Source organism: Roseateles saccharophilus (assembly GCF_004342485.1).
GTDB lineage: Bacteria > Pseudomonadota > Gammaproteobacteria > Burkholderiales > Burkholderiaceae_C > Pelomonas > Pelomonas saccharophila.
In genome coordinates this window covers 1-111,916 of sequence record NZ_SMBU01000015.1, presented here as the reverse complement: position 1 = coordinate 111,916, position 111,916 = coordinate 1, and the positions used below count along the sequence as shown (strand labels likewise).

At 69.9% G+C, this 111,916-nt stretch carries 104 protein-coding genes and 1 pseudogene (1 of these 105 cut by a window edge); 35 read left to right on the top strand and 70 right to left on the bottom strand.

Annotation, left to right across the window (positions count from 1 at the left end; translation table 11 throughout):
- Together EV671_RS14210 and EV671_RS14205 are read left to right on the top strand one after the other, a co-directional pair.
- Positions 1–2,150: the 3' portion of a TonB-dependent receptor gene (locus EV671_RS14210; RefSeq protein ID WP_132572676.1), read on the top strand. It extends 541 nt beyond the left edge of the window; the window shows 2,150 of its 2,691 coding nt (coding positions 542–2,691); its start codon lies beyond the left edge, outside the window; its stop codon occupies positions 2,148–2,150.
- Between the two features lie 4 nt (positions 2,151–2,154).
- The gene (locus tag EV671_RS14205) at positions 2,155–2,745 is read left to right on the top strand and encodes a hypothetical protein (protein WP_132572673.1); all 591 of its coding nucleotides are present in this window, start codon (positions 2,155–2,157) and stop codon (positions 2,743–2,745) included.
- Positions 2,746–2,749: 4 nt separating this feature from the next.
- On the opposite strand, the gene EV671_RS14200 is transcribed toward EV671_RS14205, so the two are convergent.
- From EV671_RS14200 to EV671_RS14170, 7 genes are all read right to left on the bottom strand, one after another.
- Complete coding sequence (locus EV671_RS14200) at positions 2,750–3,433, bottom strand: anti-sigma factor family protein (RefSeq protein WP_132572670.1); 684 nt, start codon at positions 3,431–3,433, stop codon at positions 2,750–2,752.
- Entirely contained in the window at positions 3,433–3,963 is a 531-nt protein-coding gene (locus EV671_RS14195; RefSeq protein WP_132572667.1) for a sigma-70 family RNA polymerase sigma factor, read from the bottom strand. Before EV671_RS14195 ends, EV671_RS14200 begins: the two co-directional genes overlap by 1 nt.
- Entirely contained in the window at positions 3,960–4,304 is a 345-nt protein-coding gene (locus tag EV671_RS14190) for a cupredoxin domain-containing protein (protein ID WP_132572664.1), read from the bottom strand. Before EV671_RS14190 ends, EV671_RS14195 begins: the two co-directional genes overlap by 4 nt.
- Positions 4,301–5,176, bottom strand: a complete 876-nt coding sequence (locus tag EV671_RS14185) for a metallophosphoesterase family protein (RefSeq protein WP_132572661.1) — start codon at positions 5,174–5,176, stop codon at positions 4,301–4,303. The genes EV671_RS14190 and EV671_RS14185 overlap by 4 nt, the downstream gene beginning before the upstream one ends.
- 105 nt (positions 5,177–5,281) lie before the next feature.
- Positions 5,282–5,911: a response regulator gene (locus EV671_RS14180; protein ID WP_132572658.1), complete on the bottom strand. Its 630-nt coding sequence runs from the start codon at positions 5,909–5,911 to the stop codon at positions 5,282–5,284.
- Positions 5,908–7,269 carry an ATP-binding protein gene (locus tag EV671_RS14175; protein WP_132572655.1) on the bottom strand — a complete coding sequence of 454 codons (1,362 nt, stop codon included), beginning with the start codon at positions 7,267–7,269 and terminating at the stop codon, positions 5,908–5,910. Before EV671_RS14175 ends, EV671_RS14180 begins: the two co-directional genes overlap by 4 nt.
- On the bottom strand, positions 7,266–8,180 hold the full coding sequence (locus EV671_RS14170) for an alpha/beta fold hydrolase (protein WP_132572650.1): 915 nt from the start codon (positions 8,178–8,180) through the stop codon (positions 7,266–7,268). Before EV671_RS14170 ends, EV671_RS14175 begins: the two co-directional genes overlap by 4 nt.
- Before the next feature lie 198 nt (positions 8,181–8,378).
- Here EV671_RS14170 and pqqA point away from each other — a divergent pair, with 198 nt between their 5' ends.
- The 6 genes from pqqA to EV671_RS14140 all read left to right on the top strand — a co-directional run bounded on the left by pqqA (position 8,379) and on the right by EV671_RS14140 (position 12,958).
- On the top strand, positions 8,379–8,453 hold the full coding sequence (gene pqqA, locus EV671_RS27970; protein ID WP_132572691.1) for a pyrroloquinoline quinone precursor peptide PqqA: 75 nt from the start codon (positions 8,379–8,381) through the stop codon (positions 8,451–8,453).
- Between the two features lie 58 nt (positions 8,454–8,511).
- Positions 8,512–9,432: a pyrroloquinoline quinone biosynthesis protein PqqB gene (gene pqqB, locus EV671_RS14160; protein WP_132572647.1), complete on the top strand. Its 921-nt coding sequence runs from the start codon at positions 8,512–8,514 to the stop codon at positions 9,430–9,432.
- 1 nt (position 9,433) lies between these two features.
- On the top strand, positions 9,434–10,144 hold the full coding sequence (gene pqqC, locus EV671_RS14155; RefSeq protein WP_132572644.1) for a pyrroloquinoline-quinone synthase PqqC: 711 nt from the start codon (positions 9,434–9,436) through the stop codon (positions 10,142–10,144).
- A complete protein-coding gene (pqqD, locus tag EV671_RS14150; protein WP_132572641.1) occupies positions 10,141–10,416 on the top strand; it encodes a pyrroloquinoline quinone biosynthesis peptide chaperone PqqD in 276 nt (91 codons plus the stop codon). Before pqqC ends, pqqD begins: the two co-directional genes overlap by 4 nt.
- A gap of 4 nt (positions 10,417–10,420) precedes the next feature.
- Entirely contained in the window at positions 10,421–11,542 is a 1,122-nt protein-coding gene (pqqE, locus tag EV671_RS14145; RefSeq protein WP_132572638.1) for a pyrroloquinoline quinone biosynthesis protein PqqE, read from the top strand.
- A 429-nt stretch (positions 11,543–11,971) separates the two neighbouring features.
- On the top strand, positions 11,972–12,958 hold the full coding sequence (locus EV671_RS14140) for an NF038122 family metalloprotease (RefSeq protein WP_165917573.1): 987 nt from the start codon (positions 11,972–11,974) through the stop codon (positions 12,956–12,958).
- Here EV671_RS14140 and EV671_RS14135 read toward each other — a convergent pair.
- Genes EV671_RS14135 through EV671_RS14105 form a run of 7 tightly spaced genes read right to left on the bottom strand, consistent with a single transcriptional unit; the run spans position 12,955 to position 19,267 of the window.
- Positions 12,955–13,332, bottom strand: coding sequence for a c-type cytochrome (locus EV671_RS14135; RefSeq protein ID WP_132572632.1), 378 nt, complete (start codon positions 13,330–13,332; stop codon positions 12,955–12,957). The genes EV671_RS14140 and EV671_RS14135 overlap by 4 nt on opposite strands.
- Positions 13,333–13,370: 38 nt before the next feature.
- Positions 13,371–14,792: an amidohydrolase family protein gene (locus EV671_RS14130; RefSeq protein ID WP_165917572.1), complete on the bottom strand. Its 1,422-nt coding sequence runs from the start codon at positions 14,790–14,792 to the stop codon at positions 13,371–13,373.
- A gap of 28 nt (positions 14,793–14,820) precedes the next feature.
- On the bottom strand, positions 14,821–15,654 hold the full coding sequence (locus tag EV671_RS14125; protein WP_132572626.1) for a metallophosphoesterase: 834 nt from the start codon (positions 15,652–15,654) through the stop codon (positions 14,821–14,823).
- A gap of 14 nt (positions 15,655–15,668) precedes the next feature.
- Positions 15,669–16,589, bottom strand: coding sequence for an arginase (gene rocF, locus EV671_RS14120; protein ID WP_132572623.1), 921 nt, complete (start codon positions 16,587–16,589; stop codon positions 15,669–15,671).
- Entirely contained in the window at positions 16,586–17,464 is an 879-nt protein-coding gene (locus EV671_RS14115; protein ID WP_132572620.1) for an LOG family protein, read from the bottom strand. The genes rocF and EV671_RS14115 overlap by 4 nt, the downstream gene beginning before the upstream one ends.
- 37 nt (positions 17,465–17,501) lie before the next feature.
- A complete protein-coding gene (locus tag EV671_RS14110) occupies positions 17,502–18,476 on the bottom strand; it encodes a GGDEF domain-containing response regulator (RefSeq protein WP_132572617.1) in 975 nt (324 codons plus the stop codon).
- Between the two features lie 35 nt (positions 18,477–18,511).
- Positions 18,512–19,267 carry a HesA/MoeB/ThiF family protein gene (locus EV671_RS14105; RefSeq protein ID WP_132572614.1) on the bottom strand — a complete coding sequence of 252 codons (756 nt, stop codon included), beginning with the start codon at positions 19,265–19,267 and terminating at the stop codon, positions 18,512–18,514.
- Positions 19,268–19,354: 87 nt separating this feature from the next.
- On the opposite strand from EV671_RS14105, the gene EV671_RS14100 reads away from it, so the two are divergent.
- A complete protein-coding gene (locus EV671_RS14100) occupies positions 19,355–20,533 on the top strand; it encodes an MFS transporter (protein ID WP_132572611.1) in 1,179 nt (392 codons plus the stop codon).
- Positions 20,534–20,586: 53 nt separating this feature from the next.
- On the opposite strand, the gene EV671_RS14095 is transcribed toward EV671_RS14100, so the two are convergent.
- The 3 genes from EV671_RS14095 to EV671_RS14085 form a co-directional block, all read right to left on the bottom strand.
- Positions 20,587–22,020: a S41 family peptidase gene (locus EV671_RS14095; RefSeq protein WP_132572608.1), complete on the bottom strand. Its 1,434-nt coding sequence runs from the start codon at positions 22,018–22,020 to the stop codon at positions 20,587–20,589.
- 173 nt (positions 22,021–22,193) lie between these two features.
- Positions 22,194–23,582, bottom strand: coding sequence for a metallophosphoesterase family protein (locus EV671_RS14090; RefSeq protein WP_132572605.1), 1,389 nt, complete (start codon positions 23,580–23,582; stop codon positions 22,194–22,196).
- A gap of 2 nt (positions 23,583–23,584) precedes the next feature.
- A complete protein-coding gene (locus EV671_RS14085; protein WP_165917571.1) occupies positions 23,585–25,834 on the bottom strand; it encodes a TonB-dependent receptor in 2,250 nt (749 codons plus the stop codon).
- 183 nt (positions 25,835–26,017) lie between these two features.
- Between EV671_RS14085 and EV671_RS14080 the strand changes: the two genes are divergently transcribed.
- The gene (locus tag EV671_RS14080; protein ID WP_132572599.1) at positions 26,018–27,856 is read left to right on the top strand and encodes a sensor domain-containing diguanylate cyclase; all 1,839 of its coding nucleotides are present in this window, start codon (positions 26,018–26,020) and stop codon (positions 27,854–27,856) included.
- A gap of 10 nt (positions 27,857–27,866) precedes the next feature.
- Here the strand turns inward: EV671_RS14080 and EV671_RS14075 are convergent, their stop codons facing one another.
- The 5 genes from EV671_RS14075 to EV671_RS14055 form a co-directional block, all read right to left on the bottom strand.
- Positions 27,867–29,225, bottom strand: coding sequence for an MFS transporter (locus EV671_RS14075; RefSeq protein WP_132572596.1), 1,359 nt, complete (start codon positions 29,223–29,225; stop codon positions 27,867–27,869).
- Positions 29,226–29,287: 62 nt separating this feature from the next.
- Entirely contained in the window at positions 29,288–30,727 is a 1,440-nt protein-coding gene (locus EV671_RS14070; RefSeq protein WP_132572593.1) for an aldehyde dehydrogenase family protein, read from the bottom strand.
- 4 nt (positions 30,728–30,731) lie between these two features.
- On the bottom strand, positions 30,732–32,063 hold the full coding sequence (gene gudD, locus EV671_RS14065; protein WP_132572589.1) for a glucarate dehydratase: 1,332 nt from the start codon (positions 32,061–32,063) through the stop codon (positions 30,732–30,734).
- Positions 32,060–32,971, bottom strand: coding sequence for a 5-dehydro-4-deoxyglucarate dehydratase (kdgD, locus tag EV671_RS14060; RefSeq protein ID WP_132572586.1), 912 nt, complete (start codon positions 32,969–32,971; stop codon positions 32,060–32,062). The genes gudD and kdgD overlap by 4 nt, the downstream gene beginning before the upstream one ends.
- 108 nt (positions 32,972–33,079) lie before the next feature.
- Positions 33,080–33,805, bottom strand: a complete 726-nt coding sequence (locus tag EV671_RS14055) for a FadR/GntR family transcriptional regulator (RefSeq protein ID WP_132572583.1) — start codon at positions 33,803–33,805, stop codon at positions 33,080–33,082.
- Positions 33,806–33,919: 114 nt separating this feature from the next.
- Here EV671_RS14055 and garD point away from each other — a divergent pair, with 114 nt between their 5' ends.
- The 3 genes from garD (at position 33,920) to chrA (ending at position 37,394) form a co-directional block, all read left to right on the top strand.
- A complete protein-coding gene (gene garD, locus EV671_RS14050; protein ID WP_132572580.1) occupies positions 33,920–35,509 on the top strand; it encodes a galactarate dehydratase in 1,590 nt (529 codons plus the stop codon).
- Positions 35,510–35,638: 129 nt separating this feature from the next.
- On the top strand, positions 35,639–35,998 hold the full coding sequence (locus EV671_RS14045; protein ID WP_132572577.1) for a hypothetical protein: 360 nt from the start codon (positions 35,639–35,641) through the stop codon (positions 35,996–35,998).
- A 49-nt stretch (positions 35,999–36,047) separates the two neighbouring features.
- Positions 36,048–37,394 (top strand): chromate efflux transporter, encoded by a 1,347-nt coding sequence (gene chrA, locus EV671_RS14040; RefSeq protein ID WP_132572574.1) that lies wholly within the window; start codon positions 36,048–36,050, stop codon positions 37,392–37,394.
- Positions 37,395–37,448: 54 nt separating this feature from the next.
- Here chrA and EV671_RS14035 read toward each other — a convergent pair whose 3' ends face one another.
- The 5 genes from EV671_RS14035 to EV671_RS27770 are packed head-to-tail and all read right to left on the bottom strand — an operon-like array spanning position 37,449 to position 41,859.
- The gene (locus EV671_RS14035; protein ID WP_132572571.1) at positions 37,449–38,687 is read right to left on the bottom strand and encodes a type IV pilus modification PilV family protein; all 1,239 of its coding nucleotides are present in this window, start codon (positions 38,685–38,687) and stop codon (positions 37,449–37,451) included.
- A gap of 12 nt (positions 38,688–38,699) precedes the next feature.
- Complete coding sequence (locus EV671_RS14030) at positions 38,700–40,172, bottom strand: pilus assembly PilX family protein (protein ID WP_132572568.1); 1,473 nt, start codon at positions 40,170–40,172, stop codon at positions 38,700–38,702.
- 24 nt (positions 40,173–40,196) lie between these two features.
- Complete coding sequence (locus EV671_RS14025; protein WP_132572564.1) at positions 40,197–40,910, bottom strand: hypothetical protein; 714 nt, start codon at positions 40,908–40,910, stop codon at positions 40,197–40,199.
- Complete coding sequence (locus EV671_RS27010; RefSeq protein WP_132572561.1) at positions 40,904–41,380, bottom strand: pilus assembly FimT family protein; 477 nt, start codon at positions 41,378–41,380, stop codon at positions 40,904–40,906. Before EV671_RS27010 ends, EV671_RS14025 begins: the two co-directional genes overlap by 7 nt.
- Positions 41,380–41,859, bottom strand: a complete 480-nt coding sequence (locus EV671_RS27770; protein WP_132572558.1) for a type IV pilin protein — start codon at positions 41,857–41,859, stop codon at positions 41,380–41,382. Before EV671_RS27770 ends, EV671_RS27010 begins: the two co-directional genes overlap by 1 nt.
- Before the next feature lie 609 nt (positions 41,860–42,468).
- Here EV671_RS27770 and EV671_RS14010 point away from each other — a divergent pair.
- On the top strand, positions 42,469–43,479 hold the full coding sequence (locus EV671_RS14010) for an NHL repeat-containing protein (RefSeq protein ID WP_132572554.1): 1,011 nt from the start codon (positions 42,469–42,471) through the stop codon (positions 43,477–43,479).
- Positions 43,480–43,517: 38 nt separating this feature from the next.
- On the opposite strand, the gene EV671_RS14005 is transcribed toward EV671_RS14010, so the two are convergent.
- The 14 genes from EV671_RS14005 to EV671_RS13945 all read right to left on the bottom strand — a co-directional run bounded on the left by EV671_RS14005 (position 43,518) and on the right by EV671_RS13945 (position 59,671).
- Entirely contained in the window at positions 43,518–44,468 is a 951-nt protein-coding gene (locus EV671_RS14005; RefSeq protein WP_207911160.1) for a cation diffusion facilitator family transporter, read from the bottom strand.
- Positions 44,469–44,528: 60 nt separating this feature from the next.
- A complete protein-coding gene (locus EV671_RS14000; RefSeq protein WP_132572548.1) occupies positions 44,529–45,245 on the bottom strand; it encodes an MgtC/SapB family protein in 717 nt (238 codons plus the stop codon).
- Between the two features lie 2 nt (positions 45,246–45,247).
- Positions 45,248–46,507 (bottom strand): carbohydrate porin, encoded by a 1,260-nt coding sequence (locus EV671_RS13995; RefSeq protein WP_207911159.1) that lies wholly within the window; start codon positions 46,505–46,507, stop codon positions 45,248–45,250.
- Between the two features lie 353 nt (positions 46,508–46,860).
- On the bottom strand, positions 46,861–46,998 hold the full coding sequence (locus tag EV671_RS26770; protein WP_165917568.1) for a hypothetical protein: 138 nt from the start codon (positions 46,996–46,998) through the stop codon (positions 46,861–46,863).
- Between the two features lie 686 nt (positions 46,999–47,684).
- Complete coding sequence (locus tag EV671_RS13990; protein ID WP_132572542.1) at positions 47,685–48,485, bottom strand: class II glutamine amidotransferase; 801 nt, start codon at positions 48,483–48,485, stop codon at positions 47,685–47,687.
- 141 nt (positions 48,486–48,626) lie between these two features.
- Complete coding sequence (locus EV671_RS13985; RefSeq protein WP_132572539.1) at positions 48,627–49,274, bottom strand: hypothetical protein; 648 nt, start codon at positions 49,272–49,274, stop codon at positions 48,627–48,629.
- On the bottom strand, positions 49,271–50,752 hold the full coding sequence (locus EV671_RS13980) for an aspartate aminotransferase family protein (protein WP_132572536.1): 1,482 nt from the start codon (positions 50,750–50,752) through the stop codon (positions 49,271–49,273). Before EV671_RS13980 ends, EV671_RS13985 begins: the two co-directional genes overlap by 4 nt.
- A 22-nt stretch (positions 50,753–50,774) precedes the next feature.
- Positions 50,775–51,425, bottom strand: a complete 651-nt coding sequence (locus tag EV671_RS13975) for a class II aldolase/adducin family protein (protein ID WP_132572533.1) — start codon at positions 51,423–51,425, stop codon at positions 50,775–50,777.
- Positions 51,422–53,038, bottom strand: a complete 1,617-nt coding sequence (locus tag EV671_RS13970; RefSeq protein WP_132572530.1) for a xylulokinase — start codon at positions 53,036–53,038, stop codon at positions 51,422–51,424. Before EV671_RS13970 ends, EV671_RS13975 begins: the two co-directional genes overlap by 4 nt.
- 47 nt (positions 53,039–53,085) lie before the next feature.
- Positions 53,086–54,240 carry an MFS transporter gene (locus tag EV671_RS13965; protein ID WP_132572527.1) on the bottom strand — a complete coding sequence of 385 codons (1,155 nt, stop codon included), beginning with the start codon at positions 54,238–54,240 and terminating at the stop codon, positions 53,086–53,088.
- Positions 54,237–55,508, bottom strand: coding sequence for an alanine racemase (locus tag EV671_RS13960; RefSeq protein WP_132572524.1), 1,272 nt, complete (start codon positions 55,506–55,508; stop codon positions 54,237–54,239). The genes EV671_RS13965 and EV671_RS13960 overlap by 4 nt, the downstream gene beginning before the upstream one ends.
- Complete coding sequence (locus EV671_RS13955) at positions 55,501–56,883, bottom strand: D-arabinono-1,4-lactone oxidase (protein ID WP_132572521.1); 1,383 nt, start codon at positions 56,881–56,883, stop codon at positions 55,501–55,503. The genes EV671_RS13960 and EV671_RS13955 overlap by 8 nt, the downstream gene beginning before the upstream one ends.
- Positions 56,880–57,257: a c-type cytochrome gene (locus tag EV671_RS13950; protein WP_132572518.1), complete on the bottom strand. Its 378-nt coding sequence runs from the start codon at positions 57,255–57,257 to the stop codon at positions 56,880–56,882. The genes EV671_RS13955 and EV671_RS13950 overlap by 4 nt, the downstream gene beginning before the upstream one ends.
- Positions 57,257–59,671: a TonB-dependent receptor gene (locus tag EV671_RS13945; RefSeq protein ID WP_165917567.1), complete on the bottom strand. Its 2,415-nt coding sequence runs from the start codon at positions 59,669–59,671 to the stop codon at positions 57,257–57,259. The genes EV671_RS13950 and EV671_RS13945 overlap by 1 nt, the downstream gene beginning before the upstream one ends.
- Positions 59,672–59,760: 89 nt before the next feature.
- Between EV671_RS13945 and EV671_RS13940 the strand changes: the two genes are divergently transcribed.
- Positions 59,761–60,447 carry a TetR/AcrR family transcriptional regulator gene (locus EV671_RS13940; RefSeq protein WP_132572512.1) on the top strand — a complete coding sequence of 229 codons (687 nt, stop codon included), beginning with the start codon at positions 59,761–59,763 and terminating at the stop codon, positions 60,445–60,447.
- Between the two features lie 15 nt (positions 60,448–60,462).
- Here EV671_RS13940 and EV671_RS13935 read toward each other — a convergent pair whose 3' ends face one another.
- Positions 60,463–61,377 (bottom strand): LysR family transcriptional regulator, encoded by a 915-nt coding sequence (locus EV671_RS13935; RefSeq protein ID WP_132572509.1) that lies wholly within the window; start codon positions 61,375–61,377, stop codon positions 60,463–60,465.
- Between the two features lie 92 nt (positions 61,378–61,469).
- Between EV671_RS13935 and EV671_RS13930 the strand changes: the two genes are divergently transcribed.
- The gene (locus EV671_RS13930) at positions 61,470–62,399 is read left to right on the top strand and encodes an AEC family transporter (RefSeq protein WP_132572506.1); all 930 of its coding nucleotides are present in this window, start codon (positions 61,470–61,472) and stop codon (positions 62,397–62,399) included.
- Between the two features lie 10 nt (positions 62,400–62,409).
- Here the strand turns inward: EV671_RS13930 and aroQ are convergent, their stop codons facing one another.
- The 6 genes from aroQ to EV671_RS13900 are packed head-to-tail and all read right to left on the bottom strand — an operon-like array spanning position 62,410 to position 68,182.
- Positions 62,410–62,847 (bottom strand): type II 3-dehydroquinate dehydratase, encoded by a 438-nt coding sequence (aroQ, locus tag EV671_RS13925; protein ID WP_132572503.1) that lies wholly within the window; start codon positions 62,845–62,847, stop codon positions 62,410–62,412.
- Positions 62,844–63,692: a shikimate dehydrogenase family protein gene (locus EV671_RS13920; RefSeq protein ID WP_132572500.1), complete on the bottom strand. Its 849-nt coding sequence runs from the start codon at positions 63,690–63,692 to the stop codon at positions 62,844–62,846. Before EV671_RS13920 ends, aroQ begins: the two co-directional genes overlap by 4 nt.
- A 39-nt stretch (positions 63,693–63,731) precedes the next feature.
- Complete coding sequence (locus tag EV671_RS13915) at positions 63,732–65,141, bottom strand: MFS transporter (protein WP_132572497.1); 1,410 nt, start codon at positions 65,139–65,141, stop codon at positions 63,732–63,734.
- 54 nt (positions 65,142–65,195) lie between these two features.
- On the bottom strand, positions 65,196–66,113 hold the full coding sequence (locus tag EV671_RS13910) for a sugar phosphate isomerase/epimerase family protein (protein ID WP_132572494.1): 918 nt from the start codon (positions 66,111–66,113) through the stop codon (positions 65,196–65,198).
- Positions 66,114–66,131: 18 nt separating this feature from the next.
- Positions 66,132–67,016 (bottom strand): 4-hydroxyphenylpyruvate dioxygenase, encoded by an 885-nt coding sequence (locus tag EV671_RS13905; RefSeq protein WP_132572491.1) that lies wholly within the window; start codon positions 67,014–67,016, stop codon positions 66,132–66,134.
- Between the two features lie 47 nt (positions 67,017–67,063).
- Positions 67,064–68,182 carry a porin gene (locus EV671_RS13900; protein WP_132572488.1) on the bottom strand — a complete coding sequence of 373 codons (1,119 nt, stop codon included), beginning with the start codon at positions 68,180–68,182 and terminating at the stop codon, positions 67,064–67,066.
- 331 nt (positions 68,183–68,513) lie between these two features.
- On the opposite strand from EV671_RS13900, the gene EV671_RS13895 reads away from it, so the two are divergent.
- On the top strand, positions 68,514–69,272 hold the full coding sequence (locus EV671_RS13895) for an IclR family transcriptional regulator domain-containing protein (protein WP_132572485.1): 759 nt from the start codon (positions 68,514–68,516) through the stop codon (positions 69,270–69,272).
- A 9-nt stretch (positions 69,273–69,281) separates the two neighbouring features.
- On the opposite strand, the gene EV671_RS13890 is transcribed toward EV671_RS13895, so the two are convergent.
- Together EV671_RS13890 and EV671_RS13885 are read right to left on the bottom strand one after the other, a co-directional pair.
- Positions 69,282–70,118: a class III extradiol dioxygenase family protein gene (locus EV671_RS13890; protein WP_132572482.1), complete on the bottom strand. Its 837-nt coding sequence runs from the start codon at positions 70,116–70,118 to the stop codon at positions 69,282–69,284.
- A gap of 29 nt (positions 70,119–70,147) precedes the next feature.
- Entirely contained in the window at positions 70,148–70,489 is a 342-nt protein-coding gene (locus tag EV671_RS13885; protein ID WP_132572479.1) for a protocatechuate 4,5-dioxygenase subunit alpha, read from the bottom strand.
- 104 nt (positions 70,490–70,593) lie between these two features.
- Between EV671_RS13885 and EV671_RS13880 the strand changes: the two genes are divergently transcribed.
- The gene (locus EV671_RS13880) at positions 70,594–71,505 is read left to right on the top strand and encodes a LysR family transcriptional regulator (protein WP_132572476.1); all 912 of its coding nucleotides are present in this window, start codon (positions 70,594–70,596) and stop codon (positions 71,503–71,505) included.
- Here the strand turns inward: EV671_RS13880 and EV671_RS13875 are convergent, their stop codons facing one another.
- The 9 genes from EV671_RS13875 to EV671_RS13835 are packed head-to-tail and all read right to left on the bottom strand — an operon-like array spanning position 71,506 to position 79,592.
- Complete coding sequence (locus tag EV671_RS13875) at positions 71,506–72,498, bottom strand: aldo/keto reductase (protein ID WP_132572473.1); 993 nt, start codon at positions 72,496–72,498, stop codon at positions 71,506–71,508. It abuts the gene before it with no gap.
- 2 nt (positions 72,499–72,500) lie between these two features.
- Entirely contained in the window at positions 72,501–73,460 is a 960-nt protein-coding gene (locus EV671_RS13870) for a Gfo/Idh/MocA family oxidoreductase (RefSeq protein ID WP_132572470.1), read from the bottom strand.
- 49 nt (positions 73,461–73,509) lie between these two features.
- Complete coding sequence (locus EV671_RS13865; RefSeq protein ID WP_132572467.1) at positions 73,510–74,382, bottom strand: class III extradiol dioxygenase subunit beta; 873 nt, start codon at positions 74,380–74,382, stop codon at positions 73,510–73,512.
- A 2-nt stretch (positions 74,383–74,384) separates the two neighbouring features.
- Positions 74,385–74,819 (bottom strand): protocatechuate 4,5-dioxygenase subunit alpha, encoded by a 435-nt coding sequence (gene ligA / locus EV671_RS13860; protein WP_132572464.1) that lies wholly within the window; start codon positions 74,817–74,819, stop codon positions 74,385–74,387.
- Between the two features lie 3 nt (positions 74,820–74,822).
- On the bottom strand, positions 74,823–75,737 hold the full coding sequence (locus EV671_RS13855) for an amidohydrolase family protein (protein WP_132572461.1): 915 nt from the start codon (positions 75,735–75,737) through the stop codon (positions 74,823–74,825).
- 7 nt (positions 75,738–75,744) lie between these two features.
- A complete protein-coding gene (gene ligK, locus EV671_RS13850; RefSeq protein WP_132572458.1) occupies positions 75,745–76,428 on the bottom strand; it encodes a 4-carboxy-4-hydroxy-2-oxoadipate aldolase/oxaloacetate decarboxylase in 684 nt (227 codons plus the stop codon).
- A 1-nt stretch (position 76,429) separates the two neighbouring features.
- On the bottom strand, positions 76,430–77,458 hold the full coding sequence (locus EV671_RS13845; protein WP_132572455.1) for an amidohydrolase family protein: 1,029 nt from the start codon (positions 77,456–77,458) through the stop codon (positions 76,430–76,432).
- A gap of 21 nt (positions 77,459–77,479) precedes the next feature.
- Positions 77,480–78,859 carry an MFS transporter gene (locus EV671_RS13840; RefSeq protein ID WP_132572452.1) on the bottom strand — a complete coding sequence of 460 codons (1,380 nt, stop codon included), beginning with the start codon at positions 78,857–78,859 and terminating at the stop codon, positions 77,480–77,482.
- 31 nt (positions 78,860–78,890) lie between these two features.
- Positions 78,891–79,592, bottom strand: coding sequence for a substrate-binding domain-containing protein (locus EV671_RS13835; protein ID WP_132572449.1), 702 nt, complete (start codon positions 79,590–79,592; stop codon positions 78,891–78,893).
- A gap of 95 nt (positions 79,593–79,687) precedes the next feature.
- Between EV671_RS13835 and EV671_RS13830 the strand changes: the two genes are divergently transcribed.
- Positions 79,688–80,581: a LysR family transcriptional regulator gene (locus EV671_RS13830; protein ID WP_132572446.1), complete on the top strand. Its 894-nt coding sequence runs from the start codon at positions 79,688–79,690 to the stop codon at positions 80,579–80,581.
- A 4-nt stretch (positions 80,582–80,585) separates the two neighbouring features.
- Here EV671_RS13830 and pobA read toward each other — a convergent pair whose 3' ends face one another.
- Complete coding sequence (gene pobA, locus EV671_RS13825) at positions 80,586–81,758, bottom strand: 4-hydroxybenzoate 3-monooxygenase (RefSeq protein WP_132572688.1); 1,173 nt, start codon at positions 81,756–81,758, stop codon at positions 80,586–80,588.
- A gap of 104 nt (positions 81,759–81,862) precedes the next feature.
- Between pobA and EV671_RS13820 the strand changes: the two genes are divergently transcribed.
- Positions 81,863–82,762, top strand: coding sequence for a helix-turn-helix domain-containing protein (locus tag EV671_RS13820; protein ID WP_132572442.1), 900 nt, complete (start codon positions 81,863–81,865; stop codon positions 82,760–82,762).
- Between the two features lie 76 nt (positions 82,763–82,838).
- Here the strand turns inward: EV671_RS13820 and pcaF are convergent, their stop codons facing one another.
- From pcaF to EV671_RS13780, 8 genes are all read right to left on the bottom strand, one after another.
- A complete protein-coding gene (gene pcaF / locus EV671_RS13815; protein ID WP_132572440.1) occupies positions 82,839–84,041 on the bottom strand; it encodes a 3-oxoadipyl-CoA thiolase in 1,203 nt (400 codons plus the stop codon).
- The gene (locus EV671_RS13810) at positions 84,038–84,463 is read right to left on the bottom strand and encodes a MaoC family dehydratase (protein ID WP_132572437.1); all 426 of its coding nucleotides are present in this window, start codon (positions 84,461–84,463) and stop codon (positions 84,038–84,040) included. The genes pcaF and EV671_RS13810 overlap by 4 nt, the downstream gene beginning before the upstream one ends.
- A complete protein-coding gene (locus tag EV671_RS13805) occupies positions 84,460–85,233 on the bottom strand; it encodes an enoyl-CoA hydratase/isomerase family protein (protein ID WP_132572434.1) in 774 nt (257 codons plus the stop codon). Before EV671_RS13805 ends, EV671_RS13810 begins: the two co-directional genes overlap by 4 nt.
- Complete coding sequence (locus EV671_RS13800) at positions 85,230–86,705, bottom strand: 3-hydroxyacyl-CoA dehydrogenase (protein WP_132572431.1); 1,476 nt, start codon at positions 86,703–86,705, stop codon at positions 85,230–85,232. Before EV671_RS13800 ends, EV671_RS13805 begins: the two co-directional genes overlap by 4 nt.
- 30 nt (positions 86,706–86,735) lie before the next feature.
- Complete coding sequence (gene boxA / locus EV671_RS13795) at positions 86,736–87,998, bottom strand: benzoyl-CoA 2,3-epoxidase subunit BoxA (protein ID WP_132572428.1); 1,263 nt, start codon at positions 87,996–87,998, stop codon at positions 86,736–86,738.
- Between the two features lie 54 nt (positions 87,999–88,052).
- Positions 88,053–89,480, bottom strand: a complete 1,428-nt coding sequence (gene boxB, locus EV671_RS13790; protein ID WP_132572425.1) for a benzoyl-CoA 2,3-epoxidase subunit BoxB — start codon at positions 89,478–89,480, stop codon at positions 88,053–88,055.
- Positions 89,481–89,491: 11 nt separating this feature from the next.
- Entirely contained in the window at positions 89,492–91,171 is a 1,680-nt protein-coding gene (boxC, locus tag EV671_RS13785) for a 2,3-epoxybenzoyl-CoA dihydrolase (RefSeq protein ID WP_207911158.1), read from the bottom strand.
- A 113-nt stretch (positions 91,172–91,284) separates the two neighbouring features.
- Positions 91,285–92,229, bottom strand: a complete 945-nt coding sequence (locus EV671_RS13780; RefSeq protein ID WP_132572422.1) for a helix-turn-helix transcriptional regulator — start codon at positions 92,227–92,229, stop codon at positions 91,285–91,287.
- Between the two features lie 94 nt (positions 92,230–92,323).
- Here EV671_RS13780 and EV671_RS13775 point away from each other — a divergent pair, with 94 nt between their 5' ends.
- The 14 genes and pseudogenes from EV671_RS13775 (at position 92,324) to EV671_RS13720 (ending at position 106,527) form a co-directional block, all read left to right on the top strand.
- Positions 92,324–92,791, top strand: coding sequence for a DUF4863 family protein (locus EV671_RS13775; RefSeq protein ID WP_132572420.1), 468 nt, complete (start codon positions 92,324–92,326; stop codon positions 92,789–92,791).
- Position 92,792: 1 nt separating this feature from the next.
- The gene (locus tag EV671_RS13770; protein ID WP_132572418.1) at positions 92,793–94,349 is read left to right on the top strand and encodes a 3,4-dehydroadipyl-CoA semialdehyde dehydrogenase; all 1,557 of its coding nucleotides are present in this window, start codon (positions 92,793–92,795) and stop codon (positions 94,347–94,349) included.
- A 31-nt stretch (positions 94,350–94,380) separates the two neighbouring features.
- Positions 94,381–95,985, top strand: coding sequence for a benzoate-CoA ligase family protein (locus EV671_RS13765; protein WP_132572416.1), 1,605 nt, complete (start codon positions 94,381–94,383; stop codon positions 95,983–95,985).
- Entirely contained in the window at positions 95,982–96,773 is a 792-nt protein-coding gene (locus EV671_RS13760) for an alpha/beta fold hydrolase (protein ID WP_132572414.1), read from the top strand. The genes EV671_RS13765 and EV671_RS13760 overlap by 4 nt, the downstream gene beginning before the upstream one ends.
- A 19-nt stretch (positions 96,774–96,792) precedes the next feature.
- Positions 96,793–97,944, top strand: coding sequence for an ABC transporter substrate-binding protein (locus EV671_RS13755; protein WP_132572411.1), 1,152 nt, complete (start codon positions 96,793–96,795; stop codon positions 97,942–97,944).
- Positions 97,945–98,024: 80 nt separating this feature from the next.
- Positions 98,025–98,903 carry a branched-chain amino acid ABC transporter permease gene (locus EV671_RS13750; RefSeq protein ID WP_132572408.1) on the top strand — a complete coding sequence of 293 codons (879 nt, stop codon included), beginning with the start codon at positions 98,025–98,027 and terminating at the stop codon, positions 98,901–98,903.
- Positions 98,904–98,974: 71 nt separating this feature from the next.
- The gene (locus EV671_RS13745) at positions 98,975–99,943 is read left to right on the top strand and encodes a branched-chain amino acid ABC transporter permease (RefSeq protein WP_132572405.1); all 969 of its coding nucleotides are present in this window, start codon (positions 98,975–98,977) and stop codon (positions 99,941–99,943) included.
- Positions 99,940–100,698 (top strand): ABC transporter ATP-binding protein, encoded by a 759-nt coding sequence (locus EV671_RS13740; protein ID WP_132572402.1) that lies wholly within the window; start codon positions 99,940–99,942, stop codon positions 100,696–100,698. Before EV671_RS13745 ends, EV671_RS13740 begins: the two co-directional genes overlap by 4 nt.
- Positions 100,698–101,405 (top strand): ABC transporter ATP-binding protein, encoded by a 708-nt coding sequence (locus tag EV671_RS13735; RefSeq protein WP_207911157.1) that lies wholly within the window; start codon positions 100,698–100,700, stop codon positions 101,403–101,405. The genes EV671_RS13740 and EV671_RS13735 overlap by 1 nt, the downstream gene beginning before the upstream one ends.
- Before the next feature lie 421 nt (positions 101,406–101,826).
- A complete protein-coding gene (locus EV671_RS27005; protein ID WP_207911156.1) occupies positions 101,827–102,180 on the top strand; it encodes a VOC family protein in 354 nt (117 codons plus the stop codon).
- Positions 102,181–102,438: 258 nt separating this feature from the next.
- Positions 102,439–102,600: a hypothetical protein gene (locus EV671_RS26765; RefSeq protein ID WP_165917566.1), complete on the top strand. Its 162-nt coding sequence runs from the start codon at positions 102,439–102,441 to the stop codon at positions 102,598–102,600.
- A 178-nt stretch (positions 102,601–102,778) separates the two neighbouring features.
- Positions 102,779–102,940, top strand: coding sequence for a hypothetical protein (locus EV671_RS26760; protein ID WP_165917565.1), 162 nt, complete (start codon positions 102,779–102,781; stop codon positions 102,938–102,940).
- Between the two features lie 92 nt (positions 102,941–103,032).
- Positions 103,033–105,798, top strand: a complete 2,766-nt coding sequence (mgtA, locus tag EV671_RS13725; protein ID WP_132572396.1) for a magnesium-translocating P-type ATPase — start codon at positions 103,033–103,035, stop codon at positions 105,796–105,798.
- Between the two features lie 11 nt (positions 105,799–105,809).
- Positions 105,810–106,527: pseudogene (locus tag EV671_RS13720) on the top strand (MgtC/SapB family protein).
- Positions 106,528–106,652: 125 nt separating this feature from the next.
- Here EV671_RS13720 and EV671_RS13715 read toward each other — a convergent pair.
- On the bottom strand, positions 106,653–107,768 hold the full coding sequence (locus EV671_RS13715) for a response regulator (protein WP_132572393.1): 1,116 nt from the start codon (positions 107,766–107,768) through the stop codon (positions 106,653–106,655).
- Positions 107,765–110,944 carry a hybrid sensor histidine kinase/response regulator gene (locus EV671_RS13710; RefSeq protein ID WP_165917564.1) on the bottom strand — a complete coding sequence of 1,060 codons (3,180 nt, stop codon included), beginning with the start codon at positions 110,942–110,944 and terminating at the stop codon, positions 107,765–107,767. The genes EV671_RS13715 and EV671_RS13710 overlap by 4 nt, the downstream gene beginning before the upstream one ends.
- Before the next feature lie 427 nt (positions 110,945–111,371).
- Between EV671_RS13710 and EV671_RS13705 the strand changes: the two genes are divergently transcribed.
- A partial coding sequence (locus tag EV671_RS13705; protein ID WP_132572387.1) for an IS110 family RNA-guided transposase occupies positions 111,372–111,916 on the top strand: 545 nt, incomplete at its 3' end.

The following is a 111,916-nucleotide window of genomic DNA, read 5'->3' as shown; positions in this document are numbered from 1 at the left end:
ACGTCATCCTCAAGCGCAGCCAGCAGGGCACCGTCCTGCACGCGGAAGTGGGCAGCGCCAGCCGGGGCGACGGGCAGTCGCTCAAGTTCTCTGGAGCCCGCGGCTTCGGCGACCTGGACCGTGACGGCCTGGCCGGCTACGTCGCGGCCAGCGCGCGCCGCCAGCAGTCCATCCTGCTCAGCGACCGTCCAGCCCTCGGCGGCTCGGACTGGACCCGCTATGGCGGCAAGGACCTGGGCCTGACGGCCAACCCCGAGCTGCAGGTCTCGCCCGAGACGCGCAACTACAGCCTGCTCGGCAAGCTCACGGCCCTGCTGCCGCAGGACTGGACGCTGTCGCTGGCCGGCTCGGTGCTGGGCAGCTCGGCGACCCAGGTGGGCCTGCTCAACACGGTCTCGCCGTCGGGCGGCATCACCACATTCGCCTTCGGCCCCGATCAACAGCAACCCACGCCGACGGCGCTGAACAGCAGCAACGTCATCGACCCGGCCAGCGGCAGCCCGGTGAACCAGACCTTCGCCGACCTGCCGGCGCAGCGCTCGCGCACGGCCACGCGCTCCACCCGCTTCGTCGCCGAGCTGTCGGGCGGCTGGGCCGGCTGGGACCTGCAGGCTGCGCTGGGCCTGACCCGCGTGGCCACCGAGCTGACGATGAAGAACTTCATCAGCCTGCCGGCCCTGCAGTCGGCGCTGAACAGCGGCAAGTACGTCATCGGCGCCAAGAACCCGGCCGACGTGCTGGCCAGCCTGACGCCCGAGGGCCGCTCCACGTCGAGCAACACGCTGAACTTCCTGTCCCTGCGCGCCAGCCGCGACCTGATGAAGCTGGGTGGCGGCAACCTCGCGCTGGGCACGGGCCTGGAGTTCACGAAGCGCTCGCTGGACGAGCGCTTCCCCGACGGTTTTTCCAGCGGCGCCCAGGCCAGCAACATCTACGCCTTCGGCGTCGGCAAGCAGACCATCTCGGCCGCCTATGTCGAGCTGGCCGCGCCGGTCACCAGGCAGCTGGAGATCGACGCCGCGGCCCGCGTCGACCACTACGACAGCTATGGTTCGTCGACGACGCCCAAGCTCGGCTTCAAGTTCCTGCCGCTGCGCGAGCTGACGCTGCGCGGCACCTATGCCGGGGGCTTTCGCGCGCCCAACCCGGTGGAGATCGGCACCTCGGGCTCCAGCGCGGGCTACCTGCCGCCGCTGCTGGACACGGCGCTGTGCGCCCTCGTCAAGCCCGGCCAGCCCTGCGACATCGGCGTGGGCGGCACCCAGCTGCAGCTGCCGGGCAAGGACCTGCATCCCGAGAAGAGCAAGAGCTATACGCTGGGCCTGGTGTTCGAGCCGGGGCCGGCGTTCAACCTGTCGCTGGACTATTACGACATCAAGATCAGCAACCAGATCGTGTCGGTCGGCCTGTTCGGCCAGTACCAGATCGACAACCCGGCCGCCTACGGCACCAAGCTCTACCGGGTGAACAGCCCGACGACGGCCAACGCCGCGCCGACAGGCCCCGACGACACCATCCTCTACGGCACCTATCCCTTCATCAACCTGGGCAGCGCGCGCACCAACGGCCTGGACCTGGACCTGCGCCTGAAGCTCGACGGCGGCGCCTGGGGTCAGTTCACGCCGCAGTTGCAGTGGACGCACATGATCCGCTACACCATCGACCGCGGCCCGGGCCAGGTCTATGAGCTGGCCGGCACGCACGGGCCGAGCTTCGTGTCCACCAACACCGGCACGCCGCGCGAGCGCGGCGCGCTGGCGCTGACCTGGGCTCGCGGCCCGGTGGAGCTGACCGGCACGGTCAACTACATCAGCGGCATGCGCGTGGAGGACGCCAGCTACAACCTGCCGGACTGTGCGTCGGCACTGTCGACCATCTTCCCGAACGGCCTGCCGGCCGGTGGCTCACCGCTGTGCCGCGTGCCCTCGTTCACGACGGTCAACCTCAGCGGCAGCTGGCAGGTCAGCGAGGCCCTGAGTCTGCGCGCCTCGGTGGCCAACCTGTTCGACCGCGCGGCGCCCGTCGATGCCTTCGCCTCCGGCTCCACCGGCGGCGGCGTGACCTCGGGCGGCGCGCACTACAACCCGTCGCTGCACCAGGAGGGCGCCGTCGGCCGCTACTTGACGCTGGGCCTGAACTACCGGTTCTGATCCGATGCTGCGCCACTCAATGCTGACCGCGGCGCTGCTGCTGGCCGCGCTGGCCAGCTCGGCCGCCGGGCTGAAGCTGCGCAGCGCCCACGACAGCGAGGCCGAGAAGCAGACCGTGGCCCAGCTCGAACGGCTGCTGCAGGCCAACGACCTGTCGCGCTGGACGATCACGCACGACATCGTCGTCGACGAGACCGAGATTCCGCACAGCCACCCGGTGCTGACCCTGCACACCCGCCATCTGCGTGACGACGAGTTGCTGCTGTCGACCTATGTGCACGAGCAGATGCACTGGTTCCTGGCGGCCCACCCCGAGCAGACCGCGGCGGCCAAGACCGCCCTGCGCCGCCTGTTCCCGAAAATCCCGGTCGGCTTCCCCGAGGGCTCGGACGGCGCGGACGGCAACTACGAGCACCTGCTCGTCGTCTATCTGGAGTACCGCGCCGACCAGCGCCTGATGGGCGAGCTGAAGGCGCGCGAGGTCATGCAGTTCTGGGCCGACGACCATTACCGCTGGATCTACCGCCAGGTGCTGCGCGAGCCAGAGAAGGTCGGCGCCGTCGTCAAGGCCAATGGCCTGATCCCCGGGCCCTGACGCGTCAATGCGCCGCGGCTGCCGTGCGCCAGGCCGCCGCGAAGCGCTCCAGCTCCGCGCCGTCCACGTCCGACACGGCCCAGAACTGCATCGTGCCGTCGCTCCAGCGCACGAGGTTGAAGCCACGGCGCTGCAGCTTCTCGGGCGCGCCGCCGCGTTCGGCGGGCCATTGGTAGAGGTCGATCTTGTGCAGCCTGACCTGGTAGGCCAGCACGGCCGTGGGCCGGCCCTGCAGGGCCTGCACGCGGCCGCCGAGCAGCGCGAAGCCCTGCTCGCGCAGCGGCCCGTCGAGCACGGTGGGCGCGTAGTCCAGCCGGCCCTGGAACCAGGGCTTGACGGTATGGCGGTCGCTGGACGCGACCTCGTAGAGCGGGCCGACCTGCAGGGCGCGCACATGGGCGGCGACGAGTTCGTCGGGCAGCGGGCCGTCGCCGCCGAGGCGGGGGGCGACCAGCATCACGGCCAGCGTCAGCGCGACGCCCAGGGCCAGGCCGCCGGCACCCGCGAAGGCCGGGTGGAGGCGTGCCAGGCCGGCCAGGCGCTCGCGCCAGCCGGGCCGTGCGGGCGGCTTCTCCTGCGCGGCGGCCTGCAGTGTCATCTGCGTGCGCACCTTGGCGCGCAGGCCCGCGCCGGCCGGGTGGCGGCTGGCGTGCTGCAGCAGCAGGCGGGTGAGGTCGTCGTCGTTCATCAGGGCAGACCTGCGAGTTGCAGTTCTCGTTTCAGTTGGGCGCGGGCGCGCGACAGCCGCGACATCACCGTGCCGATGGGGACGCCGGCGATGTGGGCGATGTCGCGGTAGTCCAGGCCTTCGAGTTCGCGCAGCACGATGACCTCACGCATCGGTGGTGTCAGCTGCCGCAGCGCGGCGTCGACGAGCAGTTGCTCGCGCCGCGCGCCCAGGGCCGTGGGCGGGTCGGGCAGGGGGCTGGGCGAGCGGGCTTCGAGCTGCTCCCAGCCGTCCTCGTCCAGCAGCGTCACGTCGGCGCGGCCGCGCTCGCGCGCCAGCGCCGTGAAGCAGGCGTTGCGCACGATGCCGAGGAACCAGGGCTTGGCGTCCTCGCCGGCGCGCAGCGAGCCGAAGTAGCGGAAGGCGCGCAGCGCGGCCTCCTGCACCGCGTCCTCGGCGGCGGCTGCGTCGCGCAGCAGCCAGCGCGCGAGGTTGTGGGCCGCGTCGAGCAGGGGCAGCACGTTGGCCTCGAAGCGGCGCGCGTCGGTCATGAGACTTCGAAGTGGCCGTCCATGCCCTCGTGCCCGTCGCCGCAGAAGTTGTCGCACAGGAAGGCGAGCTGCCCGGGCGCCTGGGGCGTGAGGGCGAGGCGGGTGACGCGGCCGGGCATGAGGTCGGTGCGCAGGTTGAGGTCGGGCACGAAGAAGCCGTGCGCGAAGTCCAGCGAGCGTATCAGCAGCACGACGGGCTCGCCGGCCTTCAGCGGGATCACGTTGGGCGTGAACCTGAAGCGCTGGGCCGTCACTTCGATCTCGCGCGGGGCCTGGGCCCGTGCCACCGCGCCCATGCCGGCACCGACGGCCGCGAGCGCCAGCAACTGACGCCGCTTCATGCTGCCGAGACTCCATGCTCGATGCGCTCGATCTCCTTGCCGCCGGCCTCCACCTCGCGCCAGCCCAGGCCGCGGTAGGGCGCGGCCGGGTCCCAGGCGATGGGCAGGGGCTTGTCGGCCGTGCCCGGCGCGGGCAGCGGGAACATCAGCGAGCGTGCCGAGTGGTGGCCGATGTGGCCCGTCATCTGGTGGTGCTCCTGGTGGATGTGGCCGTAGAAGACGGTCACGTTCCTGTGCGGCATCAGCAGGGCCAGGGCCTGGTCGCCGTCGCGGGTGTGCCAGTCCCATTTGGGCACCAGCGGGAACAGCGGGCGGTGGGCCAGCACGACGAGGGGCGCGTCCGGGTCCAGCTTGGCCAGCTCGGCCTGCATCCACGCGAGCTGCTCGGCGCCGAGCATGGTGCCGCGATCGGACACGTTGTCCAGCGTCATGAAATGCACCCCCTTGTGGTCGAAGCGGGTGTAGGTGTCGCCGAACAGCTCCCTGAAGGCGGCGCCGCGGTCCAGGGACGCGTCGTGCTCGCCGGGCATGAAGCGCACGGTCTTGACCTTCAGCTCGCTGACGACCTGCTTGAACTCGACCATGCGGCGGCGGCGCTCGGCGGGGTCATCGGTGGTGTGGGTCAGGTCGCCGGTGAAGACGATGAAGTCCGGCGGCTGGGGCAGGGCGTTCACGGCCGCGACCGCCTTGGGCAGGGTGCCTCGGGCGTCCGGGTTGGGCGCGCCCTGGAAGCCCCAGTGCGTGTCGGAGAGCTGCACGAAATAGAACTCGCTGCTCGGCTGCCGGCCGGCGCTCGCGCAGCCGGCCAGGCCGGCCGAGAAGATCGCGCCGCCGCCGAGGCCGGCAAGGTGGAGGAAGTCGCGTCGCTGCATGGTCGGGCTCTCACGGGAAGTGTTGACCAGTAGCCATACCGGCGGATGCCGGGTTTTATTCCCGGCCTCCGCTGAGGCGGGCATTGGCCGGGCGCGACGCGGCCCTCAGATCTGCAGCAGCCCCCATTGCAGCGCGACCAGGGTGAGCTCCGACTGGTTGTTCGCGCCCAGCTTCTGCTTGACGTGGTAGAGGTGGGTGCCCACGGTGCTGGGCGAGAGCTTCAGGTTGTCGGCGATCTGCGCGACGCTCTGGCCGCGTGCGAGCTGCAGGAACACCGAGAACTCGCGCTCGGAGAGCATCTGCGCGGGGCTGGCCTCGCCCTTCACCTGTGCCATCGCCAACGCGCGCGCGGTGTGCGCATCGACATAGGTTTCGTGGCGGGCCACCGCGGTGACGGCGGTGATCAGCGCCTCGGGCGCGCTGCGCTTGGTGAGGTAGCCGAGCGCGCCCGCGCGCAGCACGCGCTGCGGGTGGGCGGTGTCCTCATGTGCCGAGAGCGCGAGGATGCGCGCCTTGGCGTCCTGGGCGACGATGCGCCGCACCGCCTCCAGCCCGCCCATGCCGGGCATGGAAAGGTCCATCACGACGACGTCGGGCTGCACGCGCGCATAGTCGGCACAGGCCTGCTCGCCGGTGTCGACTTCGGCCACCACCTCGACCTGGGCGTCGGCCAGCAGCATGCGAAAACCCATGCGCACCAGCGCGTGGTCGTCGACGAGCATCACGCGAATCATGTGTCTTCCGGTTCGAGGGGCAGGCGCACCGCGAGTTGTGCGCCCCGGGTGGGCAGATTCTCCAGCGTCACGCTGCCGTGCAGCGCCGCGACGCGTTCGCGCAGCCAGCGCAGGCCGTAATGGCCGGCATGGCGGTGTTGCGGTTCGCCCTCGGGCAGGCCGCGGCCGTCGTCGCGCAGCAGCAGTGCCACCGCGCCGGGCGTGCCGGCCAGGCGCAGCGTGATGCGTGCGGCCTCGCCGTGGCGCAGCGCGTTGGTGATGCCCTCCTGGGCGGCGCGGTACAAGGCCAGCGCCGCGTCGGCCGGCAGCCGCGCATCGCCGAGCGCGACCTCGGCCTCCAGCACCAGCGCCGGATGGCTGCGCCGCGTGCGCTCGGCCAGGTCGGTGATCGCGTCGGCCAGGCCGAAGTTGTCCAGCACCAGCGGCGTCAGGCGCGGGATGATGCCGTGCATCGCGTCGTACAGGCGCGAACACTCGTCGGCGATGAGGCGCGCCGCCTGCTCGGCCTGCATGTCCTTGCCCGTGCTGCGCTGCGCGATCGAGGTCGCCATGCTGCGCATCGCGGTGACCGACTGGCCCAGCTCGTCATGCAGCTCGCGTGCGATGGTCAGGCGCTCCTGCTCGATGTGGTGGTCGATCCAGCGCGTCAGATCGCGGCTGTCGGAGAGCTGCATCTCGGCGCGCACCGCACGGCGCTCGGTCTCGATATGGTGCGAGAGCTCGCCCACCATGCGGTTGAAGGCCGCGCCGATGGTGCCGGCCTCGTGGCCGGGCAGCGGCGGCAGCGCGACGTCGAAGCGCCCGCGCTGCACCTGCTCCAGCGCGCCGACGATCTGACCGAAGGGCCTGACCGTTCGCCCGACCATCCAGGCCACCAGCAGGTTCACGACGACGAGCAGCGCGAGCGCACCGCCGACCAGCACGACGGCGTAGTCCCAGGCATCGAGGGCGGCGCGCGAAGCGTTGGCGCGCACTTCGATCTTGCCGTCGGGGAAGTCGATGGACTGGGCCGTGGGCGCCGGCGCGATCAGCGCCTCGAACCACTCCGGCGCGTCGCGCCCGGCCTTGTAGGTGGGCGGCGGCGAGCTGTAAAGCACCCGGCCCTCCTTGTCGAGGAGCGTGATGTCGTTCGAGCGGATGCGGCCGGTGTCCTGCAGGAAGGACAGCAGGGCCGGCGTGCCCTGTGCCGCATACAGCCACACGGTGCGGTTGAGCAGCTGGGCGGCGACGCGGTTGGCGGCCTCCACCTCTTCGCGCACCGAGTCGCGCATGCTGCGCAGCTGCAGGCCCAGCACCGCGAGCAGGGACAGCAGCGTGACTGCGCCGACGATGAGGTTGATCTTCAGGCGCAGCGTCATGGCTGCCCCCCGCCGTCGGCGAAGCGGCCGTCGCTCGCGTAGTGGGCAAGCGCCCCCACGGTCGCCGCCACCATCGCCGCATCAGCGGCGTCGTGGCCGGCGCCGTCAACCCATTGCAGCGTCGCGCCGCGCAGCCGGCTCTGCAGCAGCGCAGCGCCCTCCGGCGTGCAGACCCTGTCGTCACGGCCGTGGATCAGGTGCACCGGCACGCCCGGCACGGCCTCGCAGCGTTCGAGCAGCGTGGGCGACTGCAGCCAGCAGCCGTGGCGCAGGTAGTGGGCCTGCACTCGCAGGCGATCCACCTGGGCCGCGAGCGCCTCGCCCTGCGGCTCGGTCGCGTGCGTGCCGGCGAGTTCCTGCTCGCGGCGCCACCAGACGAGCGCTGCGCGCTCGCGGGCGGCGGGCTCGGGCGCGTCGAGTTCGGCCGCGAGCTGGGCCAGCGAAAGCGGGCCGAAGAAGGCGGCGACGTCCTGCGGCCGGGCCAGGAAGCTGGCGCGCAGCAGCAGCGCCGCCACCGCCCGCGGTTCGGCCGCGGCATGGGCCAGCGCAAGCGCCGCACCCCAGGAGCCGCCCACCACCACCCAGCGTTCGATGCCGAGCCGCTCGCGGATGCGGGCGAGGTCGTCGAGCAGGTCGCCGGTGCGGTTGTGCGCGGTGCCGCCGCGCGGAAGGCTCGCACCGGCGCCGCGCTGGTCGGGGCAGACGATGCGCCAGTGCGCCGGGTCGAAAACCCGCCGCAGCAATGGCGAGCAGCCCGAGCCCGGCCCGCCATGCAGCACCACGGCAGCAAGGCCGTCGGGCCGGCCGTACTCCTGCACCGACAGCACATGCCCACCCGGCACCGGCAAGGCATGCGAAGCGAAGGCCGGCGTGTCGGGAAAGAGCGCGGCGGGAGTGGCGGAGGACGTCACCCGGCGATGGTATCGGCGCGCCAGCGCCGCTCATGCCTTCCGGGAGAAGCCGGAGGTCGATTCAAGATTTTCATGAGGCGCGAATCATGATGCGGGGCCTGTGCGCCGGGCGGCTGCGGCGGGACGATTCAGCACGGGACGAATGGATCGTCTCCGTGGCGACCAACCGGCGCCGCGCACTTCCTGAAGGAGCACCCCATGCAATGGCAGACCCCGGCTGCGGCCGATTTCCGCTTCGGCTTCGAAATCACGATGTACGTCGCCGCTCGCTGAGCGACCGACGCGGGGCCGCCGCGCGTCACCGCGCACGGCGGCCTCCGTCCTACGAACCATGCGCATCACCATCCTCGGCTCTTCCGCTGGCGGCGGCTTCCCGCAGTGGAACTGCAACTGCCGCAACTGCGCCGGCCTGCGCAGCGGCGCGGTGCGCGCCAAGCCGCGCACGCAGTCGTCCATCTTCGTGCAGGGCGATGCCGGCGCCGACGGCGTGCTCTTCAACGCCTCCCCCGACATCCTCGAGCAGATCCGCTCGAACCCGACCCTGCAGCCGGGCCGGGCGATCCGCGACAGTGCGATCGCCGGCGTGGTGCTGATGGACGGCCAAATCGACCACGCCACCGGCCTCTTCATGCTGCGCGAGCACGGGCGGCCGCTGCCGCTGTGGTGCACCGATCCGGTCAACGAAGACCTCGCGACCGGCAACCCGGTGCTCAAGGTGCTCGGCCACTACTGCGGCGTGGCCCGCCAGCGCATCGATCTGGACGGCGCTGCCTTCGAGGTGCCCGGCGCCGCGCACCTGAGCTTGCGCGCCGTCCCGCTGTCCAGCAAGGCCGCGCCCTACTCGCCGCATCGCGACCACCCCGTCCCCGGCGACAACATCGGCATGCTGATCACCGACGCCCGCAGTGGCCGTAGCGCCTTCTACGCACCGGGCCTGGGCGAGATCACGCCGGCGCTGTTCGACCTGATGTGCGGCGCCGACGCCGTGCTGGTGGACGGCACCTTCTGGACCGACGACGAGATGATCCGCCTCGGCCTGTCGAAGAAGACAGCGCGCGACATCGGCCACCTGCCGCAAAGCGGCGAGCACGGAATGATGGCCTGGCTGGACCGTCTGCCCGAGCGCACGCGCCGCTTCCTCATCCACATCAACAACACCAACCCCATCCTCGACGAGGACTCGGCGCAGCGCGTGGAACTTGAGCGCCGCCGCATCGTGCCCTGCGAGGACGGGATGAGCATCGAGGTATGAAATGAACACCCCCGCCTGGAACCGCGTCGAGTTCGAAGCCCAGCTGCGCGAGCGCGGCCGCTCGTACCACATCCACCACCCCTTCAACGTGATGCTCAATACCGGCAAGGCGACGCCCCAGCAGATCCGCGGCTGGGTGGCGAACCGCTTCTGCTACCAGATCGCGATCCCCATCAAGGATGCGGCGGTGATGTCCAACTGCGACGACCGCGAGGTGCGGCGTGGCTGGATCCAGCGCATCCTGGACCACGACGGCTTCGAGATCGGCGGCGTGAAAGACCCCGGCGGCATCGAGGCCTGGCTGCGGCTGGGCGAGGCGGTGGGCCTGACGCGCGAGGAGATAGTGGACCAGCGCCACCTGATCCCGGCCGTGAAGTTCGCGGTGGACGCCTATGTCAACTTCGCGCGCCGTGCGCCCTGGCAGGAGGCGGTGTGCTCCTCTCTGACCGAACTGTTCGCCCCCGAGATCCACAAGCAGCGCCTGGCCACCTGGCCCGAGCACTATGCCTGGATCGAGCCGCAGGGCCTGGCCTACTTCCGCAACCGCGTCAGCCAGGCGCGCCGCGACGTGGAGCAGGGCCTGGCGATCACGCTCGACCACTTCGACACGCGTGCGCTGCAGCAGCGGGCGCTCGACATCCTGCAGTTCAAGCTCGACATCCTGTGGGCGATGAACGACGCGATGGTGCTGAAGTACGGGGTGAATTCATGAGCGAAGCAAGCATGAACAGCTGCCCACGAGTCGGGCCGGGCTTGCGGCTGCAGTGGGAGCCGGCCCAGGATTGCCATGTGCTGCTCTACCCCGAGGGCATGGTCAAGCTCAATGGCAGCGCGGGCGAGATCATGAAGCGCTGCGACGGGCAGCGCAGCATCGCCGAGATCGTCTCCGAGCTGGAGGCCGCCTTCAACGCGACGGGGCTGCAGGGCGATGTGACCGCTTTCGTCGAGATGGCCGGCCGGCAGCGCTGGCTCACCTGGAGCTGAGGCCATGACCATCGGACCGCCGCTGTGGCTGCTTGCCGAGCTCACCTACCGATGCCCGCTGCACTGCGTCTTTTGCTACAACCCGGTCGACTATGCGACGCAGCCCGAGGAACTCTCCACCGACGACTGGCTGCGCGTGCTGCGCGAGGGGCGCGAGATGGGTGCGGTGCAGCTGGGCCTGTCGGGCGGTGAGCCCCTGCTGCGCGACGACCTGGAGGTCATCGTCGCCGAGGCGCACCGGCTCGGCTACTACAGCAATCTGCTGACCTCCGGCGTCGGCCTGACGGCGGAGCGCGCCGCGGCGCTCAAGGCGGCGGGGCTGGACCATGTGCAGCTGTCGTTCCAGGATTCGACGCGTGAGATGAACGACTTCCTCTCACACACCAGGACTTTCGAGCTGAAGAACCGCGTCGCGCAGATCATCAAGGACCAGGGCTGGCCGATGGTGATGAACGTGGTGCTGCACCGCCTCAACATCGACCACATCGGTCGCATCATCGAGATGGCGGCCGAGCTGGGCGCCGAGTACATCGAGCTCGCGAACACGCAGTACTACTCCTGGGCCTTCGTCAACCGTGCGCAGCTGCTGCCGACGCAGGAGCAGCTGAAGCGCGCCGAAGCCGTGACCGACGAATGGCGCGACAAGCTCGAAGGCCGCATGCGCATCTTCTTCGTCGCGCCCGACTACCACGAGGGCAAGGCGAAGAAATGCGTCAACGGCTGGGGCAGCATGTTCCTCACCGTCGCGCCGGACGGCACGGCCCTGCCTTGCCACACGGCCAAGATGCTGCCCGGGCTGAGCTTCCCCAATGTGCGCGAGACCTCGCTGCGCACGGCCTGGTTCGACTCCGAGGGCTTCAACCGCTTCCGCGGCACGGGCTGGATGAAGGAGCCCTGTTCCTCCTGCGAGCACAAGGAGGAGGATCTGGGCGGCTGCCGCTGCCAGGCCTACCTGATCGCGCAGGACGCCCAGGCCGCCGATCCGGTGTGCCGCAAGAGCCCGCACCACGACAAGGTGCTGGCGGTCGTGGCGCAGGCCGAGGCCGATGCGCGCACGAGGATCACCGAGCACCCGCTGGTGTTCCGCGACCCGAAGGCATCGCGCCGGCTGGCCGGGGCAATCTGACCGGTACCCCCGATGATCAGCTCGACTTCGCGCAGGCCGCCACGGCCTTGAGCTGCCGCGGCGTCGGCGCCCGCGCCGAAGGTAGACGCGAAGCCGTGCCCGGCCGCCTTGAAGGCGCTCGATTTGCTATTTCAGAGTTCGCCGCGGAGCTGGGACCCGGGTGCTTCGCCGACCCGTGCACGCATGAACGGGCGGTGGTGGCGAGAGTCGGATTCGTTTACATATTGCGCCGGCCGCGCTTGCCTGAGCGATCCTCGGGAGTGTGGAAGTGGATGTAAGTCGCTGTCCTAAAACAATAAAATCGAGACGCCGACGTCGCCGGATTGCTTCTTGCTTACCTCTTGTCACGAGCGTTGAGCGATGGTGCTTGGCGCGCGGATGGCGCGCCACGCAAGTCGTGCAACAGAACCGGGAACACGGAGGGATTTCATGAACCGCAAGCCACTTTTCGCGTTGAAGAACACCAGGGCGGCCCTGTCGGCCACGGCATTCGCCGCTGCGCTGAGCTGGGCGTTGCCGGCGCATGCCAACCTGGTGATCACGCCGATCTTCGATGCGTCCATCACCGGTGACACCAATGCGGCCGCTATCGAGGCGGTGATCAATTCGGCCGCCAGCTTCTACGACAACACCTTCTCGAACCCGGTCAACATATCGATCAAGTTCCAGGAGGGCGGCGGCCTGGGCGCGAGCAATTCCTGGGTCTTCAAGGCCAGGTACCAGAACTACATCAACCGTCTGATCGCGCACAGCTCCGGCGATGCCACCGACACGACGGCCCTGGCGAATCTCCCCCATGGGGCGACGAATCCCGTGACGGGCGGCGGCTTCGTCAACGTCAGAGCCGCCAATCTCAGGGCGATGGGTGCCACGCTCAGCACGCCCGATGGCCTCGACGGCACCATCACCGTCAACACCCATCTGACCGACGTGGGCAGCCCCGGCACCACCGGTCAGTACGGCCTGCTGGATGTCGTCGAGCATGAGATCGACGAGGTGCTCGGCCTGGGTTCCGACGTGGGCGGCACGAACTTCTTCTCCGACCCCGCGGCGGAGGATCTGTTCCGCTACGACGCAGCGGGCAATCGCACCTTCGCGCCCCACGCCTGCGGCAGCGAGCCGGCCGCCTATTTCTCGCTGGACGGCAGCACGCGCCTGGCGCAGTTCCACAACTGCAGCGACGGGGCCGACTATGGCGACTGGGCCAGCGACCCGCTGCCGGCCGGCGTCGCCCCCCAGGTGCAGGACGCCTACGGCACACCCGGGTCGCACCCGGCGCTCAGCCGCAGTTCGCCGGAAGTCATTGCGCTCGATGCGCTGGGCTACAACCTGGTCCCCGAGCCCGGCTCGCTGGCCCTCGTCCTCGGCGCCGTTGCCGCGCTGGGGGCGGCCCGCCGTGTCCGCCGCCCGGATTAATCCTTCGCCTTTGCCAGCGTCTTCAGGAAGGCGATCACGTCGGCCCGCTCTGCCGCGTCGGGCAGGCTGATGCCCATGGCCTGCCCCGGCACCAGGGTCTCGGGGTCGGCCAGCCAGCGGTCGAGGTTGGCCTCGGTCCAGGTGAGACCTGACTTTTTCAGCGCCGCCGAATAGCTCGCATAGCCCTTGGCCGTGCAGGCCAGCCGCCCGAACACGCCACGATGCGCGGGGCCGACGCCGTTGAAGTCCGGCGAATGGCAGGCGGTGCAGCGGGCCTGGTAGATGGCCTGGCCGCGGCTGGCATCGGGTGCGGCCGTAGCAGCCAGCGGCATGAGCAGGGCGAGAAGAGTGGGAAGAGCGGGGATCTTGTTCATGCCTGCACTACTGGCGCAGGCTCCGCTTTATTCCCCGTTCAGCGCAGCCCCACCTGCCCCTTCCAGGCATTCAGGATCTTGGCGCGGTCCCAGGCCCGCCCCGTCTTCATCGTCCACGCGACCTCGGGCAGGGCCGGCTTGGCCGCATCCAGTGGTGCCGCGAACGCGATCAGGTCGGCGCGCAGCCCCGGGGCGATGCGGCCGATGTCGGCGCCGCGGCCGAGGTAGGTGGCGCCGTTGGCCGTCATGATCTTCACCGTCGCGGCGGCGTCGAAGCCGGCCTCGCGCAGCAGTTCGAACTGGCGCAGCGACGAATACCCCGGGATGACGCCGCCATAGCCTGTCGGGTCGGTGCCGGCGACGAGCAGGCCGCCGGCGTCGGCGAACTGCTTTTCCCAGGCCATGTCCTTGGGCAGCACACGGCCGTAGACGTTGGGGCCGCCGCGCTGAATGGCGGTGTAGCGTGCCACGTATTGCTCGCGCAGCTGCGGCATCAGCAGGTCCAGCGCGGCGGTGGGTGCCATCGGCCGGCCGTGGGAGAAGGTCTCGAAGACGGTCAGCGTCGAGGTCAGGGCCACCTTGCGGTCAATCAGTTCGCGCTGCAACGCGGCCATGCGTGGGTCGTCGGTGGCCAGCGCGTCGAGGGAGCGCGGCACGGCGTCGCCGCTGGGGCAGGCGTCGGCCTGCTTGCCGTCGACGAAGTCGCTGGACGCGAAGAAGCCGTGCTCGAGGTTGTCGATGCCCATGCCGGCGGCCTCGGCATAGGTCACGGCGCAGAGATGGGCGGTCACCTTGGCCTTGCGTTCGTGGGCGGCCTTGACGATGGCCCCGAGCTGCTCGCGCGTCAGGTGCATATAGCCCTTGTAGGAGGTGGCGCCCACGTCGGCCCAGTAGCCGACCTGGCGCACGGCGTCCTCGGCCGAGGCCAGCCGCGGCACCTGGGCGACGAAGGCCTGGATGCCGTTCAGAAAGGGCGCGGTCACGTCCATGTCGGGGCCGACTGCCTTGCCCTCGCGGATGTCCTTCCAGGTGTTGAGGTCGGCATAGGGGCTCATGCTGCCGGCCGTGCGCAGCGTCGTCACGCCGGCGGCCAGGTAGAGCAGCGGGAAGCTCTGGAAGAAGGCGCCGTAGCTGCCACGCTCGGTCGGGTAGAAAAGGTGCTCGTGCAGCAGCACGAAGCCGGGCATCAGCGCGGCGCCGGCCAGGTCCTTGACGAGGGCGCCGGCGGGGGCTTTCAGCTCGGCGTCGGGGGCCACGGAGGCGATGCGGCCGTCGCGGATCAGCACGCTCATGTGCTCGCGCGGCGCGCCACCGCTGCCGTCGAAGAGCTGGGCATCGCGCAGCAGCGTGAAGGGGGCCTGGAAGAGGGTGTAGCGCTCGGTGTCGCCGGGCGCTTGAGGCGCCTGTGCGAAGGCCTGGGCAGCCAGCGTGAGGGCAAGGAGGGCAAGCGACTTCTTCATGTGCCGCATCCTCGCACTTGGCCTGCGACTAGATATCCGGGATGACCTCGGGGTTGCCCGCCTGCGCGAGATGCGTGACCAGCTCCAGCCCCGGCCCCCAGGCATGGACGAGCCAGCCCGGCGTCTCCAGAGCGGCGGCCAGCGGTGCGTCGGGCGCCAGCTCCAGCGCCAGCTGGTGGGCGGTGGACGGCGCGCTGACGACGCTGGCGTGCGCGACGCGGCCCAGCGTCATGCGGTGCAGGTGGCCGCAGACGACGCGCTGCACCTGCGGGTGTTCCGCGATCAGCGCCTCGAAGCCTTCCAGTCCCTGCTGCAGGGCCATCGCGTCCATCGCGGCGAGGCCGGTCGCATGGGGCGGGTGGTGCAGCGCGACGACGGTGGGCATGGACGGGCGCTCGGCCAGCAGCGCGCGGGCCTCGTCCAGCCGGGCGTCATCGAAGCCGCCGTGGGGCCGGCCAGACACGAGGCTGTCGAGCACGACGAGGCGCAGCGGCCCGGGCAGGTCCAGCGCGTACTGGATGGCCGCGGCGCCCGGCTGGCCGCAATGCACGCCCGGCAGGCCGGCGAAGGCCGCCTGCAGCGGGCCGCGGGCGTCGTGGTTACCGGGCAGCAGCGCCAGCGGCAGGCCGGCGTCGAGCAGCGGCGTGAGCAGCTCGCGCAGCTGGGTGTATTCGGCTGCGTGGCCGGCATCGACGAGGTCACCGCTGATCAGCACGGCCACCGGCCGCGGCCGGATCTGCAGCACGCGCGCCACCGCATGGCGCAACGCGGCCGCCGTGTCGACGCGGCCGCAGACCAGCCGGCCCGGTCGTGTGATGTGCGGGTCGCTGAGCTGGACGAGGAGGTAGGGGGTGGCGTCCATGGCTCAGGTCACCTTTACTTGCGCATCAGCGTGCTCTTGCCGAAGAGGCTTTCGATCAGGTCCAGCGCGACCAGGGCGGTGCGGTTCTTCTCGTCGAGCGCCGGGTTCAGCTCCATCAGGTCCATGGAAGCCATGCGGCCGGTGTCGGCGATCATCTCCATGCAGAGGTGGGCCTCGCGGTAGGTCGGGCCACCGGGCACCGTGGTGCCGACGCCGGGCGCCATCACCGGGTCGAGGAAGTCGACGTCGAAGCTGACATGCAGATGGGTGTTGTCGTCCAGCGTGGCCAGGGCCAGCTCCATCGTGTGGCGCATGCCCATCTCGTCGATGAAGCGCATGTCGAAGACCTCGAGGTCCTGCTCGTGCACGAAGCGGCGCTCGCCCTCGTCGACGCTGCGGATGCCGATCTGGCGGACCCATTTCGCTTGAATAGCGGGCACATGGCCGCCGATCTCGATGAGGGCCTGCGGCCCGAAGCCGCACAGGCAGGCCACCGGCATGCCGTGGATATTGCCGCTGGGGGTCAGCACGCTGGTGTTGAAGTCGGCATGGGCGTCCAGCCACAGCACGCGCAGCTTCTTGCCGGCGTCGCGGCAGTGGCGGGCGACGGCGCTGATGGAGCCCAGGCCCAGGCAATGGTCGCCGCCGAGCAGGATGGGCATGCGGCCGGTCTTCAGTTCGGCGTAGACGGCCTCGTGCACGGCCTGGTTCCAGGCGACGACCTCATTGAGGTGGCGGTAGCCGTCGACCGGCGGCAGCCAGGGGTTGGCCGGGCCGCTGAGGTTGCCGCGGTCGACGACGTCGACGCCGCGGGCGCGCAGCGCCTCGGCGAGGCCGGCGACGCGCATCGCCTCGGGGCCCATGCTGGCACCGCGCGCGCCGGCGCCGATGTCGGTGGGTGCGCCGATCAGGGAGACGTTTCTGAGCTTGGTCATAGCGTGGGCGTGGTGGCGAGTTCGTATTCGGTTTCGAGCAGCGCCCAGGCTTCCTCGGCGGTCTCGACGTAGTGGAACATGCGCTCGTCGCCGGGGCTGATCATGCCGGTCTCGAGCAGCAGGTCGAAGTTGATCAGCCGGCTCCAGAACTCGCGGCCGAACAGGAGGATGGGACGGCGGCGGCTCTTGCCCGTCTGCATCAGCGTCATGCTCTCGAACAGCTCGTCCAGCGTGCCGAAGCCGCCTGGGAAGCAGACCAGTGCGACCGAGCGCATCAGGAAGTGCATCTTGCGCAGCGCGAAGTAGTGGAAGCGGAAGCACAACTCCGGCGTGATGTAGGGGTTGGGCCGCTGCTCGTGGGGCAGCACGATGTTCAGGCCCACGCTCTTGCCGCCGGCGTCGAAGGCGCCGCGGTTGCCGGCTTCCATGATGCCGGGGCCGCCGCCGGTGACGACATAGATGGGCTCGCCGCGCGCCGCCGAGCCCTCGGTGATCAGCTTGGCCAGGTTGCGCGCCTCCTCGTAGTAGCGGCTCATGTCCAGCTGCATGCGGGCGCGGCGGATGGCGTCGGGCTCGCCGCCGGCCTCGGCCGCGGCCACGCGCTGCTCGGCGGCGTCGCGCGGCGGGATGCGGGCGCTGCCGAAGATGACGACGGTGCTGCGCACGCCTTGCTCGGTCAGCTGCAGCTCGGGCTTGAGCAGCTCCAGCTGCATGCGCACCGGGCGCATGTCGTCGCGCAGCAGGAAGGCCTCGTCCTTGAAGGCCAGCTCGTAGGCGCTGCCGGGGCCGTCGTAGTTGGGATGCGGGGTCAGGGCCTCGCACTCGTCCTTGGCGGACGGGAAGTTGCGGGCGGTCAGGTCGAGTCGGCGGTTCATGGGGGGCGGGTTGCGGGACGCAGGGCGGGCACCGCCTTCACAGGCTGGCGAAGCGGTTGCGGCCCTGCGATTTGGCGAGATAGAGGGCCTCGTCGGCGCGCTGCAGCAGCGTGGCGGCGGGGGTGGCGGTGCCGGGGTCGCAGGTGGTGATGCCGCCCGACAGCGTGACGTGGGCGGCGACGGAAGAGTCGGGGTGGGGCAGGGCCGCGCTCCCGAAGACGCGCGTGATGGCGTGGGCCAGCGTGCGCGCGCCGGCACGCGGCGTGTCGGGCAGCACGAGGGCGAACTCCTCGCCGCCGTAGCGGGCGACCGAGTCCATCGGGCGCCGCGCCAGCTGCTTCAGCAGCGCGGCGACGCGGCGCAGGCAGTCGTCACCGGCATGGTGGCCGAGCGCGTCGTTGTAGCGCTTGAAGTGGTCCACGTCGCAAAGCATGATGGTCAGCGGCGTGCCGCTGCGCTGCGCGAGGCCGATGGCCGCGTCGAGGTGCTCGTCGAGGCCGCGCCGGTTCAGCAGCCCGGTCAGGCCGTCGTGCCAGGCCAGGCGCTGCAGCTCGACATTGGCACGCTGCAGTTCGTCCGACAGTGCCTGCAGCTGCGCGCGCATCCGGCACAGCCGGCGCATCGCGTGCAGCTTGGCCTCCAGTACGATGGGGTGGACGGGCTTGAGCAGGTAGTCGTCGGCGCCCGCGGCGATACCGGCGGCGACGTCGGTCGCCTCGGTCAGCGCGGACAGGAAGATGATGGGCGTCCAGCCGCCCTGGTCGCGCTCGCGCACCTGGCGCGCCAGCCAGCAGCCGTCGTACTCGGCCATCTCGACGTCGCTGAGGACGAGGTCGGGCCGATGGCGCTCGAAGAGCTCCAGCGCCCAGACGGCGTCGCGGGCCTCGATGACGCGATGGCCCAGCCGGTCCAGGTGGCAGGCGATGCTGCCGCGCACCGCCTCGTCATCGTCCACCACCAGGATGCACAGCGAGGCGGCGGCGTCGGAGGTTGAGGGGCTGGGGGCGGGCATGCGGGCGGTCTCTCGCGGCCATTATCGGCCGCGCATCAGTGGCGCCGGCCGGCGCAGACCGCGCAGTCGGGGTCGCGCTGCACGGCGATCTCGCTCCATTGCATGCGCCGCCCGTCGAGCATCAGCAGCCGGCCAGCCAGCGGCTCGCCGATGCCGGCCAGCAGCTTCAGCGCCTCGGCCGCCTGCACGCTGCCGACGATGCCCACCAGCGGCGCGAACACGCCCATCGTCGAGCAGGCCACGTCCTCGAAGCCCGACTCGGGCGGGAACAGGCAGGCATAGCAGGGCTGCTCGCCCGAGCGGCTGTCGTAGACGCTGATCTGGCCGTCGAAGCCGATGGCCGCGCCGGAGACCAGGGGCCTGCCGTGACGAACGCAGGCCGCGTTGACCAGGTGGCGGGTGGCGAAGTTGTCGCTGCAGTCGATGACGACGTCGACGCGCGGCAGCTCCTCGTCGAGCAGGGCCGCGTCGGCCTTGCGCGCCAGCGTGCGTACCTGCACGGCCGGGTTGAGCGCGGCCATGCGGGCGGCGGCGGATTCGACCTTGAGCTTGTCCAGGCTGGTCATGTCGTGGGCGATCTGGCGCTGCAGATTGGTCAGCGAGACGGTGTCGTGGTCGACCAGCGTGATGCGGCCCACGCCGGCCGAGGCGAGGTAGAGGGCCACGGGCGAGCCCAGGCCGCCGGCGCCGACGACGAGGGCGCTGGCGTCGAGCAGGCGCTGCTGGCCCTCGATGCCGATCTCGTCGAGCAGCAGATGGCGGGAGTAGCGCAGCAGGTCGGCGTCGTTCATGGCGTCAGGATAGTGCTTGCCCATCGTGGGGCCCCGGCCGGGCAGACTCCGGGCAAGGGTTTTTGCGAGCCGTCACACTGCCGGCCCATGAAATCCCTCCCCGATACCCGCAGCCTGCCGGCGGCCCTCAGCCCGGCGCTGACCCTGCTGCTCGCCACCGCGACCGGCCTGGCCGTTGCCTCCATCTACTACGTGCAGCCCCTGCTCGGGCTGCTGTCGGAACAGTTCGGCGTCGGCGGCGCCACCATCGGCCTGCTGCCCACGCTGACCCAGCTCGGCTATGGTGCCGCCATCCTGCTGCTGTCGCCGCTGGGCGACCGTTTCGACCGGCGCCGCATCATCGTGGCGAAGTCTGCCGCGCTGGTCGCGGCCCTGGCCTTCGCCGCGCTCGCGCCCGGCTTCGGCGCGCTCTGCCTGGCCAGCGTGGTCATCGGGCTGACGGCGACGCTGGCGCAGGACCTGGTGCCGGCCGCCGCGACGCTGGCGCCCGAGGCCGAGCGCGGCAAGCGTGTCGGCCAGGTCATGACGGGGCTGCTGCTGGGTATCCTGCTGTCGCGGGTGGCGGCCGGTTCGCTGGCCGCGCTGGCGGGCTGGCGCGCGGTGTATGCGAGTGCGGCGGTGGCCGTCGCGCTGCTGATCCCGCTGCTGTGGCGCAGCCTGCCGCGCTTCGTGCCGGCGGCGTCGGGCGGCTATGGCGCGCTGCTGGCGTCGATGGCGGGGCTGTGGATGAAGCACGCGCCGCTGCGGCGCGCGGCCCTGGCCCAGGGGCTGCTGAGCGTGGCCTTCAGCGCCTTCTGGTCGACGCTGGCCCTGGTGCTGGCGGGGCCGGAGTTCGGCCAGGGCAGCGCGGTGGCGGGGGCCTTCGGCCTGGCCGGCGCGGCCGGTGCGCTGGCGGCGCCGCTGGCCGGCGGCATCGCGGACCGGCGCGGCCCGCAGGCCGTCATCCGCGTCGGCGCGCTGCTGGTGCTGGCCGCCTTCGCCGTGCAGGCCCTGGCGCCGGCCTCGCTGTGGCTGATGGTCGGCGTGGCCGTCGTCTTCGATCTCGGCGTGCAGGCGGCGCTGGTCTCGCACCAGAGCGTCATCTACAGCCTGGACCCGGCCTCACGCAGCCGGCTCAACGCGGTGCTGGTCAGCTCGATGTTCGTCGGCATGGCGAGCGGCGCGGCGCTGGGGTCGGTGCTGCTGGCGTCGCTGGGTTGGCGGGCGGTGCCGGCGCTGGGTGCGGCGGCGGCCTTGGGCGCGTTGGTGGTGGCCCGGCGGCGCTGAAAAGCAAACAGGCCTCGCAAGGAGGCCTGTTCGTCAACACGTAACGCTGGCGATCACTCGGACGGCTTGGCTTCGGCCTTGCGCTCGACGGCGGTCTTGGACGCGATGACCGGCTGGCCCTTGAGCTGGTTCATGGCCTGGACCAGCGGGAAGTCCTCGGCCGAGCCGAACTCGGGCAGGGGCTTGGGCGGCTCGGCGCGCTTGGCGAACTCGGCCTCCAGCTTGGCGCGGGCTTCCTCGCGGGCCTTCAGGCGGGCGGCGTCTTCCTCGGGGCCGTTGGCCAGGTGCTTCTCGAGGTCGGCCTCGCGCATGCGCAGCGCGGCGAACACATTGCCTTCGGCGGTCTCGTCCAGCATCACGTCGGGCACGATGCCCTTGGCCTGGATGGAGCGGCCGCTCGGCGTGTAGTAGCGCGCGGTCGTGATCTTCAGCGCCGTCTCGGGGCCGAGCTGGCGCACGGTCTGGACCGAGCCCTTGCCGAAGGTCTGGGCGCCCATCAGCGTGGCGCGGTGATGGTCTTGCAGTGCCCCGGCGACGATCTCGCTGGCGCTGGCCGAGCCCTCGTTGACCAGCACCACCAGGGGCACGGTCTTCAGCGCGATGGGCAGGCGCTTGAGCGGGTCGTCGCCGCTGCGGCGGCGGTAATCGTCGGGGTTGGCCTTGTAGCTGGCCTTGGACTCGGGGACCTGGCCGTTGGTGGAGACGACCTCGACGTCCTGCGGCAGGAAGGCCGACGAGATGGCCACGGCGCCCTCGAGCAGGCCGCCCGGGTCGTTGCGCAGGTCGAGCACCAGGCCCTTGAGCTTGGGCTCCTGCTTGTAGATCTCCTCGAGCTTCCTGGCGAAGTCGTCGACGGTGCGTTCCTGGAACTGGCTGACGCGGATCCAGGCGTAGCCGGGTTCGACGACCTTGGCGCGCACGCTCTGGACCTTGATCTCCTCGCGGGTGATGGTCACGGGGAAGGTGCGGTTCTCGGCCTTGCGGTAGATCGTCAGGCTGACCTTGGTGGCCGGTTCGCCGCGCATCTTCTTGACCGCCTGGTCGATGCTCAGGCCGCGCACGGCGGTGTCGTCGATGCGGCTGATCAGGTCGCCGCTCTTCAGGCCGGCGCGGTAGGCGGGCGAGCCTTCGATGGGGGAGACGATCTTGACGAGGCCGTCCTCCATGCCGATCTCGATGCCGACGCCGACGAACTTGCCGGTCGTGCCTTCACGGAATTCCTTGAAGCTCTTCTTGTCGAAGAACTGGGAGTGCGGATCGAGCCCGGACACCATGCCGGCGATCGCGTCGTTGATCAGCTTCTTCTCGTCGACCGGCTCGACGTAGTCGCTCTTGACGATGCCGAAGACCGCGGCGAGCTGTTGCATCTCTTCGAGCGGGAGCGGCGACAGGCTGCTGCGCGCATTGGCCTGGAGCTGCATCGTGGCGAGGGCACCTGCCACGGCGCCGAGGGCAACCCAGCCGGCGACTTTCAATTTGGAGCTCATGAGGCGAGTCCTGTGATCAACGGAATCCTGCCTAAAACAGCTTGACAGGTGCGTCGAGTGTAGCTTCGGGGCCTGGGGCGACCCGTCGATTTACCCGCCAGCAACCCTTCAATTCGAGCTTGTGGTGACGGAGTTGGCGCGGCACTCGGATGCCGGAAGTCACGCGAGCCGTGCTAGCAGCGCAGCCTGGAGCCGGCCAGGGTGCAACTGGCCAGCGGCCGGCCGCTGGCGTCGAAGGCCTCGAGCTGCCAGCCTTCGGGCGTGGCCGTGAGCAGCGAGAAACCGAAGTCGGTATGGACTTCGACGGTCTCGAGCAGGGCGCCGGGTTGCAGCTCGTAGTTCAGCGCGGCGGTGGCGTCGACGCGGCCCGCCGCGGCGGAGCCGCTGTTGCCGATGACCAGGGTCGCCGGATGGTTGCCCGCGAAGCCCAGGGCCTGGTGCATGTGGATGTGGCCGTGCAGCGTGGCCTGCACGCCGGGCGGGAAGAGGCGGCCGGGCGTGGCGTCCTGCAGCAGCGGGGTCAGGCCCGAGCGGGCCGCGCTGGGCGTGCCCAGCAGGCTGGGGCTGAAGGCCAGGCTGGGGTGATGGGTGACGAAGAGGCTCTGCGCGCGGTTGCGCGACAGCTCGGCGACGCGGTCGAGCTGGGCCCGCCAGCGTGCCCAGGCCTGCGAGTCCCGGGGCGGCGTGCGGCTGCCGATCTCGGAGGAGTCGAAGACGATGAGCTGGCTGCGCGGCGACAGCGGCACGGCGAAGGGTTCCGTGAAGTCGCCGTCGTTGACGCCGGGGCCCGCGGGCGAGCAGGCCCGGGCCGGGCCGGCCTCGGGGTCCAGGTAGCGCAGCCAGCCCTGGGCGGCGCGGCTGCAGGCCTCGTGGTTGCCGCGCACGAAGACCCAGGGCGCCGCGGCCAGCAGGGCCCGGGCGGGCTGGAAGAAATCGGCCTGCCAGGTGTCGTCGCCATAGCCCCAGGGGCTGTCGGCGCAGATGGCCAGGGCCGCCGGGCAGGGGCTTTCGCGGTAGTGGTAGTCGCCGACGTGGACGACGAGGTCGGGCTGCATCGCCAGCGCCTGGGCCAGCACGCGCGGGAAGGGCCAGCTGAGCGGGTCATTGCAGCCCTGGAAGGCATGGCCCGAGGCCTTCAGGCGGCAGCCCGTGTCGCCGATGACGACGATGCGGCGCGCTTCGGCGGCCGGGGCCTTCAGCGTGACGGTGTCGACCTGCAGGCTGTCCACGCCGGCCGGCAGGGCGGGCCAGGGCGCCTCGCAGGCGCGCAGCGCGAAGTGCGAGGGCTTGCGTTGGGGCTCCTTGTTGCCGGGTGGTGGCGCCTCGTCCCCGGGGGCGCTGCGCTCGGTCATCGCCGCGCTGCCGCCGGGCCAGGCGAGGCGGGGGCAACTGGCGTCCGCCGTCAGCGCGCGCACGGCCCAGGCCGGGCCGGCGACGGCCTGGACCCAGGCCTGCTGCAGGCCGGCCACCGCGGGCCCGGCCACGGGATTGGCCTGTGGGCCAGGCAGGCTGGCGCAGCCCGCCAGCGCCAGCAGGGCCGCGGCCAGCAGCCAGGCGCGCATGCTCAGAACTCCGCCTTGGCCGACACCTGGTAGCTGCGCGGCGCCTGGAAGGTGTACTGGTCGAACGTCGGGTTCTTGGCCGGGCTGATGGAGGTCACGTCCTGTTTGTTCATCAGGTTGAAGACGTTCAGTTGCAGCTTCAGCGCCTGCGCGCCGAAGCCCACGTTGGTGAAGCGGTAGGACAGGCTGAGGTCGGTATTGGTCGTGGCCGCGGTGCGGTAGCGCTCGTAGGCGCCCGGGTTGCTCGCATCGTAGTCCTGCTGGTAGCTGCTGCCGGTGCGCTTCCAGATCAGCGATGCGCCCCAGGGGCCTTGGTTGTAGAGGGCGCCGAGGGCGGCCGTCATATTGGGCGCGCCGGAGATGGTCTTGCCGGTGTCCTGGGCGATGGCCTTGTTGACCGAGGCATTGGCATAGGCCGCGAAGCCGCCGCCCACCATCCAGGTGGCCTGGCCCTCGACGCCCTTGTAGACGGCGCCGCCGACGTTGACATAGGCCGCCGCCGTGCCGCCCAGGCCGTTGGAGACGTATTTGTTCTTGAAGTCGATGCGGTAGATGTCGGCATCCCAGGTCAGCGCGGGGTTCTTGCCGACGATGCCGAGCTGGTAGTTGGTCGAGGTCTGCGGGTCGGCGCTGTTCTTCGTCGGGTCGGCGATGTAGAAGGACTTCAGGTCGGGAATCTGGAAGCCCTTGGCGTATTGCGCATAGGCCGCGAGGTCGTGCCCGAAGCGCTGGTTCAGCGTCAGGAAGGGCAGGGTCTTGCCATAGCTGACGCTGGCGTTCTGCGGCAGCCGTGTCGTCTGGTTGACGAGGGCGCTGACCGAGCGCGTCATGTCCACGTACTTGATGCCGGGCGTGATGCTGGTGCCGGCCAGCGGCTCCCACTCGAACTCGGCATAGGGCTGGAAGGACGAGATGCGTGACTGCTGGTCGAACAGCACGCTGGGGTATTGCACCGGCGCGGGCTTGGTCTCGCGCGGGTCGCGCACGCCCAGTGTCAGGTCGAGGTCGTACTGGTGGCGGTCGGTGTCGGAGCTCTCGGTCCAGACGCCGGCGCGCAGCGTGCCGGCCTCGAACTGGTTCTCGACGCGGAAGATGCCGCCCATCACGCGGTACTTGTTCTGCTTGTCGATGCCGGGAATGTCGGTGTTGCCCTTGGGGCCGGCCTTGGTGCCGGGCGCGGTGGCGCCGGTGGGGTCGGTGGAGGAGATGGTCTGGTTGTCGTAGCTGTAGGTGTAGACCTGGGCCTCGGTCGAGAAGCTGGCCGACCAGCGCGAGCGCAGTCGCAGGTATTCGAAGTCGGTGGCCTTGCCGGTGTGGTTGAAGCCCGTGTAATTGAAGCTCGTCGGGTCGTCGTTGAGGCTGTAGTTCTTGCCGTACTGCGCGACCTGGGCCAGCGTCGGGCCCTTGTTGTTGTCGGGCTGCACGTAGTGGATGCGGTTGACCGACATGAAGCCGGTCAGCGTGTGCTGGGAGGACAGCGGCATGTCGACCTTCAGCGTCACGTTGTTGCTCGCGATGCTGTTCTTCGTCAGATAGCCGTCGGACTCCAGGCGCTGCACATTGAGCTGCACGGTGGCCTTGTGGAACCGGGCCAGCTCGCCCGACTCCAGTGCGACGCCGAGCAGCCGGGTGTTCCAGCGGCCGAATGACGTGAAGAGGCTGCCGCCGGCCTCCTTGCCGGCCTGCTTGGAGAACAGGTTGAGCGAACCGCCGAAGGTGGCGAAGCCGAGGTTGCTCGCATTGCCCGGGCCGCGCTCGACGACGGCGCCGCCGATGACGGCGCCCGGGAAGAAGGACGTGGAGTGGTGGGCGGGGTTGTTGGTGTCGCCCCAGGGGATGCCGTCGAAGGTGATGTTGTACTGGTCGTCGCCGAAGCCGCGCAGCGTGGTCTTGGTTTCGGACAGGCCGGGGCCGTTGGCGGAGTCGCCCGACACGCTGGGCGCGATCGCGACGATGCGGCTGTATTCGGCCGTCGGCGCGACGGACTGCTCGATGAACTCGCGCGTGATGACGGACTGCGGCTGCGTGGCCGTCAGGCTGGCCTGCGTGGGCGCCACGGCCGAGGCAGTGTTCTTCTCCTTGCGGTAGGCACCCGACTGGGCCGACACGCTGACCGGCTCCAGCGTGACGACGTCGGCCGCGGGCTTGGCCTCGTCGGCGGCATGTGCGCCCAGGGAGAGCGCGAGGCCCGCAAGGGCCAGGCCGCGGGAGAGGGGGAGCAGGGCGAGGGGCGTCGTCAGGCGCGGATGCATGTCGGCTTTCATCGGTGCGGTTGGGTGCCGCGAGTGGCAAAACCGCGCAGACTAGAAGCCCGTGATGAAACCGTTGTGACGCCCTGCTTGCCGCGGGCTTGCGGCGTTAGATGTCGTCGCGGACACTTTGGGGCGCGAACTGGTCTTAGCATGTAAACCTGACCGCATACGACACCAAGAACAATGCCCAAAAAACTGGCAAGGCGAATCTGGCTGAACTGGGCTGTCGGGATCGCGTTGCTGCTGGCTCTCGTCGAGGGCATGGTGGGGATGGCCCTGTATGCCAGCTACCAGGAGCACACGGCGCGAGCCCGGCAGAGCGTCGAGAGCCTGGCCCAGACCCTGGGGCAGAGCGTCTCCGCCGACATCCGCCTCATCGACAATTCGCTCGCGTCGCTGGACCGGGAACTCGTCCGGGCCGGCCCCGATGTGTTGCAAAGACCCGAGCGCCTGCGCGAGGTGGTGGACTCCCACCGCGACCTGGTTCCCGAACTGTTCGCGATTCGGGTCACCGATGCCCAGGGCCGGGTGCTGAACCGGGAGACCGAGGGGGCGATGAGCGTCGAAGACCGCCCCTATTTCCAGGCCGCGCGCCAGCGGCCCAACCGGCTGGTGGTGTCGGATCCCGTCGTCGGCCGGGTCAGCAAGGACTGGACCCTGGTGTTCGCGCGAGCGCGCATCGACGCTGCAGGGCGGTTCGACGGCATCGTCTACGCCAGCATGCCGACGCACCACTACTTCCGCATGCTCAACGAAGTTGAGGTCGGCACGCATGGCGCCGCGACGCTGCGCACCGAGAGTCTCAGCGTCGTCGCGCGCTATGCGCCACCCGTCGCGGACCCCAACGCCGGCACCGGCACCAGCCAGGTGTCGGAGGATCTTCGCGCCTGGCTCGCGCGCAATCCGGACCAGGGTTTCTTCACCACCCGAACGGCGCTGGACGGCATCGAGCGCGTGTCTGCCTATGTGCGCGTGCCGGGCTACCGGCTGCTAATGCTGGTGGGCCTGGACACCGACAGCTTCTACGCACCCTGGCGCGCCGAGGTGGCGCAGTTGCTGGGGCTGAGCATCCTGCTGGTCGTGGTCGTCGTCGCCACCTCCCTGGCGCTGGGGCGCCGCCAGATCGAGCTGCGCCAGGCGCAGATGGAAACCTCGCGCCTGCTTGCCGAGCAGTCGGTCATGCTCGACAACGACCTGATCGGCATCGCCAAGACGCGCGACCGCGTCACCGTCTGGCACAACCGGGCCCTCGCGACGATGTTCGGCTACGGGCCGAGCGAGCTCGTCGGCCAGCCGTCGCGCCTGCTCTACCCCGACGAAGCGAGCTACGCGCGCATCGGCCGCGCCTATGCGGAACTCGATACCGGCCGCCCGTTCCGGACCGAGCTGCAGATGCGCCACCGCGACGGCCGGCTGATCTGGATCGACCTCAGCGGCATCCAGCTCGGCGATGGCGTGTCGATGTGGGTGATGGTGGACATTTCACGGGTCAAGGCGAACGAGGCCAATGCCGAGCGCCGCGCCGGGCTCGACCTTCTGACGGGGCTGCCGAACCGTCTCGGTCTCGATGCCGCCCTGCCGGCGGCCATCCGGCGGGCGCGGCTGGCCGACCGCGCCCTGGCCGTCGTGTTCATCGACCTGGACGGGTTCAAGGCCGTCAACGACACGCACGGGCATGACGCTGGCGACGCGTTGCTGCGCGAGATGGCCCGGCGCATCGCCGACGGCATTCGCGGCGAAGACCTGGCGGCGCGCATCGGCGGAGACGAGTTCGTCGTCGTGCTGTCGGAGGTGAGCGAGCGGGCCGACGTGCTGACCGTGCTCGAGCGCATGCTGGGCGCGCTGTCCCTGCCCGCCAAGTTGCCGGACGGCAGCGAGGCGGGCATCAGCGCCAGCATGGGCGTGGCGCTGTGGCCCGAGCACGCGGCCGACGCGGCGGGGCTGCTGACCCTCGCCGACCAGGCCATGTATGCCGCCAAGCGCGCCGGCAAGGGGCGCATCGTGTTCGGCACCGAGGGCTGAGCAGCCCTGCTCAGGCGCCGGTCTTGCGCAGCTCGAAGCGCTTGATCTCGCCGACGACGAAGAGGTAGCAGCCCACCGCGATCAGCGCATTGGCGGCCACGAAGACGAGGGCCGCGCTGAAGGAGCCGGTGCCCTTGATCAGGTAGCCGATGACGATGGGCGTCGTGATGCCGGCGGTGTTGCCGAAGGTGTTGAAGAGGGCGCCGGACAGGCCCGAGATCTCCTTGGGCGAGGTGTCGGACACGACCGCCCAGCCCAGTGCGCCCAGGCCCTTGCCGAAGAAGGCCAGCGACATGATGGCGACGACGACGGCCGCGCTGTCGACGTAGTTGCAGACGATCATCGACGTGGACAGCAGCATGCCGATGACGATGGGCGTCTTGCGCGCCACGGTCAGGCTCCAGCCGCGGCGCAGCAGCCCGTCGGAGATCAGGCCGCCCAGCACGCCGCCGGCGAAGCCGCAGATCGCCGGCAGGGCCGCGACGAAGCCGGCGTTCAGGATGGACATGCCGCGCTCCTTGACGAGGTAGACCGGGAACCAGGTCAGGAAGAAATAGGTGAGCGTCGTGATGCAGTACTGGCCGACATAGACGCCCATCAGCATGCGATTGCCCAGCAGCTGCTTGATGTAGTGCAGCTTGGGCGGCTCGCCGAAGCTGCGGCTCTGGGTGTTGGCGTTGTCCATGTTGACGAGGGCGCCGCCGGCGGCGATGTGGTCCAGCTCGGCCTGGCTGACGCTGGGATGGGTCTTGGGCGTGAACACCGTCTTCAGCCAGATGGCGCTGACCGCGATGCCCAGCAGGCCCATCACGACGAAGACCGCCGGCCAGCCGTAGCCGTGCGTGATCCAGCCCATCAGCGGCGCGAACAGCACGGTCGCGAAATACTGGGCCGAGTTGAAGATGGCCGAGGCCGTGCCGCGCTCGGCGGCCGGAAACCAGGCCGCGACGATGCGGCCGTTGGCCGGGAAGGACGGTGCCTCGGCCGCCCCCACCAGGAAGCGCAGCGCGAACAGCGCGACGACGGCCGTGCCGGCGCTGGCGGTCAGGAAGCTGATGCCACCTTGCAGCAGCGTGAAGATGGACCACAGCAGGATGCTGGCGGCGTAGACGGCCTTGGAGCCGAAGCGGTCCAGCAGCCAGCCGCCGGGCAACTGGGCGATGACGTAGGACCAGCCGAAGGCCGAGAAGACGTAGCCCATGGTCACGGCGTCGATGCCCAGCTCCTTGGACAGCGCCGGGCCGGCGATGGACAGCGTGGCGCGGTCGGCGTAGTTGATCGTCGTCACGACGAAGAGCATCGCGAGGATGGCGAAGCGCTTCCTCGTGCGGGTGGCGCCCGCCGCAGCGCCGGCGGTGGTGGTGTTCATGTCTGTCTCCTGGGAAGGCAAGGGCCTCGTCTTCTGTGGACGTTGGGCCCCGGTGACGGGGGTCAGGCCTGGGTGTAGGCCGTCTTCACGGTCGTGTAGAACTCGGCGGCATGGCGGCCCTGCTCGCGCGGGCCGTAGCTGCTGGCCTTGCGGCCGCCGAAGGGCACGTGATAGTCCACGCCCGCCGTCGGCAGGTTGACCATGACCATGCCGGCCTGCGCATGGCGCTTGAAATGGGTGGCGTGCTTCAGCGAGGTCGTCGCGATGCCGGCGGCGAGGCCGAAGGGCGTGTCGTTGGCCAGGGCCAGCGCATGCTCGTAGTCCCGTGCACGGATCACGCTGACGACCGGGCCGAACACTTCCTCGCGGTTGATGCGCATCGCCGGCGTCGTGTCGGTGATCAGGGCCGGGGTCAGGTAGAAGCCGGGCGCACCGTCGGCGTTGTGCTCGATGCGCGCGCCGCCCTGGGCGAGCCGGCCGCCCTCGGCCTGGGCGATGCCGATGTAGTCCATGTCCTGGCCGAGCTGGCCGGCGTCCACGACGGGGCCGATGTCGGTGCCGGCCTTGCGGGCGTCGTCGATCTTCAGCGTCTTCATCCTCTCGGCCATCGCGCCGACGAAGCGGTCGTGGATGCCTTCGGTGACGATGAGGCGGCTGGACGCCGTGCAGCGCTGGCCGGTCGAGAAGAATCCGCTGTTGACGGCGGCATTGACGGCCACGCCGAGGTCGGCGTCATCGAGAACAACCATCGGGTTCTTGCCGCCCATCTCGAGCTGGAACCTGGCCATGCGGGCCGCGCAGGCGGCGGCCACCTTCTGGCCGGTGGCGACCGAGCCGGTGAAGCTGACCGCGGCGACGCGCGGGTCGTTCAGCAGCGTCTGGCCCACCTCGGAGCCGCGGCCCATCACGAGGTTGAACACGCCGGCCGGCAGGCCGGAGCGCGACAGGATCTCGGCCAGCGCCCAGGCCGAGCCCGGCACCAGCTCGGCCGGCTTGAAGACGACGCAGTTGCCATGCGCCAGAGCCGGCGCGATCTTCCAGGCCGGGATGGCGATGGGGAAGTTCCAGGGCGTGATCAGGCCGACGATGCCGACGGCCTCGCGCGTGATCTCCACGCCCACGCCGGGCCGCACCGAGGGCAGGGCCTCGCCGCCCGGGCGCAGCGCCTCGCCGGCGAAGAACTTGAAGATGTTGCCGGCGCGCACGACCTCGCCGATGGCCTCGGGCAGGGTCTTGCCTTCCTCGCGGGCCAGCAGCTCGCCCAGTTCCGCGCGGCGGGCCAGGATCTCGGTGCCGACGGCGTCGAGGATGTCGAAGCGCTGCTGCGGCGTGGACAGGCTCCAGGCCGGGAAGGCCGCCGCGGCGGCCGTGATGGCCAGCTCGGTCTGGGCGCGGTCGGCCTGGGCGTACTCGCCGACCAGGTCGCGCGTGTCGGACGGGTTGATGTTGCGGGCGATGCCGTGGCCGTCCAGCCACTCGCCATTGATGAGGTTCTTGTGCATGGTCTTATCGGTCGAGAGCAGGCCGCTTGGGGTTGAAGGTCCAGCCGGGGATCAGGTATTGCATCGCGATCGCGTCGTCGCGGGCACCGAGGCCGTGCTGGTTGTAGAGGGCATGAGCCTTCTCGACCTCGGCCATGTCCAGCTCCACGCCCAGGCCCGGCTTCTTCGGCACCTGCACATGGCCGCCGACGATCTGCAGCGGTTCCTTGGTCAGGCGCTGACCGTCCTGCCAGATCCAGTGCGTGTCGATGGCCGTGACCTTGCCGGGCGCGGCGGCGCCGACATGCGTGAACATCGCCAGCGAAATGTCGAAGTGGTTATTGGAGTGCGAGCCCCAGGTCAGGCCCCAGTCGCGGCAGGTCTGGGCCACGCGCACGCTGCCGGCCATGGTCCAGAAATGCGGGTCGGCCAGCGGAATGTCCACGCTCTGCAGCGCCAGCGCGTGGGCGAGCTGGCGCCAGTCGGTCGCGACCATGTTGGTGGCCGTTGGCAGGCCGGTGGCGCGGCGGAACTCGGCCATCACCTCGCGGCCGGAGAAGCCGTCCTCGGCGCCGCAGGGGTCCTCGGCATAGGCGAGCACGCCGTGCATGTCGCGCATCAGGCGGATCGCGTCCGACAGCCGCCAGCCGCCGTTGGGGTCCAGCGTCACGCGCGCCGCGGGGAAACGCTCGTGCAGCGCGCGGATGGCCTCCACCTCCGCGTCGCCGCGCAGCACGCCGCCCTTGAGCTTGAAGTCGTTGAAGCCGTAGCGCGCATGCGCCGCCTCGGCCAGCCTGACGATGGCCTCGGGTGTCAGCGCGGCCTCGTGGCGCAGGCGGCACCAGTCGTTGTCGGCATCGGGCGCCGAGTCGTAGGGCAGGTCGGTCTTGCGGCGGTCGCCGACATAGAACAGATAGCCCAGCATCTCGACGGACTCGCGCTGCTGGCCTTCGCCGAGCAAGGCCGCCACCGGCAGGCCGAGGTGCTGGCCGAGCAGGTCCAGCATGGCGGACTCGATGGCGGTGACCGCATGGATGGTGGTGCGCAGATCGAAGGTCTGCAGGCCGCGGCCGCCGGCGTCGCGGTCCGCGAAGGCCTTCTGCACGGTCTGCAGCAGGCCCTGGTGGGCGCCCACGGGCTGGCCGACGACAAGGCTGCGCGCGTCCTCCAGCGTCTGGCGGATCTTCTCGCCGCCGGGCACCTCGCCGACGCCGGTGTGGCCGGCGCTGTCGGTCAGGATCAGCAGGTTGCGCGTGAAGAACGGCGCGTGGGCGCCGCTGAGGTTGAGCAGCATGCTGTCGCGCCCGGCGACGGGCACGACGCGCAGTTCGCGGACGACGGGCGTCGCGCTGCTCATTGCGGCCCCAGCCTGGAGATCAGCGCGCCCAATTGGTCCACCTCGGCGGGCAGCAGGTCGGACAGCGGCGGGCGCACCGGCCCCGCGCTGTGGCCGACCAGCGTCGCGCCGGCTTTCACGATGGACACGGCATAGCCCTCGCCCTTGTTGCGGATGGCGATGTAGGGCAGGAAGAAGTCGCGCACCAGGCGGTCGCAGGTGGCGGTGTCGCCGGCGGCATGGGCGTTGTAGAACGCCATCGCCGTGCGGGGAATGAAGTTGAAGACGGCCGACGAATAGACCGGGCAGCCCATGGCCTTGTAGGCGCCGGCGAACAGCTCGGCTGTGGGCAGGCCGCCGAGGTAGGCGAAGCGCTCGCCCAGGGTCTGGCGGATGGCGACGAACTTCTCGATGTCGCCGAAGCCGTCCTTGAAGCCGATCAGGTTGGGACAACGGTCGGCCAGCACCGAGAGGCTCTGCGGCGTCAGCCGGCAGGCGCCGCGGTTGTAGACGACGACGCCGAACTTAACGCTGCGGCAGACCGCCTCGACGTGGGCGATCAGGCCCTCCTGGCTGGCCTCGGTCAGGTAGTGGGGCAGCAGCAGCACGCCCTGGGCGCCCAGGCGCTCGGCCTCCTGCGCGTACTGGATGGCGACGCGGGTGCCGCCGCCGGCGCCGGCCAGGATGGGCGTGCGGCCGCGGCAGGTGTCCAGCGCGACCCGGATGACCTCGCTGTACTCGCCGGGTTCCAGCGAGAAGAACTCGCCCGTGCCGCCGGCCGCGAACAGCGCCGAGGCGCCATAGGGCTGCAGCCATTCCAGGCGCTCGGCATAGGGTTTCGCGGCGAAGTTCAGCTGTGCGTCGAAGTCGGTCAGCGGGAAGGACAGCAGGCCGGCCTGCAGGACGGCTTTGAGCTCTTGGGGCGACATGGGCGGGTCTCCGGGATGGGGGGAAAGGCGGGGCTGCAATTCGGTATGTTGTATGTCATCGTACAACTTGAATCAAGCCGGGGCAACTTGGTGTAAACCCTAGTCGATTCAGGCCGTCTGGGCCTGCGCGCGACGCCGCCGCTCGCGGCTGTTGCTCAGATGGGTGCGCATCGCGGCCCGCGCGGCATCGGCATCCTGGCCGCTGATCGCGTCGAAGATGCTTTCATGCTCGGCGTTGACGCGGCGCATATAGGCCAGGCGCTCCTGGTCCATGCCGGCGCCGGGCTCGAGGCGGGCGCGCGGGATGATCTGGGCGCCCAGCGTGCTGAACAGTTCGGTGAAGTGGCTGTTTTGGGTCGCCCGGGCCACCTCCAGGTGAAACTGGAAATCCGGCCCCACCGAGTCCTCGCCCGCCTCGACCGCCGCGATGACCGCATCGAGGGCGCGCCGCATGACGGCCAGGTTGTCCGCCGTGCGGCGCTGTGCCGCCAGGCCGGCGGCCTCGGTCTCCAGGCCGATGCGCAGCTCCAGCACGGCGATGACGTCCTGCAGCGTGCTGAACTGCTCCGGCGTGATCTTGAACGAGGGCCCGTCGCCGGGGCCGAGAACGAAGGTGCCGATGCCATGGCGCGTCTCCACCAGGCCGGCGGCCTGCAGCTTGGAGATGGCCTCGCGCACGACGGTGCGGCTGACCTCGAACTCCTCCATGATGGCCGCCTCGGTGGGCAGCTTGTCGCCGGCCTGCAGCTGACCGGCGCGGATGCGGTTTCCGAGCGAGTCGACCAGTTCGAGGGCCAGCGTGCGCGGCCGGCGGCGGGCAAGGGGGGCGTGCATTCGCGGGTTTTCCCTGGGTCGCAAGATGGGCGGGGCGTCTAAAGTGGGCCAAGTTGTACGACAACTGGACGACGTACAACGACTCAACCGCACTGTAGCAACACTCCCGCCGCCATGTCTGCTGTTTCCAACCGCCCGCCGCTGACGCTGCGCATGCACGCCGCCGACAACGTCGCCATCGTCGCCAACGACGGCGGCCTGCCCGAGGGCAGCCTGCTGCCCGCCGGCATCCCCGGTGCCGGCCTCGTGCTGCTTGAGAAGGTCCCGCAGGGCCACAAGGTCGCGCTGCAGGACATCGCGGAGGGCGCCGTCGTGCGCCGCTACAACGTGCCCATCGGCTACGCGGCGCGGGCCATCCCGGCCGGCGCCTGGGTGCACGAGCGCCTGCTGCGCATGCCCGAGGCGCGGGCGCTCGAGGGCCTGCCGATGGCGACGGTGAAACCGCCGGCCGCCGAGCCGCTCACGGGCTACACCTTCGAGGGCTATCGCAATGCCGATGGCTCGGTGGGCACGCGCAATATCCTCGCGATCACGACGACGGTGCAATGCGTGGCCGGCGTGGTGGCCCAGGCCGTTGCGCGCATCAAGGCCGAGCTGCTGCCGCTCTACCCCAATGTCGACGATGTCGTCGGCCTGGAGCATGGCTATGGCTGCGGCGTCGCCATCGACGCGCCCGATGCGGTCATTCCCATCCGCACGCTGAGGAACATCTCGCTGAACCCCAACTTCGGCGGCGAGCTCATGGTGGTCAGCCTGGGCTGCGAGAAGCTGCAGCCGGCGCGCCTGCTGCCGCCGGGGTCGTTCCCGATCACCGACGGGCGCGATACCGACGCCGGCCCCGAGACCATCTGCCTGCAGGACGAGGCCCATGTCGGCTTCATGTCCATGCTGGACGACATCGTGCGCAGCAGCAGACCCCACCTGGAACGGCTGAACGCCCGCCGCCGCGAGACGGTGCCGGCCAGCGAACTGGTCGTCGGCGTGCAATGCGGCGGCAGCGACGCCTTCTCCGGCGTGACGGCCAACCCGGCCGTGGGCTTTTGCGCCGACCTGCTGGTACGCGCCGGCGCGACCATCATGTTCAGCGAGAACACCGAGGTGCGTGACGCGGTCGAGCAGCTCACCAGCCGTGCCGCCACGCCCGAGGTGGCCGAGGCCATCGTGCGCGAGCTGGGCTGGTACGACCGCTACCTCGACCGCGGCCGCGTCGACCGCTCGGCCAACACGACGCCCGGCAACAAGGCCGGCGGCCTGGCCAACATCGCCGAGAAGGCGATGGGCTCCATCGTCAAGAGCGGCAGCGCGGCGATCAGCCATGTGCTGGCGCCCGGCGACAAGCTGCGGCGCGACCAGCGCGGCCTGGTCTACGCCGCCACGCCGGCCAGCGACTTCATCTGCGGCACGCTGCAACTGGCCGCCGGCATGAACCTGCACATCTTCACCACCGGCCGCGGAACGCCCTACGGCCTGGCCGAGTGCCCGGTCGTCAAGGTCGCGACGCGCTCCGAGCTGGCGCGGCGCTGGCACGATCTGATGGACGTCAACGCCGGCCGCATCGCCGATGGCGAGGCCAGCATCGAGGAGACGGGCTGGGAAATGTTCCGCCTTCTGCTCGACGTCGCCAGCGGCCGCCGCAAGACCTGGGCCGAGCACTGGAAGCTGCACAACAGCCTGGTGCTGTTCAACCCGGCGCCGGTGACCTGAGACCCATCCCGCTTCTCGGGCATGCGGGCGCGCGCCGCCCGCCGGGTTCACAATCGATTCCAACACGCCCCGCATCGAGGGCGCGGGCAGGGCGTCATGCCGTACGAGATTCGTTGGGAAGCTGCCGGCGTGTTCCGGCGATTCTTTGGCGACCTGAAGGTTGCCGACCGCCGTGCGTCCCTGCTGGAGATCTGCCGCGACCCGCGCTTCGACGAATTGCGCTACGCGATCACCGACTACAGCGATGTACAGGCCTATGAAAGCACGCCCGCCGGCACGGAGGAGATCGCCGCCATGCATGTCGGCCCGCTCCTCACCAACCCGAGACTCATCATTGCAGCGGTGACGGACCGGGCCGAGATCCTGGCCGACATCCGCTACTTCAAGGACCGGGGCTTCACCCGCGTGCCCTACCGCGTATTCGCCACGCTGGACCAAGCCCGGCGCTGGACTGAGCGACACCCGCGGATCTACGGCCGTGCCGCCTGACCCAGGGGCAGTTCTCGGGCGCCGGGCATCGGCCCCGAGAATGCCGGGCATGCACGCCGCCCCTCCCGCCCCCGTGAGCTTCTGGCAGGCCCTGGGCTTCTGGCTCAAGCTGGGCTTCATCAGCTTTGGCGGCCCGGCCGGCCAGATCGCGATCATGCATGCGGAGCTGGTCGAGCGCAGGCGCTGGATCAGCGAGCGGCGCTTCCTGCACGCGCTGAACTACTGCATGGTGCTGCCCGGCCCCGAGGCACAGCAGCTCGCCACCTACATCGGCTGGCTGATGCACCGGAGCTGGGGCGGCATCGTCGCCGGCAGCCTGTTCGTGCTGCCGTCGCTGTTCATCCTGACCGGCCTGTCCTGGCTCTATGTCGCCCATGGCAGGCTGGCCGTCGTGGCGGGGCTGTTCTACGGCCTCAAGCCGGCGGTGACGGCCCTGGTCGTGCATGCGGCCCATCGCATCGGCACGCGGGCGCTGAGGAACGGCTGGCTGTGGGGCATCGCGGCGGCGGCCTTCGTCGCGATCTTCGCTTTCGACTTGCCCTTTCCGCTGATCGTGCTCGGCGCGGGGGGCATCGGTGCGATCGGCGGGCGCCTGTGGCCGGGCGTCTTCGCGACGGGCGGGCAGGGCGGCGGCACGCTGGCGGGCTACGGCCCGGCGCTGATCGACGACGACGCGCCGACCCCGCCGCATGCGCTGTTCTCCTGGGCCGGCCTGGCCCGCGTGCTGGGCATGGGCCTCGCACTCTGGGGCGCTGCGATGGCGCTGCTGGCCGCCCGCTTCGGCTGGGACGGCGCGCTGACCCAGATGGCCTGGTTCTTCACGAAGGCCGCGCTGCTGACCTTCGGCGGTGCCTACGCGGTGCTGCCCTATGTCTACCAGGGCGCCGTCGAGCAGCACCAGTGGCTGAGCGGCACGCAGATGATTGACGGCCTGGCGCTCGGCGAGACGACGCCGGGGCCGCTGATCATGGTCGTGGCCTTCGTCGGCTTTGTCGGCGGCTGGACGAAGCAGGTGTTCGGGCCGGACGCGCTGTTCGCGGCCGGCGCGGCGGCCAGCGTGCTGGTGAGCTTCTTCACCTTCCTGCCGTCCTTCGTCTTCATCCTGGCCGGCGGGCCCTTCATCGAGACCACGCATGGCAAGCTGAAGTTCACCGCGCCGCTGACGGCCATCACGGCCGCCGTTGTCGGCGTCATCCTGAACCTGGCCCTGTTCTTCGCCTTCCACGTGCTGTGGCCGGCGGGCTTTTCGGGGCGTTTCGATGCGGTGTCGGCCCTCATCAGCCTCGCGGCGGGCGTCGCGCTGTTCCGCTTCAGGCTGGGCGTCGTGCCCCTGCTCGGCGCCTGTGCGCTGGCCGGCATGCTGCTGACGCAGATCGCGCCGACGCTGCTGGGCTGAGTGGGCCGAGGCCCGGACGAAGGCGCCTCCCTGGCTGCACCGGGGGGCGATTCGTCAGGATGGCGTGTTGAAGTTCGTCGCCGGGCAAGTGCCATCGGTGGCCGTCGAGGGCGAGGTGCTGCTGCGGCAGTCCTGGTGCCGGGTCGTGGCCACGCTGCCTCCCTGGGCCGTGGTCGTGGTCACCGTGGGACAGGAGCCTGCAGACGACGTGGCGACGTAATAGTTCTGGTCGTCCAGCGAGCGGTCCACGAGGCTGTAGGGCTGGACATTGGCCAGATTGCTGTTGACCGTCGAGCTGGTGGCGTACTGGAAGCGGCAGACGATGTAGTTGCCCGTCGTCGGCACCCCACCCAGGCGGATCGTGCCGGACCAGGTGCCGGTGATGGTCGTGACGCCCGTCGTGGCATCCACCGTTGCCGGCATCGGGATGACGCAGAGGTAGTAGAGATAGCCCGGGATTGGCGAGCTGGAGTTCTGATCCAGGGCCTGGCCGATCGTGCACGAGATGGCGTGCAGGCCGCCCGGGCCCGTTACCGCTATCTGGGATGTGTTGATGCCGGTAGGCAGCAGGGGTGTGCCGGTGGAGACGGCCCCGGAGATATAGCCGGTGACGATGTAGGCCGGCAGGGAGTAGCAGTTGGAGCTGCCGTAGTTGGCCGCCGTGAGGTTGTTGGTGTCGCAGCGTTGCACCACATTGCCGGCCGCGTTGTTGAAGACGATCGCGTAGCTGCCGAGCTGGTAGGCGCTGTTGCCGTTGTTCAGCGGAATGGACTGCACCGGGATGTTGAGGCTGCGGTTCTTGGGGTTCTTCAGATTGGTGTTGGCGGGCAGCGGAAAGCCGACATAGCCGGCGATGGCCGGGTCCATTTTGGCGATGACCGACGGCAGGGTCAGGCTTTGAGGGGCGCTGCTGGCATCGAACCAGCTCACGGCGACGGTGACCGGCCGCTGGAAGTCGGTGGCAGCACCGCCCACGGTCCAGGAGCGGGTATAGGTGGTGTTGGTCTGCGTCGTCGCGCCGCTGACGCTGTAGCTGCTCAGCGTGTCCGTCCCGTTGGCCAGGCCGTTCCAGCTCGACCCGGTTCCGGTGAGGGTGGTGTAGGCCCGCAGGGCCTCCATCTTGTCCTGGGCCAGCCGGGTGGCTTCCGTGCGCTGCTTGGCGATGTCGGAGCTGAGCGACAGCTTCTGCTGCATGCCGACCAGGGCCAGCATGCCGAAGCCCATGACGACCATGGCGAGCACGGCGTCGATCAGCGTGAAGCCTGAAGTTCTGCGAACAGGGCGGCGTGTCATGTCGGGCCTCGGTCAGTGGCAGGTGCGGACGGGGGGATTCGATGTGCTGAGGCTGCAGGCGTCAGTCCAGCTGCCGGGAACGCGCACGGCCGTGGCGGTGTCGATCTGGGCGCCCTGCAGCGCCGTGCTGTCGTAGGCCAGGGTGCCGTTGCCGTTGCTGCTCTGGTTGTTGCAGACGACCGCGGCGCCGTAGATGTTGGACGTGCCGGTACCGAACTCGTTCACCACGGCATCGTTGGAGAACACCATGCCGTAGACGCTGATGTTGCCGTTCAGCTTGAACTGACCGGGTACGACCAGGGTCACCGGATCGGATTCCGTGCCCAGGGCCCCACCCGGCAGGCCGGAGCTGTTGTTGAGTGTCAGGCCGGCCGGGAAATAGAAGCTGCGCCAGCCCTGGTTGTAGGCGTTCACGACCTGGGTGCCGCAGTCGTTGGCGGAGGAGCAGGTGATGCTGTCCACCTGGGGCTGCGTGGCATAGCTCGAAATGGTGGTGCCGAAATACGCCTTGAAGATCGACGAGTTGCTGCAGTTGGGATCGCTGGCTGCGAGATTGGACAGCGACGGGTCGTTGGAAATCTGGGCGTTCTGAGGCGGCAACCCGGGAATCGTCGCCGTCGACGCGCCGCCGCTGACGGTGATGCTGCCCCCGGCATTGATCGTGATGCCGTTGGTGCCCGGATCGGTATTGACGATGTTGAAGGAGCCGCCGGGGTTGCAACTGCCGCCACAGGTCAGGCCGGCTGGCGGCCGGCCGCGCAGCTGCGGCTGCAGGCGGACAACGGCGGAAACAGTGGCCACGCCGTCGGGCCCGAGGACGCCGGAGCTCGTGCCCGGCGTGCACACCTGGCTGGTCGGGGTGCAGCCGGTCACCGTGACGAGCACGGAGAAGTTGTCGTTCTGCCGCGTATAGGCCACGGGCGGGTAGACCGCATGCACCGGCGCGAAGCTGACCGTGAAGTTGGGCAGCACGCTGGTATTGCCGAAGCTGGCCGGCTTCACCTGCTCGTTGGTGCTGCCCGCGTCGCTGCCATCGTCGGTCACGGTGAAGGCCCCGCCTCCGGCGATGGTCACGTCGGGGCAGTTGCAGCTCAGCGTCGTGCCGTTGATCTGGCAGCCGGGGTAGGTCTTTTGCACCGGCACCGCGGCCATGGTCGACGCGTAGAGCGCCACCGGCGGGGGCGTTGCAGCGCCCCAGTAGGCGAGCATGTATTTCTTGCGGAATGGCCGCTTGGCGGTGGTCAGCGCGTTGCAGGAGTTGTCGATGTCGAAGGGCGTATTGAGCATGCCGACCGCCCACTCCAGGCCGGCCTGGGCCACCTCCTGCGCGGTGGTGGACCTGAGCTGGTTGACCGAGGTCTTCTGCTCGAAGATCAGGCTGCGGTTCAGATAGAGCATGACCAGGGAGATCCCGATCATCATGGCGATGGACATGAACAGCGCCGTGGCGCCGCGCTGGCGTGCGGAGGTGGGTGAGGGCTTCATGGCCGGTTCTCGTCCTGTGTGGGCCTAAGGGCAGGCGCCGCTGAGGGCGTCGTTGCGCACGCGCACGCTCTCCTGCAAGACGCGCGTCACGGCGCTGTCCTTGACGGACACACCCTGCATCTTGACCAGATAGCTGCGAACCGAGACCGCGGGGCAGTTGGTGGTGCAGGCGTTGGCGCAAACCGAGCTGATGTCCAGCGAGGTCACCGTCGGCGTCACCGAGAAGGCGCTGACCGTCACGATGTTCGTATCGGTCAGGGGCTGCCAGTTCCCGTTGCCCAGCTGCATCTTCAGCGCGCCGCCATCGAGCTTGAAGCCGAACTGCTCGTCCGTCTGCAGGATGTTGTTGGTGCAGGAGGTCGTCGCCGTGCTGGAGCAGGGGCCCAGAGGGGCGTCGTGGGCGAAGCTGTAGGTCAGCTGGCTGTTGCTGTAGCTGACGTCCTTGTAGGGGTTGGCGGTGGTCGTGGTGCCGGTCGGCGACGTGGTCGTGCCCGCCATGGCGTTCTGCCAATAGCCGGCGCGGCGCAGCTCGCGGGTGACGACGTCCATCCCGACCCGCATTTGCTGATTGACCTGGGCCTCCTGCAGCAGCCGGCGCGAGTTGCCGACGCTGCCGACGAAGACCAGCAACCCGCCGGCCACGACAAAGAGCGCGGCCATCAGGCCGATCATCAGCTCCACCATCGAGAGGCCGCGCTGGCGCCGCCAGGCTGGCTTTGCAGGGTAGGGGCTCAGCATGAGGGATAGCCTCCGAAGCTGCCGCTGGGCGAGCACATCGAGACGCGGCCCAGGGCATTCACGGTGGACTGCAGGGTGCCGGAAGTCGCGGTGCTGGACATGCCGATGGTGGTGTCATTGCCGGTGCAACTCGTCGTGACGCAGCCGCGCAGCGAATCGAAGACCAGGCTGACGCCCGAGGTCACGGTGATCCCGCTGGGCAGCGTCACGGTCTTGTAGGTCTGATTGCCGGTGATGCTGTAGGCCGTGCCATCGGTGGTGGTGCTGAAGGTGACGCTGACGTTGTCGGTCGCCGCCTGGGAGCGCGCGTATTGCAGGTCGACATTGAGCTCGCGCGCCACGCCCTCCATCCGGCGTCGGGCCAATATCGATGAGATCGAAGGGCTGGCCACGGCGGCGACGATGGCGAGCACCGCGACGACCACCATCAGCTCGATCAGCGAGAAGCCGCTTGAGTGCGCGCGGTGCATCACTTGCTCCAGCAACTGGTCGGCTTCATCGTGGCCGCCCCGTTGGACACCGAGACTGTCAAGGTGCTGCAGCCCGTGTCGCTGGCCTGGCTCGTGCCGGCGACCGCGGTGGCGGTCATTGTGTAGGCGGTACTGGTCGGGTTCGCGCCGATGGAAAGCGTGTAGTAGCCGCCGGTGGTCGTGGACGTCAGGCCCAGGCCACTTGGCCAGGCCGTCGTGAGCACGTCGTTGGTGGCATAGGTCGGGTTGTTGACGCGCCAGCGCTCCTGGATCTGCTGCGCCTGGGCGATCGCCTGGATGGCATCGGAGCGGCGGCTCCTGCGCAACTGCGACTGATAGGCCGGGAACGCCACCGCGGCCAGGATGGCCACGACGACGACCGCAATCATCAACTCGATCAGCGTGAAGCCGCGCAGGCCGAATCTGCCTGTGGCGCTCCACGGGGCGCGTCCTTGGGCAAACGCGGAAACTTTCGCCATGGCATGCATCCCTGTTGTACGACTGGAATCGATGCTAAGGCCGCGGTCGTTGGAACGGGGTGCAATAGTTGGCAGCCCGAACCGTGCAGGCGACGTGAGGCGGGTTTGGCTGGACGAGCGGAGATTGCGTTGCGCCGGCGCATACAAGAACACCCCGGCAACTCATGTCACCGGGGTGCTCGGGGAAGGCGCGAGACGGGGCCGCCGTCTCATCGGGCGGCCAATCAGGCCGCGGGCGCGTCGATGTTGCCGCCGAGGTCGTCGCGCAGCAGGCCCATGGCGGCCAGGGTCGACAGCACGAGGGTGAGGATCAGCAGTTCCATGGTTCTTTCCCTTTCTTTCTTCCGTTGTTGACGTCACGGAATGTAAGGGTTAGTACCTAGTTGCACAAGAGGAAAACAAGGGAAAACCCTATGTTTTCTGTGCATGGCTCGATGCGGTGCAACCTCGTCGCTCCGGGGGAAGGGAGCGCGCGAGTCCGGGTGTCGAACTTTCTGACAGCCGGCCCCACGGCGCGTGCCTGGAACAAAGAATTTTTAGTCAATTCAATGGGATAGGAGTCGTGGCGCGACTATTGCTGATGGTCCGACACCTACAAGGAGCATCGTCATGCGCAGGACAGTTCGGGGTTTCTCTGGCCTGGCGGCCGGCCTGATGTTGATGGCGGGTGGGGCCCGGGCCGACTTGGTCGCCGGTACGCTTTACTTCACGTACTTCTCGGGTGGCGCGAACGTCAACGACGTCGCCTACAACTACGACAGCTCGACGCACAGTTTCAGCCTGGGGGCCGTCAACAATCTGGCCGGAACCAATGGTGCGGACGGCATCATCTTCGCGCCCAATGGCAACTTGCTGGTCGGCGGGCAGTGTTCGGGCAATGTCTATGAGGTGAACCCGGGCAACGGCAATGTCGTCGGCTCGGGCAATACCTTGGGTGGCTGCTCCTACCACCTCGCCCTGGATCCCAGTGGCGGCAAGGTCTACACCAGTGACTTCGGCGGCGAGCTCAAGGTGATGCCCCTGCCGTTGACCAACGCCACCACGGTGACCGTCAACGGCGGCGATCAGGGCGTCACCGGCCTGGCGTTCACGCCTGGCGGCAGTGCCTACTATGTCAACGGGTCCCCCAACGGGCACGGCAATGTCGGGCATATTGATCCCACCACGGGAGCCACCATCCGCTTGTTCACCGGCCTCACGCCGGCGCACGGCATGGTGTTCGACAGCTACACCAAGCTCATGACGCTGTTTGGCGACGGCTTTGACGCCACGTTCAATCCTCTGGCGGGCAGCGATGCCGGGATTGTCAGCAGCCTGAAACAGAGCCAGCAGGTGACCTGCGACTTCGACCAAGGCGCCGTTGACGGCAAGGGCCATGCGCTGGTGGCAGGCTGCAACCAGATCACCTTCATCGACTACAGCATCAGCGGCGACATCACCCATCCCGACTACGCGACCTCGATAGGCGGTTTCAGCAACATCGACGATGTGGCGCCGCTGTCGGGCCTGGGATCCAACAACCCGCCGGGCGGCAGCCTGCCTGAGCCCATGTCCCTGGCCCTGGCAGGATTGGCCTTGTCTGCGGCCCTTGGCGTGACCGGCAAGGCTCGCCGCCGCTGACGACCCAGGCGAAAGACCCCCCTGCGCCAGGGCTCAGGTCAAGGCCGACCGCACGGCGCTGGCGAATGGTCGCCGTCCGGGCGGCGCCAGGGGTCCACATGGGTCATCAGGTTCAGCACGCGATGCCGCTGCAGCACGCGGCGCCGCGCTTCGACGGCGATCTCGTGGCCGGCCTCCACCGTCAGGTCGGCGGCCACCTCGATGTGGGCGTCCACGACGACCATGTCGCCCATCTTGCGGGTGCGGACGTCATGCACGTCCATGACGCCGGGCGTCTCCACCAGCGTGCGGCGGATGGCCGCGACCTCCTCCTCGTCGACGGCCCTGTCCATCAGGTCGTGCAGGGCATCCCAGCCGAACTCCCAGCCCATCTTGGCCACCATGAAGCCGACGATGGCCGCGGCGATGGGGTCGAGGATGGGGTAGCCCGCCAGGTTGCCGATGATGCCAATGCCCACGACGAGCGAGGACGCGGCGTCCGAGCGCGCATGCCAGGCGTTGGCCACCAGCATGCTGGACTTCACCCGCTTGGCCACGGCCAGCATGTAGCGGAACAGCAGCTCCTTGGAGGTCAGCGCGCCGAGCGCCACCCACAGGGCCGCCATGTGGACACGCGGGATGGCGTCGGGCTGCTGCAGCTTGGTGATGGCCGACCCCAGCATGCCCAGGCCCACGGCCAGCAGCAGCAGGCCGAGCACCAGGGATGCAGCGGTTTCGTAGCGGTGGTGGCCGTAGGGATGGTCCTCGTCGGCATCCTTCTGGCTGTGGTGGTTGGCCAGCAGCACGACGAAGTCGGCGATCAGGTCGGACAGCGAGTGGACGCCGTCGGCCACCAGGCCCTGGGACCTGGTCAGCAGGCCAGCGGCGATCTGCGTCGCGCTGAGCAGCAGGTTGACGAGAACGCTGACCCAAGTGCTGCGGGAAGCGGCGGCGGCCCGCTGCGCGGGCGTGTGCTCGGTGTCTTCGGAATCGTCGTGGGTAGGGGGCATGGGGTTCATGGCGACAGGGTAGGCGGGGAAGCTGAAGCTGCGATGAAGTGAGCCGGCGCGTCACTCCTGCGCGCTGGCGTTCCAGAACGCCTGCACGACGCCGGGGGTGGACTCCAGGCGTGCCATCACGGCGTCCAGCTGCTCGGGCACGACGGCCGTGGCGTAGAGCGTGGCCTCGATCTCGGCATCGTTCTGGCCGAAGGGCTGCTGGTCCACGGCCCGCACCGGATAGCTGGCCTCTTCGAGCAGCTCGATCAGGCGCTCCTGCACGTCAGCCTGCTGTTCCCGATCACAGACCACATGGACCGCATAGGTCGCTTCGCTGGATTCCTCCTCCACCGGCCGGCGGTTGATGCGGTTCACCACGGGGCGCAGCAGCGTATTGCTGGCAAGCACGAACAGCGCCGCGACGATGGCCTCGCCCAGCAGGTCCGCGCCGGCGCAGGCGCCCACGGCCGCCGACCCCCATAGCGTGGCCGCGGTGTTCAGGCCGATGACGTTGGCGCCTTCCTTCATGATGGCGCCGGCACCCAGGAAGCCCACGCCAGAGACGACGTAGGCCGCCACATGCACGGCGCCTTCGTTGCCGCCGAGCCGCTGGGCCATGTCCACGAACACCGCCGCGGCCACGGCCACCAGTGCGTTGGTACGCAGGCCGGCCGTGCGCTGGCGCCACTGCCGCTCCAGGCCGATCAGGCCGCCCAGCGCGAAGGCTGCGCTCACGCTGACCAGGGTGTCGAGGAGGGAGTCGAGGTTGAGGTTTTGCAGGGCTTGCATCGTCAGTATTCCGCGTGCAGGCGCAACGCCAAGGCCGAAACCGGCCCGCGGTCGGCGTTGTAGGCCGGGTTGCGCAGGTGTTGGTAGTCTCCGGTCACGGACAGGAAACGCCCCAACGGGAACTTGTAATAGGCCTCGAGAATCCGTTCGTTCGCAGCGTGCGGCAGCATGCCGTCCCCGACCAGGATGCCCAGGCCACCGGCCGCGAAGAACCGCCGGGCTTGCCCAGACAGGCCATTGGATGCCAACGCCAGGCCCAGCGTGTGCTCCGGTTGCCGCCAGAAGCTGCCCTTGATCTGCAGGCCTGCGGCGACCGACCGGTTGATGTCGGTGAAGTCATAGGCTTCGGTGCGGCCATCGTTCCAGCTGCAACGGACGAATGCGCCGACGCCCTGGGCTACTTCCTGCTCCGCGTTGAAGGCCACGCCATGCTTGCGCTGGAAGCGGCGCAGCGGTGCCAGGTCCGTCGGCATCTGGCCGGTGGCCTGGAACAGGTTCAGCGCGTCGACATAGCTCGCCATGCGTGCCTCGGTGACGAAGCCCAGCAGCCGCACCGCGCCCGGGCGGCCCATCCAGATGAAGCGGCGCTCGGCCTCCACCAGCCACTGGCGTTGGCCGAACTTGCCGTCCAGCGTTTCGCCGTTCGGCCGCTTTGACATGGCGTAGAAGCCGCCTCGCAGCGACCAGTCGCCACGGACCCACTCGGCGGTCGCACCCGCACTGAAGCCCCAGGAATCGGCGGCATAGTCGAACGCGCCGCTGTCGATGACGGCCCAGTTCAGGAAGTCTGCGCGCGGGTCATGCGCATAGCTATTGCCGTCGAACAGATCGACGACCGAGATCTTGCCCAGCGTCAACGTGAGCCGCTCATCCGGCCGGGCACCCGCCAATTGGTTGGCGCCGGCTTCGACGATGCCCGCATCGGGGCCCAGCGCCAGGGTCTGGCGCAGAAAGGCACGGTGCAGGCGGCCGTAGACGCTGTCGTGCCCGACCTTGTAGGCGTCGCCGCTGGTGAAGCCGGCGGCGCCCAGGGTATTGGCCAGGCCATAGCCCTGGTCGAGCTCGGGATTGAGGTAGAGCTCGCCACCCTTCCAAAGCCGCAGGCCGAGGAACAGCGTGGCATCCACCGTCTCCTTGGCACTCTCGTGCGGCGGCAAGCTGTTCGGGCCGGCGTAGGGCGAGCTGAAGCTGCCATGCCGCTGCGTCGTGCTGGTGGCCTGGACATGCCAATTCCACTCTTCCTGGCCTGCGTCGGCGGCCATGGCTTGCCTGGCCATCAGACCCAGGCCGGCCCCGAGAAGCATTGCGGGCAGCCATGCCAGCGCACTCGCATGGCGTGCCTCCGCGAGGCTGTTGCGGCGCGCGACCATGTTGAACAAAACCATCATCATTTCTTCGATCCAAAACTTCGTGGCGGCAGATCCCATGGATCTGCGCAAGTCGTCACCGGTGCTCCAGGCACCGATGACCCGTTGAGTCAGGCCTGGGCAAAGGCCTGTTGCTGGACAGCTGCGACGACCATCGCCGGCGGATTCGGGCGCAGCACGCCCACCCACGGGTGCGTCGTCAACGTGAGTCGCGCCAGCTTCGGCAGGCTCAGCTCCTCGCAACCGGTTCAACGGCGCGTGCCGGGCCTGTCGACGAGCAGGCCCCAGGCCTGGTGCCGGGAGTGCTGGAGGGGCGGTCGAAGGGCGCGCCGGAACAGGCGGGTCATGAGGCTGGCGGCAACCAGGGATTGGCACTTGAAGTTCATCGGTATCTCCTGTGGCACTGGCGGAGAGACCGCTGTGCTCAAGCGAACACAGTCCTCCGCGGCGGTGCCGGGTTCTGAAGGGAAGTGAAAGGCGGGATGCGCAGAGGCGCGCGTCGGCGCCAACTAGGGTCTGGGTCCATGAGCCCTCCTGCCGATGTTGGAAACGGGCTGGCCGAGGCCGCTCAGCGGGCTGCCGCGTCCGCGCGCCTGGGCTGCGTCAACCAGAAGGCGCGAAGCCGGTGCGTGGGCCAGATGCTCGCGGCATCGATGCGGCTCCAGGGCGTTGCACCGGGCTTGAGCGATGGCGCATGCGCCGGCGTGCACAGCTGCGAACGAGGGTTGTGTTGATTCGACATGGGCGGTTTCCCGGGGCGAGGCCGGCACCACCGTGCATGCACGAGGCAGGTGAACGCATGCCGACCAGCGGCGCGCTCATGCGCACCCTGGGCCGGCAAGCTCAGTGAAACGATGGGGAAGCTAGCCCAGGAGTCGGGCTGGATGGGGCTCGGGCCGCTCAGGCCGAACGCCCGGGAGTCGGCGTCAGACGGCTGGGCAGCGGGCGGCCATCACGGCTCGCTTCGATTCACTGCAACAACTGGCACTGTCCACGCACGGGGCTCCGAAGTTTGGGTGACGGATTGTTGCACTGCAATATTGCAGGAGTCAACGACACCTCCGCCCCGCGTTCAAGCGGCGGCGCGGACCGCGACGCCTTCGCTGCGAAAGACGCAGTCGCCGCCCTCGAACACGCGCACCTCGCCGGGCGCGAAGGCATGCCAGGCCTCGCCGTGGGTCAGCGGCTCGGTGGAGACCAGGGCCATGCGGTCGGCCGGGCCGTTGACGGTCGCGAGGTCGACGCTGAGGTCGCCGTCGCGCAGGCTGACATGGCCGAAGGGCGGTCGGCGCAGCAGCCAGTGCAGGCGCGTGGACGCGTGGGCCAGCATCGAACGGCCGTCGGTCAGCAGCAGGTTGAAGCGGCCGTGCTCGGCGACCTGATGGATCCAGGGCGTCAGCGTCGCCGCGAGTTCGGGCCAGTCGGGCAGGTGGTTGCCGAAGTGCTGCTGCAGACGCTGCATCAGCCAGCAGAAGGCGCGCTCGCTGTCGGTCTGGCCGGCCGGCAGGAAGCTGCCGTCCAGTTCGGGGTGGAAGTCCTTCAGGTCGCCGTTGTGGGCGAAGACCCAGGTGCGGCCGGCGAAGCTGCGGCGAAAGGGATGGCAGTTCTCCATGGCGCGCACGCCCTGGGTGGCCTTGCGGATATGCGCCAAGATGTTGCGCACGCGCACCGGCTCCCGGCCCAGACGCTGGGCCAGTTCCGACTCGGCGGCCGGGCGGTCCTCGACGACGACGTCGCAGTGCTCGCCTGCGTGGAAGGCCACGCCCCAGCCATCGACATGGTCCGCCGTGCGCCCGCCGCGGGCGGCGAAGCCGCTCAGCGAGAAGGTGGCGGCGGCAGGCTGGCGGCTGTTGAGGGCGAAGAGCTCACACATTGGGCTAAGGCGGAAGCTGTCGATGCAGGTTGCAACGCCGCCAGTCTGAAGGCGGATGACAGATTCGCCAACGAAACTTCCGTCATGAGCTAATGCCGGGCCGGCAGAGCGTGCGTTTTGCGCATTGCAAGCGGTGTCCCTTCAGTAGCCCTGGCTCTCCTCGGGCAGTAGGCCTTGGCGGGTGCGCTCCCGCGCGCGTTGCTCGTCCTTCAACAGCCGGCGGTTGGCCACGTGGCGGACGATCCACGGCAGCGGCCTGAGCGGCCCGCCTGCCGCCAGGGCCAGCACATAGGCCTTGGCGCACTTCTCGAACAGCTCCGCGTTGAGCATCAGCCGCGTGGCCGTCATGCCCAGCACGAGGGCCCGGCCGTCGAGCATCAGCACGTTGGTGCCGCCGGCCAGCGCGGCGGGCAGCTGCCCGGCCGACTGCAGCGCGGCGGGCATGTGGCCGAGGTGGCGCACCTGCTCGTCGAAGACGCCGGGCATGCAGCCGCCGAAGTCCGCCAGGCGCAGGCCGAAGTCGCCGCCGCCGCTGGCCAGCGCGCAGACGTCATCGCGGCGGGCATAGACGAGGGCATGCAGGCCGGCCTCGCCGTCGGGCGGCCCGCGCCAGGCGATGCAGCGCGGCTCGGCGTCGTCCGCGGCACTGCCGAACCACATCGTGTCGGTGCCGGGGATGCGCAGCGACAGGCCCGGCCGTGCGCCGCCCAGCAGCTGCCTGGCGTCCAGCCGTTGGCGGGCTTGCTGCCACGCGGCGCGCAGCGCCTGATCGGTCGTTCCCGTCGTCATACCAGCGCGAACACGTCGTCGAAGCGGTTCAGCGCGTCGTCGATCACGTCGTCGGTGTCGGCCAGGCTGGTGTAGATGCGGCTGCCGGCCAGCGTGACGAGGCCGTGGGCGGTATAGGCCGCGCCCATCTCCTCCATCATGTGCTTGCGACGCCTGGCCTCGTCCTTCACCTTGAGCAGCTTCCACAGGCTGCTGGTGTCCAGCAGCAGCACGCCCGAGGTCTGCAGGTGCACGATGGAGCCCATGTTGTAGCTGACATAGGGCAGGCCGCGGCGGCGGATGATTTCGTCGAGGCCGCGGCGCAGCCGGTCGCCGGCCCGGCCGGCCCGCACCGCGGCGCCCGTGCGCTCGGCCTCCTGCAGCGCGTAGTAGCCGGCCGCACAGGACAGCGGGTTGGCCGACAGCGTGCCGCCGACGAAGGCCCGCCGCGACATGGTGCCGATGCCGCCGACCAGAGACATCATGATGTCCTTGCGGCCGCCGATCGCGCCGGCCATCGGGTAGCCGCCGGTCAGGCATTTGCCGAGCACGGTGATGTCCGGCGTGACGCCGAAATAGGCCTGCGCGCCGCCCATGCCGACGCGGAAACCCGTCACCACCTCGTCGAAGATCAGCAGCGCGCCGAACTCGTCGCACAGCGCGCGCACCTGGGCGTTGTAATCCCGGTGCACGGGGCGGGTGCCGCTCTCCGGCCCCAGCGGCTCCAGCAGCACGGCCGCGGTGCCCCCGCGCAGGCGGTTGATGCGCAGCCTGCGGCGCAGCGCCTCCAGATCGTTGGGCAGGCATTCCTGCGTGTGGGCGGTGGCGCCGCGCGGGATGCCGATGGCCTCCATGCGGCCGGTGTTGGGCAGGCGCATGCCATAGACGAGCTGGTCGCTCCAGCCGTGGTAGGCGCCGCCGATCTTGATGATCCACTTCTTGCGCGTGTAGGTGCGCGCCAGCCGCACCGCGCCCATCACCGCCTCGGTGCCCGAGCCCAGCACGCGCAGCATCTCGACGCCGGGCATATGCCTGCAGACCAGCTCCGCCAGCTTGACCTCGTACTCGTGCAGCAGGCCGGTCACCGGCCCGCAGCCGTCGAGCAGCTGGTTCACCTTCTCGCGCAGCACCGGGTGGTTGCTGCCCAGCAGCGTCGGGCCGCCGGCCTGCAGGAAGTCGATGTAGCGGTTGCCGTCGATGTCGGTCAGGTAGGCCCCCTCGGCCTGGGTGATGGCGAGCGGGAAGGGGTGGTTGAAGGCGAGGTTGTGCTGCACGCCACCTGGGATGACGGCCTTAGCCTGCTCGGCCACGCGCCTGGAGCCGGCGCATTTCTCGTCGAACCAGCGCAGCACCTTGGGCATCGCGTCGGCGCGGATCGGCCGCATCGGCTGGTTCACGAGCTCCGCCAGGCGGCGGTAGAGATCGTCGACATCGGGCCAGGCGGAGATGGCCGGGCCGGCGAGGTCGGCGGCGCAAGGATTGGGGGCAGGCGTGCTCATGGCGGTCTTGGGGTACGGGAATTCAGGGGTGGGGAGGCTGGGTCAGCAGTTCGCTCACGCGCTGCAGCGCCGGTGCGGCGCCGGGCTCGGCCGCCGCGCGGGCGGCGATGCGCGCGGCGAGCAGGCCGCGGGCCAGCGTCTCGAGGTCGTCGACGGCCTGCATGGCGGCGGCGCTGTCGCGGCCGCAGCACAGGATGCCGTGGTTGCGCATCAGGTAGGCATTGCCGCCGGGGCGCAGCGTGCGCGCGAGCCTGGCGGCCAGCAGGCCGCTGCCCGATGGCGCATAACCGGCAATCCGAACGGCGTCGCCCAGCGATGCGCGCAGCGCGGGCGGCACGGCCAGCTCGCGCCCGAGCAGGGCGCAGGCGCTGGCGACGGGCTGGTGGGTGTGGATGCTGCAGCCCATGTCGGGGCGGGCCCTGAGCAGCTGGGCGTGCAGGCCGCTTTCCACCGACGGCGCGCGCTCGCCGTCCACGGTCGCGAGGTCCTGCAGCCGCAGCACGCAGACATCGGCCGCGCCCATCGCGTGGTAGTCCAGCGCCGAGGGGGTCACGGCCACATGCGCGGCGTCCAGGCGCAGCATGATGTTGCCGCCGGTGCCCGCGAAATAGCCGCGGCGGGACAGCTCCAGGCAGAGCTCGACGACATGCTGGCGTTGGGCTTGGAATTTCATGGGGTGGGGGCCTCGGGCGCGTGGTCGGGCGTGTTCAGGCGCTGGTAGAGCGGTGCCAGGCGCCGGTGCACTTCCTTGAAGGTCTCGAACTGGTCGGCATGGAGTTGACGCAGCGCGTGCCTGGGCTCGTGGACGCAGCGGCTGCGGCGCAGCGCGGGGAGATCGGCGAAGCCCAGCTCGCCCAGGCCGATGCCGGCCAGGAAGCCGGCGCCGATGGCATTGGCCTGGATGGGGCTCTCGAGCTGGCGGATGGGCCGGCCGGTGACGTCCGCGATGATCTGGCACCACACCTCGCTCTGCGCGCCGCCGCCCACCGCCACGATGGCGCCGGTGTCGCGGCCCAGCAGGCGCGTGAAGGGCTCCAGCATCCAGCGCGTGTTCAGGGCCACGCCTTCGAGGAAGGCGCGGAAGATGTCCTCGCGCGAATGCTCCAGCGACAGGTTGACCAGGCCGGCGCGCAGCCGCGGGTCGTCGACCGGCGTGCGCTCGCCGAGCAGCCAGGGCATGTAGATCAGGCCGCGCGCGCCGGGCGGCACCTGGGCCGCGATGCGGCTGAGCGCGTCGTAGACGGCGGGGTGCTCCTCGTCGCTGGCGAGCTCGTCGGGGTGGTAGAGGATGCGGTCGCGCAGGAAGGACAGGTTGGCGCCGGCGGTGGACTGCAGCGCCATCGCCAGATAGCGCCCCTGCACCGCGCAGGGCACCGCCGCGATCTTGTGGCGCAGATCCGTCTTCATGAACGGCAGATGGGCGCCCAGCCAAGAGGAGGTGCCGAGGTAGAGATGCGTCTCGTAGTCGCTCACCGCGGCGCCCACGGCGACGGCGGAGTTGTCCATCGCGCCGGCCACGACCCGGGTGGCCGGGTCCAGCCCGAGCGCGTCGGCCACCGCGGGCAGCAGGGTGCCGATGACGTCGGTGGACTTGACCAGCTCCGGCAGTTTCTCGGCGGCTACGCCCAGCTGCCGGATCAGGCCGGCGTCGTAGCGCACATGGGAAGCGTCGCGGTTGTCGGTGACCCAGGCCGTCAGGATGGAGTCCTGCGTCGCGCAGAGGCGCCCGCACAGGCGCAGGTTGAGATAGTCCAGCGCGTTGAGGAATTTGTGGGTGCGTTCGTAGACCGCGGGCGCCTCGTCGCGCACCCAGGCGATGTGGCCGGCCGAGTCGCGCCCGGTGCCGGAGGGCGCGCCGCCCGTCAGGCGCAGCCAGCGCCACAGCTTCAGCGGGCCGTAGCCCTCGATGTTGAAGAGGCGGCCGCGCGCGCGGCGCCGGATCGCCGCGGCGCCGCGCGAATCCAGCCAGCTGATGGCGGGCGCCAGGGGCTCGCCGGCGCGGTCCACGCAGACCGTGACTTCGGCCTGCGTGGACGCGCACACGGCCACCACGCGGCGGCGCCGGGCCGCGTCGCCCGCCAGCAGCTCGCCCGCCGCGCCCAGGAAGGCGGCCCACCACTCATGCGGGTCCTGCTCGGCCAGGGCGCCCTGCACCCGCAGCGCCACCGGGCGGAAGGCCCAGGCGTGCACCGCGCCGTCCAGCGTCACCAGCGCGCATTTGCAGCCCGAGGTGCCGAGGTCGATCGCCAGCACATAGCGGTTGTCAGCCGAAGCCTGCGTTGTCATATCTATAGCTATATTTCTGGGCGAAGGCATGTCAGCGGATGGCGCTGTTATGGCTGGGCAAGTGCCGTGGCCCGACGACGCGTGGGCAGGGCCAGCGCCAGCACGGCGGCCGCGGCGAAGGCCGCGCTGACCAGGGGCACCGACGCGGCCTGCTCGCCGTCGACGACGAAGGAGGCCGCCAGCGGCCCGCAGGCGATGCCGAACAGTTGCGCGGCCGGGATCAGCGAGCCGACGCGGCCGCTGGCATCGACACCGAAGGCCGCCCCCATCTGGAAGGGCGCGATGAACAGCCAGGTGAAGGTGAAGGCCGCGCAGAGTGCCGCGAACGCGAGCGTGGCGCCGCCGGCCGTCTGGCGCACCGCCAGCGCCGTGGCCAGCAGCACCGCCGAACCCGCGATCAGCGTGGCGCGGCCCGGCAGCCGGCGCGCCAGCATCGAGCCGGTGCTGCCGCCCAGCACCTGCATCAGCAGGCCGGCCGAGATCAGCGTCTGCACCGCCGGCGCCGTGAAGCCGGCGCTCTTGCCCAGCGGTTCGACATAGGCCCAGAACGAGCCCAGCGCCGCCAGCTGCAGGAAGGCCACGACCAGCGGCAGCGCCGTGCGCCACGACCAGGCGAAACCGCTGGCCGATGCCGGCGGCAGCGGCGCCAGCGCCTTCGGCAGCACCCAGGCCAGCAGGGCCGGCAGCAGCATCAGCGCGGCGATCAGCGTGAACGCGCCCGACCAGCCCCGGGCCGGCACCACGAGCTGGGCCAGCAGCAGGCCCACCGACGCCTGGGCCAGGGTCTGCACGACGAAGAAGACGCCCGCCATACGATCGGGCTGGCCCGAGCGCACGATGACGGCGGTGGCGGCCCACACCATCAGGCCCTCGGCCGTGCCGGCGCCGGCGCGCACGAGGCAGAAGCCCAGGTCGCCATCGGCCCGCAGCGTCGCCAGGTCCAGCGCTGCGGCCAAGAGTGCCGCGAGGGCCGTCACGCCGCGCAGGCGCGAGAGCGGCTGCAGCAGGTCGCCCAGCAGCACGCCCAGGCCGAGCGCGACGATCTCGGCCATCGCCACCAGGCCGGCGCCCTCGAGGCTGACCCGCCTGGCCTCGATCAGCTCGCCCAGCAGCAGGGGCTGCAGGCCCAGCACCAGCAGCGCGAACGAGCCCACGGCCACCGCCGTGAAGACGGTGCCGGCGCGGATGGGCTGCGGCCTCATGCCGAGGCCGGCAGCACCGGCCAGCTGCCGCTGATGCGTTCGCCGTCGAACAGCAGCAGGTCGCCGAACTGCAGCAGCACGGCCTCGCTCTGCAGCGGCCGGAAGAAGACATGGTCGTCGGGCCTCAGTTCGACGCGCTCCGAGGCCACCATCACCTGCTGGTTGCTGGAGTGGCCGTAAAGGCCGCTCGGCCGCAGGCCCGGCGGCGAGACCGGCTCGGCCAGCCAATGGCCGCCGTGGATGGCGACGGCGCGCGCCTGGTTGCGGTCCCAGGCCGAAGCGGCAGCGGACAGCCACGTCGCGCCCTCGGGCAACCGGAAGCGCGGCCAGCTCTTCAGCACCGGCGTGGCGATGAAGGCGGCGGGCTGCAGGTCGGCCAGCAGTGGCTTGTCGAAGTCCAGCGGCAGCAGCGCGGCCGAGCCCACCGAGACCTCGTTGGCGACGCCCCGGCCGTCGTGCAGGCGGAAGGTGGGCGAGCCGGCGGTGTTCAGCGTCAGGCCCTCGCGCCGCTGCGGGCCGAGCGCGGCCCCGGCGGCGGCCCAGGCCGCCTGCCAGCGGCGCTGCAGGTCATCCCAGGCATGGGCGCGCATGCCCGGCAGATCGGGCAGGGCGGCCACATGGGCGTCGTAGCCCATGAAGCCCGACCAGTGCAGCGCCGGCGCGGCGCGCAGCGCGGCCAGCGCCTGGCCGATCGCGTCGGCGTCCTCGAAGCCGCCGCGGTGCAGGCCCACGTCGATCTCGAGGTTCAGGCGCAGGTCCTGGTGGCGGTGCTCGGCGAGCTGGCGGTACTGGGCCAGGCGCTCGGGCGTGTCGACCAGCCATTCGATGCCGCTGCCCACGTCGGCCGGCAGCGCCGCCAGCACCTGGGCCGCGGCGGCCACCGGCAGGGGCTTGCCGAGCAGCGCCTGGGCCTGGGGCCGCGCGCCCAGCAGCTGCTGCAGCTGGGCCGCGTTGAAGGCCATCACGCGCGGGCTGGCCCAGGCCCGCGCCAGCTCGTCCATCAGCGGCAGGCTGGGCAGGCTCTTCAGCACGCCGCGCAGCGGCATGCCGGTGCGCGCGGTGTGCTGGCCGATGGCGGCGAGGTTGGCGCGCAGCCGCGGCAGGTCGATGACCATGCGGGCCTGGGCGACGCCGGCCTCGCGCAGGGCCTGGCTCAGGCGCTGGAAATAGGCTGGGTGCGGGCCACCCTGCACGGCCGGGCGGGCCAGCCAGGCGGCCAGCGGCGTGGCGACGGCGGCGCCGAGCAGGATGCGACGGCGGCTAGCCATGGGCGGCTCCGAACAACTGCGCGAGATGGACGTTGAGCAGGCGGTCCTGCGGGTCGAGTCGGCGGCGCAGCGCCTGGAAGTCGGCGAAGCGCGGGTACAGCGCGGCCAGCTGCGGCGCGGCCAGGTCGTGCAGCTTGCCCCAGTGGGGGCGGCCGCCATGGTGGCGGAATACCGGGCCGAGCTCGCCGATCAGGTAGTCGTGCGCCTCGCCCTGGGCGGCGTGGCAGGCCACCGAGCAGCTGTCGCGGCCGTGGAAGGGGCTGAGCCAGGCACCGTCGCCCTTGACGTAGCGGAACTCGATCGGGAAGAAGACCTCGTTGCGGCGCTCCAGCGTCTGCACGATCTCGCGCAGGCAGGCCACGCCCTGCTCGCGCGGCAGGTGGTATTCGCTCTCGTTGAAGCGGGTCGGGCGCACGGTGCTGAGCAGCCGCCACGACCAGTCCTGCGCGGCCTCCGGGTGGGCGCGGCGGACCAACTGGGCGGCCGTCCAGCGGCGCAGCTCGGGCCAACGGCCCAGCCAGTCGCGCAGCTTGCGCAGGTCGGCCAGCAGGTCCTCGTCGTCCGTGTGCAGCGGCTCGGCGGCGCCCGGCGCCACCTCGGCATGCGTGATGGCCGCGCCATAGCCGGTGAAGGGCAGCACGAACATCTCGAAGTGGCGGTGGCTGCGCGCCAGCTCGGGGGCCTGCGCGAGCAGCTCCTCGGTGGGCGCGACCCAGACGCGGCGGCGCAGCATGTAGCGCGGCCGCACGGCCAGCGTGAACTCGCTGACGACGCCCAGCGCGCCGAGCGAGACCTGGGCGGCGGCGAGCAGGTCGGCGTCGCGCTCGGCCGTGATCTCCAGCACCTCGCCGGCCGGCGTGACCAGGCGCAGGCCCCGCACATGGGCATGCAGGGCGGGCAGCTCGGCGCCGGTGCCGTGGGTGCCGGTGGCCAGTGCGCCGGCCAGGCTCTGCACGTCGATGTCGGGCTGGTTGTGCAGGGCCAAGCCCTCGGCGTCGAGCAGTCGCGCGAGCTGGCCCAGCCGCGTGCCGGCCCGCACCCGCACCAGGCCGCGCGCCTTGTCGACGGCCACCAGGCCGCTGAGCCGGTCCAGCGCCACCAGGCTGCCCGGCGTGGGCACCAGGGCCGTGAAGGAATGGCCGGCGCCGACGCAGCGCAGCGGCCCCGTGCTCCTGGGCAGCAGCCGGGCCAGCTCGGCCTCGTCGGCCGGCAGCAGCCACTGGCTGGGCTGGCAGCGCGCGCTGCCCGACCAGTTCTGCCAGGCGCGTGCCGGCGCGGGTGCCGATGCGGCTTGGCCGGGCTGGGCGTGGGCGGGCAGCTGGGTGGCCAGGCCGAGGGCCGCGGCGCCCTTGAGCCAGTCTCGACGTTGGGTCATGGCTTGTTGGCCGCAGGGGCGGCGCTCATGAAGAGGATGAGTTGGCGCAGTTCGGCCTCGCTGCAGTCGGCGCACAGGCCCATGGCGGGCATGCCGCCCAGGCCGTCGCGGGCGCTGGCGAGCAGGCCGTCCAGTCCCTTGGCCAGGCGCGGTGCCCAGGCGGCCGTGTCGCCGGTGGCGGGTGCGCCGCTGCCGGGGCGGCCGTGGCAGAGCAGGCAGGAGCGTTCGTAGGCGGCGGCCAGGCGGGTGTCGGCCGGGCGTAGGGCCTCGACCTCGGCGGCCGTGAGGGCGGCCGGCGGCGCGCTCCTGGCGCCGCAGCCGCACAGCAGCGTGAGCGCGAGCGGGGCGAGCAGCGTGAGAACGGTGAGGCGCATCAGTAGCTGACCCGCAGTTCGAGCGCGGCGCTGCGGCCGTTGCTCAGCGTGGCGTAGCCGCTGCCCAGCGGGGCGGCCTCGTACCAGAGCTTGTGCACATAGCGGCGGTTCTGCATATTGGCCACCAGCAGGGCCAGGCCCCAGGCGCGGTCGGCGCTGTCCCAGCCGAGGCGGCCGTCCAGGCGGGTGCGCGGGCCGCCGACCCGGAAGCTGGCCGTCGTCAGGCATTCGCCCTGCACGACGGACTCGGGGTTGCAGCGCTGGGCGCTCTGGTAGGCCGCTTGCAGGCTGGTGCCGACGCGGCCGCCTAAGGCCGCGAAGCCCCAGTCCACGCCCACGCTGGCGCGGGCCTTCGGTGTGCCGACCGGCAGGCCGGCGAGATCCTCGCCGCTGCTGGCGCGGCCATGGCGGTAGGTCTGGTTCAGCAGCTCCAGCACGCCGCTCAGGCGCAGCGCCGGGCTGAGCTGCCAGCGCGTCTCGAGGTCCAGGCCGGTGGCGCGCTGGTCGCTGATCGTGACCTGGTAGGCCGGGATGCTGCCGGGCGTGGCGGCCGGCACGAGCTGCAGGGTCTGCAGGTTGTCGAAGCGGTACTGGAACAGCGCGGCGCCCCAGCTCAGGCCCTGGGCCGGCCACTGGCCCTTGAGGCCGAGTTCGAGATTGGTCACATGCTCGGGCTGGTAGCTGGAGGCCACCTGCAGGGTGTTGAAGCCGCCTGCCTGGTAGCCGCGGGTCAGCGAGGCATAGACCATCAGGTCACGGTCGTAGCGGTGGTCCAGCACCAGGCGCGGGCTGGTGTCGGTCCAGCTCTTGTGCAGCTGCAGCGGTGCGGTCGAGGCGCCGTCGGTAGCGATCAGCGCGTTCTGGTGCAGGGCGGCCTGCAGCTGGGCGGCCTGGCCGGCGTCGAGGGCGCCGGCGGCGACCAGCGTCGGGAAGAGGTCGGCCGCGTCCAGGGCCTGCAGCCGGGCGTCGAGGCCGGCGGCCTCGCGCAGCGGGTTGAACCAGCTGAAGCGCTTGTCGTCGCGCGTGATGCGCAGGCCGGTGGTGAGCCGGGTGGACGGGCTGAGGTGCCAGATCACGTCGCCGTAGACGGCCTGGGCGCGGTTCCGGGCGACGTTGCTCATACGCTCTTCCCAGGGCTGGCCCAGCAGGTCGACGCCGCTCAGGCCGACCGCCGCAGCCAGCTGGTTGACCGTGCTGAACAACGGCTGGCCGAGCAGGTTGCCGCTCAGCGTGTCGAGGCTGGTGGTGGTCGCATCGACCAGGGCCGTCTGGGTGGCGTGCTCGTCGAAGAAGCTGACGCCGGCCAGCCATTCGGCCGCGCCCTGCCTGCCGGTCAGGCGGAACTCCTGCTGCCAGCTGCGGTTGCCCTCGATATTGGTGGTGGACAGGTAGACGGCCGGGTTGTTGCTGCCGTCGTTGTCCTGGCGGTTCAGGCTGCTGAAGTGGCGGTAGGCCGTCGTCGAGCTGAACTCGGCCCAGGGCAGGCTGTGCTCGATGTGCAGCGTCACGCCGTCGAAGTCGCGCCGCTCGCGGTCGCCGGCCACGTCGTTCAGCAGCGGCGCGTGCAGCGGGTCCAGATAGCTGGCCGGGTCGGCCGGGAAGGCCGGGGCCGTGCCGGCGGCGACGGCCTTGACGAGGCCGACGGCCGGGCGGGCGCGCTGGTTCAGCTTCTCGTGCTCGTAGCTCAGCACGGCCTGGGTGTCGGCGTCGGGCTGCAGGCGCAGCGCGAGGCGGGCGCCCCAGGCGTTGTCGCCGCCGGCGCGCTGGCCGGTGGCGGCGTCGCGCAGCTCGCCGTCGGAGCGGCGCGCGACGACGCTGGCGCGCAGCGCCAGGCTCTCGCCCAGCGGCTGGTTGACGATGGCCTCGGCCTGGCGCAGGCCATGCTCGCCCAGGCGCAGCAGCGCGCTGCCGCTGCGGCGGAACTCGGGCTCCTGGGTCACGACGGCGATGGCGCCGCCGGCGCTGTTGCGGCCGAACAGCGTGCCCTGCGGGCCCTTGAGCACCTCGATGCGCTTGACGTCGTTGAAGTTCAGCAGGGCACCGCCGGTCTTGCCGGTGTAGACCCCGTCCACATAGATGCCCACCGGCGAGTCGGTGCCGATGCCGAAGTCCGAGGTGCCGATGCCGCGCAGCGACATGCGCGGCTGCGTCGGCTGGTTGGCATCCACCTCCAGGCCGGGGATGTGGGCATCGAGGTCGGCCAGGTTGGCCGCGCCCAGCTTGCGCACCTGCTCGGCCCCCAGCACCTGGATCGCGATCGGCACCGACTGCAGCTGCTGGCTGCGCCCCTGGCCCGTGACGACCACGGCCTCCAGCTGCTGGGGCGCATCGCCCGGCTGGGTCTGGGCCTGGGCGCACGCGGCCAGCACGGACAGGGCGAGCGCGCTGAGGCGCGGGCTGCGAGGACGGGTCACGGCGGTCTCCTTGCTTGTGAATATAGCGATGACTATAGTTATGCCGGGACCCGCGGTGATCGGGTGAATCCCGAAGCTAGACTCGACCGATGCCCACCCCTTCGTCCAGCAAGCCACGCGCCAGATCTGCCCCCGCCGCGGTGCGGCCCGACGTGGCGCCGAAGAAGGCGCCGACGCAGTCACGCGCGGTCGAGACCTATGAGCGCATCCTGGCCACGGCGGCCGCGCTGCTGGGGGAGGTCGGCATCGAGAGGCTGTCGACCAACCTGATCTGCAAGCGCCTGGGCCTCACGCCGCCGGCGCTCTACCAGTACTTCCCCAACAAGTACGCCATCCTCCACGAGCTGGGGCAGCGCCTGATGCTGAGGCAGAACGAGCTGCTGGAGCCCTGGGCCACGCCGGCCACGATGGCCCTGCCCGAGGCCCGCTTCGCGCGCAGCATGGCCGAGATGTTCCTCGAGACGGTGCGCCTGACCGAGCAGATGCCGGCCGGCGTCTGGGTCACGCGGGCGCTGCGCGCGGTGCCCTCGCTGCAGGATGTGCGCAACCGCTCGCACGATCAGGTGACCGAGCTGCTGCTGGGCGCCTTCCTGGCGGCCCACCCGGCGGTCGACGCGGCGCGCGCCCGCCTGTGCATCCGCCTCGCCATCGACGCGCTCTACGCGGCCCAGGAGCTGCTGTTCGACGACCCGACGCAACTGCCCGAGGCCGTGGCCGACGTGATGTCGGAGATGGTGGCCGGCCAGCTGGCGCGGCTGCGGCGCAGTGCGGCTTAGGTCGGCAGCGCTTCTCTAGCGTCGCCCCGCCGTGAAGAGCTCGGCCACGAGGGCGCGCAACCAGCGGTGGCCGGGTTCTTCGTGATAGCGCGCATGCCAGTGCTGCCTGACGTCGAAGCCCTGGATGCCGAGCGGGCAGCCCAGCACCGCGAGGCCGCTCATCTGGGCCAGGGTCTCGCCGATGTGGCGCGGCAGCGTGGCGATCAGGTCGGTGCCGGAAATGATGGCACCCAGGCCCAGGAAGCCGGGCAGCTCCAGCAGCACGCGGCGCTCGACGCCCTGGGCGGTCAGCGCCGCCTCCAGCAGGTCCTGGCCGGTGCCTGCCGCAATCGTGACGTGGGCCTCCGCGCGGTAGCGCGCCAGTGACAGCGTGCGGCGGATGCGCGGGTGGGCCGCGTTCGCCAGGCAGATCCAGTCCTGGGCGTAGAGGGTCTGCTGGTAGATGCCCGAGGCCAGCCAGGGCGCGTAGCCCAGGGCCAGGTCGGCCTCGCCGCTGGCCAGGGCCCGGGCCACGCCCTCGTCCATGCGGGCCGCCTCCAGGCGCACCTGCGGGGCCTCGGCGCGCACGCGCGCGAGCAGGGCGGGCAGCAGCGTCACATGGCTGGCGTCGGTCATGCAGATGCGGTAGCGCCGCCGGGCCGTGGCCGGGTCGAAGGCCGGCTGCACGGCGGCCAGGCGGCGCAGGCCTTCCAGCACTTCGCGGGCCGGGCCGATCAGTGCGTCGGCGCGCGGCGTCGGCGCCATGCCTGCCGGCGTGCGCACGAACAGCGCGTCACCGAGCTGGCGGCGCAGACGCTGCAGCCAGATGCTGATGGTGGGCTGGGAAAGGCCCATGGCCTCGGCGCTGCGCGTGACGCTGCGGCAGCCGTAGAGCACATCGAAGAGCTGCAGCAGCCTGGGGTCGAGCAGCTCGGGCAGTGTCTCGTTCATTGCGGATTTCAATGTGTGTATCGGCATCATTGCATTGCCAAGGTCCCGACCTCTCCCTATCTTGGCGGGCCCTCGCTTCGCCGCCCCTGCCCATGCTCGCCACCCTGGCCCTGACCGGGCCCGTCTACCTGCTGATCGCCGCCGGCTATGTCGCCGTGCGGGCCGGCGTCTTCACCCAGATCGAGCTGCGCGTGCTGGGGCGTTTCGTCATCCAGCTCGCGCTGCCGGCCCTGCTGTTCAAGTCGCTGTCCCAGAGCCCGCGGCCAGACGGGCCCGAGGGCTTGTACCTGCTGGCCTATGCAGGCGGCTCGCTGGCGTCGCTGGCCCTCGTGAGTACCTGGGCCCGTCGATGGCGCGGCCAGTCGCCAGCGGCGGCGGCGCTGTCGGGCCTGGGCGCGGCGGCCTCCAACAGCGGGCTGATCGGCTACCCCATCGTCGCGCAATGGCTGGGGCCGACGGCCGGCGTGGGCCTGGCCCTGTGCATGCTGGTCGAGAACCTGCTCGTCATCCCGCTGGGCCTGGCGCTGGCCGACCGCGGCGCCGAGAAGCTGCCCTGGCATCGCGTGCTGATGCAGGCCGCGGCGGGCTGGGCCCGCCACCCGATGATCATCGCCATCGTGCTGGGCTTCGGCAGCGCGATGGCGGGCTGGGCGCCGCCGGACTGGCTGGCGCGGGCGGTGAACATCCTCGCCGCCGCGGCCTCGCCCGTGGCCCTGTTCGTCATCGGCGGCTCGCTGCTGGGCGTGCGGCTGCAGGGGCAGCGCCAGGATATCGCCGGCGTCGCGCTGGCCAAGCTGCTGCTGCACCCGGCCTGCGTGCTGCTGGCGCTGTGGCTGCTGCCGCCGCTGCCGGCGCCGCTGCGCTCGGCCGCCGTGCTGTTCGCGGCCATGCCGATGCTGAGCATCTATCCGCTGGTGGCGATGAAGCAGGGCCTGGAAGGGCGCAGCGCGGCCATGCTGCTGTGCGCCACCGTCGCGGCCTTCGTGACGATCAGCGGCTGGATGTGGGCGCTGCAAGGCTGAGCCGGCGGCGTCAGTCCAGTGCGCTGGCGGCCGCACGCAACGCCAGCAGATAGCTGTCCACGCCGAAGCCGCAGATCTGGCCGCGCACGATGTCGGCGAACACCGAATGGTGGCGGAAGGCCTCGCGGGCGTGGATGTTGGACATGTGCAGCTCGACGATGGGGCAGGGCAGCATCGCGAGCGCGTCGCGGATGCCGTAGCTGTAGTGCGTCCAGGCGCCGGCGTTGATCAGCACGGCGTCCGTGCCCTCGCGCAGGGCCTGGTGGATGCGCTCCACCATCGCGCCTTCGGCGTTGCTCTGGAAGCTCTGCACCGCCACGCCCAGTTCGGCAGCCAGGGCCTGCAGCCGGGCGTCGATGTCGGCCAGCGTGGCGCTGCCGTAGTGGGCCGGGTCGCGCCGGCCGAACATGTCGTGGTTGATGCCGTGCAGCATCAGGATCTGCTTCATGCCGCCTCCTCGGCGAGATCGAAGCGGGCCGCAGCGCGCAGCTCCTCGGGCGTGGCGCTGCCGTAGCCGAAGAACTCCAGGTAGGCCGGGATCATCTCGAACAGCATGTCCTTGCCCTGCTGCACGGCGCAGCCGCGCGCCAGCGCGGCGGCCAGCAGCGGCGTGATGTCCTGGCGCATGACGACCTCGCCCACCATGGTCTGCGGGGAGACTCTCGCCATGTCGAAAGGCAGTGGGTCGCCGTCGCGCATGCCCAGCGGCGTCGCGTTGACGATGAGGTCGAATCCCGCGGGGTCGTTGCCGCCCACCGCCACCTGCAGCGCCGGGTGGTGCTGGCGCAGGCGCTCGGCCAGGCTTTGCGCGGCGGCCTCGCGGCTGTCGTGCAGTTGCATGGCGGCAGCCCCGGCGGCGGCCAGCGATGCCGCGATGGCCGAGCCCACGCCGCCGGCGCCGCTGACGAGCACGCGGCGGCCACGCGGGTCGAAGCCCTTGCGCTGCACGCCGCGCACGAAGCCGGCGCCGTCGAACTGGTCGCCCAGCAGGCTGCCGTCGGCGCGGCGCAGCACGGCGTTGCAGGCGCCGGCCACCCGCGCGGCCGGCGTCAGCTCGTCCACCAGCTCCATCACGGCGACCTTGTGCGGCATCGTGATGAGGGCGCCGCGCAGATTGGTCAGGTGGCGCAGGCCGCGGAAGGTCGCCGCGAAGTGCTCGGCCTTGACGCCGAAGGGCACCACGACGGCGTCGATGCCGCGCTGCTCGAACCAGGGGTTGTAGATCATGGGTGACTTGAACGTCCCGGTCGGAAAACCGATGTGGGCGACAAGCTCCGTCGTGCCGGTGATCACAGCGAATCTCCTTGCGTACTGCTGCTTAAGGCTGGGGAATCAGGTGAACATCCGCGAGCCCTGCGAACGCATCACGGACTGGCGGCGCATGCGCTCATAGTCCTGCTGCGGCACCGGCTTGGCGTCGCGGCGGCCCAGGTCGTCGATGCGCACGCGGAAGGTCTCGCGGGCCGTGAAGGCCGCCGCTGCGGCGATGGCGGTGACGCCGAAGGCGATGGCGCCGACGATCCAGGGGATGCCCTCGGCTCCAGGCGGCGCAACGGTGGCGAACAGCGCCGGCAGCATCGCGGTGATCATCGTGCCGATGTTCTGCGCGATGGCCATGGCCGACACGCGGCTGCGGGTCGGGAAGAGCTCGGGGTAGAAGCTCGGGAAGATCGCGTTGTAGCCCTGGTAGACGACGCCCCACATCAGCAGCGAGAGCACGAGGGCCAGCGGCACGCTGTGGATGCTGATCGCGTAGAGGTAGGCGAAGGACAACAGGCCCGACAGCAGCGAGCCGCCGATGATGAGGGGCCGGCGGCCGATCTTGTCCGACCAGTTGCCGACGAAGGGGATGACGATGACGGCCAGCACATTGCCCAGCACCGGGATCCACAGGTAGACGGACTTGTCGAAGCCGATGCCGTAGCCGGGCTGCACCGCATAGGCCGCGCCGAAGATGGTCGTCACGACCGGGATCACGTTCATCAGCGCCATGCAGATGACGCGCAGCATGTCGGGCCAGCTCTCGGCGATGGCCTGCAGCACGGGCGGGCGCTCGCGCTCGCCGCGCGACTCCTGGCGTGCGAAGGCTGGCGTCTCCTGCACCTCGCGGCGGATGTAGTAGCCGGCCACGATGACGAGGAAGCTCAGCAGGAAGGGGACGCGCCAGCCCCAGCTGTTGAAGTCCTCCTTGGGCAGGAAGGCGGCCAGCGGCAGGAACACGGCGGCGGCCAGGATCTGGCCGGCCTGCACGCCCTGCAGCGTGAAGCTGGCGAAGAAGCCGCGCCGGCCGAAGGGCGCGTGCTCCAGGATCATGGAGCTGGCGCCGGAGATCTCGCCGGCGACGGCGAAGCCCTGGATCAGGCGCAGCACGACCAGCAGGGCCGGCGCGAGCAGGCCCACCTGGCCATAGGTGGGAAGCAGGCCCACGGCCATCGTCGACAGACCCATCAGCACCATGCACAGGATCAGCACATTCTTGCGGCCGTGGGTGTCGCCCCAGTGGCCCAGCACGAAGGCGCCGATGGGCCGCGCGACATAGCCCACGCCATAGGTGGCCAGCGACGCCACGATGGCGATCTGCGGGTTGCCCGACGGGAAGAACAGCTGGGGGAAGACCAGCGAGGCGGCGGTGGCGTAGATGAAGAAGTCGTAGTACTCCAGCACCGAGCCTATCCAGCCGCTGGCCGTGGCCTTCTTGACCTGGGGAATCCCGCCAGGCTCGTGGTCCTTGTCTGTCGTCATGGTGTCTGTCTCCTGATGTGTATTCGACGTGTGTCGTTGTGGAAATGGAAGGGTTCAGGCCGCGGCCCGCAGGCGCGGCGCGCCGGGCAGGGGCACGCCGCGGCGCAGCACCTCCTCGGCCAGCCACAGCGCGCTGGCATGGGCGCGCGCGGCTACATAGGGCAGGGGCAGCTGCTGGTAGTCGTCGTTGAAGACCTCGAAGCTGTAGTCGCCGCGATAGCCCAGCGCGTCGAGGCGGCGCACGAGGGTGGCCAGTGCCTGGCTGTGCACGCCCTCGCCGGGGAAGACGCGGAAGTGCCGCGCGGTCTCGATGCGCTCCTCGGGCGTGCGCGTCTGCTGCCACATGAAATCGGCCAGCTGCACAAGAAAGATCTTGGCGGGGTCGATGTCCTCCAGCACGGCCAGCGGCGTGTCGGTGGCGAAGATGTGATACGAGTCGACGCCGAGGCCCAGGTTGGGAAAGTCGGCCTCCTCGACGATGGACCAGGCCGCATCGACCTCGTTGACATGTCGGCCCCAGGACAGCGCCTCGTAGGCCACGCGGATGCCGTGGGGCAGGGCCAGCAGGGCCAGCTTGCGCAGGTCGCGCACCAGCGTCGCGCGCTCGCCGCTGGCATGCGGCGACGTGGAGCTGCAGGCCAGCAGCACGCGGGCGCCCAGCGCGCTGGCCATGGCGATCATCTGCTTGGCGATGTCGACCTTGTAGTCGTGCAGATGGCCGGACAGGCCCTCGAAGTCGCGCAGCACCTGGAAGCCGGTGACGCGCAGGCCGCTGGCGCGCACGGCGGCGACGGCGGCCTCCATGCCCTGCGGATGGCCGACGATGTCGCGCGCGGCCAGCATGATCTGGCTGAAGCCGCCGGCGCGTGCGGCCGCGAGCTTGGCCTCCAGCGGGCCGGCCAGCGTGATGGTGTCGATGCCGAAGTCGGCGATGTGGGCCGAGGCGCGCACCGGCGAGGTGTAGGGCTGCATGGCGGCTCCCGGTGTGGTTCAGCGCGGCTCGCGCACGAGTTCGAAGGCCGGGCCCAGGTCGCTGGGCGTCGTCAGTGCGCCGAGGCGGGCATCCTGTGCGGCCGCTGCGGGCCGGGCGAAGTCCACGCCGCGCCGGCCCAGCTCGGCCACGGTGGCGGGCACGTCTGCGCAGGCGAAGGCCAGGCGCTCCAGGTATTCGTCGCCGGCCGGGTCGGGCCAGGCGTCCGGCGCCGGCTCGATGAGCTGCCAGTACAGCCGCCCGCAGGGGCTGGCCAGGATGCAGCCGCGCGGCAGCACGCCGAAATGGTGGTCGGCCGGCAGCTCGGCGAAGCCGAACAGCTCGCGGTAGAAGGCGATCCAGTCGGCCATGCGGTCGGGGCCGATGTACTGCACCAGGCCGAAGAAGCGCAGGCCGCCCAGGGCCGCGGGCCGCGGGTCCACGGTCGGGATGGGGATGAAGTCGACGTCGTAGATCGAGAAGTCGCCACAGCGGTCGACGAAGTAGATGCGGCTGTCGCCGACGCCATGGATGGCCGGGATGTTCAGCTCCATCACCTCGACCCGCGTGGGCAGGCCCCAGGCACCGAGCTCCAGCACGCGCCGGTAGGCCCGGCCGGCGTCGCGAACCCGCAGCGCCACCGCAGCCAGCGCGGCCGTGTCGGGCAGCGGCGGCTGTTCGGGGTCGCGATGGGCGTTGACGATGATGTTCATGTCGCCCTGGCGGTAGAGCAGCACCTCGCGCGAGCGGTGCCGGGCGACGGGCCGGAAGCCCAGCCGCTCCAGGCTCTGGCCGAAGGTCTGCGGCTTGGCGGTCGCGTATTCGACGAACTCGATGCCCTGCAGGGCCAGCGGGTTGTCGGGGTGGGCCAGCGCCTCGCGCGGGTCGACGTGGGTCGCGGTCATGGGAGGTCTCCGGGGCCCGCGCGACGGCTGCCGCGCGGGTGGTCGCGTCAGAAGCGGTGGACGATGCCGAGCTGCAGGCCGTTGATCGTGCGGCCGTTGATGTCGCCGGGCGTCGTGAAGGTGGTCTTCAGGCCCGCGGAGCCGGCCGGGCGCCAGCCGCCGTTGCTGTCGTTGCGCTGCGTGTCCAGCAGGGCCAGCAGCATGGTGCGCTTGGACAGGTCGTAATAGGCTCCGATGGAGCCGCCGCTGCCGCCCCGGCCGCGGCCCGACTTGTCGTCGATCTTGCCCCACAGCGCGCCGACGCGCAGCTGCTGGCTGAGCTGGTAGTCCACCGACAGCTGCAGGATGCCGTAGAAGTTGTTCAGGTCGGCATTGCTGCCGGCGTTGTAGCCACCGACGTTGCCGAGGATGGTGCCGGCGTTGTTGCTGACGGCGGTGGCGGTGTTGTTGTTGCTTCGCAGATAGGCGAGGTAGACCGTGCCCTTGCCGTACATCCAGTTGGCGTAGAGGTTGTCGTAGACCACGTCCTTGTTGACGCTGGCGCCCGCTTGCGGGCGGCCGCGCAGGCCCAGATAGCCCAGGCGGTAGCTGTCGCTCGCGTAGTCCAGTGCCAGCTGGTAGACCAGGGCGCGGTCGCCGCTCGGCAGCTCGGGCAGCGCGACATGCGCCTCCACCTGCAGGCCGCCCATGCGCGGCGAGATGTAGCCGAAGTCGTTGTCGTAGCGCGAGGGCACGCCGAAGTTGTTGATGACCGAGCCCAGCGTGCGGGCCGTGTAGTCGATGTAGCCGCCGCGCGTCTGGATGGGGCCGTTCTGGCGGCCCAGGCGCACTTCGCCGTAGTCCTTGCTGGCCAGGCCCACCCAGGCCTGGCGGTCCCAGAAGCGGGTGCTGTCGGCCTGGGTGCCGGTGTCGGCACTGAAGCCGCCCTCCATCTGGAACTTGGCGGCCAGGCCGCCGCCGAGGTCCTCGGTCCCGCGCACGCCGAAGCGGCTGCGCAGCCAGGCGCCGTCCTCCAGGCTCTTGACGGTGGCGCCCGAGCTGCTGCGCATGTAGTTGGCGTACTGGTCGATCACGCCGTAGAGCGTGACGCCGCTCGACTGGGCCTGGGCCGCACCGAAGGCGGCGAGGGCGCTGGCGGCAGCCAGGGTGCGAAAGATGCTGGGCATTGCTTGTCTCCTTGTCGTTATCGGGCCCCACCGCGGAGCCCCTGGGTCTCGTGAAACTCCGGCCAAGGCTTCGCCCCGACCCGGGCCACGTGGTGGTGGCGCCGGGTTGTGGATACGGTCCTGGCGGCGGGGTGGCCCGGTGCGGCGTCATGCCGCGATCGCGGGTTCTGGCGGGCGGCCTGAAGCTGCCTGCTTGGATGCAACGATAGGTTGACCACCCCCGACCAACAAGGCGCAAACGAGCGATGTGCGCGATAATCGCGCACTATGCGCGCAGCGGATTCGAAGCTCGGGTTTGCACTGGGGTGCGCGGCAACAGCGAGGGGCGGCGATGGAGATCCAGCGCAAGGACGTGATCGACGGCCTGGGCAAGGGCCTGCAGGTCATTGAGGCTTTCGACCAGGACCATCCGCGGCTGACCGCCTCGGAGACGGCCGAGCAGGTCGGCATCACGCGCACGGCGGCGCGGCGCTATCTGCTCAGCCTCGTGCATTTCGGCTATGCGCAGACCGACGGCAAGCGCTTCTGGCTGCTGCCGCGCGTGCTGCGCCTGGGGCAGAGCTATCTGCAGGCGGCGCGGCTGCCGCGCGTGATCCAGCCCTTCCTGCAGCGCCTGGCGACCGAGTGCCAGGAGAACTTCAGCTTCGGCGTGCTCGACGGGCACGAGGTGGTCTATGTCGTGCGCAGCAACAACCCGAGGTTGATCACGATCGGCTTCCCGGTCGGCGCAAGGGTGCCGGCCCATGTCCTGACGCTGGGCATCGCCATCCTGTCAACCAAGACCGACGCCTGGCTTGACGCCTGGACCGCCGAGCACGAGTTCGGCGCGTTCACGCCCTACACCGTGACCGACCCCGGCGAATTCCTGCGCATCGTGCGCCGCGCGCGCGAGCTGGGCTACTGGGTCACCGAGCAGCAGTACACGCCGGGCCTGCGCGGCATCGCCGTGCCGGTGAAGGACCGCAAGGGCGCCTGCGTCGGCGCGATCGGCACGACGGTGCCGATGCAGCCGCTGAGCCGCGATGAGTCCATCGAACGCCTGCTGCCCAAGCTCAACGACGTCGTGGAGATCCTGCGTGACGTGATCTGAGCCGCCGGCTCAGACGGGCTCCAGCAACATCAGGCCCGAGGCCGTGTTCGAGATCGGGATGTGGTAGTTGCGGTGCAGGCAGCGCACGGGGCCGCCCAGCGCTGCCCGCGTGGCCAGCCACATCAGCAGCTCGACGCCTTGCGTGCCGGCCTTCTCCACGAGTTCGGGGATGCTGAACTGCGCGGCCCAGGCCGGGTCGTCGACGAGGCTGTCCATGAAGCGCAGGTCGAACTCGGGGTTGATGTGGCCGGCGCGCTCGCCGTCGAGCTGGTGGGACAGGCCGCCGGTGCCGAGCACGGCCACGCGCTGGTCGGACTTCCAGCCGCGGATCGCATCGCCCACGGCCGCGCCCAGCGCCAGGCAGCGGCGCGCCGACGGCAGCGGGAACTGCACGGTGTTGATGCAGACCGGCACGATGCGCACCGGCCAGACCTGGCCGGGCCAGAGCACGGCCATGGGCAGGGACACGGCGTGGTCGACGCGCATCTCCTGGCAGCTCGTGACGTCGAAGTCGCGGGCGACGAGCTGGTCGATCAGATGCCAGGACAGGTCCAGGTCGCCGTCGAAGCCGGGCAGCGGCGGCAGGTCCCAGCCCTCGTCGCCGGTCTCGTAGCGCGGCGCGGCACCGACCGCGAAGGTGGGCATCTTGTCGAGGAAGAAGTTCAGGCCGTGGTCGTTGTAGAACACGACGAGCACGTCGGGCCTGTTCGCCTCGAGCCAGGCGTGCACCGGCAGGTAGGCGTCGAAGAAGGGCTTCCAGTAGGGCTGGTCCTGGCTGTTGCGCGCGAGCGCGCGGCCGATGGCCGGGACGTGGGAAGTGGTGATGCCGCCGATGAGCTTGGCCATGGTGGAGGTCCGGTGAAGAGAGGAAGGGCTCAGCGCGCGTAGGCGTCGAGCCTGGCCTGGAACTCGGCCTTGGTCAGGCCGGTCTGCTGGGCGCCTATGTCCTGCATGTCCAGGCCGAAGATGCCGGCGAACTTGGCGAGGTAGTAGGCGTTGCCGCCAGCCGCGATCAGCTGCAGCACGTTTCGCGAGCGGATGGCCTCGCGCTGCTGGGCCGTCAGGCCGTAGCGGGCGCAGTAGGCGTCCTCGTCCTGCACGAAGGCGGCGCGGTTGGCGGCCTCGTTGAAGGAGAAGCACATCTTGTTGAGGGCATAGCCCTTGCGGGCCTGTCGGCCGTCGAAGAGCGTGGTGCCGGGAATGGCGGGGCTGCACATGGGGGTCTCCGGTCGTTCGGGTGCGATGGCTCTGACCTGGATCAGAGGGCCCCAGTGTGCGGACGCGGACACTCCCGATCAACGCCGCCCCACTCATCAGACTCATGAGCGATTTCGATCATTTGGACCTCGACGGGCATCTGCTGCGGCTGCTGCTCGCCGTGCACGAGGAGGGCTCGATCACCGGCGCCGCGCAGCGCCTCGGGGTTTCGCAATCGGCGGTCAGCCACTTGCTCGAGAAGCTGCGCCGCGTCGTGGGCGATCCGCTGTTCGTCAAGTCCGGCCGCGGCATCGTGGCGACGGCGCGGGCCGATGCGCTCGTGGTGCGTGCGCGGCTGCTGCTGGAGGAACTGCGCACCTTCGGCAGCCCGGCGGGCTTCGAGCCTGCAGGCCTGCAGATGGAACTGAGCATCGCCGCCAACGACCTGCAGCGCGACCTGCTGCTGCCGCCGCTGCTGCGCCGGCTGCGCGCGCAGGCGCCAGGGGTGTCGCTGCGCGTCATCGCCTCGGGCGTGCCCGAGCCGGCCCTGCTGCGCGACGGTCATTGCCAGCTGCTGCTGACGCCCCGCCCACCCGATGCCAGCGACCTCGTGCACAAGCGCATCTTCGAAGACCGCTATGCCGTCTTCCACGACCCGGTGTACGGCCAGCCGCCGGCCGATCTGGCCGCCTATCTCGCGGCCGAGCACGTGACCGTGCTCTACGAGCAACCGCGCCGGCCGCTGGACCTGGACCAATGGCTGGCGGCGCAAGGCCACCGCCGCCGCTTCGCCGCCCAGGTGCCCAGCTTCGCGGCGGTGGCCGCCTTCGTCAGCGGCGGGCCCTGGCTGGCGACGCTGCCGAGCTGGCTGGGGGCGCACACGCTGCGCGGCCTGGCCAGCGCGCCGCCGCCGCTGGCCTGCCCGACGCTGCCGATGTATGCCGTCTGGCATCTGCGCCACCAGACCGACCCGCTGCACCAGTGGCTGCGCCGCGAGCTGGAGGCGGTCGTGCCGCCGGCGCTGCGCGCAGGCTGATCAGTTGGCGAACTCTTCGGTGTCGATCTCGGCCTGGGTGGCTGAGTTGTAGCGAGGGCCGCTGACGGTGTGGCGGTTGATCAGCGCGTCCAGCCGCGACAAGGTGCCGGCATCGAGCGTGAGTTGCGGCGCGGCCAGCCATTCGTGCAGATGGGCGAGCCGCGTCGTGCCGGGGATGGGGATGATGTCCTCGCCCTGGTGCAGCAGCCAGGCCAGGGCCAGCGCGGCCGGCGCGCAGTGCATCGCGCGGGCCTCGGCCTCGAAACCATCCAGCAGCTTCAGGTTGGCCGCGTAGTTGTCGGGCGCGAAGCGCGGCATTGCACGGCGGATGTCCTTGGGCTCGAGCGTGGCTACGTCGCGCAGCCGGCCGCCCAGGAAGCCGCGCGCCAGCGGGCTGAAGGCGACGAAGGCCACGCCCAGCTCGCGGCAGGCCTGCAGCACGGCGATCTCGGGGTTGCGCGTCCACAGCGAATACTCGGTCTGCAGCGCGGCGATGGGGTGTACCGCATGCGCGCGCCGCAGGGTCGCGGCCGACACCTCGGACAGGCCCAGCGCCCGCACCTTGCCAGCCCGCACCAGCTCGGCCATCGCGCCGACGCTGTCCTCCACCGGCACCCGGGCGTCCAGCCGGTGCAGGTAGAGCAGGTCGATGACGTCGGTGCGCAGCCGCTTCAGGCTGGCCTCGCAGCTGGCGCGCAGGGTTTCGGGCCGGCCGTCGATGACGCGCTGGCCGTCGACGCCGTGCATGCCGCATTTGCTGGCCAGCACGATGCGCTCGCGGTGCATGGCCAGCAGCTCGCCGACGAGTTCCTCGTTGGCGCCGAAACCATAGAGCGCCGCGGTGTCGAAGAGCGTGATGCCAGCGTCCAAGGCCCCGTTCAGCACCGCCGCCGCATCCTTGCGGGCCGGCGGCGTGCCGTAGGCATGGCTGAGGTTCATACAGCCCAGGCCCAGGGCCGAGACCTCGAAGGGGCCGATGCGACGCGTCTGCATGCTCAGCCGTTCTTGAGTTGCTGCTCCAACTGGTGCAGCACCTGGTAGCAGGGCAGCACCTGGGCCACGCTGGCATTGGGCTCGCGGCCCTCGCGGATGGCGGCGAAGAATTCGCGGTCCTGCAGCTCGATGCCGTTCATCGACACGTCCACCTGGTTGACGTCGATCTTCTCCTCCTTGCCGTTGAAGAGGTCGTCGTAGCGGGCGATATAGGTGCCGCTGTCGCCGATGTAGCGGAAGAAGGTGCCCAGCGGGCCGTCGTTGTTGAAGGACAGGCTCAGCGTGCAGATGGCGCCGTTGGCGGCCTTGAGCTGGATGCTCATGTCCATCGCGATGCCGAGCTGAGGATGGATGGGGCCCTGCAGCGCATGGGCCTGCACGATGGGACTTTGGGCCTGCCAGGCGAACAGGTCCACCGTATGGGCCGCGTGGTGCCACAGCAGGTGGTCGGTCCAGCTGCGCGGCTGGCCCAGCGCGTTCATGTTGCTGCGGCGGAAGAAATAGGTCTGCACGTCCATCTGCTGGACATTGAGTTCGCCGGCTGCGATTTTCCTGTGCACCCACTGGTGGCTGGGGTTGAAGCGCCGCGTGTGGCCGCACATGGCCACCTTGCCGCTGCGGGCCGCCAGCTCGACGACCTCTTCACCGTCCTGCAGCACATCGCACAGCGGGATCTCCACCTGCACATGCTTGCCGGCCTTCAGACAGGCCAGCGTCTGGCTGGCGTGCATCTGCGTCGGCGTGCAGAGGATGACGGCGTCCACCTCAGGCCTTGCCAGGCTGTCGGCCAGCTCGGTGGTGACATGCCCGATGCCGTACTTGCTGGCGACCTCCTGGGTCTTGTCCAGGTCGCGGCTGATCAGCGAGACGACTTCGACGTCGGCGATGTTCCGGATGCCGTCCAGATGCTTGATGCCAAAGGCACCGGCGCCGGCCAGGGCGACCTTGATCTTGCTGCTCATTGCGTGTTCCTAAAGTGTTGGGGCAGAGCTACTCGCTTCGCTCGGACGGTCAGTCCCGCAAGTTCTCGAGAATGAGGTGGCCCACGGCCGTGTTGGACGCCGGCACATGGTAGAAGCGGTGCTTGACCACCGGTTTGGGGCCGCCGGCCACATCGGCCATCGCGCCACGCGCGATCAGCCACATGACCAGCTCGATGCCCTCGCTGCCGGCTTCGCGAACGTAGTCGATGTGCGGAACCTGGCTGCAGGCGACGGGGTCGGCGATGAGCTGGTCCAGCCAGGCGTTGTCCCACTCGCGGTTGATGAGGCCGGCGCGCGGGCCCTGCAGCTGGTGGCTCATGCCGCCGGTGCCCCAGATCTGCACGTTAAGGTCCTCGTCGAAGCTCTCGACCGCGCGGCGGATGGCCTGGCCGAGCTGGAAGCAGCGCCGGCCCGAAGGCGCGGGGTATTGCACGACGTTGACCGCGAAGGGGATGACCTTGAAGGGCCAGGCACCCTGCTTGGGGTCTTGCTGGCCGCACATCAGCGACAGCGGCACGGTCAGGCCGTGGTCCACGTCCATCTTGTTGACGAGGGTGAGGTCGAAGTCGTCCTGGATGACGCTCTGCGCGATGTGGGCGGCCAGCTCGGGGTGGCCCAGCACCTCGGGCACCGGTCGGGCGCCATAGCCTTCGTCGGCGGGTGCGTAGCGGGCCGCCGTGCCCAGCGCGAAGGTCGGGATCAGGTCCAGGCTGAAAGCGGTGGCGTGGTCGTTGTAGACGAGGAAGACGACGTCGGGCTTCTGCTCGGCCAGCCAGTGCTTGGAATAGTCGTAGCCGCGGAACAGCGGCTGCCAGTAGTCGTCGCCGGCCTTGCCCTGGTCCAGCGCTGCGCCGATGGCCGGCACATGCGAGGTGTAGACGGATGCGGTGATGCGTGCCACGGTCAGGAGCCCTTCTTCTTGCCCTGAGGCTGATGCTGAGGCTGGGCGTCGCCGTCCTCGCCGATGCGGCGGTTGCCCTCGATGGAGCGGCCGCCGCCGACCATCATGTCTCGGTATTCGGCCTCGGTCATGCCCGTCATGCTGCCGGCCATCTGCTGGAAGCTCCTGCCGTCGGTCGCGCCGATCTTGGCCAGGAAATAGATGTTGCCGCCCAGGCGGATGCATTCGTTCAGGTCGCGCGCCCGCACGGCCGCCTTCTGAGCCTCGGTCATGGGCCACTCGTCCAGGTAGGTGCCCTCGTCGGCCTTGAATCGGGCGCGGTTGTCGGCCTTCATCAGCGACATGCAGAACTGGTTCAGCCAGTAGCCCTTGCGGGACTGCTCGGCGTCGAAGATGGTGGTGCCGGGGATGTCCTTGTACGGTTTATCGAGTGGCATGAGTCAAACCTCTTCAGGCCAGTACAGGCGCATCGGGTTGTCCACCAGCAGTTTGCGTTGCAGCTCGGCGGTGGACGCGATGTGCGGGATGAAGTCCACCAGCAGGCCGTCGTCGGGCATGTGGTCCTTCAGGTTGGGGTGGGGCCAGTCGGTGCCCCAGAGCACGCGGTCGGGGAAGGCCTCGACGACGCGGCGCGCGAAGGGCACGACATCGCGGTAGGCCGCCTGCTCGCCGTCGAGCGCGCGCGGGCCTGTGAGCGACAGCCGCTCGGGGCAGCTGACCTTGCTCCAGACATTGGGGTGCTCGCGCATGAACTTCAGGAAGAGCTCGAACTCGGGGCCGTCGACGGGCTTGCTGACGTCGGGCCGGCCCATGTGGTCGACGACGACGGTCGTGGGCAGGGCGGTGAAGAAGTCCCACAGCTCGGGCAGGTCCACCGCCTCGAAGTAGATGACGACATGCCAGCCCAGTTTCGCGATGCGGCCGGCGATCTCCATCAGCTCGTCCTTGGGCGTGAAATCCACCAGGCGCTTGACGAAGTTGAAGCGCACGCCGCGCACGCCGGCCGCGTGCAGCTGCTGCAGCTCGTCGTCGCCGATGCTGCGCTTCACGGTGGCCACGCCACGCGCCCGGCCGGAAGAGGCCAGGCAGGCATCGACCATCGCGCGGTTGTCGGCGCCGTGGCAGGTGGCCTGCACGATGACGTTGCGGGCGAAGCCGAGCTGGTCGCGCAGCGCGAACAGCTGGGACTTGCTCGCGTCGCAGGGCGTGTACTTGCGCTCGGGTGCGAAGGGGAACTCGGCGCCGGGGCCGAACACATGGCAGTGGGCGTCGACGCTGCCGGCCGGCAGCTTGAAGCGGGGTTGGCTGGGGCCGGCGTACCAGTCCAGCCAGCCGGGGGTCTTGGTGAATTCCACGTCAGCCTCAGTCGATGTAGCGCAGGCCCGCTGCTGCCAGCGGTTCGCGCATCTTGTACATGTCCAGGCCGAGCACGCCGCTGGCGAGCCTGGCGCGCTTCTCGCCCTCGAAGCTCTCGCGCTTGCGGGCGGCGGCCAGGGTCTCGGCGGCGCGCGCGGCGGGCACGCAGACCACGCCGTCGTCGTCGGCGACGATGACGTCGCCCGGCGTGACCCACATGCCGGCGCAGACTACCGGCACGTTGACCGAGCCCAGCGTCGCCTTGATGGTGCCCTTGCTGCTGATGGCCTTGCTCCAGACCGGGAAGCCCATCTCCTGCAGCGTCTTCACGTCGCGCACGCCGGCGTCGATGACGAGGGCGCGTGCACCGCGGGCCTGGAAGGAGGTGGCGAGCAGGTCGCCGAAATAGCCGTCGCTGCATTCGCTGGTGACGGCGGCCACGACGATGTCGCCCGGCTGGATCTGCTCCGCGGCGACATGCATCATCCAGTTGTCGCCCGGCTGCAGCAGCACGGTGACGGCCGTGCCGCTGACCTGCTGGCCCGCGTAGATGGGGCGCATATAGGGCTTGAGCAGGCCGACGCGGCCCATGGCCTCGTGCACGGTGGCCGAGCCGAGGGCGGCGAGGCCGTCGGCCGCCTCGCGGTCGGCACGACGGATGTTGCGATAGACCACACCGAGTTCGTACATCTCAGAGCCCCTTGGCTTTCAGTTGCGCGTCCAGGCGCGGGTAGACACGGCGCGCGTTGCCTTCATAGATCGCGTGCTTCTCGTCGGCCGTCAGCTGCGTGCTGGCCTCGATGTAGCGCTTGGTGTCGTCGTAGTTGAAGCCGGTCTCGGGGTCGATGCCGCGCACCGCGCCGATCATCTCGCTGGCGAACAGGATGTTCTTCACCGGGATCACTTTGGTCAGCACGTCGATGCCGGGCTGGTGGTAGACGCAGGTGTCGAAGAAGACGTTGTTCAGCAGGTGCTCGCTCAGCAGCGGCTTCTTCAGCTCCTGCGCCAGGCCGCGGTAGCGGCCCCAGTGGTAGGGCGCGGCGCCGCCGCCATGCGGGATGACGAACTTCAGCTCGGGGAAGTCCTTGAACAGATCGCCCTGCAGCAACTGCATGAAGGCCGTCGTGTCGGCGTTGATGTAGTGGGCGCCGGTGGTGTGGAAGCAGGCATTGCAGCTCGTCGACACGTGCACCATGGCCGGGATGTCGTACTCCACCATCTTTTCGTAGATGGGGTACCAGTGGCGGTCGGTCAGCGGCGGGCTGGTCCAGTGGCCGCCCGACGGATCGGGGTTCAGGTTGATGGCCACGTTGCCGTACTGCTCCACGCACTTCACGAGTTCGGGGATGCAGGTCTCGGGCGCGACGCCGGGGCTCTGCGGCAGCATGGCCGCGGGGATGAAGTGGTCGGGGAAGAGCTGGCTGACGCGGTAGCAGAGCTCGTTGCAGATCGCGGCCCAGGTGGCGCTGACCTCGAAGTCGCCGATGTGGTGGGCCATGAAGCTGGCGCGCGGGCTGAAGAGGGTCAGGTCCGAGCCGCGCTGCTTCATCAGCCTGAGCTGGTTGCTTTCGATGGTCTCGCGCAGCTCGTCGTCGCTGATCTTCAGGTCGGCGACGCGCGGCTTGGCCGACGGATCCTTGATGCCGGCGATCTGCTGGTTGCGCCAGGCTTCCAGCGCCTTCGGGGCGGTGGTGTAGTGGCCGTGGATGTCGATGATCATGGGAGCAGCTCCGGGAGGATTTCAGTGGGCCGGCACGCCGCGGGCCTCGCTGCGGTCGGTGAACCTGTCGGCATCGCGCTTGATCCACAGTGCGGCGGCCGCGATCAGGCCGGGGATGGCGACGACCGCGAACACGGTGGCGATGCCGGCATGCATCGCGCTCAGCTGGGCGACGAGGAAAGAGCCGGCAATGCCGCCGAAGCGGCCGATGCCCAGCATCCAGGCCACGCCGGTAGCGCGGCCGTTGGTGGGGTAGAAGGACGCGGCCAGGGCCGGCAGCGAGGACTGGGCCGTGTTCATCAACGCGCCGGCCACGAAGACACCGACGACGAGACCGCCCACCTGGCCGACCAACTGGCCGATGGACCAGACGGCCACGGCGGTCAGCGCGAAGCCGATGGCCAGCAGCCGGTTGGGTTCGATGCGGTCCATCAGCCAGCCGAAGGCCACGGCGCCGACGCCGCCGAGAGGGAAGAGGGCGGCGATCAGCGTCGCCGTCTTGGGCTCGATGCCGGCCTCCTTGAACAGCAGGGGCATCCAGTTGATCAGCGCATAGAAGATGACCAGGCCCATGAAATAGGCCAGCCACAGCATCAGCGTGCCGAGGCGGTAGGGCCGCGCCAGCACCTGAGCCAGGCCGCCGCGCTCGTTGGTGACGACGCGGGTCTCGCTGAGCGTGAAGCGGTCGACGTCGTTCACGCGCGGGCCGGCGATGCGCGCCAGCGCGGCGCGGATGCGCTCGACGGGCTGGTGCCGCGTGACCATGAAGCGCACCGACTCCGGCAGCAGGGCCAGCAGGGCCACGGTCAGCAGCAGGGGCACCGCGCCGCCGAGCTGCAGCACGCTCTGCCAGCCCCACTGCGGAATCATCCAGGCGGCCAGGAAGCCGCCGAAGGCCGCGCCGAGCGGGAAGCCGCAGAACATCAGATTGGTCAGCGTCGAGCGGCGCGCGCTGGGGCAGTACTCGCTCATCAGCGTCACCGCATTGGGCATGGCCGCGCCCAGGCCCAGTCCGGTGATGAAGCGCAGCGTGCTGAGCTGGGACAGGTCGGTGGCGAAGGACGAGGCCAGCGATGCCAGGCCGAAGACCAGCACGGCTGCGGTCAGCACACGCTTGCGGCCCAGGCGGTCGGCCACCGGGCCGGCGCACAGCGCGCCCGCCGCCAGGCCGAACAGGGCCGCGCTCAGCACCGGGCCGAGCATGGGCTTGGTGACGCCCCAGTCCTTGATCAGCGAGGGCGCGATGTAGCCGATGGCGGCGGTGTCGAAGCCGTCCAGCAGCACGACGAAGAAGCACAGTGCGAAGACCACCCACTGCCAGGCGGACAGCGGATGGTCGTCGATGAGGCGTTGCACATCCATGGCGCGCGTGCCGGGTGAGGCGGTCTGTCGGGCTTGCATGTCTCTTGTCTCCTGTCGTTGTCTGTCGTGGTCAGCGCGAGGCTTGAACGGCGTGCATGCCGTGCCGGCGCTTGAGGGCGTCCGCCGCGGGGCCGGCCATGAAGTCCAGCAGCGCCTGGGCGGCGTCTGGCTGGGCGGCATTGGCCGTGACCGCGCCGCTGAAGCGGCTGACGATGTCCACCTCGGGCGGCATGCCGCTCAGCAGCGTGATGCCGTCCAGCCCCTGCAGCTCGCTGAGCTGCTGGAAGCCCAGCTCGACCTCGCCGCTGGCCACCAGGCTGCCCACCGGCACGCCGGGGCGGGCCTGCACGAGGCGCTCCTTCAGCGTGTCGGCCAGGCCCCAGCGCTCGAAGAGCTGCATCAGCGCCGTGCCGCTGGGGCCGGTCGAGTAGCCGATGGCGCGCGCCTGCAGCACGGCGGCGCGCAGCGCCGCCTCGGTGGCCACGTCGGGCCGAGCGGCGCCGGCGCGCACGGCGATGGCGACGCTGGAGTCGGCGATGGGGCGGATGCTGCCGGGCTTCAGGCGGCCCGCGGCGTCCAGTCTGGCGATGGCGTCGGCGGCCAGCACGACGAGGTCGAAGGCCTCGCCCTCCTGCACGCGCCGCGCCGCGTCCACGCCGCCGACGGACTCGATGCGCGTGGCCGGCGCACCGCCGCCCGCATGGGCCTCGGCCAGCGCCGTCAGCAGATGGCGGGTGGCCATGGACGAGATCAGGGTGAGGGCGGTGCTCATGGGGCGCGATTCTTCTCAGTGCAGCCCTGTCGCGCTAGGTCTGGCTGGCGCTATCTGCTATAGCGATTCGGCATGGCCTCTGACAAGATGACGGCATGACGCTGAACCAGATCGAGTACTTCATCCAGGTGGCCGAGCACGGCAGCTTCAGCAAGGCGGCGCTGGTGCTGGGCGTGGCCCAGCCGGCGCTGAGCCGGCAGGTGCGGGCGCTGGAGACGGAGCTGCACGAGACCCTGTTCCTGCGCAACGGCCGCGGCGTGGAGCTGACCGAGGCCGGGCGCCGGTTGCTGGAGCATGGCCAGGGCATCCTGCACCTGGTGGCCCAGGCGCGCGACGACCTCTCCGCCCACCGCAACGAGCCGGTCGGCCAGATCGTCGTCGCCATGCCGCCGACGCAGGCGCGGCTGCTGACCCTGCCGCTGATCGAGGCCTTCCGGGCCAGCTGCCCGCGCGCCCGCCTCGTCGTCATGGAGGGCTTCTCCACCCATCTCACCGAGTGGCTGGTGTCGGGGCGGGCCGACCTGGCCCTGGTCTACAACCCCGAGCCGCTGGCGGCGCTGGAGATCCTGCCGCTGCGCGAAGAGCGCCTGGTGCTGCTGAGCCCGGCCGGTGCCGCGCCACCGGGGCCGCTGACGCTGGCCGGGCTGTCGCGCTATCCCCTGGTTATGCCGCAGCGCGGCCAGGTGTTCCGCAAGCGCATGGAGGACGCCGCCGCGATGGCCGGTGTGCAGCTGCGCGTCGACTGGGAGGTGTCGAGCGTGCCGGCCATCCTGGACCTGGTGGCCGCCGGCCTCGGCCACGCGGCGTTGGGGGAGGACGCGCTGCGCGCCTTCGAGCATCCGGAGCGCCTGGCCGTCACGCCCTTCGCGGATGCCCGGGTGCACACGACGCTCTGCCTGGTGACGCCGGCGCTGAAGCGCTCCACGCCGCTGACGCAGCGCACCGCGGCGCTGCTGATGAAGCTGGTGCGCGAGCCGCGGCCGCGCTGAGCGCCTACCAGGGCAGGCCGACGTAGTTCTCGGCCATCGTGGCCTTGGCGCTGTCGGAGCTGACGAGGTAGTCCAGTTCGGAGCGGTGCAGCTTGGCGTCGATCGCCGGCTCGTTACTGAGGTTGTGCATCAGCGTGGTGAACCACCACGAGAAGCGCTCGGCCTTCCAGATGCGCGACAGGCAGCGCGCCGAGTAGTGCTCGATGCCGGCCTCGCTGCGCTCGCGGTAGTGCTCGCTCAGGGCCTGCCACAGGTAGTAGACATCGGAGGCCGCGAGGTTCAGCCCCTTGGCGCCGGTGGGCGGCACGATATGGGCCGCGTCGCCGGCCAGGAAGAGGCGGCCGAAGCGCATGGGCTCGGCGACGAAGCTGCGCAGCGGCGCGATGCTTTTCTCCAGCGAGGGGCCGGTGACGAGGGCGGCTGCGGCCCTGGCGTCGACGCGCAGGCGCAGCTCGTCCCAGAAGCGCTCGTCGCTCCAGTCGCCGACCTGCTCGGTCAGTGGCACCTGCAGGTAGTAGCGGCTGCGCGTGTGCGAACGCATGCTGCACAGCGTGAAGCCCCGCTCGTGGCGGCCGTAGATCAGCTCGTGCGACACCGGCGGCGTGTCGCTGAGCAGGCCCAGCCAGCCGAAGGGGTAGACCTTCTCGTAGCTCTGGATGGCATCGGCCGGCACGCTGGCGCGGCTGACGCCGTGATAGCCGTCGCAGCCGGCAATGAAGTCGCAGTGGATCTCGAGGCGCTCGCCATCCACCGTGCAGCGCGCGCCGGGCCGGTCGCCGTCGAAGCCGAACAGCTCCACGTCGGCGGCCGAGTACAGCGTCTGCTGGCCGGACGCGGCGCGTGCATCCATCAGGTCGTGCGTGACCTCGGTCTGGCCATAGACGGTGACCGTCTTGCCGCCGGTCAGCTGCTTCAGGTCGATGCGGTGGCGCTGGCCGTCGAACATCAGCTCGAAGCCGTCGTGCACCAGGCCTTCGGCGTGCATGCGCACGCCCACGCCGGCCTCGTCCAGCAGGTCCACGCAGGTCTGCTCCAGCACGCCGGCGCGGATGCGGCCCAGCACATAGTCGCCGGTCTGGCGCTCGAGGATCAGGTTGGCCACGCCGGCCTTGTGCAGCAGCTGGCCCAGCAGCAGCCCCGAGGGGCCCGCGCCGACGATCAGCACCTGGGTGCGCAATGTCTTCATGTCTCGCTCCATGTCGTTCGATGGCGTCGAGCTTAGGTCTGCAAGGGCCGGAGGCCAATGGCTGTGCAGAACAATGAATTGCACAATTCGAACCTATGAAGAAAAGCCGGCCGCCTTCCTCGCCACCCCTGTTCGAGCTTTATGGCGAATTGGGAAAGGATGCGGCGCTGGACGGCCTGCATCTGGAGTCCATCGCCGACCGCAGCCGATTGCACAATTGGGAAATCAAGCCGCACCGGCATGCATCGCTGGTGCAACTGCTGCTCATCGAGTCCGGCACGGCGCGGGTGCAGATCGACGGCCAGCCGCTGGTGCTGCAGGGGCCGGCCGTCGTCTGGGTGCCCATGCTGGTGGTGCATGGCTTCGAGTTCGCGCCGGACACGGTGGGCCATGTCGTCACGCTGGACCAGGCGCGGCTGCGCCACCTGCCGGGGGCGTCGCCCGCGTTATGGGGGGCCTTGTCGGCCCCCCGCGCAGCGGCGCTGGAGAGGGGCTCGCCGCAGGGCCAGGCCCTGCCCGCCATCGCTCAGGCCCTGCAGCATGACTATGCGGGCACGGCGGCCTGGCGCGCCCAGGTGCTGGACGGTGCCGTGCTGATGGCCGCGGCCCTGGTGGCCCGGCTGCCGCCGCTGCTGGCCCAGGCCGAGGCGCCGCCCGAGCTGGAGCCCGCCGGGCGGGTCATCCAGCATCTGGCGCGCTACCGCGAGCAGGTCGAGCGCCACTTCCGCAGCCACCCCAACCTGGACCAGCTGGCGGCGCCGCTGGGCATCACGACGACGCAGCTGAACCGCCTGTGCCGACAGCATCTGCGCTGCTCGGCGCTGGACGTGCTGCACCAGCGCCTGCTGCTGGAGGCCAAGCGCGAGCTGGGCTATACGACGCTGCAGGTGCGCCAGATCTCCGACGGCCTCGGCTTCGCGGACCCGGCTTATTTCACGCGCTTCTTCCAGCGCCTGACGGGGCAGTCGCCGAGCCGCTGGCGGGAGCAGCGGTAGATCGAAGCCAATCCGTGGGCAGCGCGGTGAGCGGCATGCCGGCAGCGCGCTCTCGCACTCGACTCGTGTTGCCGAGCTATACCCGTTCCAGCAGCAGCGCGATGCCCTGGCCGACGCCGATGCACATCGTGCACAGCGCATAGCGCCCCTGCATGCGGTGCAGCTGGTTCACCGCGGTGGTGACCAGGCGGGCGCCGCTCGCGCCCAGCGGGTGGCCGAGGGCGATGGCGCCGCCGTTGGGGTTCACGCGCGGGTCGTCGTCCCTCAGCCCCAGCCCACGCAGCACGGCCAGGCCCTGGGCGGCGAAGGCTTCGTTCAGCTCGATGACGTCCAGCTCGTCGAGGCGGATGCCGAGCCGGGCCAGCAGCTTGAGGCTGGCGGGCAGAGGCCCCATGCCCATGATGCGCGGCTCGACGCCGCACGTCGCCATGCCCAGCACCCGCGCCCGCGGCGTCAGCCCGCTGGCGAGGGCGGCCGGCTCACTGGCCAGCAGCAGGGCGCAGGCGCCGTCGTTCACGCCGCTGGAATTGCCCGCCGTCACCGAGCCCTCGGAGCGCACCACGCCCTTCAGCCGGGCCAGCGCCTCGAGGCTGGTCGCGCGCGGATGCTCGTCCCTGGCCACGAGCAGCGGGTCGCCCTTTTTCTGCGGGACGCTGACGCCGACGATCTCGGCGTCGAAGACGCCCGCCTGCTGCGCGGCCAGGGCCTTGGCCTGGCTGGCGAGGGCCATGCGGTCCTGGGCCTCGCGCTCAATGCCGAAGCGGGCCGCGACGTTCTCGGCGGTCTCGGGCATGGAGTCGACGCCGTGGGCGGCCTGCATCAGCGGGTTCACGAAGCGCCAGCCTATCGTCGTGTCCTCGACCCTGGCGTTGCGACTGAAGGCGCTGTCCGCCTTGCCCATGACGAAGGGGGCGCGGCTCATGCTCTCGACGCCGCCGGCCAGCATGATCTCGGTTTCGCCCGCACGGATCGCCCGCGCCGCCGTGCCCACGGCGTCCAGGCCGGAGCCGCAGAGCCGGTTCAGCGTGCTGCCGGGCAGGGTGACGGGCAGCTCAGCGAGCAGCGAGCTCATGCGGGCGACATTGCGGTTGTCCTCGCCGGCCTGGTTGGCGCAGCCCAGGATGACGTCGCCGACGCGCTCCCAGTCCAGCCGTGGGTGGCGCGCCGCCAGTGCCCGCAGCGGCACGGCGCCGAGATCGTCGGCGCGGACGCCGGACAGGGCGCCGCCGTAGCGGCCGAAGGGGGTGCGAAGGGCGTCGCAGACGTAGACGTCGGTCATGGCTTGAAGAGGCTGGTGGCGTCGAGGTCGAGCACCTCCTGGCCGTGCTGGTTGTGGAGCTGCCAGCGCCAGCGGACGATGCCGAGGCCGCGGCTGGAGCGCCGTGCTTCGATGACGCTGGCCGTCAGCCGCAGCTGGTCGCCGGGGCGCACGGGGTGCGGCCATCGGAGGCTGGCGAGGCCGGGTGAGGCATAGCTTTCCGAGCCCTGCAGCGGGCCATCGGCAATCAGGCGCATCGCGATGCAGCAGGTGTGCCAGCCGCTGGCGATCAGCCCCTCGAAGGGGCCGTTCGCGGCGGCGACGGGATCGGTATGGAACCACTGCGGGTCCCACTGCCGGGCGAAGGCCAGGATGTCCGCCTCGCCGACCGCGTACGGGCCGGCCGTGATGACCTGGCCGGCCTGGAATTCGGCGAACTTCACGGCGCGAAGCGCGGTGCGCGCTTGTCCTGCAGCGCCTGCAGGCCTTCGCGCGCGTCGGCGCCCGCGAAGCCGAGGATCTCCAGTGCCAGCGAATGCTCGAAGCTCGGCCAGGCCGCTCGCAGCCAGTGGTTCAGGCTGCGCTTCGTGAAGGCGATGGCTGTGCGGCTGCCGCCGGCCAGTTGTCCGGCGACTTCCCGGGCGCGGGCCAGCAGCTCGTCGGCCGGCACGCAAAGGCTGACGAGGCCGATGCGCTCGGCCTCGGCGCCGCTCAGCGGGGCGCAGGTCAGCAGGTGGTACTTGGCCTTGGCCATGCCGCACAGCAGCGGCCAGATGACGGCGGCGTGGTCGCCGGCCGCCACGCCGAGCTTGGTGTGGCCGTCGATGATCTTCGCGTTCTCGGCGGCGATGGAGACATCCGCCAGCAGGGCCAGAGCGGCACCGGCGCCAACGGCCGCGCCGTTGATCGCCGAGACGATGGGCAGGTCGCAATCCATCATGCCCTGCACCAGCTCGCGGGCCTCGCGCATCACGCGTAGGCGCGCAGCCTCGCTGGCCAGCATCTCCTCGACCAGCGCGATCTGGCCACCGGCGCTGAAGCCCTTGCCTTCGCTGCGGACCAGGATGCAGCGCGCCTCAGGGTCGGCCGCGAGCCGGCCCCAGATCCTGCCGAGCTCGGCGTGCTCGTCGCGGTCACAGCTGGGCAATGTGCCCTCCGGGCCCAGCACCAGCTCGACCACGCCGTCAGCCCGGCGCTCGATGCGAAAACTCATGCTTGCCTCCTCAGTCCGGGGCTGACGCGGTAGCGCTCGCCCCGATAGTGGTTATCCAGCGACTCGACGAGGGCCACCACGCGTGCGGCGCCCATCCGGTCCAGCCATTCGAAGGGGCCCTGGGGGTAGTTGACGCCCAGGCGCATCGCCGCGTCGGCACCCGCTGGCGAGCAGACGCCCTGCTGCACGGCGTCCGCCGCTTCGTTGACCAGCATGGCCAGCGTGCGCGCGACGACCAGGCCCGGTGCGTCCTCGACGGCGATGGGCTGGAAGCCGAGCAGATGCAGCCAGCCGGCGGCCCGCTGCCGCCAGGCCGGGTCGCCCGCCGTCGCGAAGGCCAGCGCGCCGGGCGGGCCGAGGACCTCGTCGAAGACGGCCACGTCGCCGGCACCGGCCGTGCGCTGCAGCTCCCGGGCCGTGCGGCCGTCGGTGCGCACGAGGCGGGCGCCGCCGACCTCCAGGCCGGTCCAGGCGCTGTCCGGGCGGTGCACGACGCTGCAGCCGCGGGCCTTCAGCGTGGCCAAGAACTGCGCGGCCAGCGGGTCGCTGCCATGGATGGTCACGGGCTTGGCCGGGTCCGGCGCGCTCATCTCGGCCGCGGTCGGCGCCGGGGCGCCCTCCGGGTAGCGGTAGAAGCCGCGGCCGCTCTTGCGCCCGAGCAGGCCACCGTCGACAAGCTCGCGCTGCACCAGCGAGGGCGTGAAGCGGCGGTCGAAGAAGTTGGCCTCGAACACCGAGGTCGTGACCGAGAAATTGGTGTCGTGCCCGATCAGGTCCATCAGCTCGCAGGGCCCCATGCGGAAGCCCGCCGCGCGCAGGCAGGCGTCCAGGGCCTCGGGGGCGGCGGCGCGCTCCTGCAGCAGCATCAGGGCCTCGGCGTAGTAGGGCCGGGCGATGCGGTTGACGATGAAGCCGGGCGTGCTCAGCGCCGTCACCGGCGTCTTGCCCCAGGCCACGGCCATCTCGGTCACGCGCCGGACGACCTCGTCGGACGTCTGCAGGCCACGCACGACCTCCACGAGGCGCATCAGCGGCACCGGGTTGAAGAAATGCATGCCCACCACGCGCTCAGGGCGGCGCAGGCCGGCGGCGATCTTGGTGATGCTGATCGAGGAGGTGTTGGACGCGAGGATGGCGTCGTCGCCCAGCAGGCCCTCCAGCTCCGCCAGCAGGCCGCGCTTGGCCTCCAGCTTCTCCACGATGGCTTCGATCGCGAGGCCGGCGCAGGCGGCGTCGCGCAGCTGCGCGACCGGCGTCAGCAGGCCGAGGGTGGCATCGGCGGCCGCGCGGCTGCGCCGGCCTTTCGCCACAAGTTGGTCCAGCTGCGCGGCGAGGGTGTCGCGCGCCTGGGCTGCAGCGCCCTCGCGGGCATCGAAGAGGAAGACGCGGTGCCCGGCCTCGGCCGCGACCTGCGCGATGCCGATGCCCATGACGCCCGCGCCGATGACCAGCACATCGTCCAGGGTTTTCATTGGGAATGCGGGCGGCGGGCGCCCGTGCGTTCAGTAGGTTTCGAGCTGCAGGCGGCCTTCGCGCTTCAGCGCAGCGCCGAGCTGCCCCCAGTCGAGGCCGGCCTGGCGGGCCACTTCGCGCAGGGCCAGCACGACGCCTTCCTCCATCGCCTTCAGGCCGCAGACATAGAAGTGCGCGTTCGGGTCGGCCAGCAGGGCCGCAAGGTCGGCGCTGCGTTCACGCATCGCGTCCTGCACGTATTTGCGCGGCTGGCCCGGCGTGCGCGAGAAGGCGAAGTTGATGTCGATGAAGTCACGCGGCAGGTTCTGCAGCGGGCCGAAGTAGGGCAGCTCCTGCTGCGTGCGGGCGCCGAAGAACAGCATCAGCTTCCCGCCCTCGAACTTGCCGCTGGCGCGCAGCCGGCGGCGCCATTCCGTCATCGCACGCATGGGCGCGGAGCCGGTGCCCGTGCAGATCATGACGATGTGGCTGCCGGGATGGTTGGGCATCAGGAAGCTGCTGCCGAAGGGGCCGATGACCTGAACCGTGTCGCCGACCTTGAGGTCGCACATGTAGTTGCTCGCGACGCCGCGGACCGGCCTGCCGTCGTGATCCTGCAGCACCCGCTTGATCGTCAGCGACAGGTTGTTGTAGCCCTTGCGCTCGCCGTTGCGCGGGCTGGCGATGGAGTACTGGCGGGCGTGGTGGGCGCGGCCCTTGTCGTCGGCGCCAGGCGGCAGGATGCCGATGCTCTGGCCCTCCAGCACCGGGAAGGGCATGGCGCCGAAGTCCAGGACGATGTGGTGGGTGTCGTAGTCGGTGCCGACCTCGGTGACGCGCACATTGCCGGCCACGGTGGCAGTCACATACCTCTCGGCCGCTTTCGGGCCGTAGAGGTTGGTGTAGGCATGGGCGGCGCTCCACGGCGGCTGCGTGGCGCCATAGGCGGCGCTGTTGAACGCGGCGTCGAGGTCGGCGCGTGCCGGCAGTTGCGGGGCCAGCGGCTCCTCCACCGGCGCGCCGCTGCCCAGCTGTTCGGCCGGCAGCTCCGCCGGCAGTTCGTCCCAGCCCAGCTGCGCCTCGACGCTGTAGGCCAGCGCCTTCGGCACGGTGCGCCAGTTGTCGATGGAGCCGGTGGGGCAGGGCGGCACGCAGGCCATGCAGAAGTTGCACTTCTGCGCATCGACGACGTAGTTGCGGCTGTCGTGCGTGATGGCGCCGACCGGGCAGGTCGCTTCGCAGGTGTTGCAGCGGATGCAGATCTCGGGGTCGATCAGATGCTGCTTGATGACGATCACGTCGGAGGCGTCCATGTCGGTATCTCCTATGCACCGGGGCCTTCGCGAGGCTCCGGTGTCCAGGGTGGGTCAGGCGAAACGAACGTACTCGAAATCCACGGGCTGGCGGTTGATGCCCATGACCGGCGGCGCGATCCAGTTCGCGAACTGGCCCGGTGCGACGACGCGGCCCATCAGGCTGGCCACGAACTGGCGATCACCGGCCGTGGGCAGCCACTCGGGCGAGCGCGCCGACCATTCGGCCTCGCTGATGACCTGGCCATCGGGAGAGATCTTGGCGCCCGACAGCGAGCCGATGTTGCGGTGGAAGGCCTTGTGCGGCACCTTGAGCCGGAACGGGATGCCGGCCTTCTCGATGACCTTGTTCCAGCGCTCGACGCCGGCGATGCTGTCCTTGATGTAGTCGTCGCGCAGCACCTCGTTCAGCGCGTTGAGCATCGGCACCTGCTTCTCGACCAGGCGGCCGTTCTCGACGTGCAGCACCGGGTAGGTCTGGCCCTTCAGCACATGGTCGTCCATGCGCTTGCCCTCCTCGAAGCGGCCCTTGAGGCCGGTGGAGTAAAAGGTGGCGGCGTTGCTGGACTCGTCGGCGCCGAACAGGTCGATGGTGACGCTGAAGTGGAAGTTCAGGTAGCGCTGGATGGTCGGCAGGTCGATGACGCCGGCCTCGCGCAGCTTCTTCGGGTCGTCGGTCTTGAGCTCGTTCATCATCTGGCAGGTGCGCTGGATGACGCGGCTGACGCCGGATTCGCCGACGAACATGTGGTGGGCTTCTTCCGTCAGCATGAACTTGGTCGTGCGGGCCAGCGGGTCGAAGCTGCTCTCGGCCAACGCGCAGAGCTGGAACTTGCCGTCGCGGTCGGTGAAGTAGGTGAACATGAAGAAGCTCAGCCAGTCCGGCGTCGGCTCGTTGAAGGCCTGCAGGATGCGCGGGTTGTTCTCCTGGCCGCTGCGCCGCTCCAGCAGCGCCTCGCCTTCCTCACGGCCGTCGCGGCCGAAGTATTTGTGCAGCAGATAGACCATGGCCCACAGGTGGCGGCCTTCCTCGACGTTGACCTGGAACAGGTTGCGCAGGTCGTACTGGCTCGGGCAGGTCAGGCCCAGGTGGCGCTGCTGCTCGACCGAGGCGGGCTCGGTGTCGCCCTGCGTGACGATGATGCGGCGCAGGTTGGCGCGGTATTCGCCGGGCACGTCTGCCCAAGCCGCCTCGCCCTTGTGATCGCCGAAGTGGATCTTGCGGTCGGCCTCGCCCGGGTTCAGGAAGATGCCCCAGCGGTAGTCGGGCATCTTGACGTGGCCGAAGGTGGCCCAGCCCTGCGGGTCGACGCTGGTGGCGGTACGCAGGTAGACGTCGAAGTTCTGCGAGCCGTCCGGGCCCATGTCGTCCCACCAGGACAGGAAGTTGGGCTGCCAGCCTTCGAGCGCGCGCTGCAGCGTGCGGTCATCGTTCAGGTTGACGTTGTTGGGGATCTTCTGGCTGTAGTCGATGCTGCTCATGTGTGTGCTCCTCAAACCCGGTTGAAGTCAAAAACGGCCTTGTCGCCCTTGCCGAAAACCTTCAGCGCACCCTTCTCGCCGACGGCGTTGGGGCGCTGGAAGATCCAGTTCTGCCATGCGGTGAGCCGGCCGAAGACGCGGGTGACCATGTTTTCGGGGCCGTTGAAGCGCAGGTTGGCTTCCATGCCGGTCAGCGCGTCGGGGCTCATCGCGACGCGCTCCTCGATGGCGATGCGCGTCTCGTCGGCCCAGTCGATGTCGTCGGGGTTGCTGGTGACCAGGCCCAGCGCGAAGGCAGCGTCTGCGTCCAGCGGCTTGCCGGCCTGGGCCCGCACGGCGTCGAGCGCGGCCGCCTCGTCGTAGAAGCGGCGGCCCAGGCGGCTCTGGCCGGTCGCCATCGGGAACAGGCCGAAGTTGGCCTCGCCCACGGTGATCTTCGGCGCGCGGGCCGCGTCGTCGGGCAGGGCCAGGTGGTAGATGCGGTCGCAGGCCAGGGCGGTTTCCAGCAGCGAGCCGGCGAAGCAGGAGCCCGGCTCCACGAGCGCGAACAGGCTGCGCGAGGACACGTCCAGGCGGCTGAAGGTGCGGCGCAGATAGCCGATGGTTTCGCGCACCAGCCAGTGGTCCTGGTGGGCCAGCAGCACGGCGTCGCTGGCCAGCAGGCCTTCCGCATCGCCCTCGGTCTTGATCAGCCAGGTGCCGATGTCCAGCTCGTTGGTGCGCATGGACAGGATGGCGTCCTCGAGGTCGCGCGCCAACGCCAGCGGGTACCAGGCGGCGCCCTGGGCGACGATGCCGGCCACATCGGTCGGCACGGCGGCCTGCGGGCCACGGATCAGGAAGCTGGCGACGCGCTTGGCGCGGTCGATGTCGACGCGCACATGGGTGTAGGCCAGGGCGTCGGTCTCGACCGTGCGCTGCAGCGGCGGGAACGCGACGCCGGCTTCGCCGGCCGGGCGATTGCTGCCCTCGGCGAGTTCCAGCGCCCGCGCCTGCACCCTGGTGGCGAACTGGGCCGGCTTGGCGATGTCGTCGACCAGGCGCCAGTCCTTGGCGCGCTGGCCGCGCACGCCTTCGGTCGTCGTGCAGAAGATGTCGGCCAGATCGTGGCGGACCTTGCGCTTGTCGGTGACGCGGGTCAGTCCGCCGGTGCCGGGCAGCACGCCCAGCAGCGGCACCTCGGGCAGGCTGACGGCGCTGGAACGGTCGTCGACGAGCAGGATCTCGTCGCAGGCCAGCGCCAGCTCGTAGCCGCCGCCGGCGCAGGCGCCGTTCACGGCCGCCAGGAACTTCAGGCCGCTGTGCGCGCTGGAGTCCTCGATGCCGTTGCGGGTCTCGTTGGTGAACTTGCAGAAGTTCACCTTCCAGGCGTGGCTGGAGACGCCCAGCATGTAGATGTTGGCGCCCGAGCAGAAGATCTTGTCCTTGTTGCTCGTGACGACCACCGTGCGCACCTCGGGGTGCTCGAAGCGGACGCGCTGCAGCGCGTCGTTCAGCTCGATGTCGACGCCCAGGTCATAGCTGTTGAGCTTGAGCTTGTAGCCGGGGCGCAGGCCGCCGTTCTCGTCGAAGTCCGCCGCCAGACGGGCCACCGGGCCGTCGAACGTCAGCTTCCAGTGCCGGTACCGGCTCGGGTGGGTCTGGTAGTCCACTCGCGGCGCGATGGACTGGACGGGGGAAAGATCGCTCACGACACGCTCCTTGGATCGGCATCAAAGTGCAGCCATTGGCTGCGCGATGAAATGCAGTATCGTGCGTGTTTCCGTGAAGATCAAGCAGTAAAGTGCAATTTTCTTCCTGGCGATTACCCTGAGATCAATGCCTTCACGCGGGCGTGCAGCAGCTCGAAGGTTTCCGCCAGCGGCTGGGCGCTGGTGTCCACGTGCAGCTCGGCCTTGGCGTAGAAGGCGGTGCGGCCGGCCAGGATGGCCCTCAGGTCGTCCATCGCCTCCTTGCTGGCGGCCATGGGGCGCATGTCGCCCTGGGCGGCAACGCGCTGCATGTGGTCCTCGGCCTGTGCCTGCAGCCACACGGTCGTGCAATGGCCCAGCAGCACATTGAAGGTGGCGGGGTCGGACACGATCCCGCCCGGCGTGGCGATCACCGCCTCGGGATAGATCTGGATCGCCTCCTCGAGGGCGCGCCTTTCGTAGCGTCGGTAGGCGGCCTGGCCGTACAGGCCCTGGATCTCGCCGACGCTGCAGCCGGCGAACTTCTCGATCTCGCGGCTCAGCTCGACGAAGGGGAAGTCCAGCGCCTCCGCCAGCATGGCGCCCAGCGTGCTCTTGCCCGCGCCGCGCAGGCCGACCAGCGCGATGCGCAGGCTGCGCGGCTTGGGTTCGCTCGCCGCCGGGCCGCCGCCGCGTTCCAGCAGGTCGCCGATCGCGATGCGCACGCGCCGCAGCGTCGCCTCGTCCCGGCGCTCGAGCAGTTCGCGGATCAGCAGCCACTCGGGCGTCGACGTCGTGATGTCGCCGATCAGCTCGGCCATCGGGCACTGCAGCGCCTGTGCCACCTGCAGCAGGATCAGGATGGACGCGTTGCCGGTGCCGTATTCGAGATTGGCCAGATGCCGCTCGCTGACGTCGGCCAGGCTGGCCAGCGTCTTGCGGGTCACGCCGCGGCGTGAGCGCAGGGCCCGCACCCGCTCGCCCAGCTGGCTGAGGAAGGGATGCCTCTCGGGCGCGTCGGCGGCCTGCCCCTCTTCGCTAGGGGTCAACCCGTCAACATGCATTATTGTGCTTGACATGGTGATCTTGTGGTCTTAAATTGCCTACACGCACAATACTGCATGACGGCGCCGGCCTCAAGTCTGCCACGTCAAGCATCCTTGAGGAAAATCAATGAGCCCCGAACAGTTTCGCCGCGATCTCTCGGTGCTGACCGCCGCGCTGCAGGCCCGCGCGCTGGACGCCGGGCTGCGGGATTGGCTGAACAGCAGCCATGGCCCGGGCTCCCCGACCTTCGACGCGCTGCGCCAGGCCTGCGAGGCCGGCGTGCGCGAGGGCTGGCTCTGCCAGCGCGAGGGCGGCGGCATCCGCTACGGCCGCATCTTCAAGCCGGCGGATGACCTGCACGGCTTCTCGGTGGACGTGGTCGACATGGATTCCATCGCCGGCCCCCACCACGCCCATCCCAACGGCGAGATCGACCTCGTCATGCCCCTGGACCCGGGCGCCCGCTTCGACGGTCAGGGCGCCGGCTGGGTCGTGTACGGCCCGGGCAGCGCCCATTCGCCCACCGTCAGCGGCGGCCGGGCCCTGGTCCTGTATCTGCTCCCCCAGGGCGCCATCGAATTCACGAAGGCCTGATATGTCCACCGAACTCCTCTCCAACTACATCGGCGGGCGCTGGGTCGCCGGCCAGGGCGCCGGCACGGCGCTGTTCGACCCGGTGATCGGCACCGAGCTCGTCCGCGTCGACGCCGGCGGCCTGGATCTGCCCGGCGGCTTCGAGTTCGCCCGCAGCCGCGGCGGCGCGGCGCTGAAGGGGCTGAGCTACCGCCAGCGCGGCGAGCTGCTGGCCGCCGTCGTCCAGGTGCTGCAGAAGAACCGGGACGCCTACTACGAGATCGCGACGGCCAACAGCGGCACCGTCAGGAACGATTCGGCCGTGGACATCGACGGCGCCATCTACACGCTGACCACCTACGCCAAGCTGGCGGCCCAGCTGCCGGATGGCGACGTGCTCCGCGACGGCGATGCGCTCAGCCTCGCCAAGGACGGCAGCTTCCAGAGCCAGCACCTGTTGACGCCCGTGGCCGGCCTCGCGCTGTTCATCAATGCGTTCAACTTCCCGGCCTGGGGCCTGTGGGAGAAGGCGGCGCCCGCGCTGCTGTCGGGCGTTCCCGTCGTCATCAAGCCGGCGACCTCCACTGCCTGGCTCACCCAGCGCATGGTCAAGGACGTTGTCGACGCCGGCGTGCTGCCCGCAGGCGCGCTGAGCGTGGTCTGCGGCGGCTCGGCCGGCCTGCTGGACGCGCTGCAGCCCTTCGACGTGCTGAGCTTCACCGGCTCCGCCGACACGGCCGCGACGCTGCGCCGCCACGACGCCATCACCCGGCTGTCCGTGCGCGCCAACATCGAGGCCGACAGCATCAACAGCGCCCTGCTGATGCCCGGCCAGGCCGCCGGCTCCGCAGCCTTCGAGCTCTTCGTGAAGGAGCTCAGCCGCGAGATGACGGTGAAGTCCGGCCAGAAGTGCACCGCCATCCGCCGCGCCTTCGTGCCCGAAGCGCTGCTGCCTGCGGTCAGCGAGGCCCTGCTGGCGCGCCTGGCGCGCACGACGGTCGGCAACCCGCGCAACGAGGCCGTGCGCATGGGCTCGCTGGTGAGCCGCGCCCAGTACGACAGCGTGCAGGAAGGCATTGCCAGGCTGGCCCAGGGCGCCGAGATGCTGCTGGACGGCCGCCGCCCGACGCTGGTCGACGCCGATGCCGCCGTCGCCTGCTGCGTCGGCCCGACGCTGTTCGCGCTGCCCGGCGCCGCGGCCGTCGAGGCCAGCGCCGTCGTGCACGACACCGAGGTCTTCGGGCCGGTCGCCACGCTGCTGCCCTATCGCGACCTGCCGCAGGCCGCCCGGCAGGTGCAGCGCGGCCTCGGCTCGCTGGTCGTCAGCCTCTATGGCGACGATGCCGGCGCGCTGGCCGGCACGGCCAAGGTACTCGCGCCCTTCCACGGCCGTGTCCACGTCGTGAGCCCGGAGGCGGGCGCCAGCCAGACGGGGCATGGCAATGTGATGCCGCAGTCCCTGCATGGCGGCCCGGGCCGCGCGGGCGGCGGCGAGGAGCTCGGCGGGCTGCGGGCGCTGAACTTCTACCACCGCAGGGTGGCCGTCCAGGGCGCGCCGGCGGTGATCTCGGCGCTCTGAACTGAAAAACGAACCTCCAGGAGACAAGCTCATGAGCCCCACCGCCATCGCCAGCCCGCCCGACGTTCCCGCACTGCCCGAGGTCTTCAACTGGGCCGCCCACCTGCTCAGCCAGAATGCCGGCCGCCCCGACAAGGCGGCCTATGTCGACGACCTCGGCACGCTGACCTATGCCCAGCTCGACGACAGCGTGCGGCGCTGTGCCGCGGGCCTGCGCGCGCTGGGCGTCAAGCGCGAGGAGCGCGTGCTGTTGCTGATGCAGGACATCAACGACTGGCCCGTCGCCTTCCTGGGCGCGATGTTCGCGGGCGCGGTGCCGGTGGCGGTCAACACGCTGCTGTCGCCCGACGACTATGCCTACATGCTGGAGCATTCGCGGGCCCAGGTCGTGCTGGTGTCGGGCGCCGTGCTGCCGATGCTCAAGGCCGCGCTGGTCAAGAGCGATCACGAGGTCGAGAAGGTGATCGTGTCCCGCCCCATCGCGCCGCTGGACTTCGGCGAGCTGGACTTCGCCGCCTTCGTCGACAGGCATCCTCCGCTGCCACGTGCCGCCGCCACGCATGCCGACGACCCCGGCTTCTGGCTCTATTCGTCGGGCTCGACTGGCCGCCCCAAGGGCACGGTGCACTCCCACGGCAACCCCTACTGGACCGCCGAGCTCTATGGCAAGCAGATCCTGAAGCTGCGCGAGGACGACGTCTGCTTCTCGGCCGCCAAGCTGTTCTTCGCCTATGGCCTCGGCAATGCCTTGACCTTCCCGCTCAGCGTCGGCGCGACCACCGTGCTGATGGCCGAAAGGCCGACGCCGGACGCCACCTTCAAGCGCCTGACCGGCGGCGTGGGCGGCCTGCGGCCGACCGTGTTCTTCGGCGCGCCGACCGGCTTCGCCGGCATGCTCGCGTCGCCCGCACTGCCCGGGCGTGAGGCCACGTCCATCCGGCTGGTGTCCAGCGCCGGCGAGGCGCTGCCGCCGGAGATCGGCGAACGCTTCGAGCGCCATTTCGGGGTGCCCATCGTGGACGGCATCGGTTCCACCGAGATGCTGCACATCTTCCTGTCCAACCGGCCCGACGCGGTGCGCTATGGCACGACGGGCTGGCCCGTGCCGGGCTACCGCATCGAGCTGCGTGGCGACGACGGCGGCGCGGTCCCCGATGGCGAGCCCGGCGACCTCTACATCGGCGGGCCTTCCAGCGCGCTGATGTACTGGGGCAACCGCGAGAAGAGCCGCGAGACTTTCCAGGGCGGCTGGACCAAGAGCGGCGACAAATATGTGCGCAACGCCGACGGCACCTATACCTACAGCGGCCGCAGCGACGACATGCTGAAGGTCAGCGGCATCTATGTCAGCCCCTTCGAGGTGGAGGCCACGCTGGTGCAGCACCCGGCCGTGCTGGAGGCCGCGGTGATCGGCGTGCCCGATGCCGAAGGGCTGACCAAGACCAAGGCCTTCGTCGTGCTGACGCCCACCGGCCAGGCCACGGCGGACGAGCTCAAGGCCTTCGTGAAGGGCCGGCTCGCGGCCTACAAATACCCGCGCCAGATCGTCTTCGTCAACGAACTGCCCAAGACGGCCACGGGCAAGATCCAGCGCTTTCGCCTGCGCCAGCTCGAAGCGGCGGAGAGCGTGGCATGAGCAGTGGCTTCGTATCCATCCCCTTCGATGGCCGTCAGGTCGACATCGAATACAGCTGGATAGCCGGCGGGCCGGTCGATGGCCCGACGATGGTGTTCCTGCACGAAGGGCTGGGCTCCGTGTCGATGTGGAGGGACTTCCCGCGCCAGCTCTGCGAGCGCTTGGGCGTGCGGGGCCTGGTCTATTCGCGCCCCGGCTACGGCCGCTCCACACCGCGCCCCGGCCATGAGCGCTGGCTGCCCGACTTCATGCACAGGCAGGCCGACGAGGTGCTGCCGGCGCTGCTGAAGGCCTTGGGCATCGCGCGCCCCTGGCTGTTCGGCCATAGCGATGGCGGCTCGATCGCGCTGCTCCACGCCGCGGGGCACGAATGCGCCGGAGTCATCGTGCTTGCGCCGCACATCCTCGTCGAGGGCATCTCCGTCACGTCGATCGCGGCGGCGCGGGAGGCCTATCTGAGGACCGACCTGCGCGAGCGCCTGGCCCGCCATCACGCCGACCCCGATTCGGCCTTCTGGGGCTGGAACGACATCTGGCTGGACCCGGCCTTCCGCGCCTGGGACATCCGCGAGGACATCCGCGCCATCACCTGCCCGGTCCTCGCGGTGCAAGGCCTGGACGACGAATACGGCACGCTGGAGCAGATCCGCGGCATCGCGCGCGAGTTGCCGCGGACCCGGCTGCTGGAACTTGCGAATTGCCGCCATTCGCCCCACAAGGATCAGCCCCAGGCTTTGCTGGAAGCCTGCGACATGTTCTACCGACAACACCAGCACGACCCTGCCTGACAGGGCACAGGAGACAAGCATGATCCGACGCGCATCCCTTCTGATCGCCGCCACGCTGGCCGCCACGAGCGTCCAGGCGCAAGGCAAGCTCAAGGTGGGCCTGATGCTGCCCGCCAGCGGCACCTACGCCCAGCTGGGCGCGGCCATCGAGAACGGCTTCAGGCTCCATGTGGCGGAGCAGGGCGGCAAGCTGGGCGGCCGCGAGGTCGAGTATGTGAAGGTGGACGACGAGTCGGACCCCGCCAAGGCGACCGACAACGTCAACAAGCTCATCAAGCGCGACAACGTGGACGTGCTGGTCGGCACCGTGCACAGCGGCGTCGCGATGGCCATGGCCAAGGCGGCGAAGGAGAGCAACACGCTGCTGATCGTGCCCAATGCCGGCGCCGACGCGGTGACCGGGCCGATGTGCGCTCCCAACATCTTCCGCAGCAGCTTCAGCAACTGGCAGCCGGGCTATGCGATGGGCGATGTCGTCGCGAAGAAGGGCCACAGGAAGGTCGTGACCATCACCTGGAAATACGCGGCCGGCGACGAGTCGGTGAAGGGCTTCAAGGAGTCCTTCGAGAAGGGCGGCGGCCAGGTCGTCAAGGAGCTGACCCTGCCTTTCCCCAACGTCGAGTTCCAGGCGCTGCTGACCGAGATCGCCGCCACCAGGCCCGACGCGGTCTACACCTTCTTCGCCGGCGCGGGCGCGGTCAAGTTCGTCAAGGACTACGCGGCGGCCGGCCTGAAGAAGTCCATCCCGCTGTACGCCGCCGGCTTCGTCACCGACGGCACGCTGGAGGCCCAGGGCGCCGATGCCGAAGGCATCCTGACCACGCTGCACTACGCCGACTCGCTGGGCTCGCCTAAGGACAACGCCTTCCGCCTGGCCTATGCCAAGACCTACAAGCTGCAGCCCGACGTCTACGCCGTGCAGGGCTATGACGCCGCGCAGATGCTGGGCGTGGGCCTCGCCGCGGTGAAGGGCGACGTGAGCAGGAAGGCCGAGTTCGCGGCCGCCGTCGAGAAAGCCAGGATCGACAGCCCGCGCGGCGCCTTCACGGTGTCCCGGGCGCACAACCCGGTCCAGGACATCTATCTGCGCCAGGTGACGGGCCACGAGAACAAGCTCGTCAGCGTGGCGGCCAAGGCCCTGGCCGACCCCGCCCGCGGCTGCCGGATGTAAACAGGTTCATCAGGGGCGCCGCCGACGGACCGCATCGCTCGGTTCGTCGCGGCGCAGCGCACTCTCGACAGGGCCGATCAATGGACCTCGCGACCTTCCTCATCCAGTGCCTGAACTCGCTGCAGTACGGCCTGCTGCTCTTCCTCGTGGCCGCGGGGCTGACCCTGATCTTCGGGATCATGGGCATCATCAACCTGGCCCACGGCAGCTTCTACATGATCGGCGCCTACATGGCCTATGCGCTTGCCGCGCCGGTTGCCGCGACCTTCGGCGGCGGCTTCTTCAGCACGCTGGGGGTGGGTGTGCTGCTGTCGGCGGTGCTGGGCTATGTGCTGGAGTGGGCCTTCTTCAGCTACCTCTACGAGCGCGACCACCTGCAGCAGGTACTGATGACCTACGGCCTCATCCTCGTCTTCGAAGAGCTGCGCAGCATCATCGTCGGCGACGACGTCTACAGCGTCGCGCCGCCGCCGCTGCTGTCGGGCTCCATCGCGCTGGGCGAACTGATGACCTACCCGGTCTACCGGCTGTTCGTCAGCGGCGTGTGCCTGCTGCTCGCCGGCGGCATGTGGTGGGTGTTCACGCGTACCCGGCTGGGCATGATGATCCGCGCCGGCAGCCACGACCGCGAGATGGTGCAGAGCCTGGGCATCGACATCCAGCTGCTGTTCCGCATCGTGTTCGCGGCCGGCGTGGCGCTGGCCGCATTCGCAGGCATGGTGGCGGCCCCGGTGTCCAGCGTCTACCCGGGCATGGGCAGCGCGGTGCTGATCATCTGCTTCGTCGTCGTCGTCATCGGCGGCATCGGCTCCGTGCGCGGCGCGCTGCTGGCCGCCTTGCTGATCGGCTTCGTCGACACCTTCGGCAAGGTGCTGCTGCCGCAGGCCTCGGGCGTGCTCGTCTATGTGCTGATGGCCGGCATCCTGCTGTGGCGCCCGATGGGCCTGTTCAAGTCCTGAGAGGGTGTGAGGGAATCCTGCATGCCCGCCTGGCTTCGCCAAAACACCCCACACCCTCTGAAAGCGCGCCGATGAAAACCCGCGTTGCCGTCCTGCTCGGCGCCTTCCTGCTGCTGGCGGCCTGGCCCTGGCTGGGCAGTGCCTATGGCATCGACCTGGTCAACAAGATCCTGATCTACGCCCTGCTCGCGCTGAGCCTGGAGCTCATCGTCGGCGGCACCGGCCTGGTGTGCTTCGGCCAAGCGGCCTTCTTCGGCATCGGCGCCTATGCCGCGGTCAAGTCCGAGGTGGCCTCCCTGCTGCTCGCGCTGCCGCTCAGCGTCGGCCTGGCCGGGCTCTATGCGCTGGTCGTCGGCGCGCTGTCCCTGCGCACCCAGGGCGTCTACTTCATCATGGTCACGCTCGCGTTCGCGCAGATGGCCTATTACGTCGTGCACGACACGCCGCTGGGCGGCGGCACCGACGGCATCTACATGTATGCCAAGCCGACGCTCGGGGCCTGGCTTGACCTCGACAAGCCGCTGGCGATCTACGGCCTGACGCTGGCCAGCGTGGCCCTGGTCTTCGCGCTGCTGGCGGTGATGCGGCGTGGCCAGTTCGGCCGTGCGCTGGACGGCATCCGGGTCAACGAGCCGCGCATGCGGGCCACGGGCTTCTCGACCTATCCCTACAAGCTGGCGGCCTTCACGCTGTCGGGCGCCATTGCCGGCTGGGCCGGCTTCCTGTTCGCCGTCAAGGACGGCTTCGTCAACCCGGAGCTGCTGAGCTGGCACCTCAGCGGCGCGGTGCTCATCATGATCATCCTTGGCGGCCTCGGCCATCTGCGTGGCGCCGTGATGGGGGCCTTCGCGTTCACGCTGCTGCAGGAGCTGTTCCGCAGCGAGGCCGTCTTCGGCAGCCTGGCCAGGCACTGGCATCTGGGGCTGGGCCTGTTCATCATCCTCAGCGTGGCCCTGCTGCCCAAGGGCCTGGCCGGCCTGCCGGGGCAACTGCGCGAGCGTCTGGCCGGCAAGGCGGCCATCCTGCAGGAGAACGCGTGAGCACATTGGCGAACACGGTTCTGCTGCGCGGTCATCAACTCACGCGCCGATGGGGCGGCCTGACGGCCGTGAACGCGGTCGACCTCGAACTGCGCCGCGGCGAGGTCCATGCGGTCATCGGCACCAACGGCGCCGGCAAGAGCACGCTGATCAATCTGCTGTCGGGGCAGTTCCCGCCGTCCAGCGGGCGGGTCGAGCTGCTGGGCCAGGATGTCTCGCTCTGGTCCCAGCCGCGGCGGGCCCGTGCGGGGCTGGGCCGCAGCTACCAGCGCAACACCGTCTTCGGCGAGTTCAGCGTCATCGAGAACTGCCGCCTGTCCGCCCAGGCCGCGGCGCAGCGGCCGTGGCGCTGGTGGCAGCCGGTGCAGGCGCAGCCCGCGCTGATGGAGGCGGCGCGCAGCGTGGCGCAGCGCACCGGCCTGGGCGACCGCATGGATCGCCCGGCGGGCCTGCTGAGCCACGGCCAGAAGCGCCAGCTCGAGATCGCGATGTGCCTGGCCACCCGCCCCAAGGTGCTGCTGCTGGACGAGCCGCTGGCGGGCATGGGCGCCGAGGAGACGGAGCGCATGCTGGTGCTGCTGGGCGACCTGAAGGCGGATCACGCCATCCTGCTCGTCGAGCACGACATGGACGCGGTGTTCCGCGTCGCGGACCGCATCACCGTGATGGTCAACGGCAGCGTCATCGCGAGCGGCTCGCCGGAGCAGATCCGCAGCAACGCAGGCGTGCAGAGCGCTTACCTCGGAGGCCATTGATGTCGACATTGCTCGAGGCGCGGGACATCCACGCCTGGTACGGCAGCAGCCATGTGCTGCATGGTGTGGGCCTGAGCATCCGCAAGGGCGAGACCGTGGGCCTGATGGGGCGCAACGGCATGGGCAAGAGCACCCTGATCCGCACGCTGCTCGGCCATGTCGGCCAGCGGCGCGGCCAGATCTCGGTGCACGGCTGCAATATGTCGCGGGCCCGGCCGCACGAGGTCGCCAGGCTGGGCGTCGCCTATGTGCCCGAGGGCCGCGGCGTGTTCGGCAACCTCTCGGTGCGCGAGAACCTGGTGATGGCGGCGCGGCGCGGCCGGGACGGGCGGCAGGACTGGTCCTTCGAGCGGGTGCTGGCGACCTTCCCGCGCCTGGCCGAGAGGCTCACGAATCTCGGCGGCCAGCTCTCCGGCGGCGAGCAGCAGATGCTGTCCATAGGCCGGGCGCTGATGACGCACCCCGATCTCATCATCCTCGACGAGGCCACCGAGGGCCTGGCGCCCCTCATCGTGGCCGAGATCTGGCGCGTCATCGACGACATCAAGGCCAGCGGCATCGCGACGCTGATCGTCGACCGCGACTACCGCCAGGTGCTGAACCGCAGCGACCGGGCCATCGTGCTGCAGAAGGGCCAGGTCATGCTGCAGGGCAGCGCCGACGAGGTGGCCGGCAACCCTGCTCTGGCGGCGCTGCTGGGCGTCTGATGCCGCAGGCCGCGAAGTAACGAATCGCGCCGGTTCGCCTGATGGCCGGTGGGCGTGCGTCTGACATTGACGGTCTGCCCGTGCGCGGATCGCCCGCACATGGCCCGTTCCGGCGCTGCTGCGGCGAACAACTCCAGCCATCGTTCGGGCGATCGCTCGGCGGCGGCTTAGCCATGCGTTCGGCGCATTCGGCCGGGAAGCCGGCCAGCTCCAGCGTGCCGATCTGCAGGTCGCCCAGCAAGAGCTGGCCACCGTCCTGCACATAGCGCGGCCGGCCGGACCGGCCGATGCGCCCCTCGCCCGCCCTGCTCGTTGTCGAGGTGGCCGAGGGCGATGCTGCCCATGTATCCACAGGACGACAGGGCCGCCGCGGCGAGCGGGGAGCGGCAACGCAGCGCAGGCGGCGAATCATGAGGGTCGTGTGCTTGCGGGCGGGTCGCACGGGGAAGGCATCGATCCGCGGATCGAGCAGGCCCTCAGCCTCGGGCTGGTCATGTTCGATCACTTGAGAATCGGAGGCGGTGACCATGCCGCCAGCCAGGCCTTCTTCCTCGCGGCGCTCGAACCGCCCGGCGTAACGGTTGTTTCCGAGGGCTGCCGACCTGCCGCGTCGAACTCGGCTGAACGGCCAGTCTTCGCCTTGCCTGCTCCGACCGACGGCAAGCCTGTGCATCTTCTCGCGATGCCAGGCCACAGCACGCAGGTTTCCTCCAGGGGATCCCTCCGGGTGGAGGGGAAGCGCGTTGACCGGAGCAGTGTTGCGGTGCAACAATGAACGAATATCAACTTCGGAGCCCCGTGCGTGGACAGTGCCAGTAGTCGCAGCGATTCGATGCGTGCCGTGATGGCCGCCGCCTGCCAGGCCTTCTGACGCCCGCTCCGGGTTGCAGGCCCTCGCAGGCCGCAGCTCCTTTCATCCCGACGCGCCGAGTTCCCTCGACGGCGACCCCCTCGGTCATCGGCATGCCGGCCACGGTTCGCCGTGGTCGCGCCAACCGTCCACCGCGCGCCTCCCTCGCCCAGGAGAGCTGCGATGCGTCAAATCGCTCCCGTCGATCCCTCCCGCACCGCGCCGTGCGCGGCCCCGGTGCGCCCGGCTCGCGAGCCCAAGCTCGCCGAGCGCGTGGCGGCCCTGGACCGCCTCACGGTCTGGCCCACGCTGCGGCTGCGTTGCGCCCTTCGTCGCCCGGGCTGACTCTCAACCCGCCAAGCCGAGGAGTTCCCATGGACCCCGCCCCTAGTTGGCGCCCCTGCGCGCGCCACGTCCCCCGCCTTTCTTCTTCCATCGTCCCCGTTCATCAGGCCGGACGCTGCCGGGCTCTTCGCGACTGACATGTGAGGGGCCTGTGGCGTGCCGTCCGCAGGAGAACCCCATGCTGTTCCGTTCGCTGATTTCTCGTTTTTCCCGCCGTTGCACCGGCCCGTTCATCTTGAGCTGGGTGCGCGAGAGGCTGTCCAGGCAGGCCGTTGGCCGCCACGAGCCGCGTCTCCAGCCCCATCGTCCGTTCCAGGGGCTGCTCGTCAGCTTGCTTTGAGCTGTTTGACAGAGGCGTGACACGCAAACCTGCGACGCTGCTCGCGACGCCCATCCCGATCCGGGCCAAAAGCACCTACCGAGAAAAATGAGATGGCACTGACCTTTGTGAATGAACTTTTTGCGGGCTTCGTCCGGACCCGGGGCATAGGCCGCCACTTCCGGCGCCTGCTGATGCTCGAGGGCTTGCGCGAGGCAGCCATCAGCAAGGAGGTGCCGCCGTCGTTGGCACAGGGCCTGATCCAGGCCGCCACCGAGGAACCCGATGCCTTGCTGGCCCGGCTGGGCTCCCATTCGGACGGGCTGAGCGGCCTGCAGGCCGACGCCATCCGGGAGCGGACAGGCGCCAATGTGGTCGAGCAGGACAAGCCGCTGTCCTGGTGGGCCCACCTCTGGCACTGCTACAAGACGCCCTTCGACGTGCTGCTCACGCTGCTCGCGGCGATCTCCTATCTGACGGAGGACATGAAGGCGACGGTCGTCATCGGCTCCATGGTGGTGATCTCGGTGGCGATCCGCTTCGTCCAGGAGCGCAAGTCCCACATCGCCGCCGACAAGCTCAAGGCCATGGTCAGCAACACGGCGACAGTACTGCGTCGCGACCCGGCCAAGGACATCGAGCAGGAGGCGCTGGTCTATTTCGAGGTGCAGCTGCACCCCAAGCCCTCGCGCAAGGCCGAGGTGCCCATGGCCTCACTGGTGCCCGGCGACATCGTCCTGCTGTCCGCCGGGGACATGATCCCGGCCGACTGCCGCGTGCTGGCAGCCAAGGACTTGTTCGTTGCCCAGGCGGCCATGACCGGCGAGTCCCTGCCCGTCGAGAAGTTCGCACGGCAGCGGGAGGCCCGCGCCACCAATGCACTCGACCTGGAGAACATCGTCTTCATGGGGACCAACGTGGTCTCGGGCTCCGCGACCGCCGTCGTGGTGGGCACCGGGCCGGCGACGTATTTCGGGGCGCTGGCTCAGCGGGTGACGGCCACGGATCGGGCGCCAACGCAGTTCCAGGCCGGCGTCAACAAGGTGGCCTGGCTGCTGATCCGCTTCATGTTCGTCATGTCGCCGCTGGTGCTCTTCCTGAACGGCTTCACCAAGGGCGACTGGACCGAGGCTTTCCTGTTCGCGATGTCGATCGCCGTCGGCCTCACGCCGGAAATGCTGCCCATGATCGTCACGTCCACGCTGGCCAAGGGCGCCGTGGCCTTGTCGCGCCGCAAGGTGATCGTGAAGCGCCTGGATGCGATCCAGAACTTTGGCGCGATGGACGTGCTGTGCACGGACAAGACCGGCACGCTGACGCAGGACAAGATCTTCCTCTCGCGCCATACCGACGTCTGGGGCGAGGACTCCGACGATGTTCTGGAGGCCGCCTATCTGAACAGCTACTACCAGACCGGCCTGAAGAATCTGCTGGACGTCGCCGTTCTGGAGCACAGCGAGATCCACAAGGAGCTCAATCCCGCCTCGAACTTCCGCAAGGTCGACGAGATCCCCTTCGACTTCCAGCGCCGGCGCATGTCCGTGGTGGTGGCCGAGCACGAGGACCACCATGTCCTGATCTGCAAGGGCGCCGTCGAGGAGATCCTGGCCGCGTGCAGCAGCGTGCGGCATGGCGACGCGGTGGAAGCATTGACGCCTGCCCTGCTGCAGCGTGTGCGCTCCGTGACGGCCGGGCTCAACGAGGACGGCCTGCGGGTGGTCGCGGTGGCCTCCAAGGAGCTGCCGCCCACGCAGGAAGCCTATGGCATTGCCGACGAGTCGGATCTGACGCTGATCGGCTATGTCTCCTTCCTCGACCCGCCGAAGGAGTCCACGCGGCCTGCCCTCGAGGCGCTCGCCGCCCATGGCGTGAAGGTCAAGGTTCTCACCGGCGACAACGAGTTGGTGACCTCGAAGATCTGCCGCGAGGTGGGGCTGCTGGACCAGGCCGCAGTGCTGGGCTCCGATGTCGAGCGCATGAGCGAGGAGGAGCTGGCTGCGGCCGTCGAGGCGCATGCCATCTTCGCCAAGCTCACGCCCGCTCACAAGGAGCGCATCGTGCGTGCGCTCAAGGCCAACGGCCATGTCGTGGGCTTCATGGGCGACGGCATCAACGATGCGGCGGCGCTGCGGGCGGCGGACATCGGCATCTCCGTGGACTCGGCGGTCGACATCGCCAAGGAGGCCGCCGACATCATCCTGCTGGAGAAGAGCCTGATGGTGCTGGAGGAGGGGGTTGTCGAGGGGCGCAAGACCTTCGCCAACATGCTCAAGTACATCAAGATGACGGCCAGTTCCAACTTCGGCAACGTGTTCTCGGTGCTGGTGGCAAGTGCCTTCATCCCCTTCCTGCCGATGCTGCCCATGCACCTGCTGGTCCAGAACCTGCTGTACGACTTCTCGCAGATCGCCATTCCCTTCGACAACGTCGACGACGAGCTCGTGAAGGACCCGCAGAAGTGGAACCCGGCCGACATCGGCCGCTTCATGCTGTTCTTCGGCCCGGTGAGCTCGATCTTCGACATCGTGACATTCGTCGTCATGTGGTTCGTCTTCGGGGCCAATTCGACCGAGCACCAGACCTTGTTCCAATCCGGCTGGTTCATCGAAGGTCTGATGACCCAGACCCTGGTGGTCCACATGATTCGCACGCGGAAGATCCCCTTCCTGCAGAGCCGGCCGGGTGCCGCGTTGCTGGCGGGCACGACGGCCATCATGGCCGTCGGCATCTTCCTGCCCATGGGGCCGCTGTCGCACTACTTCAAGCTGCAGGCGCTGCCGGCGTCCTACTTCCCGATGCTCGCCGCCATCCTGCTCGGCTACATGGTGCTGACCCAGGCCATGAAGGCCTTCTACACGCGCCGCTACGGCTGGCAGTGACCGGGGGCGGCATGCAGGCCATCGACAACATCAACCTGGCTTCGGCCTTGGGCACCACGGTCAGCCTGGTGGCAGCCTTCGCACGGGGCGCGCTCATCGGGCTGGAGAGGCAGTACCGCCAACGAACCGCGGGGCTGAGAACCAATGTCCTGGTGGCGGTCGGCGCGGCCATCTTCGTGGACATGGCGAATCGCCTGGGCGGCCATGAAGCGGCCGTGCACGTCGTCGCCTATGTCGTCTCCGGCATCGGCTTTCTCGGCGCGGGCGTGATCATGCGCGAGGGAGGGCAATGTGCGCGGGCTCAATACAGCCGCCACGCTCTGGGGGTCTGCCGCCGTCGGCGCCTGCGCGGGCGCTGACCTGCTGGTCGAAGCGTTGCTGGCCACCGCCTTCGTGCTGTCCGCCAACACCCTGCTGCGGCCGGTGGTGAACCGCATCAACCGGCAGCCGCTGGACACCGAGGCAGTCGAGGCGACCTACACCTTCTATGTCATTGCGCCCAAGGTGAGGCAGCGGGAGGCCCTGACCCGGCTGGAGGCGGCGCTGGAGGCCGTCGCCTACCCGACACAGGACCTGATCATCCACGCCCTCGGCTCCGACGCCGTCGAGATCGAGGCCGTGCTCACCGCCAGCGCGCTCGACGGGCATCAGCTCGACGCCGTCGTGGCCGAGCTGTCGGCTCAGGATTGCGTCACGCAGGCCTTCTGGAGCCCTTCAACGACCGAATGACCGTGCCCCCGGAACCTGACCGCCGGGCGACTGGATGGGATGCCGCACCTGGGGCGGCCCGATGGTCGATGTGGGCCTCAGCTGTGCGCCCGCCCGAGCGAGATCGGCCGCCTCCGGTTCTCGACTCAGTGCTTGTCGGTCGGCAGGCCGCCATCGTCGGCGAAGCGCATCGCAACCTGACGGAAGTCCTCATGGATGGCGAGGAAGGCCGCAACGATGTCGGGATCAAAGTGGGTGCCGCTGCCCTCGCCGACGATGCGTACCGCCTCCTCGTGCGTGAAGGCCGGCTTGTAGACCCGGCGCGAGATCAGCGCGTCGTAGACGTCGGCCAGGGCCATCAGCCGCGCCGAGATCGGGATCGTGTCGCCCGCCAGTCCCCGCGGGTAGCCCGAGCCGTCCCATTTCTCCTGGTGGGATTCGGCGATCTCGCGGGCGAAGCGCAGAAAGGAGCTGGGCTCGTCCATCATCTGCTCGGCCTTGGCGATGGCGTTGCGGCCCAGCGTCGTGTGGGTCTTCATGATCTCGAACTCCTGCGGCGTCAGCCGGCCCGGCTTGAGCAGGATGGCGTCGGGAATTCCGACCTTGCCGATGTCGTGCAATGGCGCCGACTTGAACAGCAGGTCGGGGACTTCGCCGGTCAGGAAGTCCGCGAAGCGCGGATGCGCCCGCAGCGCCTGCGCCAACAGCTTCACGTAGTGCTGGGTGCGCTGGATGTGGTTGCCGGTTTCGTCGTCGCGCGCCTCGGCCAGCGAGGCCAGGGCCGTGATGGTCGCGTCCTGGGTCTGCTGGATCTGGTGCGTGCGCCGGGCCACCTCGGCTTCGAGGCGTGCGTTCTGATGCCTGAGCCGGTCGGAGGCGGTCTTGAGCGCCAGATGGTTGCGGATGCGGGCCAGCGCGATGGGCGGCGAGATCGGCTTGGTGATGTAGTCCGCCGCGCCGCAGTCAAGGCCCCTCTGCTCATCCCCGGCGTCCGTCCTGGCGGTCAGGAAGATGACCGGGATGTGCTGCAACGCGGGGTCGGCCTTCAGCCGGCGGCAGACCTCGTAGCCGTCCATGCCGGGCATCATGATGTCGAGCAGGATCAGGTCGGGCAGCGGCGCCAGCATGGCCGCCTGCAACGCGCGCTCGCCGCTGGTTGCGACGCGCGTCAGGTGGTTGTCCTTGAGCAGCCCCGTCATCAGCGCGATGTTCTGCGGCGTGTCGTCGACGATCAGCACCGTCGGCAGGGGGCCACTGTTCATGGAATCGGCTCCGAAAATGTCATGCCGAGCGCCTCGGCCGCGCGCCGCAGGCGGCCGAGCGCGGCGTCGAAATCATAGTTTCTGACGTCCCACTCGAAAGCGCCGAAGTCATCCGCCCCGAACAGCGTACGCAGCAGCGGGGTGTGCTCGAAGAAATAGTCCACGGCCACGCCGTCGGCACGCCGCAGCAGGGTCGCAAGCTGGTTCGCGGCTTGGACCGCCCCGCTGTCGGCGGCGGGCGGGCTCGGGCTGGGCGATGACGGTGTCGTCGCGATCCAGCGCGCGATGGTCTGCAGAACGACCGCCGGCTCCAGCGGCTTGGAAACATGGTCCGCCATGCCCGCTTCGAGGCAACGAAGGCGCTCCTCGGGCAGCGCGTGGGCGGTCAAGGCGATGATGGGCAGGCCGGCGAAGCGTGTGTCGGCGCGGATGCGCCGCGTGGCCTCGAAGCCGTCCATGTCCGGCATCTGCAGGTCCATCAGCACGGCGTCGTAGCGCGCCGGGCCGGCACCGTCGAGCAGCTTCAGCACCTCGTGGCCGTTGCCGGCGACGTCCACCGCCGCGCCGGCGCCTTCGAGCAGTTCGCGGGCGATCTGCTGGTTGACCTCGTTGTCCTCGGCGAGCAGCAGCCGCGCCCCCTGCAGCGGACGTGCCGGCGCATGCGGCGAGCTGGCCGCCGGGGCGGCCGGCGCGCGCGACGCGAACAGCGTGACGAGGATGTCGGCCAGTGATGACGCGCTGACCGGCTTGGTCAGGGAGGCCAGGATATTGGCCGGCGCGCCCGCCGCGCGCGCGCTTCCCGCGTCTTCACCGTCGAAGGGCTTGAGCAGCACGACGGGCAACGCCGGCGCCACGCGGGCCAGGAGCCCCGCGGTGTCGATCCCGTCCGGCGCCGGCATCGCGGCATCGACGAAGGCCACGCCGAAGGGGCGCTGCACCGCGGTGGCCACGGCACGCAGCGCCTCGGGGCCCGACGCCACCGCATGGGCCGCAAGGCCCAGCGCGTCCAGCGCCCGCGACAGCAGTTCGCGCGCCGCCGCGTTGTCGTCGACCACCAGGGCCGGCATGCCCTTGAGCGCCTCGGGCACGGCACGGCGCGGTTGCGCCGCGCGCTCGCCCACCCCGAACCAGGCGCTGAAGCCGAAGTTGCTGCCCTGCCCGGGCGTGGAGTCGACGTGCAGCGTGCCGCCCATCACATCGACGATGCGCTTGCAGATGGCAAGTCCGAGGCCCGTGCCGCCGTATTTGCGTGTGGTCGAGCCGTCGGCCTGGCTGAAGGCATGGAACACGCCGGCGGTCTGCTCGCGTGTCATGCCGATGCCGGTATCGCTGACCTCGATCTGCAGCAGCACGCGATCGCCCGCGCGCTCCACGCCGTGCACGCGGATTGCGACCTGACCGTGCTCGGTGAACTTGACGGCATTGCTGACAAGGTTGGTCAGTACCTGTCCGAGGCGAAGCGGGTCGCCGTGCAGCGCGAGCGGCACGTCCCAGGCGATGTCGCACAGCATCTCCAGGCCCTTGTCGGCGGCCTTCTGGGCCACCAGCGCGGTGGCGCTTGCCAGCACCTCGTCGAGCCGGAACGGCACCTGTTCCAGTTCGAGCTTGCCCGCCTCGACCTTCGAGAAGTCGAGGATGTCGTTGATGATGCCGAGCAGGGCCGTGCCGGCGCTGTGGATCTTGCTCAAGTAGTCACGCTGCTTGGGCGTCAGCTCGGTCCGCTGCGCCAGGTAGGCCATGCCGATGATGGCGTTCATCGGCGTGCGGATCTCGTGGCTCATATTGGCCAGGAACATCGACTTGGCCCGCGTGGCCTCCTCGGCCATCTGCTTGGCCACGCCCAGGCTGGACAGCAGTTGCTGCTGTTCCTGGGTCAGCCGCTCGAGGTCCCGGGTGCGCTCCGCCACCTTGGCCTCGAGGCCACGCGTCGCCTCCAGCAGCATCACCCGCATGCGCTCCTGCGCGCCGACCAGCGTGTCGATCTCGCGGATGCGCGTCGACAGCTGCACCGGCCCGTCGAGCTGCAGGTTGCCGATGCGTTCGCTCTCCGCGACGAGGTGGTCCACGACGCGGGCGAAGCGGCGGGAGAAGCCCTGCGCCACCGTGAAGACGAGCGCCAGCACGGCCAGCACCATGATGCCCATCGCCGTGGCGTGCCAGTGGGTGGTCAGCGAGAAGTCGCCCCTGGGGCCGAGCGTCGCTACGCGGAGCTGCAGGTCGCCGAACTCCAGCGGCCGGAACATGGCAATCCACGGCTCGCCGCCGAACTCGTACAGCACCGAGGTTCCGGTGGGGCTGCCCTGTTCCCGCCAGGGCTGCAGCGCGGCGTCCAGCTTGGCCGCGCCGGCCTGCGCGGGTGTCTTCAGCAGCCAGGCCGGTGGGCCTTCCGCGAGTCGTGGCAGGAAGCGCGGCGGCGCCAGCAGCCGGCCGTCGCGGGTCAGCAGCGCGGCGCTGCCGTTCGTGCCTACCTTGAGCCGCGACGTGAACAGCGACAGGTCCTGCATCAGCAGGTCGAAGGCGACGACGCGCGCATCGCCCGTCGCTGCATCGGCCCAGCGCCGCGTGGCCGTGATGCCGATGTCCGACCGCTTGAAGAAGGTGTAAGGCTCCGTCCAGTGCAGCCGTCCTTCGGGCGTGGCCATCGCCTGCTTGAACCAGGGCCGGGTGCGGGCGTCGTAGAGGCGGTCGATCCGCTCCTCGCGCAGCAGCCGCCCGTCGTCGTCATAGTGGAACCAGCGCTGCATGGCGCCGTCGCGGGGGAGGTTGGTGACCCGCACGATCCAGCCCTGCGCCTGGTCGGGCTCCGGATTGAGCTCGGTATAGCGGCCCAGCCCGTCGGCAAAGATGGCCCCGGCAATCCTGCGTTGCGCCTTCAGCACCGGGATCAGCAGATTCGCGAAGACCTGCGGCGACTCGGTCTGCAGCTGCCCGCTGCGGCCCCAGTCCTCCACGATTTTCAGCTGCTCGGCTGCATTGCCGAACAGGCGGCGGACGTCGCCCTCCACCTGCTCCGAGGCCCGGCCCATCGTGGTGCCGGCAAGTTCTTGCTGCGCCGGGTGTATGACGATGAGATAGATGGCCGCAGCAAAGATCGCAAAGGCCGGCAAGACGATGCCCAGGATCCTGCGCAGCAGGTAGCCGTGGATGGCCGCCGGCTTGCCGCGAGCAAAGAGCATCCTGTGCTTCTCCCGACGGACGCTCCTCTCAGCAAGCCCCATGCATCCCCCCTTCGCGCGACCGCAGCCTTGCCCGATGGCCCGGCTATTCTGCAGGCACCCGCGGCCTGCCTGCCGGATGCTGCCCTAAGTGGCATGAACCAGGCGAGCACCCTGGATGATGGAAGACACTGGGGTGTGCGGGCCAGCGCGGGTAGAGGTCGATCAATTTATTGATGGCCTTGGACCGCGATCTCTAAGTTGACCCGCTGCCGACCACTCGTACCCAGGATTGCCTGCGAGCGATGTCCAGTCCCGTGAGGGACTGGACGCGCCTGACAGCCCACATTAAACAGAGCCGCCGGGCTTGCCCGGCAGGCCGTTGGTCGGCGGCACCTGCGCGGGCCCGCACGCTTGCGATTGTTGTTCAAGCGCCAGGAGCTCAGCCATGGAATTGACCCCGATGCACAAGCGCGTCATAGCGCTGGACGTTCACCAAGCCAAGATCACCGCGTGCGCGGTCGTCGAACATGACGATGGTCGCGTGGAGGTCACCAAGCGAGACTTCGGCGCCTTCAAACGCGACCGCCGTGCCCTGGCGCAGTGGACGCTGGAGATCGTGCCCGAGGTGGTGGTGATGGAGAGCACGGGGGTGTACTGGAAGAGCCCGTTCGCGGCATTGGAGGCGGTGGGCATCGTGGCGTGGGTGGTCAACGCGCGCCACGTCAAGGCCGTGCCCGGTCGCAAGACCGACATGGCTGACGCGCAGTGGCTGGCCACGCTGGCGCGCGCGGGCTTGCTGCGTGCGTCGTTCATCCCACCGAGGGACTTGCGCGAGCTTCGGCTGGTGGCCCGTCAGCGGCAAAAGCTCGTGGGTGCGGCCAGTGCCGAGAAGAACCGCCTGCACAAGGTGCTGGTCGACGCCGGGGTGCGGCTGAACGTGCTGGTCAACGACATCCATGGCCAGAGTGCGCGCGCCATGGTCAAGGCGCT

What these genes read in the sequence shown, in the direction of transcription:
- EV671_RS13955 (WP_132572521.1), bottom strand. Translation starts at nt 56,883, where the DNA reads ATGACCCAACGTCGAGACTGGCTCAAGGGCGCCGCGGCCCTCGGCCTG.
- EV671_RS26770 (WP_165917568.1), bottom strand. Translation starts at nt 46,998, where the DNA reads ATGAACTTCAAGTGCCAATCCCTGGTTGCCGCCAGCCTCATGACCCGC.
- EV671_RS14190 (WP_132572664.1), bottom strand. Translation starts at nt 4,304, where the DNA reads ATGAAGCGGCGTCAGTTGCTGGCGCTCGCGGCCGTCGGTGCCGGCATG.
- EV671_RS14130 (WP_165917572.1), bottom strand. Translation starts at nt 14,792, where the DNA reads ATGAAGAAGTCGCTTGCCCTCCTTGCCCTCACGCTGGCTGCCCAGGCC.
- mgtA (WP_132572396.1), top strand. Translation starts at nt 103,033, where the DNA reads ATGGCACTGACCTTTGTGAATGAACTTTTTGCGGGCTTCGTCCGGACC.
- EV671_RS13735 (WP_207911157.1), top strand. Translation starts at nt 100,698, where the DNA reads ATGTCGACATTGCTCGAGGCGCGGGACATCCACGCCTGGTACGGCAGC.
- EV671_RS14030 (WP_132572568.1), bottom strand. Translation starts at nt 40,172, where the DNA reads ATGAAGCCCTCACCCACCTCCGCACGCCAGCGCGGCGCCACGGCGCTG.
- EV671_RS13900 (WP_132572488.1), bottom strand. Translation starts at nt 68,182, where the DNA reads ATGCCCAGCATCTTTCGCACCCTGGCTGCCGCCAGCGCCCTCGCCGCC.
- EV671_RS13880 (WP_132572476.1), top strand. Translation starts at nt 70,594, where the DNA reads ATGAGCGATTTCGATCATTTGGACCTCGACGGGCATCTGCTGCGGCTG.
- EV671_RS13760 (WP_132572414.1), top strand. Translation starts at nt 95,982, where the DNA reads ATGAGCAGTGGCTTCGTATCCATCCCCTTCGATGGCCGTCAGGTCGAC.
- EV671_RS13890 (WP_132572482.1), bottom strand. Translation starts at nt 70,118, where the DNA reads ATGGCCAAGCTCATCGGCGGCATCACCACTTCCCACGTCCCGGCCATC.
- EV671_RS13800 (WP_132572431.1), bottom strand. Translation starts at nt 86,705, where the DNA reads ATGAAAACCCTGGACGATGTGCTGGTCATCGGCGCGGGCGTCATGGGC.
- EV671_RS13960 (WP_132572524.1), bottom strand. Translation starts at nt 55,508, where the DNA reads ATGGCTAGCCGCCGTCGCATCCTGCTCGGCGCCGCCGTCGCCACGCCG.
- EV671_RS13905 (WP_132572491.1), bottom strand. Translation starts at nt 67,016, where the DNA reads ATGACCGCGACCCACGTCGACCCGCGCGAGGCGCTGGCCCACCCCGAC.
- chrA (WP_132572574.1), top strand. Translation starts at nt 36,048, where the DNA reads ATGCACGCCGCCCCTCCCGCCCCCGTGAGCTTCTGGCAGGCCCTGGGC.
- EV671_RS13915 (WP_132572497.1), bottom strand. Translation starts at nt 65,141, where the DNA reads ATGACGACAGACAAGGACCACGAGCCTGGCGGGATTCCCCAGGTCAAG.
- pqqC (WP_132572644.1), top strand. Translation starts at nt 9,434, where the DNA reads ATGAACACCCCCGCCTGGAACCGCGTCGAGTTCGAAGCCCAGCTGCGC.
- EV671_RS14115 (WP_132572620.1), bottom strand. Translation starts at nt 17,464, where the DNA reads ATGAACCGCCGACTCGACCTGACCGCCCGCAACTTCCCGTCCGCCAAG.
- EV671_RS14085 (WP_165917571.1), bottom strand. Translation starts at nt 25,834, where the DNA reads ATGCATCCGCGCCTGACGACGCCCCTCGCCCTGCTCCCCCTCTCCCGC.
- EV671_RS13770 (WP_132572418.1), top strand. Translation starts at nt 92,793, where the DNA reads ATGTCCACCGAACTCCTCTCCAACTACATCGGCGGGCGCTGGGTCGCC.
- EV671_RS14055 (WP_132572583.1), bottom strand. Translation starts at nt 33,805, where the DNA reads ATGCACGCCCCCCTTGCCCGCCGCCGGCCGCGCACGCTGGCCCTCGAA.
- EV671_RS14185 (WP_132572661.1), bottom strand. Translation starts at nt 5,176, where the DNA reads ATGCAGCGACGCGACTTCCTCCACCTTGCCGGCCTCGGCGGCGGCGCG.
- EV671_RS14035 (WP_132572571.1), bottom strand. Translation starts at nt 38,687, where the DNA reads ATGACACGCCGCCCTGTTCGCAGAACTTCAGGCTTCACGCTGATCGAC.
- EV671_RS13765 (WP_132572416.1), top strand. Translation starts at nt 94,381, where the DNA reads ATGAGCCCCACCGCCATCGCCAGCCCGCCCGACGTTCCCGCACTGCCC.
- EV671_RS13980 (WP_132572536.1), bottom strand. Translation starts at nt 50,752, where the DNA reads ATGAGCACGCCTGCCCCCAATCCTTGCGCCGCCGACCTCGCCGGCCCG.
- EV671_RS13950 (WP_132572518.1), bottom strand. Translation starts at nt 57,257, where the DNA reads ATGCGCCTCACCGTTCTCACGCTGCTCGCCCCGCTCGCGCTCACGCTG.
- EV671_RS13895 (WP_132572485.1), top strand. Translation starts at nt 68,514, where the DNA reads ATGGAGATCCAGCGCAAGGACGTGATCGACGGCCTGGGCAAGGGCCTG.
- EV671_RS13910 (WP_132572494.1), bottom strand. Translation starts at nt 66,113, where the DNA reads ATGCAGCCCTACACCTCGCCGGTGCGCGCCTCGGCCCACATCGCCGAC.
- ligK (WP_132572458.1), bottom strand. Translation starts at nt 76,428, where the DNA reads ATGTACGAACTCGGTGTGGTCTATCGCAACATCCGTCGTGCCGACCGC.
- boxA (WP_132572428.1), bottom strand. Translation starts at nt 87,998, where the DNA reads ATGGACGCCTCCGACGTGATCGTCATCAAGCAGCATCTGATCGACCCC.
- EV671_RS13820 (WP_132572442.1), top strand. Translation starts at nt 81,863, where the DNA reads ATGAAGAAAAGCCGGCCGCCTTCCTCGCCACCCCTGTTCGAGCTTTAT.
- pcaF (WP_132572440.1), bottom strand. Translation starts at nt 84,041, where the DNA reads ATGACCGACGTCTACGTCTGCGACGCCCTTCGCACCCCCTTCGGCCGC.
- EV671_RS14200 (WP_132572670.1), bottom strand. Translation starts at nt 3,433, where the DNA reads ATGAACGACGACGACCTCACCCGCCTGCTGCTGCAGCACGCCAGCCGC.
- EV671_RS13965 (WP_132572527.1), bottom strand. Translation starts at nt 54,240, where the DNA reads ATGAGGCCGCAGCCCATCCGCGCCGGCACCGTCTTCACGGCGGTGGCC.
- EV671_RS26760 (WP_165917565.1), top strand. Translation starts at nt 102,779, where the DNA reads ATGCTGTTCCGTTCGCTGATTTCTCGTTTTTCCCGCCGTTGCACCGGC.
- EV671_RS13755 (WP_132572411.1), top strand. Translation starts at nt 96,793, where the DNA reads ATGATCCGACGCGCATCCCTTCTGATCGCCGCCACGCTGGCCGCCACG.
- EV671_RS14010 (WP_132572554.1), top strand. Translation starts at nt 42,469, where the DNA reads ATGCGCAGGACAGTTCGGGGTTTCTCTGGCCTGGCGGCCGGCCTGATG.
- EV671_RS14195 (WP_132572667.1), bottom strand. Translation starts at nt 3,963, where the DNA reads ATGACCGACGCGCGCCGCTTCGAGGCCAACGTGCTGCCCCTGCTCGAC.
- EV671_RS14140 (WP_165917573.1), top strand. Translation starts at nt 11,972, where the DNA reads ATGAACCGCAAGCCACTTTTCGCGTTGAAGAACACCAGGGCGGCCCTG.
- EV671_RS14090 (WP_132572605.1), bottom strand. Translation starts at nt 23,582, where the DNA reads ATGCGCGCCTGGCTGCTGGCCGCGGCCCTGCTGGCGCTGGCGGGCTGC.
- EV671_RS13990 (WP_132572542.1), bottom strand. Translation starts at nt 48,485, where the DNA reads ATGTGTGAGCTCTTCGCCCTCAACAGCCGCCAGCCTGCCGCCGCCACC.
- EV671_RS13975 (WP_132572533.1), bottom strand. Translation starts at nt 51,425, where the DNA reads ATGAAATTCCAAGCCCAACGCCAGCATGTCGTCGAGCTCTGCCTGGAG.
- EV671_RS13985 (WP_132572539.1), bottom strand. Translation starts at nt 49,274, where the DNA reads ATGACGACGGGAACGACCGATCAGGCGCTGCGCGCCGCGTGGCAGCAA.
- EV671_RS27770 (WP_132572558.1), bottom strand. Translation starts at nt 41,859, where the DNA reads ATGGCGAAAGTTTCCGCGTTTGCCCAAGGACGCGCCCCGTGGAGCGCC.
- pqqD (WP_132572641.1), top strand. Translation starts at nt 10,141, where the DNA reads ATGAGCGAAGCAAGCATGAACAGCTGCCCACGAGTCGGGCCGGGCTTG.
- EV671_RS13870 (WP_132572470.1), bottom strand. Translation starts at nt 73,460, where the DNA reads ATGAGCAGCAAGATCAAGGTCGCCCTGGCCGGCGCCGGTGCCTTTGGC.
- EV671_RS14000 (WP_132572548.1), bottom strand. Translation starts at nt 45,245, where the DNA reads ATGCAAGCCCTGCAAAACCTCAACCTCGACTCCCTCCTCGACACCCTG.
- EV671_RS13930 (WP_132572506.1), top strand. Translation starts at nt 61,470, where the DNA reads ATGCTCGCCACCCTGGCCCTGACCGGGCCCGTCTACCTGCTGATCGCC.
- EV671_RS14005 (WP_207911160.1), bottom strand. Translation starts at nt 44,468, where the DNA reads ATGCCCCCTACCCACGACGATTCCGAAGACACCGAGCACACGCCCGCG.
- EV671_RS13970 (WP_132572530.1), bottom strand. Translation starts at nt 53,038, where the DNA reads ATGACAACGCAGGCTTCGGCTGACAACCGCTATGTGCTGGCGATCGAC.
- EV671_RS14025 (WP_132572564.1), bottom strand. Translation starts at nt 40,910, where the DNA reads ATGCTGAGCCCCTACCCTGCAAAGCCAGCCTGGCGGCGCCAGCGCGGC.
- EV671_RS13840 (WP_132572452.1), bottom strand. Translation starts at nt 78,859, where the DNA reads ATGCAAGCCCGACAGACCGCCTCACCCGGCACGCGCGCCATGGATGTG.
- rocF (WP_132572623.1), bottom strand. Translation starts at nt 16,589, where the DNA reads ATGACCAAGCTCAGAAACGTCTCCCTGATCGGCGCACCCACCGACATC.
- EV671_RS14205 (WP_132572673.1), top strand. Translation starts at nt 2,155, where the DNA reads ATGCTGCGCCACTCAATGCTGACCGCGGCGCTGCTGCTGGCCGCGCTG.
- EV671_RS14075 (WP_132572596.1), bottom strand. Translation starts at nt 29,225, where the DNA reads ATGAACACCACCACCGCCGGCGCTGCGGCGGGCGCCACCCGCACGAGG.
- EV671_RS14080 (WP_132572599.1), top strand. Translation starts at nt 26,018, where the DNA reads ATGCCCAAAAAACTGGCAAGGCGAATCTGGCTGAACTGGGCTGTCGGG.
- gudD (WP_132572589.1), bottom strand. Translation starts at nt 32,063, where the DNA reads ATGAGCAGCGCGACGCCCGTCGTCCGCGAACTGCGCGTCGTGCCCGTC.
- pqqE (WP_132572638.1), top strand. Translation starts at nt 10,421, where the DNA reads ATGACCATCGGACCGCCGCTGTGGCTGCTTGCCGAGCTCACCTACCGA.
- EV671_RS26765 (WP_165917566.1), top strand. Translation starts at nt 102,439, where the DNA reads ATGCGTCAAATCGCTCCCGTCGATCCCTCCCGCACCGCGCCGTGCGCG.
- EV671_RS14095 (WP_132572608.1), bottom strand. Translation starts at nt 22,020, where the DNA reads ATGAGCTCCAAATTGAAAGTCGCCGGCTGGGTTGCCCTCGGCGCCGTG.
- EV671_RS13845 (WP_132572455.1), bottom strand. Translation starts at nt 77,458, where the DNA reads ATGATCATCGACATCCACGGCCACTACACCACCGCCCCGAAGGCGCTG.
- kdgD (WP_132572586.1), bottom strand. Translation starts at nt 32,971, where the DNA reads ATGTCGCCCCAAGAGCTCAAAGCCGTCCTGCAGGCCGGCCTGCTGTCC.
- EV671_RS13805 (WP_132572434.1), bottom strand. Translation starts at nt 85,233, where the DNA reads ATGAGTTTTCGCATCGAGCGCCGGGCTGACGGCGTGGTCGAGCTGGTG.
- EV671_RS14180 (WP_132572658.1), bottom strand. Translation starts at nt 5,911, where the DNA reads ATGATTCGCGTGATGCTCGTCGACGACCACGCGCTGGTGCGCATGGGT.
- EV671_RS14105 (WP_132572614.1), bottom strand. Translation starts at nt 19,267, where the DNA reads ATGAACGACGCCGACCTGCTGCGCTACTCCCGCCATCTGCTGCTCGAC.
- EV671_RS13940 (WP_132572512.1), top strand. Translation starts at nt 59,761, where the DNA reads ATGCCCACCCCTTCGTCCAGCAAGCCACGCGCCAGATCTGCCCCCGCC.
- EV671_RS14110 (WP_132572617.1), bottom strand. Translation starts at nt 18,476, where the DNA reads ATGCCCGCCCCCAGCCCCTCAACCTCCGACGCCGCCGCCTCGCTGTGC.
- EV671_RS14125 (WP_132572626.1), bottom strand. Translation starts at nt 15,654, where the DNA reads ATGGACGCCACCCCCTACCTCCTCGTCCAGCTCAGCGACCCGCACATC.
- EV671_RS13775 (WP_132572420.1), top strand. Translation starts at nt 92,324, where the DNA reads ATGAGCCCCGAACAGTTTCGCCGCGATCTCTCGGTGCTGACCGCCGCG.
- EV671_RS13835 (WP_132572449.1), bottom strand. Translation starts at nt 79,592, where the DNA reads ATGAGCACCGCCCTCACCCTGATCTCGTCCATGGCCACCCGCCATCTG.
- EV671_RS13750 (WP_132572408.1), top strand. Translation starts at nt 98,025, where the DNA reads ATGGACCTCGCGACCTTCCTCATCCAGTGCCTGAACTCGCTGCAGTAC.
- EV671_RS13995 (WP_207911159.1), bottom strand. Translation starts at nt 46,507, where the DNA reads ATGGCCGCCGACGCAGGCCAGGAAGAGTGGAATTGGCATGTCCAGGCC.
- EV671_RS14100 (WP_132572611.1), top strand. Translation starts at nt 19,355, where the DNA reads ATGAAATCCCTCCCCGATACCCGCAGCCTGCCGGCGGCCCTCAGCCCG.
- EV671_RS14135 (WP_132572632.1), bottom strand. Translation starts at nt 13,332, where the DNA reads ATGAACAAGATCCCCGCTCTTCCCACTCTTCTCGCCCTGCTCATGCCG.
- EV671_RS13830 (WP_132572446.1), top strand. Translation starts at nt 79,688, where the DNA reads ATGACGCTGAACCAGATCGAGTACTTCATCCAGGTGGCCGAGCACGGC.
- garD (WP_132572580.1), top strand. Translation starts at nt 33,920, where the DNA reads ATGTCTGCTGTTTCCAACCGCCCGCCGCTGACGCTGCGCATGCACGCC.
- EV671_RS13935 (WP_132572509.1), bottom strand. Translation starts at nt 61,377, where the DNA reads ATGAACGAGACACTGCCCGAGCTGCTCGACCCCAGGCTGCTGCAGCTC.
- aroQ (WP_132572503.1), bottom strand. Translation starts at nt 62,847, where the DNA reads ATGAAGCAGATCCTGATGCTGCACGGCATCAACCACGACATGTTCGGC.
- boxB (WP_132572425.1), bottom strand. Translation starts at nt 89,480, where the DNA reads ATGAGCAGCATCGACTACAGCCAGAAGATCCCCAACAACGTCAACCTG.
- EV671_RS27010 (WP_132572561.1), bottom strand. Translation starts at nt 41,380, where the DNA reads ATGCACCGCGCGCACTCAAGCGGCTTCTCGCTGATCGAGCTGATGGTG.
- EV671_RS13745 (WP_132572405.1), top strand. Translation starts at nt 98,975, where the DNA reads ATGAAAACCCGCGTTGCCGTCCTGCTCGGCGCCTTCCTGCTGCTGGCG.
- EV671_RS14175 (WP_132572655.1), bottom strand. Translation starts at nt 7,269, where the DNA reads ATGACGCTGCGCCTGAAGATCAACCTCATCGTCGGCGCAGTCACGCTG.
- pqqB (WP_132572647.1), top strand. Translation starts at nt 8,512, where the DNA reads ATGCGCATCACCATCCTCGGCTCTTCCGCTGGCGGCGGCTTCCCGCAG.
- EV671_RS13885 (WP_132572479.1), bottom strand. Translation starts at nt 70,489, where the DNA reads ATGTGCAGCCCCGCCATTCCCGGCACCACGCTCTTCGACGGCCGACAG.
- ligA (WP_132572464.1), bottom strand. Translation starts at nt 74,819, where the DNA reads ATGCCACTCGATAAACCGTACAAGGACATCCCCGGCACCACCATCTTC.
- EV671_RS14070 (WP_132572593.1), bottom strand. Translation starts at nt 30,727, where the DNA reads ATGCACAAGAACCTCATCAATGGCGAGTGGCTGGACGGCCACGGCATC.
- EV671_RS13875 (WP_132572473.1), bottom strand. Translation starts at nt 72,498, where the DNA reads ATGCAGACGCGTCGCATCGGCCCCTTCGAGGTCTCGGCCCTGGGCCTG.
- EV671_RS13780 (WP_132572422.1), bottom strand. Translation starts at nt 92,229, where the DNA reads ATGTCAAGCACAATAATGCATGTTGACGGGTTGACCCCTAGCGAAGAG.
- EV671_RS13715 (WP_132572393.1), bottom strand. Translation starts at nt 107,768, where the DNA reads ATGAACAGTGGCCCCCTGCCGACGGTGCTGATCGTCGACGACACGCCG.
- EV671_RS13710 (WP_165917564.1), bottom strand. Translation starts at nt 110,944, where the DNA reads ATGCTCTTTGCTCGCGGCAAGCCGGCGGCCATCCACGGCTACCTGCTG.